Source organism: Salibacterium qingdaonense (assembly GCF_900114715.1).
Classification (GTDB): Bacteria; Bacillota; Bacilli; order Bacillales; family Marinococcaceae; genus Salibacterium; species Salibacterium qingdaonense.
Map to the genome: position 1 here is coordinate 112,701 of NZ_FOTY01000003.1, position 113,643 is coordinate 226,343.

The window sequence follows — 113,643 nt, forward strand, 5'->3', positions numbered from 1 at the left end:
GGGAGACGACGGCTGTGAGACTGATCAGGTTAATTCCCATCATATCCAAAGCCAGGACCCGGTCAGGCATGGAAGGTCCTTTGGCTACTCGGAATAATGTCAAAAGGATGGAAAGGGAAAGAATGGCGGCTGATGCCGTAAGTATTCCTTGTATCACGTGCGGCTCACCTCCTGAATTGCTTTTTCAAAAGATTCCCGGATATCCTGTTTGGCAGCTTCTGTATCGGGCAGGTGCATCGCATGGATGTACAATGTTTTATTATCCGGGGAGACATCGACGACGAGCGTCCCTGGTGTCAGCGTGATTAAACAGGACAGCACCGTCACCTCCCAGTTACGCTGAAGATGGATGTCCATGGCGAAAATACCCGGCTTGATTTTCAGTTTCGGCTGCAGAATCTGTCCCACCACTTCAGCAGCGGAAAGAACCAATTCCTTCAGAAAGATTAGAATGAGCTTCACCACCGAATAGATCCAGCCGAAGTAAAAACGCTGCGGAAAGAATCCCCGTAGAAAAAACAGCACAGCCACACCGATAGCATATCCGCTGATAAATGATGCGAAGGTCCAGGCATCGTTCATAAACATCCAGATCAGAGCCATAAGAAGGTTGATCATTATCTGAAATGTCATCGTCATTACTCCTTTAGCACGGCATCTATATAGATTTGCGGTTCGTGCAGCGTTTCAGCAGCAGTGGCGGCCAGTGGATAAACAGCTTCGGCACCGAGGCCGAGGAAAGCAGAGACGGCGATTAAAAACGCACACGGCAGAAGCAACCCTTTCGTGCTGCCGTATTGATCGGCTGTTTCAAGTTGTATTTGTCCGTAAAATCCGTATAAAAAGATGCGGATCATTGAATACAGCACAAGCAGGCTGGCTGCCATCATCACAGCAATAATAACGTACTGACCGGCTTCAGCCCCTCCCTGAATGATTAACAGTTTTCCGATAAACCCGCTCAAGGGAGGCACGCCGACAAGGGCCATGACAGCTGTGAAGAACATCCAGCCAAGCCGGGGATGGTGCTTGATGAGTCCACCCATATTCTTTAAATGACTGGTGCCTGCCACGATAACCATCGCTCCGATCAGTAAGAAAAGTGCGCCCTTAATGATAATATCATGAATGAGGTAAAAGATTGCTCCAGCCATGCCGGTCTCTGTCAGCGTGGAAACACCGAAAAGAACAAAACCGACCGCAGCAATCACGTTGTACACCAGTATTTTTTTGACGTCCTGGTGAGCAACAGCCCCGATAACTCCAATTGCCATTGTACATGCTGCCAGTACAGCGAGCAGCTGATGAGTGAATCCCGTGTCATGGGTGAAAATGACTGTATAGGTACGAAAGATGGAATACATCCCGACTTTTGTAAGCAGCGCACCAAAAATAGCTGCAATCGCAGACGGTGGTGCAGTATAGGAGGCCGGAAGCCAGAAATACAACGGAAACAGGGCTCCTTTGAGACCAAATACAATTAAAAACAGCACGGCAATGACGGTCAGAACCGGAGCATCTGACTCCAGACTGTTGATCCGCTGGGAGAGCTGGGCCATGTTGAGTGTTCCTGTTACTGCGTATAAATACGCAACCGCAATGACGAAAAATGCGGATGAAATAATGTTAACGAGCACGTATTTGAACGATTCTCGAAGTTGTTTTTTTGTACCGCCGTGCACGATAAGTATGTAGGAAGAAATCAACATAACTTCAAAACACACAAACAGGTTGAAAATGTCGCCGGTAAGGAAAGCTCCCATTACGCCGGTAATCAAAAACTGATAAAAAGCGTAAAAATAGAACTGTTCCCGTTCTTTTCCGATGCTGGACATTGCAAATAAAAGAATGGGAAGACTCACGACAGCCGTCGTGGTCGTCAACAGTACAGCGAGCATGTCCCCGACCAGAACAATACCAAACGGCGGAGTCCAGCCGCCGAGTTCAAGGGTTTGAATCCCTTCGTTTTGGACCGTCCACAGTATAAATACAGTGACAGCAATCAGCGCCACTGCTGATACCGCACTCAGAACCCGCTGGAAGCGAATCTGATTTCGCGGGAAAAGCAGCAGTATTCCTGTAAGAAGCGGCAGTAAAATCGGCCAAATCAACAAATTAGTCATAGGAATCCGTTCCTCTCATGTTTTCCGTGTTGTCCGTTCCGTTTTCCTTATAGGCCCGGTATCCGAGCACAATAAAAAAGGAAGTCACACCGAAGCTGATAACAATTGCGGTCAGAATGAGCGCCTGCGGCAGCGGGTCGGTGTAGGAAGAAGCCTCAAGACCAAGAAGGGGCGGAGCACCAGTTTTGAGACCGGCCATCGTCAAAAGCAGAATGTGGGCACCGTGACTGATAACCGAGGTGCCGATAATGATTCTGATGATGTTTTTGGACAAGACGAGATACGTCCCGCCCATGAAAAGAATACCGGCAGCAACAGACATTAAGATCTCCATTAACGATCCTCCCCTATGGTCTGAATAATGGTTAGGGTAATTCCGACAACCACCAGGTAAACGCCGATATCAAAAATCAGCGCGGTGGCAAGTTCCAGTTCCCCTAATACAGGAAAATGACGATAACCGTATGTCTGGGACAAAAACGGGGCGTCAAAGAAAAAGGACCCCATTCCTGTTCCGACGGCAACGAGCAGACCGGCTGCTGTGACATGTTTAAAATCAACCGGTAAAACACGTTTAACCGTTTCCAGATCATAAGCGAGCAGCAAAAGCACCAGAGCTGAACTTGTCATCAGCCCACCGATGAATCCACCGCCCGGTTCGTGGTGCCCATTAAAGAAAATAAACACCGAAAACATCAAAATAATGAACAGAACGATATTGGTGACTGTCTGAAGTATGACATCATTTGACTTCACAGCTCATCCCTCCCAGCCAGTCTAAGTCGGATCATCGTAAATATACCGGCAGCCGCAATACCGAGAACGAGTATTTCAAGCATTGTGTCGAATCCACGGAAATCAACAAGAATGACGTTAACCATGTTTCGTCCGCCGGCTTCTTTGTAACTGTAATCCTTGAAAAAGCCGGAAATTGATTCAAACATTCTGGAGCTGCCTGCGGAAATGCCGATAAGGGTGACGGTTATACCAACGGCGGCCGAGATGATAAAATTCACGGCTTTGAAGCGAATAGGCTCCAGGTTTTTGGCAATCTGAGGCAAATGATAAAAGCACAAAAGAAACAGAGCTACCGACACAGTTTCAATAATAAGCTGTGTTAAGGCAAGGTCCGGTGCTCGGAATATAACGAAAAACATCGCCACAGTATAACCTGCGACTCCAAGTCCGATAATCATCGTCAGCCGGGACGTGGTAAACATCATCACGCCGACAGCGGCAAATAGCACAAGGAAAAGGATACTTTCGTATATCGTAATCGGAGCTGTGTCCGATACGTCGATTGTAAATGCGCCTTTATAAAACATCGTAATCAAAAGAAAGGCTGCGATAAAGGCGAAGATATAAACCAGGTAATTCCGGATGAAACCGTTCATATGGGCACCCATAATCTTCTGGGAGAGCACTTCCCCTTTGTCGAGCGTCTGATCATATAAGTTGTTAAACGACAGCTTCTCTGGAAAGAGCCTGTACACGCCTTTCCATTTTTTCATTCCAAGGTAAAGAAGAATACCGGCAATAACGACACCTATCGTCATTTTGAGCGGTGTTCCAAATCCATGCCAAAAATATATATCGACTTCAAACTGCTGTCCCTGCTCCAGCAGCGGCGAAAGGATGGAGGCCATGGCAGGCGCGATAATCGTGTAGGACAGCACGTTCGGGAAAAAGCCGATAACGATAACCAGACTGACGAGCACAATCGGGGCAAGAAGCATACCAAACGGAGCTTCATGCGGCTTGGTGTCCAGTTTTTCTTTCTGGAGCGGTCCGGTGAACGTTTTGAACACGACAATCATGCTGTAAATAAACGTGAATACGCTCGCGATCCAGGCCACGGCCGGAAACACCATGCCGATTGTATCCATATTGAACTGCTGGAATTCGGTGATGTTTACCATAGACGTAAAAAACAGTTCTTTGCTTAAAAAGCCGTTGAACGGCGGCAGACCGGCCATAGAGAAGCTTCCGATAGCGGCAATCGTAAAGGTGATCGGCATGATTGTCATCAGCCCGCCGAGATTACGGATATCACGCGTACCGGTTTCGTGGTCGACGATACCAACCATCATGAACAGGCTGCCTTTGAAAGTGGCATGGTTGAACAGATGGAACAAAGCGGCGGTTGTTGCACCGATAAATACATTGTTACCATTCGCCCCGTCGAAATGAAGGGCTGCCGCGCCGACGCCGAGCATGGATATAATCATGCCGAGCTGACTGACGGTGGAGTAGGCGAGTATGCCTTTCAGATCAGTCTGGCGCACAGCTGAGAAGGACCCCCAGAACAGGGTGGTAATACCGAATCCGGCAACAATCCAGAGCCATTCACCGCTGACCGCAAAGACCGGCGTCAAACGTGCAATCAGATAAATGCCGGCCTTTACCATTGTAGCCGAGTGCAGGTAAGCACTGACCGGAGTAGGGGCTTCCATCGCATCCGGCAGCCAGATGTGAAAAGGAAACTGTGCGGATTTTGTGAAAGCGCCAAGCAGAATCGCCAGCATCGCCGGCAGAAACAGGTTATGGGAGGCGGTCTCTGATGTCGCAGCGATTGTCTCCTGAATGCTGAATGTTCCGGTTATGGAATAGAGAAGCACAAAGCCGACGAGCATCGAAAATCCACCGAGAACAGTAATCAGCATCGATTTCAAGGCGCCGTACAGTGATTTTTCCCTTTCATACCAGTAGGAGATCAGCAGGAAGGATGAAACACTTGTAACTTCCCAGAACAAATAGAGGACAATCATATTGTCGGAAAGAACGACGCCGAGCATAGCCCCCATAAACATCAGCAAAAAGGTGTAGAACGTATGTAATGATTCTCTTTTCTTCGATAAGTAATAAATGGAGTACAATACAACGAGTGCCCCGATCCCCGTAATGAGCAGGGTGAACAAAAGTCCCAGTCCATCTACATAAGCACGAAAATGAATACCGAGGGACGGAATCCAGGGAAAGACGGCAGAAACCGCTCCTTCTTCTGATGTGGTTGGTATGTACTGCAGAAAATAAACAAACAAAATGGCTGGAACGATGAGAACAAACCAGCCGGTATGTATAGATGGTATTTTTTTGTACAGCAGGGGTACAAACACAGCAGCAAGGAATGGAGCGATAATAGCAAGATGAAGTGCTGTAAACATATAGAGCCTCCTTAGCAGTTTACGCGCTGCAAATTCTTTTCACATTATAACTTATATTCACCAGCCGTGCATCTGTCAGCATCTGTTTTTCAGGCAGATTGGGCATTACAGATATATAGGTAGAAACAAGAAAATAAAAATTTTGTGAATGAAAAATCAGGTTCCAGTTCATAGTAATAAAAAAAGAAAAGGAGCATATTATGAAGCAGACCCATCTTTTTCAAGGGGCCGTGTTTTTTATTCTTTTTCTGTTTATCCTGACCGGAGCCTGGATGGCAGATCGTTATGTTGAACAAAAACGTATGGAAGCATTTTACACGTACCCGGAAAATACAGAAACGATTTTACTGTCTGACGAAACGATGGAAAAAGACACGTTTGCGCCAAGAGAATATGTTAAAATAAAAAGCCTTTCCGGATAGGGTGTACTCCGGAAAGGCTTTTTACTACTATTCCCCTATTACATGGTGATAACCGGTTTCATGCATTTTTCCTGAAGGGAACGGTTTTTGATTTCCTGCTCAAGCACTAAAATAAAATCATCATTTAACTGAAGACGCAGGGCTTTTTCATAAGCTTCAATCAGTAATTCATCCGATAACTGTTTCATAAGAGGGCACGACACCTCCTTGACGATCTTCCTGTTATTACAACCTTGGTATACGGTCTGCGGGTTGCTCGCAGGTATGATTCCATCAGGAATTTCCAGCGTAATGTAGAAACAGTGTACCACGATGCTGTTGTAAGAACAACCGTTCGTTTTATCCACAGAGGCGGTGGATAAGTTGTTTATAATAGCTGCGCTAAGTCTGAAAACCCTTCTTGTTTCAATTTTTTTAATACTAAAAAAGTTATCCACATACAAGTTGGTTTAAAATAATGTCGAAAACTTTTCATGAATGAGTATCGTTTGAAAAATACCGTTTTTAACGATATACTTTCCATTTAGCAGGTGTTTGTACGGAGAATTTGAAAGATAAAAGGGTGACATCGTGATTAAACAATTTATGCCCAATGAATATCTTCCGTCTGTTTTCGACTTGAACCTTGAAGATTTAAGTGAACGGCGGATTAAAGGGATTATTACAGATTTGGATAACACGCTGGTGGAATGGGACCGTCCGGAAGCGACGCCGGAGCTGCTGGACTGGATGTATTTTGTAAAACAGCAGGGTTTTCATGTCACTATTGTATCCAATAACAGCAGAGAAAGAGTAAGTTCCTTTTCAGAGCCGACCGGGATTCAGTTCATCCATTCAGCGAAAAAACCGATGGGACACGCCTTCCGGAAAGCATGTCGGAATATGGGGCTTAAAAAAAGCGAAGTGGTTGTTATCGGTGACCAGGTGCTGACGGATGTATTCGGGGGGAACCGGGCTGGTTTTTACACAGTGCTGGTTGTTCCGGTAAGCAAGAATGACGGACTTTGGACAAAAATCAACCGGGGTGTGGAACGCCTGGTTTTGCGCCGTTTAAAGGAAAAAGGATTGATACAGTGGGAGGAATCAAGGTGAAGGAAGATAAGCTTATCTGTCCCGGCTGCGGGGCAGGTATTCAAACGCAAGATCCGGAAAAACCGGGATACGTGCCTCCGGCAGCGCTGAATAGAGAGATTGTTGTCTGTATGCGCTGTTTTCGTCTGCAGCATTATAATGAAGTGCAGGAAATTCCGCTTCGAAACACCGACTTTACAAACCAGCTTCATGACCTGGCCAAAGAGGACGCCTTAATCGTGAAAATTGTAGATGCCTTCGACATAGAAGGGAGCTGGATACCGGGTTTTCAGCGTTATATCGGTCGTAACGACGTGCTGCTTCTTGTGAACAAAATGGATCTTCTGCCGAAGTCCATTAATGAAAATCGGCTGAAAGACTGGATACGCAGGGAAGCAAAGGAACAGGGGCTTAAACCCGCAGATATTATGCTCATGAGCGCGGAGAAAAAACAAAGTGTCGAAAAAGCAGCGGCCAAAATGGATGAGCTGCGGCATGGGAAGGACGTCTATATTACCGGATGTACCAATGTAGGGAAATCGACGTTCATTAATGCATTGATTGAAGCTTTCAGCGGGGATGAAGAGCAGCGGATTACCGCTTCAGGCTATCCCGGCACGACTCTTGATTTAATTGACATCCCGCTTGATGACGGGCGCAGTATGTATGATACCCCGGGTATTATCAATGAGCGGCAGATGGCGCATTATGTAAGCCGGAGTGATTTGAAGACCTTGACGCCTTCGAGGGAAATTAAGCCTAGAATTTATCAGCTGGAAGAAAAGCAGACACTGTTTATTGGCGGGCTGGCAAGAATGGATTTTAATGAAGGCAGCCGGAATTCTTTCGTTATGTATGTGGACAATGATCTGTTAATCCACCGGACCAAGCTCGATAATGCTGATACATTGTACGAAAACCAAAAAGGGGAGATGCTGTCCCCGCCCGGAAGAGAAACACTCGATGAGATGCCTGCATTTGCGGAGCATACGTTTCATATTAAACAGCCGAAAATGGACATTGTAATTTCCGGTCTCGGCTGGATAACGGTAGTGGAACCGGACGCGGTTGTGACCGTTTATGCGCCGAAAGGCACAGGTGTTACGATAAGAGAGGCGGTGATTTAAGTGAGTTGCTTGTTACATGCAGAGAGTTTGTATGGAGTGATCGGCCATCCTGTTGGTCATTCGCTGTCGCCGCTTATGCATAATGACCAATTTCAGCATCAGGGGATGCCCTCTTTTTATCATGCGTTTGATGTGCTTCCTCAGCATCTGGAGGAGGCGGTGCAGGGGCTGAAAGCTCTTGGCGTTTCAGGGTTTAATGTCACCGTTCCGCACAAAATTGAAGTAATGCAGTACCTGGACGGATTGGACGAAGAAGCCCGTTTAATCGGGGCGGTGAACACGGTTGTAAATGAAGAAAACGGCTGGATCGGTTATAATACCGACGGAGAAGGATACGTACAGTCGCTGTTGACAAAGACCGGGGATATGCTCCGTGATGCCGATATTCTTGTTATTGGTGCCGGTGGAGCGGCTCGTGCCGTAATAAGTGCGTTGACCGGTCATGGGGCAAAACGGGTAACTCTTACGAACAGGACCTTTTCCAAAGCAGAAGCTTTACAGGAACGCTTGGCCGAAAGAGCCGGCATCCGCGCACTGCCGACCGAGGAAGCGGAAAAAGAAACGTCCTCATTTGATATTATTATCAATACAACATCTGTTGGTATGTCCCCACACACCGAAAATATGCCGTGGCCGGTGGAAAACCTGAAGCCTGGATGCATCTGCAGCGACTTAATTTACAACCCGCTGAAGACGAAGTGGCTGCAGGAAGCCCAGAAGGCAGGAGCGGATATTCTGAACGGAACGGGAATGTTTGTCGGGCAGGGGGCCATCGCTTTCCAAAAATGGACGGGCATACATCCGGATACTGAACGCATGCATGATGTAGTGATGAAACAACTTGGAGGGAATTAAATTGTTGACAGGAAAGCAGAAACGATTTTTAAGAAGAAAAGCGCACGGACTCAAACCTGTATTTCAAATCGGTAAAGCCGGTATAACCGATAATCTTGTGAACCAGACAGCGGATGCGCTCGAAGCGAGAGAACTCATCAAAATCAACATGCTCCAAAACTGTATGGAAGATAAGCATGAGGCTTCTGATTCCCTTGCACAGGGAGCAGGCGCCGACGTGGTGCAGGTTATAGGAAACACTATTATTCTTTACAGGGAATCAAATGAAAATAAAGCGATTGAACTGCCGTCCTAGAAGGGATATATGATATGAAGAAAAAAATCGGTCTGCTCGGAGGGACGTTTGATCCGCCGCATCATGCGCATCTTATTATCGCTCAGGAAGCACTGACCATTCTGGAACTGGATGAAGTATGGTTCATCCCGGTGTATTCACCTCCTCATAAGTCGCGGGATTACATGGCCGGTCCCGATGAAAGGCTGCAGATGACAAAACTTGCCGCAGAGGGCAACCGCCATTTTTTCACCTCAACTGTTGAACTGGACCGAAAAGGCCCTTCCTACACGCTGGATACGGTGAAACGGCTGAACGAAGAGTATCCAGATACCGACTTTTACTTCATTGTCGGTGGAGATATGGCGGCGGGCCTTTCCTCATGGAAGAATATAGAGGAATTAATGAAGCGTGTCACGTTTGCTGTTATTGACCGTCCCGGCTACTCGTCTCCAAAAAGCGGTGACAGCATGTGTTATATTGAAGTTCCCTTAATGGATATTTCATCAACGATGATCAGGGAAAGAATCCAGCAAGGCAGAAATATCCGATATTATCTGCCGGAACCCGTCCGGACTTATATTAAGGAGAATAAGTTGTATGAATAGAAAAGAAGCACTTGAAACAGTAAAACCTCATTTGACAGAGCACCGCTACACGCATACATTGGGGGTAAGAGATGCGGCGCTCACCTTGGCTGAAAAGCTGGGTGTCAATCAGGATAAAGCGGAAATGGCTGCTATTTTTCATGATTACGCCAAATTCCGCTCCAAAGACGAAATGCGTGGTATTATTAAAGGACAAAAGATGGATGAGGATTTCATTCATTACGGTGATGAACTGCTGCATGCACCGGCCGGCGCCTACTTGGTGAAAAAGGAAATCGGTATTACCGATGAAGAAATACTGTCCGCGATTTTTTGGCATACTACCGGCAGACCGGAAATGTCTGATATGGAAAAAGTTATTTTTCTGGCGGATTATATTGAACCAAACCGTAAATTCCCCGGCGTGGAACAGGCCCGGGAAGCAGCAGAAACCGACATTGATGAAGCGGTCCGTACAGCATTGTCTAATACGGTTACCTTTTTACTTCAGAAAAATCAACCGGTGTTTCCCGGTACTTTAGAAGCTTACAATGATATAACGTTTAAAAAGAAGCAAAACGAAGGAGGAGATTGAATGGAAGGAAAAGAACTACTGGAACTCGCCGCGGGTGCTGCCGACGACAAGAAAGCAGAACAGCTCACTGCACTTGATATGAGAGGGATTTCGTTGATCGCGGATTATTTTCTGATTGCTCATGGTAATTCGCATAAGCAGGTACAGGCCATTGCCCAGGATATCAAAAAGCAGGCCCAGGAAGCGGGTAAAGAGGTCAAGCGGCTGGAAGGGTTTGACGAAGCGAAGTGGATTCTCATCGATCTTGAAGATGTCATTGTCCATTTGTTTCATAAAGACGAACGTCCGTATTATAATCTTGAAAAGCTATGGGGAGACGCTTCCACGGTGGACCTGGAAACTGTATCCAACTAGAAAGAGGTTGAAACATGGTGACTTATGCCGGCTTCGCCCAAGTGTATGACCGCTTGATGGAACAAGCTCCTTATGATGAGTGGCTCCTCTGGATCAAAAAACTTATCGAGGGGGAAGACTCCCGGACGCAGACCATATTGGATGCAGGCTGCGGGACGGGAACCATTCTTGTTGATCTTCTCGAAAGCGGATATAACGTGCAGGGGCTCGATGCCTCCCGTGATATGCTTGATGTCGCGGAGCAGAAGCTGAACGACCGGGGTTTTTCCCCGTCCCTTTACCACGAAGATATGCGTACATTTCGTCTCCCCGCCTCATATGACGTGGTGATTTCTTTTTGTGATTCGCTGAATTACATCACGGAGGAATCAGATCTGCATCATACTTTTAACACTTTTTATGAACATTTGAACGAGGGTGGGTCTCTCGTTTTTGATGTCCATTCGACCGATTACGTGAAAGAAGTGCTGCAGGATTTTTCTTTCGCTGATGCTGCTGGTGATGCTGCTTACATATGGAATGTTATTCCAACAGGAAGAGAGTTGGAAGTACAACATGATCTTTCTCTTTTTATCCACCGTGGTGACAATGCGTATGAAAGATTTGACGAACGACATCTGCAGCGTACGTTTCCTATCTCGACATACTGCACTATTTTAAAAACATGCGGATTCGAACTCTGCGGTATTTACGGAGATTTCACCTGGGATCCTCCGGGAGAAGAAACGGATCGTATTTTTTTTCATGCAAAAAAACCTGTACAAAACCGTTCCACCGGTATAAACTTATAAAAAAGCAGGCTTATTCTTCTACAAAAAGAGATGCCATTTCTTCTTTATCATCTTCGTATTTCTGATGGGTGCGCCCGATCAATTCCTCAAACATGCCTGCGCTGAAGCGGCTCAGCACTTCCAGTCCTTCTCCTGTTACACCACCCGGCACATTGACTTTTTGGCATAGCTCCGGCAGGCTGTAGTGTTTTTCAGACAGCAGCCGGCCGTATGCCATCATCATCTTTTCCGCCAGCTTTTCCGCCTCCCCGTATTCAATATCTGTTTCGTCTGCAGCGGCCTCAATAAAACACTGCAGAAGGTAACTCATAAATGCAGGACCGCAGCTGACAATGTCGCTTGAGACCCGCAGCGTTTTGTCGGTAAGAGGGACGGGGTCGCTGAATGTGCCGAGCCATTCGCGGAACACTACTTTCTCTTTTTCTGTCCAGTGACTGCCGAATGTGAGCAGCAGCGGAGCAGTACCGGTTTTATTTGCAATGGTAGGTACGGTTCGCACGACTCTCCGCGCCGGAAGACGTTCGAGATCTTCCAGAAGCACCGGACTCGTTATTGTTGCTACGATATGTTCCATTGTCAGGTATTTTTGCAGTTCGTGAAGCAGTGGTCCGTACTGCTTCGGACGAACGCAGATGAAGATGATATCTGTTGCGGCGAGAAGTTCTTTTATACTGCCTGCTGCATGAACAAGTGGATGGGAAGCCTGAAAGTTTTTGTTTCGTTCGACTGTCCGGTTATAAATATACAAACGTTCCGGCGGTACACTGTTCTGCTCCAGCATGACCTCAGCCAGCATTCCTCCCATATTTCCCGTACCGATCAATCCTATGTTATCCATGCTGATCCCTCCTGTTTGCATATTTTGTAACATCCCGACTCCCACATCCTATGCGACAAATCTCTTAACTATTCCGCAAAAAATGAAGGAGGTGAAATCATGAACCGGAATCTGATGTACGCGGTTGCTGCAGGAAGTGCTGCAGTTGTTGTTCTGGTGGTTTTTCTTCTTTTGTTCTTATTTGACGGAAAAGGCGGGGGAAAGAACACAGAGAGTGAGGATGTGTTCTGGGAAGAAGAAGAAACGGCTGAAGCAGAAATAGAAGAGACATCCGGACAGAAAGAGAAAAACGAAGGTCCTGTACATGTCGTTATCGATGTGAAGGGGGCGGTGAAAGAGCCCGGGGTATATGAGCTGAAAGAGGGAAAACGGGTGATAGACGCAATCGATGAAGCAGGCGGCATGACAGATCATGCAGAACCAAAGGCGGTCAATTTTGCTGAAAAGCTGTACGATGCCATGGTCGTCCGTGTGCCGGAGGAAGGGGAGGAAGAGCTCTCTGGAACCGGCTCTGCAGCGGAGGAAGAGGAAAAAGTCCGCATCAATTACGCGGAAGCTGCGGAACTTGAAACGCTGCCGGGCATCGGACCTGCCAAAGCTTCAGCTATTATTTCCTATAGAGAAGAGAAAGGGTTTTTTGAAAGCGGGGAAGATCTGCTGAATGTGTCGGGAATCGGTGAAGCATCTCTCGAGCAGATGAAGGAAAGTCTGTCCTTTCATTAAATATAAAAAGGATTTCAACTATATGAATATTTTGATAATATGAAGAGGAACGCTGATATGAAAGGGGATATGCAAGTGAGCGATCAACATTGGAATCTCGAAACAAAAGCAGTTCATGCCGGGCAGGAAGCAGACCCGGCAACACAGTCGCGGGCGGTACCGATTTACCAGACAACTTCCTATGAGTTCAAAGACACCGATCAGGCGGCGAATCTCTTTTCCTTGTCAGAATTCGGGAACATTTACACAAGGATTATGAATCCGACCCAGGACGTGTTTGAGAAACGGATGGCTGAACTGGAAGGAGGAGTCGGGGCCCTTGCTGCTGCGAGCGGAAGTTCCGCTATTCAGCTTGCTGTGCTGAATATCTGCGGCGCAGGCGATGAAATTGTTGCATCGAGCGGACTTTACGGCGGCACGTACAACATGTTTGTACATACTCTTCCCAAGTTTGGAATTACCGTTCATCTCGTAGAGGGAACCCAGCCCGAAGCGTTTGCTGAAAAAATTAACGATAAAACAAAGCTGGTCTTCGGTGAGATGATTGGCAATCCGAACGGGGAAGTGTTTGATATTGAAGCAGCGGCAGAAGTTGCACACTCCCATAATATTCCTTTAATCGTTGACGCTACAGTTGTTACACCGGCACTATGCCGCCCAATTTATCATGGGGCTGATATCGTTGTTCATTCCGCAACCAAATTTATCGGCGGACACGGAACAACTCTCGGAGGAGTGATTGTAGACAGCGGTCGTTTTAATTGGAATAACGGCAGGTTTCCGGAACTGAGCGAGCCTGACCCAAGTTATCACGGTGTAGTATACACCGAAGCAGTCGGAGAATCAGCTTATATTATCAAAGCCAGAGTACAGTTGATGCGTGATCTTGGTCCGGCTCTTGCGCCCATGAATTCCTTTCTTCTTATTCAGGGGCTGGAGACGCTTCACCTTCGAATGGAAAGACACTGCGAAAATGCGGTGAAAATCGTTGATTATCTTGAGAAAAGCCCTTACGTGGAATGGGTGAACTATCCGGGACAGCCGTCTCATCCTACGTTTGATAAAGCAGAAAAATACCTCCCCAAAGGGAAAGGTGCGATTCTTACATTCGGCATTAAAGGGGGAGTGGAAGAAGGGAAGTCCTTTATAAATGCCTGCAATCTGCTGTCTCACGTTGCCAATGTAGGCGATGCTAAGACGCTGGTCATCCACCCCGGGAGCACAACCCACCAGCAGCTGACCGAAGAAGACCAGAAAGCGGCCGGTCTGACTCCGGACCTTATTCGTATATCTGCCGGTATAGAGCACGCAGACGATATTATCGCAGATATTGAACAGGCGCTCGAGAAAAGCCAGCATAGCGTGACGTGAAAAAAGATACTGTATGGTTTGTATGGAGCGGGGCCGCCGCCGTCCATTTCGTTGTTTCAGGAGAGATATGGGCAGCCGGAGCGGCGGTGTGCCCTTTCTTTCTCTTATTGCTCAGGAAGAACACTGCATCGATTGTTATTTTAGTCCTTCTATTGATGCTGTTTTCGCTGCGGGCGGTATGGGTGGAAAATGCTCATGTTTCATCGTTAAGCGGAAAAGAAACCGTCATTCAGGGAACAATCGAAGATGGACCGCACCGGGATGGCAGTCTCGTCCGCTATACCCTCCAGGAACAGGACAGAGAAAGAATCCAGATTCGTTTAATGCTTCAGGAAAAAACGGAAATACCTATCTCCGCCTCCTATGCTCCGGGCAGTCTATGTTCTATCCGGGGATCCTTGCAGTATCCTTCTGCTGCTACAAACTTTCACGCATTTGATTACAGACAGTACTTAAAACAACAGCATTCCTACTGGGAGATGGAAGTTACCTCTGTTGAGGACATCCAGTGCACCGGTACGAGTTACCATCTTTCCAATATTTTAAAAGCATGGAGATACGACGGTATTCAGCGCATCGACACCCTGTTTCCGGAACAATTGAAAGGGGTCGCAGCCGCACTTTTATTCGGAGAGCGTCATCTGCTTGATGCAGACACGGAAACGGATTATCAATCGCTTGGATTAATTCACCTTCTCGCCGTATCAGGTCTTCATGTTGGACTTTTATCTGCCATGCTTTACTTTTTGTTGTTACGCATCGGTCTGACAATAGAGAAAGCAGAGTGGATACTGCTTATGCTTCTCCCCATTTACGCGATACTTGCCGGGGCTGCTCCTTCTGTCCTGCGTGCGGCAGGTATGGTATCGGCCTTTATCATCTGGAACAAAACAGGAAGAAAAAGCATGGATCCTTTTTTTGTTCTATGCCTTGCTGCGCTTCTTTTCTTATTCATCCATCCCTATTACCTCTACCATATCGGCTTTCAGCTGTCCTTTCTTATCAGTGCGTCTCTTCTTCTCTCGAGAAATATATTATATCAAAAAAACAAATGGAAAATGGCTGTATATGTGAGTGTTATCGCCCAGTTTGCCGGTCTTCCTGTTATTTTGTTTCATTTCCATGAGTTTTCGTTTCTTAGTATTGTTCTCAATCTCGTGTTTGTACCTTTCATTTCCGTTATTGTCCTTCCAGGTTTAATCGTGTTGTTTACCGTTTCCTTTCTGAATATGCCGCTGTTTTCTGTGGCTGTGGTACCTCTGCAGGAGATCGTATCTTTTGCTCATGTTATGCTTTCTGCTGCCGGAAGCTGGAGCGTGTTTACGTATACCGGGGGGGCACTTTCCTTTCTTTTAACCGGATTACTGGGTACTGCAGTATATTTTTTCTTCATCCGGCTGGAACAGAGGGGAGGTTACAGGCGGCTTCTGCTTCCGGCTCTGCTTGTTGCGGGAATACTTACGTTACAGAAATCTTTTCCATACATGGATAACCGCGGAAGTGTGACGATGCTTGATGTCGGTCAGGGAGACAGTTTCGTGGTTGAACTTCCGCACCGCAGGGCCGTGTACCTGATTGACACAGGAGGTGTACCGGACTTTCCTAAGGAAGAATGGGAAAGGAGAGAAGAGCCTTATGATCCGGGAGCGGATGTTGTTGTCCCGTTTTTAAAGGCAAGAGGCATCACGACTCTTGATAAACTGATTCTCACACACGGAGATGTGGACCATTACGGCGGCGCACCTGCGGTAATGAAAGATATACGAGTAAAAGAAGTTGTGTACGGAAAAGGCAGGGATTTTAAAGAAGCGGAAGCAGCTCTGCTGAATGCTGTATCGAACAAAGGCATTCCTGTCGTTTCGGCCGGGCAGGGAACTTCCTGGCGGGCAGGAGAAAGTTTGTTTCAGGTGCTTGCTCCTGACGGGGACGAACCGGCAGGCAATGAACGTTCCATTGTTCTCCGGGCTGATCTTGGAAATACAGACTGGCTGTTCACAGGTGATATAGGAAGAGCGGGGGAAGAAGAACTGCTGTCTGAGTTCCGGGAAGTGAAAGCCGATATTCTGAAAGTCGGACATCACGGCAGCCGCACTTCCAGTTCACCGGCATTTATCGAGAAGCTGGGAGTAAAGGCAGCGCTTATATCCACCGGACGCTGCAACCGCTTCGGCCACCCGCATGAAGAGACACTGGAAACACTGGAAAAAGCCGAAGCGCAGATCTACAGGACAGATGCAGCGGGAGCAGTACAAATCACATTCACCGAAGATCGAATCCGCGGGGTTCGGCAGGCAGCACCAAAGAACGGACGGAACTGTGAAGAGGGATGAAGAGAGGCTGATCTGCACTGGAATTAAAGAAGCTGCCCCGGTTGGATGGGACAGCTTTCTGCTGCAGCGCACGGCGCAGTATATGGAAACTCGGAAGAGATCAGAGTACCATGTTCATTCATTACGTATTAAAAGCCGCCTGCTACTTCGATAATCGTAGCCACTGCCATAATAATAGTGAAAAAAGCAAAAGGCACAACGAAACCGACGACAGAGTCGATCAGGTCATTACGTTTACTCTGTACGTCCCTTTCAAATTCATTCACGGCCCATTCCCTCCTTATGCATACACTTTTCCTTTTATTATAAGACAAGTACGAAAAAAAATCCATATCTGCTGCACGATTCTGTCAGGTTGGATAAAGGAAGGATGACCCTGCCGCGGCTGTAAACAGTTGTCACCTATAACCCGGAGAGACATAGGATAAACTAAAAAATGAACCCCGGATATCGTTGATAAAAAGTTGTCCTAGGCCTTTTTATCAACGTTTATAATAAATGGAAAGTGCCTCACGTGCACTTTCCTTTTCCTTCCCTGCTTGCGAAAAAAAACGAGGAAGCATAAGATGGAAGGAAACGAATATTGCTATGGGGGTGCTGCATGGATGGACTACATTCCGCTTTTAAACGACATCGAAAATCAAAACATAGCGCCGCTTTACTTATTATATGGAACAGAGGCGTACTTAATAACCAACATAATGGAAAAAATAACGGCAAATACGTTGGCTGAAGAAGAACGGGATTTTAATCATTCTGTCTATGACATGAAGGAAGTTCCGGTGGAGACGGCTCTTGAAGAAGGAGAAACGCTTCCTTTTTTTGGGTCGGGCCGGGTCGTCGTTCTGAAAAACTGCTATTTTTTAACGGGAGCAAAGGACAAGGAGAAAGTGGAACATAACCTTTCCTATCTTGAAGAATACATCGACAATCCCCCTCAGGAAACAGTTATGATTTTCACCGCCCCGTATGAAAAACTGGATGAACGAAAGAAAATTGTCAAAAAGCTGAAGAAACAGGGAGTTTTTCTGGAAGCCTCTTCGTTTGATGAAAAGAATATGGATCAATGGATCGAGCGTTTCTGCAAAACAAAGAACATATCGATAACATCCGGGGCGAAAGAGAAGATGATGCAGCTGGCAGGCAAAGATATGATGATGCTGTCGTCAGAGATGGATAAATTGACGTTGTACGCCGGAGAAGAAAAGCAGATTACAGAAGAGATGGTGGAGGAGCTGGTTCCGCGCAACCTTGAAGACAATGTATTTGAATTGGTGGATCACGTCGTGCACGGCCGGGCGGAGAAGGCGTTTCGCATTTACTATGACTTGATGAAGCAAAATGAAGAGCCAATTAAAATTCTGACCCTTCTGGCTAGGCAGTTCCGTATGATTCTGCACGTTTCTCAATTAAAGAAAACAGGCTATTCCCGTCAGAAAATGGCATCAAGGCTGAAAGTACACCCTTACGCTGTAAAAGTAGCGGAAGAACAGAGCAGAACGTATGCAGAACCCCGGCTGAAAGAAGTGCTTCAGAAGCTGGCAGAAGCAGATGAGCGTATAAAAACGGGAAAAATGGATAAATACCTGCAGCTGGAACTGAGCATCGCCGGCCTGGCAGCATGAGAAAAGCGCCGGGAGTTGAAACTGAACCTCAAAACGTGAGCATTGTATCTTTTTTATCCATGAAAAAAACGACTCTGCAGAGGAGTCGTTTTCGTTATTACTGCGCGATTTCGTTGAAACGCTGATTCATTTTTGACTTGGTTCTTGCTGCTGTATTTTTATGAATCATCTTTTTGTCAGCAGCTTTGTCTACTTTTTTCGTCGCCAGGGAAAGAAGATCCTTAGCACCTTCTACGTCCTTGTTGTCAGCCCTCTTGTTGAATTCCTTAATGGCACTGCGCATGGCAGACTTAAAGGCATGCTGCTTGACACGCTTGGATTCATTAACAATCACGCGTTTTTTCGCCTGTTTAATATTTGGCATGTTGTCACCTCCCTTGTTTTGTTCCATTTTGCGCTTTCTGCAGAGAATGAAACACAAGAGGATTCTATCAAAAAACAGATGGACGTGCAAGGCGAATAACAAGCTTATTCCAGTACATACTACATAACAACAGTGAATCAGGATGACAATGAAAGCAGGTGAATAGAATGGAACTGGATATGTCTTCCTACAATGTGCGTACCGATCTGGCAGTGGAAGAAAAAGAACTACTGGAAGAAAAGGAACTGCACCGCACGTCGGACCAGGATATTGAAACCGGTATCCAGGTTCATGAAAAAGAAGAAAACGGCGTCAAAATAACAAACGTAACCATCACGGAAACAGGTGCTGAAAATACGGGCAAAGAAGCGGGCGAGTATCTAACTTTTGAAGCGCAGGGTGTTCGTAAACAGGACACAGAGCTGCAGCAGGCTATGGAAGCCGTACTCGCCCGGGAAACAGCAGGTTTTTTTAAACGCCTTGGCATCAAAAAGGATGCTTCCTGTTTAATTACAGGCCTTGGAAACTGGAATGTAACTCCGGACGCTCTTGGCCCTATGGTTGTAGACAAGTTAGTTATCACCCGCCATCTTTTCATGGAAGCGCCGGAACAAGTGGACGAAGGTTTCCGTTCTGTCAGTGCTTTTTCGCCGGGGGTGATGGGACTGACCGGGGTGGAAACGAGTGAGCTTATTTCGGCTGCAGTGGAGAAAACTAAACCTGATTTTGTGATAGCCGTTGACGCTCTTGCTTCCCGCTCGATCGAACGGGTAAACACCACGATTCAGATGTCGGATACCGGCATCCATCCCGGTTCCGGTGTCGGCAATCAGCGGCGCGAATTAAGCCGGAGAACGCTCGGGATTCCCGTCATTGCGATAGGTATCCCGACGGTGGTGGATGCAGTGACGATCACAAGCGACACTATCGATTTTATGCTGAAGCACCTTGGCAGGGAAATGCAAGAAAAAGACGCTCCCGGCGATGCTCTGGCGCCGGCCGGCATGGTCTTTGGAGAAAGAAAAGAGCTGCACGACGAAGACCTCCCTGCTGATGATGAACGCCGGGCTGTATTTGGTATGATAGGCGGGCTGAAAGAAGAGGAGAAAAGGCAGCTGATTCAGGAAGTTCTCGCTCCCCTCGGTCACAACCTCATGGTCACCCCGAAAGAAGTGGATGTGTTCATGGATAACATGGCCAACGTCGTCGCCGAAGGACTGAACGCCGCGCTGCACGAAAGCATTTCCCAGGAAAGTACCGGAACGTATACGAAGTAAAATGAATAGAGATCAGTATCTGAAAGCTGTCTTCGATAGAAGGCGGCTTTTTTTTGAGTAATCTTCCGTTCTAATCTATCAGTTTTTTCTCATAGATTAGAGCAGGGAGGGGAGCAGCATGCGAAATGAGATAAAAAGTAGAGAAAATCGAAGTATGTGGACAAGTGTCCGGAAATGGGCGGCAGGAAGTGCGGGCGGACTCTTGTTTATGCTGTTTTTTATTACCGTCCTGACATCCGGCAGCCAGGACAATTTATTCTCTTCCAGGCAGTTACATGCGTGGAGTTCAGAGATTCAGCAGAATCTTCTCCTGTCTGCCTTTCAGTTTGAAAATCATTACTTTGGTAATGTTCCTGCCAAGGAGGAAAGCAAGCCGGTACCAACTCTGCTGTTTGAATTTTTGACGAAGCTGGATTTTCATGAGCCAAGAACGATGCTTGGTATGGAAATACCAGGTTTCGCTCTGTTTGATGGAAACATTGTGGTAGCCGGGGAAGGAACGGATATCACGACGATGCCGATAGAATCCGCACCGCCTATGGAAGTGCTCATGAAAGAGAGAAAGGCGGCTGATGATAGACTTCAGGTGCTCGATACGCAAGAACAAACAGAAAATACTCAAACCGGCGAACCCGTCGCCCACATCGTTCATTCCCACAGCCGTGAGTCGTATTATCCGGAACTTGAAGAAAATGCGGACAGTGCTTTTCATCAGGATGTCAACATCACGATGGTAGGAAAACGTTTAGGCAAAGAACTGGAAGAAAGAGGAGTTCAGACTTTCGTTGACACGACAGATATTACACAAAGACTCCATCAAAAGGGATGGAAATTCCCGAGATCGTATGATGTGTCCCGAAACGTTATCAAAAATGATATAAAAGAACACAAGCAGCTGCAAATGTTTTTTGATCTTCACAGGGATTCCCAGCCCCGGGATGTCACCACCGTAACGGTAAATGGAGAAACAATGGCGAAGACCTTTTTCGTGATCGGAGAGAATCACCCGGACTATGAAAAAAATCTGGCCATGGCGAAGGATTTGAACAGCAGACTGGACGCCTCCTATCCGGGACTTAGCAGAGGGGTGCTTACCAAGGGAGGCGGCGGTGTGAACGGTCGGTATAACCAGGATCTTTCCGAGCAGTCTGTTCTTGTTGAAATCGGCGGGGTCGAAAATAACCTGGAAGAAGCGTACCGCACGACGGAGGCACTGGCGGAAGTAATCAGCGCTTATCATGAAGAAACCAACAAATAAAAAGGGGGATCGTTATGAGAATACTGACCATAATGCTTGCAGCGGCGGTATTTTTTCTGGTTGGAATGATGACAGGCATCCATGTTTCCGAACAGTACCGGGAGCGGCCGCAGGACGTATCTTTGCCCGCTTCATATGAAAAGGAAGCAGCCGTACCGGAAGCTGCCGAGGGAGAACCGGATACAGAAGAGGAACTGCTCGAACGCCAGAAACTGCTGAAAGAGACAAAGGAAATCAACGTATTTTCTGATATCGGAAAAAGCCTGAATCTATTTGCACCTTCTTCCGAGTCTTCCCGGGAATATTGAAGTGCAGATTCCCTGTTGATATAATGAAGGATAGTGTAAGTGAGCGGCAGCCTTCGCTGCCAGAGGTGCAGCGTTATAATTAGCAGGAGTGATAAAAGCATGAGTGAGGAAAACAGAGAAAACAGGCAGAAAAATATCAGGAACTTTTCGATTATTGCCCATATCGACCATGGGAAATCGACGCTTGCGGACCGTATTCTCGAAACAACCCGTTCGCTGCCGGAACGTGAAATGAAAAACCAGATGCTTGACGCGATGGATCTGGAACGGGAGCGCGGTATTACGATTAAACTCAACTCCGTTCATTTAAAGTATACCCATACCGATGGGGAGGAGTACACATTTCATCTCATAGATACACCCGGCCACGTCGACTTTTCCTATGAAGTCTCCCGCAGCCTGGCCGCTTGTGAGGGCGCACTTCTCGTGGTGGATGCCTCCCAGGGAATTGAAGCGCAGACGCTTGCGAACGTTTACCTGGCTGTGGATAACGATCTGGAAATTATACCTGTCATCAATAAAGTAGATCTGCCGGGTGCTGAACCGGAGCGTATCAAAAAAGAAATTGAAGATGTCATCGGAATTGATGCCTCCGATGCAGTATATGCCTCTGCCAAAAGCGGACTCGGAACAGATGAAATATTGTCCCAGGTGATCGACAAAATACCGGCACCCGGCGGAAATCGGGAAAATCCGCTGCAGGCTCTTGTTTTTGATTCGATGTATGATACATACCGCGGGGTTATTTCCTATATCAGAGTAGTGGAAGGATCCATCCGCCCCGGTGACAAAATTAAAATGATGCAGACCGAAAAGGAATTTGAAGTGGCCGAAGTTGGTGTGTTCACTCCAAAACCTGTCGCAAGCAAAGAATTGACTGTCGGCGATGTCGGTTTTTTGATTGCCAATATCAAAAACGTCAGTGATTCTAAAGTCGGCGATACCATCACCCATGTGAAACACCCGGCGCCGGAACCGCTCCCCGGCTACAAAACGATGAACCCGATGGTGTTTTGCGGCATGCATCCTGTGGATGCAAGCGACTACAGTGCACTCCGGGATGCGCTGGAGCGGCTTGAGCTCAACGACAGTTCCCTGCAGTTTGAAGCTGAAAGCTCCCAGGCGCTCGGCTTTGGTTTCCGGTGCGGCTTTTTAGGTCTTCTGCATATGGAAATCATCCAGGAGCGTATTGAAAGAGAATACGGTATCAGTCTGATTACGACAGCTCCAAGCGTGATTTATCATGTGTATTTGACCGATGGAGAGCTGATTGAGATTGACAATCCATCCAATATGCCGGACCAGCAGAAAGTTGAACTCGTTGAAGAACCCTTTGTAAAAGCAGCCGTTATGGTGCCGAATGATTTTGTCGGGGCCGTGATGGAACTCTGCCAGAAAAAACGCGGGGAATTCACCGATATGCGCTATCTCGATGAAAACCGGGTGAATATTGTGTATTACCTTCCGCTCACCGAGATTGTGTATGACTTTTTCGATCAGTTAAAGTCCAGTACGAAAGGGTATGCCTCCTTTGAGTACGAATTTACCGGCTACCGGGAATCCAATCTCGTGAAAATGGATATTCTGCTCAATGGTGAACCTGTTGATGCGCTGTCTGTTATTGTCCACCGGGACATGGCTTTTGAACGCGGCAAAACCATTGTCGAGAAGCTGAAAGATCTCATCCCGCGCCAGCAGTTTGAAGTACCGGTGCAGGCGGCGATCGGAAATAACATCATCGCCCGTTCCACTATCAAAGCGATGCGCAAAAACGTGCTTTCCAAATGTTACGGCGGGGACGTCACGAGAAAACGTAAACTTCTTGAGAAGCAGAAGGAAGGAAAACGCCGCATGAAGAATGTAGGTAAAGTAGAAGTACCGCAGGAAGCGTTCATGTCTGTCCTGCGGATGGATGATGACCAATGATGAACGTACAGGAAAAGGCACCTGCATCGCCTGCTTCGATATATGTTCACATTCCATTTTGCAGGTATATATGCTTTTATTGTGATTTTAATAAATTTTTTATTGAAAACCAGCCGGTGGATGACTATATTGAACAATTGGACCGCGAAATGAAACGCGTCCTTATGGAGCCAGCCCCGGTCGATACGGTTTATGTCGGCGGAGGAACACCAACGGCCCTGGGAACAGATCAGCTGCGGCGGGTGCTGCGCGATGTGAAAAAACGAACGGATTCTTCCCGGCCGCTGCGTGAATTCTCGGTTGAAGTAAATCCAGGGGAAGCGGACTGGGCGAAATTTGACATGATGAAAGAAGAAGGGGTCACCCGGCTCAGCATTGGTATACAGACGTTTAATGACAGTCTTCTTCAGAAAATCGGACGGGGTCATTCGGCGGCCGAGGCAAAAGAAACGGTCCTTCTGGCAAGAGAGTCCGGGTTTGACAATATCTCTATTGATTTGATGTTCGGCCTGCCGGAGCAGACGATGGCTGACTGGAAAGACACGATTACCCGGGCCCTGCAGCTGGATATTGACCATGTCTCTGCGTATTCGTTGAAAATTGAAGAAAAAACGATGTTTTACAACTGGTACCGGCAGGGTAAAATAAAGCCGCTCCCCGAAGATACGGAAGCAGATATGTATGAGGTGCTGGAAGAAGCTCTTGCCGACGCCGGATTTCACGCTTATGAAATAAGTAATTTTGCAAAGCCGGGCAAAGAAAGTGAACATAACAAAACGTATTGGCGGAATGAGGAGTATTACGGATTCGGGGCAGGTGCCCACGGTTATCTGAACGGAGTCAGATACGCTAATCTTGGTCCGCTTCCCCATTATTTAAAAGCCGTGAAAGCAGGGGAGAATCCGGTGAAAGATACGCATGAAGTGTCGAGAACCGAGAACATGGAAGAAGAAATGTTCATGGGACTGCGGATGAAAGAAGGGGTTTCGGCTCATCGTTTTTACCGGAAGTTCAACTGCTCGTATTATGATATTTATCCGGAAGCGCTCCAGGAACTGACAGAGGAAGGGCTGCTGTATGATTCGGGAAGCGCCCTGCAGTTGACAGAAAAGGGAAGACTTCTCGGTAATGAAGTGTTTGCCCGCTTCCTTCTGGATGAAGAAGGCTGACAATCCGGTTTTTCTTCCCTGCATGGAAAAAGATTCTGTTTTGTTGACAAACATCAGCCCTTTTGATAACTTTACAATAGATTTAGCACTCGGATATCCGGAGTGCTAACAGAGGTGATGTTGTCATGCTGACAGACCGGCAGTTATTCATTTTACAGGCTATTGTAGATGGTTATATTCATTCTGCGGAACCTGTCGGATCCCGCAGCTTATCGAAACAAAGCGGCATGAGCTACAGCCCGGCGACGCTCCGCAACGAAATGGCGGATCTGGAGGAAATGGGTTTTCTGGAAAAGCCGCATTCTTCTTCCGGGCGGATTCCTTCTGAGCGGGGCTACCGTCACTATGTGGATCATCTGCTGCTGCCTCATCAGCTTTCGAGCAGGGAAATTCATGACTTAAGGTCATTGTTTGCCCGGAAGGTAATGGAAACAGAGCAGGTGGTGAAACAGTCGGCGACGATATTGTCTGAATTAACGAGCTATGCTTCCATCGTGCTCGGTCCTGAAATATTCGAGTCGAAATTGAAACAGGTACAGATTATTCCGTTGAATGACCGGACCGCTGTAGCTATTCTCGTTACCGATACCGGACATGTTGAGAATCATACCGTTTCACTTCCGGAAGCACTGAAAAGCAGCGATCTGGAAAAAATAGCGAATATCCTGAATGACCGCCTGCGCGGGGTTCCGCTTTATCAGCTCCAGAATAAGATTACGACAGAAGTAGCCGGGCTGCTGAGGCAGCATGTAACCAATTACCGGGAGGCTTTGTCATTCACCGAAGAAACTCTTCAGAAAAGCAGTGAAGAAAAAGTTTATTACGGAGGGAAAGCCAATCTGCTGTCCCAGCCTGAGTTTAAGGACGTTGATAAAGTCCGGATGATTTTTGAACTGCTTGAAGAAGACCACACGATGCATGAACTGCTGAAGCCGGAACAGAGTGGATTAATGATACGTATCGGCCAGGAAAATGCGAATCAGGCATTTGAAGACTGCAGCATAATCTCAGCTTCTTATTCCTTTAACGGCAATCCGGTTGGCACCATTAGTATTGTTGGTCCGACGAGAATGGAATATCCACGGGTGATCGGTCTCATTGAGCATTTATCAAGAGATTTGTCGAAGGTTTTGACAAACTTGTATACGGATCTTTACTAACGTTCCGGTCACTTTTTGGAAATAATCGCGTGCAGCGGGAGGTGAACGTATGAAAGAGAATTATACTTCCACAGAAGAACAGGAAGAAAAAGAGCAGATGGAACAGGAAGTAGCGGCAGAGGAAGCTGATGCCGAAGATACCTCGGTTGAACAGGAAGACGCTGAAGAGCCCGCTGAGGAAACAGAACTGGAAAAGGCACAGAGAGAAGCAGCAGAATGGCAGGACAAAGCCCTGCGCGTTCAGGCTGACTTGGACAATGTGCGCCGGAGGGCAAAAGAAGATAAAGAACGGGACGCAAAATACAGATCTCAGTCTGTGATTGAGTCCCTTCTTCCGGTTCTTGACAATTTCGAGCGTGCGCTGAATGCAGCGACAGACCAGGAAGAGGACGGCTCTCTTCTACAAGGTGTCAATATGGTTTATTCCCAGTTTTTCGAGGCGCTTCAGCAGGAAGGCCTGGAAGTCATACCAACCGAGAGGGAAACATTTGACCCTCATCAACACCAGGCAGTCATGCAGGTGGAAGAAGAAGGGTTTGAATCCAATCAAATCGTGGAAGAACTTCAAAAGGGTTATAAACTAAAAGATAAAATAATCCGTCCTGCTATGGTAAAAGTAAATGCATAATAAAACAGAAAAAGTATTATAGGAGGCTGACGAGACAATGAGCAGAATTATAGGAATTGACCTAGGTACAACGAACTCCTGCGTAGCAGTAATGGAAGGCGGCGAAGCACAGGTTATCCCGAACCCGGAAGGTAACCGTACCACTCCTTCTGTTGTTGCGTTTAAAGATGGAGAGCGCCAGGTTGGGGAAGTAGCCAAGCGTCAGGCTATTACGAACGAAAATACCATCCAGTCCATCAAGCGTCACATGGGAACGGACCATACCGTTGAAATCGAAGGAAAAACGTATACACCGCAGGAAATTTCCGCTATCATTCTTCAGAAACTCAAAGATGATGCAGAAAGCTATCTCGGCGAAACAGTAACGAATGCGGTTATCACCGTTCCAGCCTATTTCAACGATTCCCAGCGTCAGGCAACCAAAGACGCCGGTAAAATCGCAGGTCTTGAAGTAGATCGCATCGTAAACGAACCGACAGCGGCTTCTCTTGCTTACGGCCTGGATAAAGAAGACGATCAAACCATCCTCGTTTACGACCTTGGCGGAGGTACATTTGACGTATCGGTTCTTGAACTCGGCGATGGATTTTTTGAAGTAAAATCAACATCCGGCGACAACAAACTCGGCGGGGACGATTTTGACCAGGTTATCATCGATTATCTTGTCTCTGAATTCAAAAAAGAAAACGGCATCGACCTGTCCCAGGACAATATGGCGGTACAGCGTTTGAAAGACGCAGCGGAAAAAGCGAAAAAAGATCTGTCAGGCGTGGCCCAGACACAGATTTCCCTGCCGTTTATCACTGCAGATTCAAACGGTCCAAAGCATCTGGAAATCAGCTTGAGCCGTGCGAAATTCGATGAGCTTTCATCCGACCTTGTAGAAAAAACGATGGGTCCTGCCCGTCAGGCGCTGAAAGATGCTGATATGAAAGCAACAGACATTGATAAAGTTATCCTTGTCGGCGGTTCCACCCGTATTCCGGCTGTACAGGAAGCAATCAAGAAATTAACCGGCAAAGATCCGCATAAAGGCGTGAACCCGGACGAAGTAGTAGCCCTTGGTGCAGCCATTCAGGCAGGCGTTCTGGCCGGAGATGTAAAAGACGTCGTACTTCTTGACGTGACACCGCTCTCCCTTGGTATTGAAACAATGGGTGGCGTAACAACAAAATTAATTGAGCGTAACACGACGATCCCGACAAGTCAGTCCCAGACATTCTCGACTGCCGCTGACAACCAGCAGAGCGTTGACATTCACGTACTGCAGGGTGAACGTGAAATGGCCGCGGACAACAAAACGCTCGGACGCTTTCAGCTGAGTGACATTCCACCGGCACCGCGCGGTGTTCCGCAAATTGAAGTAACGTTTGATATTGATGCCAACGGTATTGTGAACGTACGCGCCAAAGATCTTGGTACAAATAAAGAACAATCGATCACCATCACTTCATCGTCCGGTCTTTCTGAAGATGAAATCGAACAGATGGTGAAAGATGCCGAAGAAAACGCCGAAGCCGATAGAAAACGTAAAGAAGAAGTAGAGACCCGCAACGAAGCGGACCAGCTCGTCTTCACAACAGAAAAGACACTGGAAGATCTCGGTGAAAATGTAGATCAATCCGAAAAAGATAAAGCAGAAGAAGCGAAGAACAAAGTGAAAGAAGCACTTGAAGGCGAAGATATCGAAGCTATTCAAACAGCTAAAGATGAACTTCAGGAAATTGTTCAACAGCTTTCCACTAAGCTTTATGAGCAGGCAGCCGAGCAGGCCCAGCAGGCTCAGGAAAATGAAGGGGATTCCGGTGACGATGTCGTAGATGCGGATTATGAAGAAGTAAACGACAACGACAACGATAACGACAAAAATAATAAGTAATTCCCGCCCCTTTACGAGTCATTTGCACAGGGAGACGAAATAGAAAAAAGGCTGCACGAGGAGTTGTCCCGAAAGAAAGGTTAAGCTGAGCTTTGCTTAGGGTCAGCTCCTTTCTTTTTTTGTGCCTGCTGCTTTGAGGCGGACTTGAAGAAATGAAGACAAGAATGATAAGATAATCCTTATGGATTAGTGAACGGGAGTGGATGCAAACGATGAGTAAACGCGACTATTATGAAGTGCTCGGCGTCAGCAGTGATGCGTCAGACGACGAAATAAAAAAAGCGTACCGGAAACTTGCGCGTCAATATCACCCCGATGTGAACAGTGAAGAAGGCGCGGAAGACAAATTTAAGGAAGTCAAAGAAGCCTATGATGTGCTGAGTGACTCACAGAAAAAAGCAAATTATGATCGATTCGGCCATTCCGATCCAAACCAAGGATTCGGCGGTGGCGGAGCCGGAGACTTCGGCGGTTTCGGCGATATTTTCGATATGTTCTTCGGGGGAGGCGGCCGCAGAGATCCTAATGCACCGCGCCAGGGTGCTGATCTGCAGTATACAATGACCATGAGCTTTAAGGAAGCTGCTTTTGGTAAGGAAACAGATATTGAAATCCCCCGTGAAGAAGAATGTGAAACCTGTGACGGCAGCGGCGCAAAACCTGGAACCAGTCCGGAGACGTGCAGCAAATGCGGCGGCGTCGGCCAGTTGAATGTAGAACAGAACACACCGTTTGGCCGTGTTGTGAACAGACGCGCCTGCGATCGTTGTCAGGGAACCGGCCAGACCGTGAAAGACAAATGTTCAACCTGTAACGGCCGCGGCAGTATAAAACGAAACAAGACCATCAAAATCACTGTTCCTGCCGGAGTGGACTACGGTCAGCAGATCCGTGTAGCCGGTGAAGGCGAAGCAGGGGCCAACGGCGGTCCGCCAGGGGATTTATTTGTCGTGTTTAATGTACAGTCCCACGAGTTTTTCGACCGGGACGGCGACGATGTTTACTGTGAAATGCCGCTTACGTTTGCCCAGGCAGCTCTTGGTGATGAAATAGAAGTGCCGACGCTGCGCGGGAAAGTTAATCTGAAGATTCCAGCCGGTACACAAACCGGAACCAACTTCCGTATGCGCGGGAAGGGAATCCCTAATGTGCACGGCCGTGGTCAGGGTGATCAGCATGTCAAAGTACAGCTCATCACACCGAAAAAACTCGATGAAAGACAAAAGGAATTGATCCGTGAGTTTTCCGAATTAAGTGGAGATGAGCAGGTGGAAGAACAGCACCAGAATTTTTTTGAAAAAGTGAAGCGCGCGTTTAAAGGTGATTAATTCTGCCAGGCAGAGTCTGAAAAAATGGAGCTGGTGTGAGTGAAATGGCTGGAGTTTCGAATTCATACAACGCAGGAAGCGGTGGAACCAATTTCCAACATCCTGCATGAGGGCGGAGCAAGTGGAGTTGTGATTGAAGACTCCGGAGATCCTTACCGTGACTGGGACGCGGCCGAGGATGAGATATACGATCTTAACGGCTCAGAGTACCCGGAAGAAGGAGTTGTACTGAAATCCTACTTTTCAGCAAGCAGCTTTGTCGGAGAAACGCTGGAAGAAATCAAACAGTCTGTCAACGATCTGCTCCTGCATGATATCGACATCGGACGTAATGAAGTAACTATTACCGAAGTCGAGGAAGAAGACTGGGCACACGCTTGGAAACAGTACTACAAACCGGTAAAGGTGACTGACACTCTCACTATCACCCCTTCCTGGGAGCCTTATGTGCCCGGGAACAGGGAAGAAAAAGTGATGGAACTTGATCCCGGCATGGCTTTTGGCACAGGGACGCACCCAACGACTGTTTTATGCCTGCAGGCCCTTGAACAGGAAATCAAGGGGGGAGAAGAGGTAATAGATGTCGGCACCGGCTCCGGCGTGCTGGCTGTTGGCGCAGCCAAATTCGGAGCAGCACGAGTTCTCGCACTTGACCTTGATCAGACAGCAGTAGAGGCGGCCCGCGATAATACGGCCTTCAATAACGTGGGAAATACGGTGACGGTAAAACAAAACAATCTACTCGACCACGAACATCACCAGGCTGACATCATTGCTGCCAATATACTCGCCCACATTATTATCCGACTCGCCCCTGATGCATGGAAAGCTTTGAAGCCGGGAGGACTTTTCATTACTTCCGGTATTATTTCGGGGAAGAAAAATGAAGTCATGGAAGCATTGGAAAAAGAAAACTTTGAAATTGTTCGTACACAGGACATGGAAGACTGGACAGTTATTACAGCTGTAAAAAAACAGAATCAAAAAATCCGGGGTGGATAGCGTGCAGCGTTATTTTGTAAAACCTGAACAAATGACTGAAAACGATGTAGTCATTACAGGGGAAGACGTCAAACACATTTCCAAAGTAGTGAGGCTTGAGCCCGGAAGCCATATTGAATGCCTGAATAATCAGGGGCGACGGACACACTGCAGGATCCGAAGTGTAGATAAAGAGTCGGTCGCGGCTGACATTTTGGAAGATATAGAAAGCAGTCCGGAACTTCCGGTATATGCCGCTGTTGCCCAGGCTTTAATCAAAGGAGATAACCTTGATCTGGTTGTGCAGAAGGGGACGGAACTGGGGGCACGCTCCTTTCTGTTGTTTGCAGCAGGACGATCTGTGGTAAAATGGGATAGCAGTAAAGTGGAAAAGAAACTTCAGCGGCTCCGTAAAATTGCCAAAGAAGCAGCGGAACAATCCGGAAGACAATACATTCCGGATATTTCGTATTATGCCTCCACCCGGGACATGATGGAGGAAGCTTCGACATACGAAGCTTCCCTGTATTTAGATGAAGAAACGGCAAAAAGTGGTGAGCATCATGCAGCGGCGGACATATTTTCTTCCCGTCCTGCATCCATTCTGGCCCTCATTGGTCCGGAAGGTGGAATCAGCCGTGATGAAGCGCAGGCTCTCGATCAAAGCGGCTGCCGCCCTGTGAGTCTGGGGCCGCGGATTTTACGGAGCGAATCCGCTTCTCTCTATTTTCTTTCCGCTCTGTCCTATCATTATGAAATATTGAGGTGAACATATATGTCTTCTGTTGCCTTTCATACCCTTGGCTGTAAAGTAAATCATTATGAAACAGAAGCCATCTGGCAGCTGTTTAAAAACGCCGGATATGAAAAAGAAGAATTTGAAAAGAGTGCAGACGTCTACGTGATCAACACCTGTACCGTCACCAACACCGGTGATAAGAAAAGCCGTCAGGTTATCCGTCGTGCGGTACGTAAAAATCCGGATGCGGTAGTGTGTGTTACAGGCTGCTACGCTCAGACATCGCCTGCTGAGATTATGGATATTCCCGGCGTGGATGTTGTAGTGGGAACCCAGGACCGTTCCAAAATGATCGGTTATATTGAACAGTTCAAAAAAGAACGGGAACCGATTAACGGGGTAGGAAACATCATGAAAACACGAGTATATGAAGAGCTGGATGTTCCTGAATTCACGGACCGCACAAGAGCATCTCTGAAAATTCAGGAAGGCTGCAACAATTTCTGTACGTTCTGCATCATTCCATGGGCCCGGGGGCTTCTGCGTTCCAGAAGACCAGAAGATGTTCTGCATCAGGCACATCAGCTTGTTGAAGCCGGATATAAAGAAATTGTACTGACCGGTATTCATACCGCCGGATACGGCGAAGACATGAAAGACTATAATTTCGCGGCTCTCTTAAAAGAGCTGGAAAAAGTGGAAGGCCTGAAGCGCCTGCGGATTTCGTCCATAGAAGCCAGTCAGATTACCGATGAAGTCATTGATGTTATTGACCGGTCCCAAAAGATCGTTAATCATCTCCATGTGCCGCTGCAGTCCGGTTCCGATACGGTGCTCAAGCGGATGAGGAGAAAGTATACGACACAGTATTATGCCCAGCAGCTCGATAAGCTGAAGCAGGCACTTCCGGGTCTTGCTGTTACCACGGATGTCATTGTCGGATTCCCCGGCGAAACAGAAGAAGAATTCCGGGAGACGTATCAATTTATCAGAGACAATAAATTCTCCGAACTGCACGTCTTTCCATTTTCAAAAAGATCCGGCACACCGGCTTCCAAAATGGACGGCCAGGTGGACAGCGACATCAAACAAAACAGAGTGCAGCAGCTGATTGAACTGTCGAATCAGCTTGCAAAAGAATACGCCGGCGATTATGAAGGCAGAGAGCTGGATGTTATACCGGAAGAAAAAGACGAAGAGACAGGGCTTCTTACCGGTTACACCTCCAATTATCTGCGCGTTAAATTTGAAGGGGCTGAAGAGTTAATAGGCTCCATCGTTAAAGTGCAAATCACAAAAGCAGGATATCCCTATAATATGGGCGAATATATCAGGGAAGCCCGCGAAGAAGAAGACAGAGTGCTTGCATAGCCCCATAGAAAGGATGAAGGATATGAGTAGTTCCCTTGCTTCCACCATCGATCACACATTGTTAAAACCTGAATCCACCTCCGGACAGGTGGAAGCCCTGTGTCGTGAAGCGGCGGAATATGAGTTTGCCTCGGTTTGTATCCACCCGTCCCACGTTGCTGCAGCAGCTGCCATTCTGGCAGAAACCCCGGTGAAAGTCTGCACAGTGATCGGGTTTCCCCACGGGGCAGCGTTATCTGCCGTAAAAGCTTATGAAACAAAAGAGGCCGTCAGACTAGGGGCTTCAGAAGTCGATATGGTTATCAATATAGGGTCGCTTAAAAGCGGCAGAGAAGATGAAGTCCGTTCCGATATTGAATCTGTTGTTCAGGCGGCTTCTGATCAGGCGCTCGTTAAGGTGATCATTGAAACCGTGCTTCTTTCCGATGAAGAAAAGGAAGCGGCATGCCGTGCTGCTGTTCAGGCAGGTGCGGATTTTGTCAAAACATCGACCGGATTTGCAGGCGGCGGTGCCACGCTTGAAGATGTTAAATTGATGAAGCGTGTCGTTGGCAATCAAGCGAAAGTAAAAGCAAGTGGAGGCGTGAAAGACCAGCAGACAGCCCTTGCGATGATAGAAGCCGGTGCGGAAAGAATCGGCACCAGTTCCGGTGCTGCCATTGTTTCCGGAGAAAGCGGCACATCATCTTATTAAACCGTGATGCTTGTATTATAGAAAGTATTGATTTTTCGATTATCATGTTATATAATTTGTGAAAATAGTTGTTTTTTCCATGAGGAAATCGGTTTGTTGTCCGCAGGCCGGATAGACAGCCCGTGATTCTCCTGCTGGAAAAATCAGCTGTACTGGTTGTTTGGAGGGGGGGATTCAGATGGCTGAGACCCGTGTTCGCAAGAACGAGAATATTGATGCTGCTCTTCGCCGTTTTAAGAAAGATCTTTCGAAAGAAGGAACAATGGCTGAAGTACGTAAGCGCAAGTTCCACGAAAAACCGAGCGAAAAGCGTAAGAGAAAATCAGAAGCGGCTAGAAAACGTAAATCCTAAGTGAAAGAAGGTGCTTCACGCTGCAACTCATGGATCGTTTGAATGAAGATGTAAAACGTGCCTTGAAAGCCAAGGATAAAAAAAGGCTTTCTGTTCTCAGGGGTGTTAAATCTTCCCTTCAGAATGAAGCGATTAAAGAAGGCAGGGAGCTGCAGGAACAGGATGCTTTGAGTGTTCTGAACCGTGAATGGAAACAGCGCAAAGAATCCCTCCATGAGTTTGAGAATGCGGGAAGAGATGATTTAACAGAAGAGATAGAAAAGGAACTTGCTATTCTATCTGAATATATGCCCGAATCACTGTCTGAAGAAGAGCTGGATCGTATTGTACAGGAAACCATCACAGAAACCGGTGCTTCATCAGGCAGCGATATGGGAACGGTCATGTCCGCTGTCATGCCGAAAGTGCAGGGACGTGCGGATGGAAAACTGGTAAACCAGTTTGTCCGTAAACATTTGACCTGAGAAAAGCATTCCTCCAAACCGGAGGAATGTTTTTTTATCAAACAAAAAAGCAGAAAATGATTTTATAGTCTCTGTGCAACCGATGTCGTAGGTGAATACATAAAAAAATGATATAATAAAGGTAGGGACAGCCGGAACTGAAACCAAAGAATGGTTTATTCGTAGATGAAAGGACGGACTGCCCAGCCGGCATGCAGGAATAAGTAAACATCAGGGAAAGAGGGAGTGGAATGGTTCATTTCATGAGAAAATCAGCGGCCGTGCTTCTGTCTCTGTTTGTGCTGTTTGTGGTGCTTTCACATCATGAAGCCGAAGCTGCTGAAAAGGATAAGGTATTCATCATCCCGGTGGAACAAACAGTGGAGAGCGGTTTGAAAGCGTTTCTTGAGCGGGCGGTGGAAGATGCTGAATCAGCGGGTGCCGATCACATCATTTTTGAAATCGATACACCAGGTGGTGCTGTGGATGCTGCAGGCGACATTGCCTCCCTTATCGAGGATGCTTCCGTGCCGACGACAGCGTATGTCGTGGAACAAGCCATGTCGGCCGGCGCCTACCTTGCGCTCAGCGCTGATGAAATCGCTATGGCACCTGATACACAGATGGGAGCGGCGCAGGTCATCACCGGGTCCGGCAATGCTGCAGGTACGAAGGCCCAGTCGAGCTGGGAGAAAAACATGCAGAACGCCGCTGAATTGAACGGCCGTAATCCCCGGTACGCGCGGGCCATGGCGGATCCCTCTGTTGACATGCCGGAATACAGTGCCGGAAAAGGAGAATTGTTAACGCTTACGGCATCAGAAGCTGCGGAAGTGAATTATGCGGAGTATACCCCTGAAAACAGGGAAGCCCTGCTCCAGGAACTGAACTTCTCCAACGCAGAAGTACAGGAAGTACAGGTGAGTGCGGCGGAAAAAATCGCCCGCTTTGTCACCAACCCTGTCCTCATTCCGATTTTACTGTCTGTCGGAAGTATAGGCCTGATTATGGAGCTTTACTCACCCGGGTTCGGTATCGCCGGTATTCTCGGTGCATCGTCTTTGGGGTTGTTTTTCTTCGGTCACATGATAGCCGGTTTTGCAGGATATGAAGCATTGGTTCTTGCAGGAGCAGGCATAATCCTGGTGGGAGTGGAACTGTTCATCCCCGGTTTTGGCATTTTTGGTCTGCTTGGAGCAGGAGCTTTTATCAGCAGTCTGTTTTTTGCTTCCTATTCGACGCTGAACATTGCTGTTTCCATTCTTATCGCGCTCGTTTTGTCGGCTGTGACTGTTATTTTGATGTTTTCGGTCTTTAAAAAACGGGGGCCGGTGAAACGTTTTGTGCTCGAAGACTCTGTGACGACAGATGAAGGTTTTATTTCCAATGAAAGCCGCCCGGAACTTATAGGACAAACCGGAAAATCATTAACGCCTCTCCGTCCTTCCGGCTCCATGCAGATGGGGGATGAAAGGCTTGACGTTGTATTGGAAGGAGGATATATTGAAAAAGGACGAGATGTAAAAATTGTGAAAGCAGAAGGTTCCAGAATTGTAGTGCGTGACATAAACGAATAAAGCTGAAGGAGGTTCTTCCATGGATCCGTCCGTGAATTTGACATTAATTATTGTACTGGTGCTTGCCTTTATTCTTCTGGCTCTCTTGTTTACGTTTGTGCCGATAGCGCTTTGGATTTCCGCGCTCGCAGCGGGAGTTAAAATCGGTATTTTCCAGCTGGTTGGTATGAGGCTCCGCCGTGTTATTCCAAAAAGAGTGGTCAATCCGTTGATCAAAGCGGAAAAAGCCGGTCTCCAAATTGAACTGAATAAACTGGAAGGGCATTATCTTGCCGGTGGTAACGTGGACCGGGTTGTCAATGCTCTGATTGCCGCCCAGCGGGCCAACATTGAATTAACATTTGAACGCTGTGCCGCCATTGATCTGGCCGGCCGTGATGTACTGGAAGCCGTACAGATGAGTGTCAACCCGAAAGTAATTGAAACACCGTTTATTGCCGGTGTTGCGATGGATGGTATTGAAGTGAAGGCGAAAGCAAGAATCACCGTCCGTGCAAACATTGACCGTCTTGTAGGTGGTGCCGGTGAAGATACGGTAATTGCCCGTGTCGGGGAAGGTATTGTATCGACGATTGGTTCTTCCAAAGACCATAAAGCGGTTCTGGAGAATCCGGATTTGATCTCCCAGACTGTCCTGAAAAAAGGCCTGGACTCCGGGACAGCTTTTGAAATCCTCTCCATCGATATTGCCGACATTGATATCGGCAAAAACATCGGTGCAGGCCTTCAGACGGATCAAGCCGAGGCGGATAAAAATATCGCCCAGGCGAAAGCTGAAGAACGCCGTGCGATGGCAGTAGCCCACGAGCAGGAGATGAAAGCCCGCGTTGAAGAAATGCGCGCCAAGGTTACCGAAGCAGAAGCTGAAGTACCAATGGCTATGGCTGAAGCATTCAAGGCCGGCAATCTCGGGGTGATGGATTATATGAACTATCAGAATGTCAACGCGGATACAGATATGAGAGGAGCCATCGGCAGGGAAACCAAAGGAAACGATGACGATGGCAGCAGTCAGACGGACAATCCATTGTAAAAATTCCAAGGCAGTAAGAAAGAAAGGGTGGTCCCTTTGGAAGCCTTGATTGAACTGATTTTCGACAACTTTTTGATATTGGGCTTGATTGCCGGCGGTCTGATTTCCCTGTTCGGGCGCGTCTTTTCCGGAAATGAGGAGTCAGGGGAAGAAGCCGGGCCGACACAGCAGAACCAAACCGGACAGGAAGCTCAAAAGGAAAACCAGCCGCAGTCCGCCGGCAGAAGACCGACCAGTCCTGTGCCGGAGGCAGAATCCGACCCTGCAGCAGCGGGGTCTCCTTCCAACCCGGAAAGCGGGTATGAACAGCAGATGGAAGAGCTTCGCAAAAAGCAGGAAAGGGCCCGCGAGCTCACGAGTGAAGCACTCCGTTCTCCAGGGGGTTCTTCGGCTCCTGAAGGTTCCGGTGAAAACCGGGGGACGGCGGCTGCAGGTATTGCACCCATAACCCCTGCAAATGCAAAGCAGGGGATACTGTGGGCGGAAATATTAGGTCCTCCCGTTTCCAAAAGAAGCAGACAGTACGGGACTTCTCACAGAGGAAGCCGCAGCCGTATGCAGTAAAATACTGAATCAAGCACGAGTCTGGGACAAAACCTAAATCAGATAAAGAATGCCGAACGATTTTTTAAATCGTTCGGCATTCTTTATTTTGGAGAGGTACCGCTGCGCCAACATACTTCGCTTTTACTCCAGAGCACAAGGGCGGCATCGGTTCGCTGGGGCTCACCGTGTCTTCTTTGCATCCGGCCGTTTCAGGACCCGTTGGCCGGCATTGAAACAACACCTGAACGGATCCGGCCGTACGGACGCAGAAAATGCGGGCGTTTGTTTGCTGTGTTCAGGTTTGGGGGACCGACATTCGTTGCAAATGGGTTCTAAGGCACTTTAGGGGGAAAAGGACCCTCTAAAACGTCGTTGGGCACATCGCCGAAGGCACTTTATAGTACCCGGCGCGTCCATAAACGTCACTATGAATGATTTCGAAGGCACTTTAGGTGGTTTGGTGCCCCGGTAAACGTCATTAGGAACGAATCGAGACGGCGTGCAGCGGAAAATGAACGGGTCGACGCAGCAAAGAGCCCGCGTCATGGAAGGAAAAGGGAGAGAAATAGTTCCGAAGGCACTTTAGGTGGAAAAGGATCCTCTAAAACGTCGTTGGGCACATCGCCGAAGGCACTTTATAGTACCCGGCGCGTCCACAAACGTCACTATAAATGATTCCGAAGGCACTTTAGATGGTTTGGTGCCCCGGTAAACGTCATTAGGAACGAATCGAGACGGCGTGCAGCGGAAAAATGAACGGGTCGACGCAGCAAAGAGTCCGCGTCATGGCAGGAAAAGGGAGAGAAATAGTCCCGAAGGCACTTTAGGTGGAAAAGGACCCCCTGAAACGTCGTTGGGCATAACACCTGAGGCACTTTATAGTATCCGGCGCGTCCATAAACGTCACTATGAATGATTCCGAAGGCACTTTAGATGGTTCCGCGCCCCGGTAAACGTCATTAGCCTGTGGAAGTACGACACGTGCGGGCGCTGACCTGACCGCACATCCTGCGGGGACCCGCGACTCGTGCAGTTCATTTGGAGCAGGAGTCCAAGCATGTTGGCTCCGCTGCTGGACAATGGTTGAACAACGCCGCCGGACATTCGTGTTTTTCCTCCGCCTATTTTATTTTTGTCCCAGGCTCTTTTTTTTGTGCAGTAAGGGGGATACATCCTGAAAAACGTCATAGGATGTGAATAGGGGTGTAAGAGATGCTGGAACAGTGGAAAAGCTGGCTGACGAGAAAATTAACGGTGCCGGAAGATGTGATTATAGATACGCCCCGGTTGACCATGGTTGGTCAGCATCATTTACTTGTAGAGAACCATCACGGTGTCCGGAGCTTTTTTGAAGACAGAATCGAACTTCACGTACTGGATAAAGAGCTGATTATAAAGGGTGAACAATTTATTATAAAGAAAATATATCCGGAAGAACTGCTTATCGAAGGGATTATTGAGGAGATAGCGTATAAAGACAGCAGAAAGGAGGGAGGAATAAATGGGTGAACATAAGGGCTGGCGCAGCGTACGGATCCGGGTAGCCGGTGAACGGGTGGAAGACGCTGTGAACGAGTGTATCCGCTGTTCTTTGGTCCTTGCAGATATCAAAAGAATAGACAGCCGCTGTGTAGAATTTTCTACGACGTCAAGTAGTCTATCAATGTTGGAGAAACTGGTAAATAACGTTGGATGTGACATGGAAGTGGCGTCTCCTTCAAAAGCAGATAGGATGAAAACGGTGGTTTCACGTCGTGTGGGAATGGCTGCCGGCCTGGGAATTTTTGTGTTGACCCTTTTTCTACTTTCGAAAATGATTTGGAACGTTGATATTCAAGGAGCTTCCCCTCCTCTGGAAAAAGAGCTTGAGAAACATCTGGAGGAGATGGGAGTGAAACCCGGTGGATTTCAGTTTCTTGTTCCGGATGTGGATACGCTTCAAACAATGCTGATGGAAGAAGTCGAGGGAACGACCTGGATCGGCCTGCATCAACATGGGACAAGCTTTGAATTTGAAGTTGCCGAACAGTCACTGCCGGACGAAACAGACAATCCATCTCCAAGACATCTGACGGCTTCCAAAACAGCTGTGATTCAACGGATTTTTGCCGAGAAAGGAAAGCCCGTTGTTCAGAAAAATGAGCTTGTGCATGAAGGTGACCTTCTCATCTCAGGCTACATAGGAGAAGGAGAAGAAACCGAAGCAGTCGGAGCTGCTGGTGAAGTGTGGGGTGAGACATGGTATAAAGTAACCGTCTCCCTTCCCCGGGAAAGACTGCAGGAAACGTTGACAGGGAAAGAGGCTTCAACATTCAGACTTCAAGCCTTTCAATTGAATTTCCCGATCTGGGGATTTCAAGCGGATGGACAATTTACCGATCATGTTCTAAATCAAAAAGAGTATCGTCTTTCTGCATGGAATCGAAGCTTCCCCTTTTCCTTTCATATCGAAAAATATAAGGAGCGCCGCACGACAAGCCAAAACACTAAAGATATCATCTCTCAAACAAAAAAAGCAGCAAACACAAAAATGAACCACTATCTGCCTGAAGATGCCAGAATTATGTCGGAAAAAATTTTGCACGAGGACGCCCGTAATGGTAAAGTTAAACTAGTTATGCACTATAAAGTGCTGGAAGATATCAAATCGGAAACACCGATCATCCAAGGAGAATGAGAAGATTGGCAGAAAAGCATGTCATTGAACTGGAAGTGCAGGATACGAATGAAATGCAGGATTTATTCGGTCCTCATGATATACACTTGAAGCGGATCGAAGAAAAGCTGGATGTTTCCATTACGACCCGCGGCGAATCACTGGTTGTTACCGGGGATAAAGAAGCCGCAGAGTTAATAGAACAGGTGCTGGATTGCCTGGTGCGTCTTTTGCGCAACGGTATCAAGCTTTCAGAACGAGACGTTATTTATGCGGTTCAGCTTGCCGGGGAAGATAAACTGGATCAGCTGGAAGATCTTTATCAGGAAACGATTGCGGTCAACGTAAAAGGAAAGCCGATTGTTGTAAAAACGCTCGGGCAGAAGGAGTATGTCGACACGATCCGGAAGAAAGATCTGATTTTTGGAATTGGTCCTGCGGGAACAGGGAAGACATACCTCGCTGTTGTTATGGCGGTAAATGCCCTGAAAGAAGGCGGTGTAAAAAAAATCGTTTTAACACGGCCGGCGGTGGAAGCCGGTGAGAGCCTCGGCTTTCTTCCAGGGGATTTAAAGGAGAAGGTGGACCCTTACCTGCGTCCACTCTATGATGCTCTGCATGATATATTCGGAGTGGAGCACACAGCCCGTCTAATGGAGCGGGGGACCATTGAAGTAGCTCCGCTTGCCTATATGAGAGGGAGAACTTTGGAGGACTCCTTTGTCATTCTTGATGAAGCGCAGAACACGACCAGAGAACAGATTAAAATGTTTCTGACAAGGCTCGGTTTTGGATCCAAGATGGTTGTGAACGGCGACCTGACCCAGGTGGACCTTCCAAAAGGGCAGCAGTCCGGATTAAGAACCGCTGTCCACATTCTCAATCATCTTAAAAACATCGGGTTTATATACCTGCAGCCAAGTGATGTAGTGCGGCACACGATTGTCCAGCAGATCCTCGATGCCTATGAAGAGGCGGAATCCCCGCGCAGCACCGGGAACCGGGGAGAACGCCCCGGCACGACGAGCGCTCAGGAGGGAAATAAATGAGTATGGTTGTAGACTTAATTGATGAAACCGAATCAGTATCCGATGAACTTCGAAGTCTTCTGACAGACGTTCTGATACAGGCTGCCTCAGTTGAAGGTGTACCGGATCAGGCGGAACTTTCTGTGACCGTGACGGACAATGAAACGATACAAGAGATAAACAGTCAGTACCGGGGGATGGACAAACCGACGGATGTCATTTCGTTTGCCTTGAATGAAGGGGAGGAAACCCCTCTGCAGACGGACATGCCGGAACTGCTCGGTGATATTATCATCAGTATGGAAAAAGCAGAAGAGCAGGCTGAGGCATACGGGCATAGTCTGAAAAGGGAGATTGCATTTCTTGCGGTGCACGGACTGCTTCATCTTCTCGGTTACACGCATGAGGAACCGGAACAGGAACGGATGATGTTCGGCCGTCAGGAATCGATACTGCGTGACTATGGACTTGAAAGATAGAAAACAGACAAGGCAGCGGCTCTTCCGGTCTTTCCGCTGTGCCTGGGCGGGGTTGACACTGGTTGTTTGGCATGAACAGAATATGAAGTTCCACCTTCTGGCTGCAGCAGCGGCTGTCATCTGCGGGTTTGTTTTTTCCATCCCGCTTTTTCACTGGATGATACTTGCCCTGGTCATAGGAGGAATGCTCGCCCTTGAGGTCATGAACACAGCAGTGGAGCGGGTGGTCGATATGATTACAGAAGACTATCACCCCGCCGCAGAAAAAGCGAAAGACATTGCCGCGGCGGCTGTTTTAGTTTACAGTGCTGCAGCCGCGATTATTGGGATTCTTATTTTCTATGGGCCGGTTATGAGCCGGTTATTTCCATAAATGAAGGAGTGATACAGACATGTTAGATCAGGAACTTATCGAGAAAGCAGCAGCAGCGAGGGACAAAGCATACGTTCCATATTCCAAATTCGGGGTTGGTGCTGCTGTATCCACAGAGAATAGTCAGGTATTTACAGGATGCAATATAGAGAATGCTTCTTATGGTCTGACCAACTGCGCCGAACGGACAGCTGTTTTTAAAGCAGTAAGCTTCGGTGAAAAAAATATCAATGAAATCGCTGTTACTGCAGATACACCGGGACCGGTCGCTCCGTGTGGTGCGTGCAGGCAGGTTCTCTCCGAATTTCTGCGTCCGGATGCCCGGGTTATTCTTGCAAACCTTAAAGGGGATATTAACGTCACAACGATGGCTGCATTGCTTCCGGGAGCTTTTGAAGCAGAGGATATGAACAATGAGTGAAGGATTTAAGTCGGGCTTTGCTGCCATTATCGGCAGACCGAATGCAGGAAAATCAACCCTTTTAAATTATGTTCTCGGCGAGAAAATTGCAATCATGAGTGAAAAGCCGCAGACAACGAGAAATCGTATTCAGGGTGTGTACACAAGTGCTGAGGCCCAGGTTATATTTATTGATACGCCGGGTATTCACAAGCCCAAACACAGGCTTGGTGATTTTATGGTTCAGTCCGCTGTCCAGACCCTTCAGGATGTAGATCTTATTTTGTTTATTATTGATGCAAATGACCGGTTCGGGCCGGGTGAATCGTATATTCTCGAACAGCTGAAAAACGTTTCCACTCCTGTTTTTCTCGTCATTAACAAGATTGATCAGCTTCATCCGGACAAGCTGCTGGAAAAGATTGATGGATATCGGCATCGTGCGGACTTTTCGGAAGTTGTACCAATTTCAGCACTGCAGGGAAACAACGTGGACACGTTAATTGAGCAGATTACCGGGTATCTTGAAGAGGGTCCGCAGTATTATCCGGAGGACCAGCTTACCGATCACCCCGAACGATTTGTTGTAAGTGAACTGGTGCGGGAAAAAGTTCTTCATCTCACAGAAGACGAGGTCCCCCATTCCATTGCTGTTTACATCGAAGATATGAAAGAGCGGGAAGAAGGAGCGGTTTATATCGCTGCGGTCATTGTTGTGGAACGATCTTCGCAAAAAGGCATCATTATAGGCAAACAGGGCAGCATGCTGAAAGAAATAGGGAAACGCGCGAGAGTGGATATTGAATCCCTGCTCGGCTCAAAAGTGCATATCGATCTCTGGGTTAAAGTACAGAAAGACTGGCGGAACAGCCGTTTTCAGCTTAATGAATATGGATACTCGGAAGAGGAATACTGATTAGGCAAATATTACAGGGCATGTTCCTGAGGGAGGCCTGACATCCTAATTACAAGCAGTCTATACGACGATCCGTGAAAGAGAGGGTGTCTGCCATGCTTGAAAAGGACCTGCTTCCCTGGGACTTGTTTTATATGACAGGAAACATTGACGCTTATCTGCTGACAAAAGAAATCGAACAGAATACCCTGGACAACAAAGAAGAAAGTACCAGGGAGGAGCTGGAATAACAGGGAAGGTAAGCCATGCTTGAAAAAGCGGAAGGAATTGTACTGCGCACGTTTGCGTACGGGGAAACGAACAGCATACTCAAGCTTTTCACGAGAGAAGCCGGAAAAATATCGGTTATGGCACGCGGCGCGAAAAAACCTAAAAGCAAATTGGCAGCGGTCGCGCAGCCATTTGTGAATGCCTATTTTTTGTACTACAGATCAACTGGTATGAAAACATTGAACCAGGGAGATACCATCGACTCGTTCCGGACAATACGATATGATATTGTACGGACTGCGTATGCATCCTATATCGTGGAACTGCTTGATAAGCTGACAGAAGAACAGGAAAAAAATCCATTTTTATTTGAACTGGTACTGCAGCTTTTGCAGCGGATGAACGATGAAGATGACGCAGAAGTGCTCGTCCGTATTTTCGAAATGAAAATGACGGCACAAGCGGGCATCAAACCGGTGTTGGAAGAGTGTACTCATTGTGGCAGCAAAGAAGGGACGTTTCATTTTTCCGTCAAAGAAGCAGGGTTTCTGTGCCACCGCTGTTTTCACGTGGATGAACGCAGAATTGCCATACAGCCGAAAACAGTGCAGCTTCTGCGAACATTTTTTCATCTTGATATCGGTCGTTTCGGCGATATTTCTCTTAGTCAGAAGACAAAAGACGAACTCAGGCTTGTGCTGGATTCCTATTACCAGGAATACACCGGCCTTCAATTGAAATCGAAACGGTTTCTTGAGCAGATGGAAAGATGGGAATGAACGATCTGCCGTACTTGACAAAAGGATGATACGTTCAGTATGATGCTTATACATGATTGATAGTGCGTAGAAGGAAAGTAGTAATGATCCTCTGATTCCAAAAGCGAGCGCAGGACGGTGGGAGCTGCGTGAATGATGATGATGAAGGCGTTCCGGAGCATACGATATTTTTAAAGCGGCCTGCCGGCAGAAGGCAGGCAAATAGGGTGGAACCGCGGATCATTCAGACCCGTCCCTATATACCCGCCTGGTATATAGGGACGGGTCTTTTTAGTGAATAAAGGAGGCTGGCTTATGAATGTACAGGACATGATTTTAAAGCTCCAGAATTTCTGGGCGGAACAGAACTGCTTGATTATGCAGGCATATGACGTCGAAAAAGGGGCAGGCACGATGAACCCGATGACTTTTTTGCGGAGTATCGGACCAGAGCCCTGGAATACAGCGTATGTGGAACCTTCGAGACGACCAGCGGACGGAAGGTACGGGGAGAATCCGAACCGTCTGTACCAGCATCACCAGTTTCAGGTGATTATGAAACCGTCCCCGCTTGATATTCAGGATATCTATCTGCGCAGTCTGGAAGAACTCGGCATTAATCCGAGAGAACACGACATCCGTTTTGTGGAAGACAACTGGGAAGCTCCGACCTTGAGTGCATGGGGCCTGGGCTGGGAAGTATGGCTCGATGGGATGGAAATCACCCAGTTTACATATTTCCAGCAGGTCGGCGGCATTGATTCGGATCCGGTAGCCGTTGAAATAACGTACGGCATTGAACGAATTGCCTCTTACATTCAGGACAAGGAAAACGTATTTGATCTGACCTGGGTCGACGGCTTTACGTACGGTGATGTCTTTTTGCAGCCGGAGTATGAACATTCCCGCTACACGTTTGATGTTGCGGATCACGACATGCTCTTTAAGGAATTTGCCGTTTACGAAAAAGAAGCACAGCGCGCGCTGGAGGAGAAACTTGTGTTTCCGGCCTATGACTACGTGCTGAAATGTTCGCACGTTTTTAATCTGCTTGATGCCGGAGGAGCAATATCGGTAACAGAACGAACCGGATATATTGCCAGAGTACGAAACCTGGCCCGTAAATGTGCGTCTGCCTATTATGAAGAACGGGAAAAGCTCGGCTTCCCGTTGTTAAAAGAGGAGGAATCCCGTCATGAGTAATCAGCATTTTCTGCTTGAAATCGGAATGGAAGAAATGCCGGCCCGTTTTGTGACAGATGCAATGCAGCAGCTGCAGCAGAAAGTTGGTCAGTGGTTGACAGAAAACCGCCTCGCTTTTGATTCCATTGATGCTTTTTCCACCCCGCGCCGTCTTGCTGTAAGAGTCAATCATCTGGCTGGTATGCAGGAAGATGTAATGGAAGAAGCAAAAGGTCCGGCCCGTCAGATTGCTGTTGACGAAGATGGGAACTGGACAAAAGCAGCAGCCGGCTTTGCCCGCGGCCAGGGCGCTGAATTGAAAGATCTTTATTTTCAGGATGTAAAAGGCAGTGAGTACGTCTTCGTACGCAAAGAAGAAAAAGGAAGGGCAGCTGCTGAAATACTGGAAGGAATTGGCGAAGTCATCACGAGCTTGACATTCCCCAAGAATATGCGGTGGAGTACGTATGACCTCCGATTTGTCCGTCCTATCCACTGGCTGACCGCTTTGTTTGGCAGCGAAGTTATTCCGTTTACGATTACCGATGTGGACAGCGGAAGACGATCCTACGGCCACCGTGTACTCGGCGGAGCAGCAGATATCCCTGATGCCGGATCTTATGAACAGACACTGCTTGAGCAGTATGTAATGGTCGATCCGGAAAAGCGGAGAGAAACGATACGCCGGCAGATTCATGATATGGCAGACAAACAAAGCTGGCATATTCTCATTACCGAAGATCTGCTGGAAGAAGTGAATAACCTGGTGGAATACCCGACGGCACTTTATGGAAAGTTTGAGGAACGTTTTCTGGAACTTCCGGAAGAAGTACTTATTACTTCCATGAGGGAGCATCAGCGTTATTTTCCGGTGGAAGACAAAAATGGGAAACTTCTCCCTTACTTTGTTACTATACGTAACGGAAATGCCGAACACTTGGAAAATGTTCAAAAAGGGAATGAAAAAGTGATTCGTGCCAGATTATCGGATGCCGTATTTTTCTATGAAGAAGACCAGAAACTTACACCGGACAATGCAACGGCGAAACTCGATTCGATTGTCTTTCATGAAGATCTTGGAACCATCGGCGACAAAGTCCAAAGAGTCCGGGATCTTGCTTCTTCCTATGGAACCCTGTTTCAGCTCAATGAAAAAATGACAGCTGATACGACACGGGCAGCCGCCATTTCCAAGTTTGATCTTGTCACGTTGATGGTGGATGAGTTTACCGAACTGCAGGGGCTCATGGGAGAAAAATATGCGCTGTTGGCAGGGGAAAATCCAGAGACGGCTCAAGCTGTCCGCGAACACTATAAACCAAAACACGCTTCCGATGACGTACCCGCCTCCGATCCGGGAGCAGTGCTCGGTTTGGCTGAAAAAATGGACACAATAGCCGTCTGTTTCGGTATCGGATTAATTCCAACCGGCTCCCAGGATCCGCACGGTCTGCGGAGACAGGCAGCCGGAGCAGCCCGGATTTTAATGGAACATAACGTGGCCGTACCGCTTGAAACATTTGTCCATCAGGCAGTGCGTGAAGCGGAAATAGCAGGACTGCTTCAGCAGCCCGCCCGCACAGTGGAAGAAGAGATCCTGTCCTTTTTCCGTTTAAGACTGAAAACGCTGCTCAGTGAACAGGGGATTCGTCATGATATCGCTGATGCCGTTCTTGAAAATCCCGGAAGCCAGGTGCGCGAAATAACCGGGAAGGCAGCTTTTCTGCAGTCCGTCTCAGAAGATGAATCATTTAAAGATATGGTCGAAGCATTAAGCCGGGTGACCAACATCGCCCGAAAAGCCGAAGACAACCTTTCTGCTGTGAATAAAGATCTGCTGCAGGCAGACGAAGAAGTACAACTTTACCAAGCCGCTCAAACACTGGAAAAAGAACTCCCGAATGCACTTGAAACGGCCGATATCCAGACTGCCTATAAATACCTGGAAACACTGAAGCCATTCATTCATTCCTACTTTGAGCACGTGATGGTAATGGCTGATGATGAAGCATTAAAGAACAACCGCCTGGCTATGATGAAGCATCTATCCTCTGAAATCAGCCGCTTTGCTGATTTCAGGCAGATTGTATTTTCTTGATTATTTTATATGTGACTCGTATTATGTCAGCCAAGACTAAATAGTATGCACAGAGATGAAACCTCTACATGGTCATCTTCCGCGCATTAGGATATAATGGAGGAAAGAATCAGACCGCTGCAGGAAAAGAAGCGGCCTTAAGGCGGTGATGATAATCGAACTGTCGGACCGGCAGGAATATATTCTGAATATCGTAAAAGAAAACGGACCAATCACCGGGGAACACATTGCGGATAAGTTATCGTTAACCCGTGCCACCCTTCGTCCGGATCTTGCCATATTAACGATGGCCGGATTTCTGGATGCACGGCCCCGGGTGGGCTATTTCTTTACCGGTAAAACAGGGTCCCAGCTTTTGACGGAAAAAGTGAAAAAACTGACGGTTCAAGATTACCAGTCGATTCCAGTCGTCGTTAATGAATCTCATTCTGTGTATGATGCGGTCTGCACGATGTTTCTGGAAGATGTCGGTACTCTGTTTGTCGTCAATAATCAAGCTGGTCTTGTAGGTGTACTTTCCCGCAAGGACCTGCTCAGAGCAAGTATTGGAAAACAGGAACTGGAAGCAATGCCCGTGAGCATTATCATGACCAGAATGCCCAATATCGCAGTATGTAAAAAAGACGACCTCCTTATTGAAGTAGCCAACAAGCTGATTGAAAAACAGATTGATGCCCTTCCGGTGGTGAAAGAAACAGAAAACCACCAGTATGAAGTCATAGGCAGAGTCACGAAAACCAATATGACCAAAGTGCTTGTCGATCTTTCTCATGACCGGATGGATGGATAGAATAATTTTGACGGCAAGGAGGATGGGGATGGAATCAAATACCGGAGAGCGTCCGATTGTATACGTCGTCTCTGATTCTGTCGGGGAGACCGCGGAATTGGTTGTGAAAGCGGCAGCCAGCCAGTTCGGAGAACGCGGCATGGAAATCCGCAGAATTCCTTATGTAGAAGATGAAGGTACCATTGAGGAAGTTATAGAGCTTGCCAGAGAAGTACGGGCTATGATAGCCTACACACTTGTTATTCCGGAAAAAAATGATTATCTTTTAAGACGGGCGGGAGAAGAAGGAGTAGAAACGGTTGATATCATCGGGCCGATGCTCGAAAAAATGACGACTGTCTCCGGTATGAATCCCAAATACGAGCCCGGGCTTGTTTACCGATTGGACGAAGACTATTTCCGGAAAGTAGAAGCAATAGAGTTTGCGGTGAAATACGATGACGGCCGTGACCCCGGTGGTATTCTGCGGGCAGATATTGTACTGGTGGGTGTTTCAAGAACGTCCAAGACACCGTTATCCCAGTATCTAGCCCATAAACGACTCAAGGTTGCCAACGTACCGCTTGTTCCGGAGGTGGAACCGCCGGAGGAATTGTTCAGAATTTCCTCGAAAAAGTGTATTGGATTGACGATCAGTCCGGAAAAGCTGAATGATATAAGAATGGAACGGCTGAAATCTCTGGGATTAAAAGCAGAAGCTAATTATGCCAAACGGGAGCGGATTGAACAGGAATTGGCTCATTCCCGGAGAGTGATGGAACAGATCGGCTGCACGGTTATCGATGTATCCAGTAAAGCAGTGGAAGAAACAGCGAATTTAATCGCGAATATGTTTCAGAAAAGCTGAGTCCCGGGAGAAAATTGTAATATCCCTTTGATAAAAATCGAAATTTATTAAAACAGGAAGCAGGATTTTGTTTAGGACTGTCGAATGAGAAAGGGTGGATTGTTAATAGCTATTTACACAGACGCCGATGCCTGTCCTGTTAAACAGGAAATTGATTCATTTGCCTTCGAGAATGAGATTCCATCCTATTTTGTATTCAGCCTGGCCCATGTTTCGAACAGGTCGTACCATTCCACTCCGGTCGTTCTCGATAATGAACCGGAAGCGGTTGATGTCTACATCCATAATCATGCTTCCCGCGGCGATATTATCATCACCGGAGACAATGGTCTGGCTGCTATGATGCTGCAGAAAGGAGCAGTTCCCGTTTCCCCGCGTGGGATGATATTTCGCGGGAAGGATATGGATGCCCTCCTGATCGGCCGGTATGAAGGAATAAAGGCTAAACAGAAAAAAACCAGAATAAAGGGACCTCCTCCCCTCACAAAAACGGACCGTCTTAGATTCGTACAGGCTCTAAAAGAGCTTTGCGGGGAGCAGAAATAATCAACTTACAAAGGGAAGCTTTCATCAACTGGTGGTTTTACGGAGGCTTGCACCGGTAAATAAAGCGGGGGATGAAGTTTTGGCAGGTCTTATACCGGAAGAAACAATTACCGAAGTTCAACAGTCCCTTGATATTGTTGATGTTGTCAGTGAACATCTTCAGCTGAAAAAGCAGGGAAAGCATTATATCGGCTTATGTCCGTTTCACGGGGAAAAAACACCGTCTTTTTCCGTTTCACCCGACAAACAGCTGTACCACTGCTTCGGGTGCGGGGCCGGTGGAAACGCGATAACGTTTGTGATGGAAATGGAAGGCCTTTCCTTCGCGGAGACGGTGAAGACCCTGGCTGATAAAAATGGGATTGCTGTTCCGGATGCTGCGTATGCTTCATCCGGTCCAGGAGAAACTGGTGAATCCATATCGCGTAGTGAAGGGCATGAACTGGCGGCCAGGTTTTATCATCATGTGTTAATGAATACCGAACAGGGTAAACAAGCATATGACTACCTTGAAGCACGGGGGATTACGGCAGAGTTAATGGAACGTTTCCAGCTTGGATTTTCCCCTGATCAGCCCGAAGTATTAAAAGGTCTGCTTGATAAACGTGGTTTTGATCTAGAGCAGATGGAGGAGCAGGGCCTTCTTTACCGGCAGGAATCCTCCGGGGAACTGCGGGACAGATTCCGCAACCGGATAATGTTTCCCATTCGTGATTTACGAGGACGGACAGTTGGTTTCGGCGGTAGAACACTCGGTGGAGCGGAACCGAAATATCTGAACAGCCCGGATTCGGCACTATTTCATAAAAATGAACTATTGTATGGGTTTGACGTGGCAAGGAAGGCTGTGCGCAGAGAGAATACCGCTGTACTGTTTGAAGGATATTCTGATGTTATCGCTGCGAACAAGGCAGGTGTTGATAACGGGCTGGCATCGCTTGGAACTTCTTTGACTGACAGACAGGCTCAAATCATCCGCCGTAATACCGAACGTATTATTATCTGCTACGATGGAGATAATGCCGGGCAGGAAGCGGCCTGGAGAGCGGGTGAAGTTCTTGAAAAACAGGGGTTAAACGTGGAGGCGGCAATGCTTCCCGCCCAGACAGACCCCGATGACTATATCCAAATGCATGGAATGGACCGTTTTCAAAAAGAAATTATCGAAACCGCTCTCCCTTTTATGAGCTTTAAAATCCAGGCTTTAAAGAAAGATAAAAATCTTCAGGATGAAGGAGATAAACTCCGTTATATCGAAGAAGTTTTAAAAGAAATGACTGCTCTTTCCCGGGCGGTCGAGCGTGACTTTTATCTAAGACAGCTGGCTGATGAATTCTCGCTCTCTCTGGATGCACTGAAACAGGAACAATACCGGATTTATAAAGACAAGGGCGTAAAAAGGCACCCTGCTCCAACTGAAGAAGATCAGGAAAAAGAAGAGAAACGCCGGGGATTTGACCATTACTCCGGAGCGAGACTTCATCCTGCACATCATAACGCGGAGCGGTATCTTCTGGCTCACATGATGCGCGACCGGGATGCCTGCATGGAAGTACAGGAAAAACTCGGCGGCGATTTTAATCTGGATCATCATGCTGCTCTTGCCGCTCATCTTTATGCCTACTACGGAGAGGGACACCAGGCCGAAACCGGATCTTTTATTAATCACCTCAGTGATCCGGAACTGATAAAGGAAGCATCGGAGATCGCAATGCTTGACATTACAGAACACATGTCGGAAAATGAATTAGCTGACTATGTGGACAAGATTAAAAACTATCCAAAATGGGTAGAAATAGAACAAATACACCAAAAATTAAAAGAAGCAGAACGAAATCAGGATGTTGAACTGGCTGCTAAACTCGGAAATGAAATGATTAACATGAAAAAAGCCTTGAAAAAATAAACTCCTTAGAGTACGATAGGGAGTTATTTTGAATTTTTTCCGGCGAATTGCTGAGAATAAATACGGTATAGTTTCCGGACAGAAGTTCAAAAGCGAAACAGCGGTTTGAAGATTGGAAGGAGGGATCGAGAATGGCTGAAAAACCAACGCGCCCGCTCGCGGAAGGTGAAATGTCGATCGATCAAGTGAAAGAACAGTTACTCGAAACCGGTAAAAAACGGGGAGTTCTCTCGTATGCTGAAATAACAGAAAAACTGGCGCCGTATGACCAGGATTCAGAGCAGATGGACGAGTTTTTTGAATACCTCGGAGAACAAGGAATCGATCTGCTTAATGAAGGGGAAGAAGTCCCCAGTATGGAACAGGTGGAAAAAGAAGAAGAAGAGCTCGATTTAAATGATCTCAGCGTACCCCCGGGTATTAAAATTAATGATCCTGTCCGTATGTATTTGAAAGAAATCGGCCGGGTCCCTCTTCTTTCCGCACAGGAAGAAATCACGTACGCCAAACAGATTGAAGAAGGCGATGATGAAGCGAAACGCCGCCTTGCTGAAGCGAACCTCCGTCTCGTTGTCTCCATTGCCAAGCGTTACGTCGGCCGCGGCATGCTCTTTCTTGACCTTATTCAGGAAGGAAATATGGGGCTTATTAAAGCCGTTGAAAAGTTTGATTACGACAAAGGGTTTAAATTCAGTACGTATGCGACGTGGTGGATACGCCAGGCTATTACCAGGGCTATTGCCGATCAGGCGAGAACCATTCGTATCCCCGTTCATATGGTGGAAACAATCAATAAACTAATCAGAGTCCAGCGCCAGCTCCTTCAGGACCTTGGACGCGAGCCCACACCGGAAGAAGTTTCCAAAGAAATGGATTTGACTCCGGATAAGGTACGGGAGATTCTAAAAATCGCGCAGGAACCTGTATCCCTTGAAACACCGATTGGCGAAGAAGATGATTCCCACCTCGGAGACTTCATTGAGGATCAGGAAGCAACAGCACCATCAGACGCGGCAGCGTATGAACTGCTCAAAGAACAGCTTGAAGATGTGCTGGATACGTTGACAGATAGAGAAGAAAACGTACTTCGGCTCCGCTTCGGTCTGGATGACGGAAGAACCCGAACACTGGAAGAAGTTGGGAAAGTTTTCGGTGTCACAAGAGAGCGGATCCGTCAAATCGAGGCCAAAGCACTCCGCAAACTGCGTCATCCAAGCAGAAGCAAACGTCTCAAAGACTTTCTCGATTAAATGGAAACAGCACGATTGCCTCTCCATCCGCCAAGGGGCAATCTTTTCCTGTTTCAGGAAGAATACGGCGTGTGGGAACTTCTGCGTCCGGACAGAGGGGAATTCGCATGGATGAATACAGAAGAGATATTTTAATAAAAGAAATAAAATACTGGAAGGCGAATCAACTGCTGCCGGATGATTACTGCAATTTTCTGCTGATGCTTTATTCAGAAGGGGAAGAGGCTGAAGCGATAAGCGGTGAATCCCCGCCTTTTTCCGCCTCCCGCCCCCCGCAAAAGCGGTTTATTGTTATGCTTTGTTTGGCTGTGGCGGCAGTGGTTTTAACATTTATTGTTATCCATTTTACTTCTTTTTCCCTTCTATTGCAAACGCTCTCGCATCTGGTGCTTGCTGCCTTTGTCTTTGGTATGGCTGTGTATGCCCGGAAACAGGATGGTATGCTGTTCCACCTTCTTATCTCAGCAGGTGCTGTTATTTTTTTTACGGGCAGTACAACAAGCGTGATGCGTTTTGAAGAAAGCAATGTGCTTCTTTATGTGACGATTCTTTTAAACTGCTCCATTTGGTTTGCTGCCGGTTATTACCGGAAGCTTCCCTATCTTTTATGGGCGGGGGGAGCAGGTGTGCTTCTCACCAGCCTGTTTATTTTTATTTTGTAAACACCGGGGATAAGAGAACACAGTGTGACAAAAACTATAAAAGTGCGCGTAGAGACTTTTCTTGGCAGGAATAATAAAGTAAAATGAAAAGGAATGCATACTTGTAAGAGTACAGTATATGTACATAGGCTAAAGGGGGAAAGGTTATGAAAGGAAAGCCTCTCATTCCGTTTTTTCTAATCGCGGTTGCTGGTCTTGTTCTGACAGTGGGGCTGTCCCTTGTTGGTGTCAATCAGCAGGCAAATGAAGGAGAAGAGGAATCGCAGTTGGATCCGGTTGCACGCGGGGAGCAGGTCGTGAACGAAAACTGCATCAGCTGTCACGGCGAAAACCTGGAGGGTGGCAGCGGCCCTAATATTTCAAACGTTGGAAATGACATGTCGGCTGAAGAAATAGCTGACATTGCACAAAACGGCGTCGGGGACATGCCTCCTGGTGTAGTTTCATCGGCGGAAGACGCGCAGGCGGTAGCCGAATATTTGCTTTCGCTGTCTGAAGAATAAAGAAGGAGGAGGACAACTCCTCCTTCTTTTGCCATGTAAAGAGAGGAATCCATGAAATCATGAACCATGATAATGTAACGAAAAGACTGCGGGCTGTGGCCGGACATATACGGAAAGGTTCTGTAATTGCTGATATTGGAACGGATCACGGTGCCATTCCTATTTTCGCTGTCAAACACAATGCGGCCGCTTCTGCAGTAGCTGCCGATGTGAATGAGGGGCCGCTTGCTGCTGCCCGTGCCAACATAATAGAAGAGGGGCTGGAGAACCGGATACAGGTACGCTCTGGAAACGGTCTTCACGCCCTGCACAAAGAGGATGACGTGGATACGATTGTCATATCCGGTATGGGAGGGATATTAATCTCAACCATATTAGAAGAGGGCAGTATGCTGCTGAGCGGTGTGGAACACCTTATTCTTCAGCCGAATGTAGGTGCTGGGGAAATCCGCCGGTGGTTACGCGCAAATGGATGGAAACTTGAATCCGAGGAAATCATCGAAGAAAACACCCGTATCTACGAAATTCTGACCGCTGTTCCGGGTGAACCTGATATTCCCTACAGCGATGCACCCTTTGTGCAGGAAACGGAGCTGTTATTCGGCCCTTTCTTAATGAAGGAACACAATGATACTTTTATAAAGAAATGGACGAGGGAAAAAGAAGAATGGGAACGAGTGCTGCGACAGCTGAAAAAGGCGGAACAGCCGGAGCAGGTGGAAGATAAAAAGCAGGAACTCAGAAGAAAAATCCGAATGGCAGAGGAGGTCCTTCCCCATGAAACCAGCTGACGGACGAACGATTATAGAAGCTTTTGAAACGTGGGCTCCGCGCTCTCTTGCAGTGGAAAAAGATAACGTCGGCTTAATGGTCGGTACGTTGAACAAGCCGGTGCACCGGGTTCTTACCACCCTGGACGTCTCCATGGAAGTAGTAGAGGAAGCGGTGGAAAAAGACATAGACTTAATTATAGCCCACCATCCTTTGATTTTTAAACCGCTGGCATCACTTGAAACGTCCGGCAAAAAAGGATCCATTATTGAGAAATGCATCAAGCACGATATCGCCGTGTACGCTGCCCACACGAACCTTGATATCGCAGACGGCGGGGTTAATGATATGCTCACTGAGGCTCTTGGCCTGGGAGAAACAGAAGTGCTCGTTCCCACGACAGAAATCCCTTTGAAAAAAATAACTGCTTTTGTGCCGGAAGGACATGTGGAAACTGTCCGTTCTGCTCTTGGAGATGCAGGAGCCGGACACATTGGGGATTACAGCCACTGTACATTTGCAGCAGATGGAACAGGCACCTTCATTCCGGGAGACAATACTGATCCGTATCTTGGCACCCGCGGGAAAATGGAGTTTGCAGCAGAAACACGAATGGAGACCGTTGTGCCGGAGACACTGCTGCCAGAAGTCACGAAAGCTCTGGAGAATGCTCATCCGTATGAGGAGCCGGCATATGATGTATACCCACTCGATATGGAAGGAGAGATAAAGGGGCTTGGCAGAACCGGTTATCTTCCCGAACCTCTTTCCTACGAATCGTTTATCCAGCTTGTAAAATCAACTTTCGGAGTAAAGCATGTCCGCACAGCCGGTACAGAACCAAAGGAAGTACGAAAAGTGGCAGTGTTGGGAGGAGACGGCAATAAGTTCTGGAGTCATGCTCTTCACAGCGGTGCGGATGTGTATATCACCGGTGATCTTTACTTTCATACCGCGCAGGATGCGGCTATGGAGGGACTGAACACCATAGATCCGGGACACCATATCGAACAGATTATGAAAGAAGGAGTCAAACGTAAAATGGAAACCCTGATCGACGTCTCCGCATGTGATCTCACATTTTACGCCTCCACCATCTCCACGGAACCATTTACATTCCGTTGAAAAAGGAAAAAGACCGGCTCTGAACAAAGAGAGCCGGTCTTTTTACATTATTTTGCTTTGGTTTTTACTTTCGGAAGGATTCTTGATGTTTCTACTTTATTTTCGGTATTCCATGTGGATGGGTCGTTTTCGTCGTACTGCTTCAGAAAATCGATGACTTCTTTGGTGATCGGGGTCGGCGTGGATGCGCCGGCGGTCACAGCGATTGTCTCGATTCCCTGCAGCCATGCGAGATTAAGCTCGGTAATATCGGCAATCCGTCGGGCCGGTGTTCCTGCGTTACTCTCGGAAACCTGGGCAAGCCGGTTCGAGTTATTACTTTTAGGATCGCCGACAACAAGCATCAGATCAGCATCTCCGGCCTGTTCCGAGACAGCTTCCTGGCGCACCTGGGTGGCCTTGCAGATTTCATTGTTAATTTCAGCGGTTGGAAAACGTTCCAGCGCTGCGTTCATGATATCAGATACATCCCACTGGCTCATGGTCGTCTGATTGGTGATGGTGATATTTTCAGTCGGAATCTCAAGTTCCTCGATATCTTCCTTGGTTTCCACCAGATGAACGATATCAGGACCCATGCCTACTGCACCTTCCGGCTCGGGATGACCCTTTTTCCCAATGTAGATGACATGATAGCCCGCATCTCTATTGCTGGTTATTAATTCATGGGTGCGGGTTACATCCGGGCAGGTTGCGTCCACGGTGGTAAGTCCTTTTTCTTCTGCGAGTTCGCGGACTTCCGGGGAGACGCCGTGAGCAGTGAAAATGACGGTGCCTTTTTCCACCTCTCTCAGTATTTCAAGACGGTTGGGCCCGTCCAGAGAGATGATACCTTCCTCATCAAACGCTTCGGTCACATGTGTATTATGAACGATCATTCCCAGAATATAAATGGGGCGCGGCAGATCTACACTTTGGGCAGCTTGTTTTGCGATAACCATTGCATCCACTACACCGTAGCAGTATCCCCTCGGGGCGACCTTAATTACTTCCATAACAGCCTCCTCTGAAACTGATTCTATTTCATCCATATTTTCAATCTTTGTTAACATACTCCATACCACATCATCATTGCATGGGTACACTGTCATCATTATACTATCTATCAAGTTGAATGTAAAAGAGGAGGCAGTTCCGGATTTGTTACACATAAAGTTTCGGAGGAGGAGTCATTTCTTTTTCCTCTTCTTCCTCTCTACCCCGGTCGTGATCTAATTCGTAAGGGAATTCTGATGTTTTTGACGGTGCTGGTGATCCGGTGGAAGCAGGTGCTGCAGACAACATTTTTAGAAAGAAAGGAAGCTGCTTTACGAGTGGGTAATACTGCTTAATATACGGTGCAGCTGTCTGCGCAAGACGAAGCGCCTGCTGAACCCGTGGCAGAAGAGTCTCCAGTGCCGGCATTGTTTGCGTGAACTGCCGGGGCACAGCACTCGGAGCTCCTCCGGCATATGGATAACGATGCGGAGGAGGTGGAGGAGCAGGCGGGTGGTGCGTTAACGGTGCATGTGAATACTCATGAAAAAAATCTGGCATACTGTTCATCCTTTCTATTATTGAACGGAAAGCTGCGGCTGTGTTTTTGCCCTGTTTATGATAAAATATGAAGGCACAAAGACAGTTGTGCAAAAGAAGAAACGAAGAACATTTTGTACCATGGAAGGCGGTTAGACATGAAAGGATTTAAAAGGTTTGAACTGCCTCCGTTTCTATTGGAGGCGCTTGAAAAACAGCATATCCATCAGCCGGCCGATATTCAGGAAAGGCTGATCCCGGCTGTTTTGAATAAAAGGGACGTCATAGGACAATCCCAGACAGGAACGGGGAAGACACTGGCATTTCTGCTCCCGGTTGCCGCCCGTATCGATCCGGAAAAACATCATGTACAGGCCGTCATTCTCGCTCCGACAAGGGAACTGGCCTCTCAGCTTCATCAGGAACTCAAGAAACTGCTGGAGGTTGGAGAAGGCAGTCGTATTTCCGCCAAAACACTTATCGGAGGGACGGACCGCCAGAAAACGGTAGAACAGTTTCAGCAGCCGCCTCATATCGTGACTGCGACGCCAGGACGGCTGAAAGATATGACAGACAGCGGTGTGTTGGATGTCAGTAAAGCGGAAATGCTTGTCGTAGATGAAGCCGACCAGATGCTCGACATGGGATTTATTGAAGAAATCGATCCGGTAGCTTCTAAAATGCCGGAGACGCTGCAGATGTTGGTGTTTTCCGCCACTATTCCGGAGGCACTGCAGCCGTTTCTGAAAAAATATATGAGTTCGCCCCGGCATGTGCATGTTCGTCCGGAAGAAGCGTCACCGGCTGTCATCGATCATTACTTCATCCCGATCAGACATCGAAACAGGACGGAGCTCACGATTGAGCTCGCTCTCAGGCTTCAGCCTTATTTTGCGATTATATTCACTTCCACGAAAGAAGAAGCGGATGAAATGGCTGAAGCAATGAGCATGAAGGGCATTCATGCGGACACACTGCACGGCGATATCAGCCCGCGCCGACGTAAACAGGTGATGCGCAATATCGATAAGCTCGACGTGCAATATCTGGTAGCAACAGACCTGGCCGCAAGAGGAATGGATATTGAAGGAGTTTCCCACATTATTAATCATTCTCTTCCGAAAGAACTCGGATACTACGTGCACCGGGCAGGCCGGACCGGACGCGCCGGGGCGGACGGAGAAGTGTACACGCTCATAGATGAACAGTCCGAATATCCCCGCGTCTCGAAATTACAGGATCAGAGCACCCCGTGTACCTTTATTGATTTTAAAAAAGGAGAATTCACCCTGCTCGACAATCCATTGAAAAAGGCTGCAAAAAAGAAAAACAAGTCGTCAGACACAGATGCTGCGGTGAAGAAACCGAAAAAAGTGAAACCAGGGTACAAAAAGAAAGCCGCACAGCAGCCTGCGGGCAGACAAAATAAAAAACGCAGAAAATAAGGAGGACAATCACGGTGTTACTAGGATCCCACGTTTCCATGAATGGAAAGAAGATGCTTCTCGGATCAAGTGAAGAAGCATATTCCTACAATGCTTCGGCCATGATGATTTATACTGGTGCCCCGCAGAATACGCGTAGAAAAGCAATTGAGGATTTAAACATTGAAAAAGGCAGGGAGCACATGGCCGAACACGGCATTAAAGAGGTTGTCGTACATGCTCCCTACATCATAAATATAGCCAATACCACTAAGCCGGAGACCTTTCAGCTGGGTGTGGACTTTTTACGATCGGAGATAGAACGGACAGAAGCGATTGGGGCAGCACAGATTGTGCTTCATCCTGGATCCCATGTCGGAGAAGGGGCGGATAAAGGAATCGCAAAAATCATTGAGGGATTGAATGAAGTAATTGACCCTTCCCAGAATGTTCAGATTGCGCTGGAGACAATGGCTGGTAAAGGTTCTGAATGCGGTCGTACATTTGAAGAACTGGCGGCGATTATAGACGGAGTAACGCATAATGAAAAGTTATCCGTCTGCTTTGACACTTGTCACACCCATGATGCCGGTTATGACATTGTTCATGATTTCGACGGTGTATTGACATCGTTTGATAAACATATCGGTATGGACCGGCTTAAAGTGCTGCATGTGAACGACAGTAAAAATGAAAAAGGGGCAGCTAAAGACCGTCACGAAAACATAGGTTTTGGCTATATCGGTTTTGAAGCACTGAAAGATATCGTGCACCATTCCGAGTTCGACAGCATTCCAAAAATACTGGAAACACCATATGTCGGCACCGACAAGAAAAATAAAAAGCCGCCTTATAAGCACGAGATTGAAATGCTCACTGCGAAATCGTTTAACGAAACGATGAAAGATGAACTTCTTTCACAGTAAGCACAAAGAGCCATGGCGTCCCTCCCTCCCGATAAGGAATACCCTTCCTGTTGGGAGCTTTTTTTATCAAAAATCACATCTGTCAGCCCTCTAAAAAAGAGGGGCACCGGGCAGCTGCTGTTGTGCTGTTTGTAGATAGGACTTTTACTGATTGTACGAAAAATACAACGGTGTTTTACGTCATATACTGATGATAAAGCTGTTTCACGGCCTGAAAGGTTTCAGGTGAAACATTCTTTTGAATGGCGTTGAAAACAGGCTGGTGGGTTGATGCATCATCGATACTCCATGAATGAGTCTGAACAACATGAAGGATGACGGCCGCCTCTTCGGGCATCATAGGGACACCAAACACACGTGCATATTGAAGAATGTCTTCAGGCCGCATTTCAGCTATTTTATACTTGATCCACTGTTCTTTGAAAGCATTCATGTTTTACATCCTTCCTGCATAAAATCTGATAAAGAACTGCTTTTATATCTATGCAGAATTCCCGTAAATGTCACCCTGTAAGTGAATTTTCCATGGAAGCAGAAATATTGCGATGAATGCATTAGAAAAAAATGACCAAAAAATGTAGCAATTATTGAAAATTTTAGTATAATTGAAAACAGGATAAAAAATGGCGGGGCACCAGGGGAAGCATATGTGGTATGGAACTGGTTTAATCAAGGAGGGGTACCATGAATCAATCGCTGCAGACCGTAGATACGAGTGATTTTCAGGAAAAATTTCAGGCACTCAGGTCGGATGTAATGGAACTTCTATTGTCAGAGAGTGGAATGATTCTATCTGTGAATGAAACAGCAGCCGCTTTTTTTTCAGAGTACGATTCTTTTTTCCGCTATGTACCAACGAAACGGCAGCAGCAGGTGAAGTATTTTCTGGAAGAAGTCAAATGCCGGGGATTTTCCGAAGGAGTACCGGTCTGCCACTGTTTTCAGCAGGACAAGCAGTATATTCAATATAATGCGGAATGGTCGGAAGGATATATTCTACTAAGCGGACGAAATATGTCCAGGAGCAGATTTTCCGTTGAAACCTCTGAATTGCTGCAGCAGTTTGAGCATGCCGGGGCCATTATTAATGCGGATATGAACATTGAAATGTACAATGAAGCTTTTAAAAACTATATCCATCCTGAACCGGAAGTGGGAACTGTTTCTGACCGAAAGACGAGGTATGAAAGTCCGTTGCATTCAACTGCAAAACTGGAAGTCGCACCTAAACTTGTCGATGAAGTACTTGAGAAACAGAAGCCCCTTGAGCTGGAAGTGAAAAATGACCAGGCGGAAAATTGGCTTTATTTAAAAGGAATCTATTTAGCGGACACAGATTCTGTCCTTCTTATGGTATATGACCTCACGTATGAAAAAAAGTATCACCGCCTTCTTACGTACCAAGATCAAATGGAATCGGTTTCTTATCTGTCAGCCGGGGTGGCACATGAACTCCGTAATCCTTTGTCCGTCATAAAAGGATTTCTGCAGTTGTCATCACTGACGGAAAGTTTTTATAAGTATTCGGACACGATATTGTCCGAAGTGGAACGAATGAATGAAATAATAGACAATTTTCTGTCGGTCGCCCGTAAAAAAGTCCAAAAAGAATGGAAGGTGCCTTCTGACCTTCTCGATAGTGTCATTGACATGATGCGCTCGGAATGTTTGATGCAGGGAGTGTTGTTTCATTACCAGGTCGAGCCGGTTGAAGGTGTTATAGAGGTAAATGAGTCCTCTTTTAAACAGATTATGCTGAATGCCCTTCGAAATTCAATGGACGCGTTTCCGGAAGGAAGGAAAAATAATGAATTCTCCTTAAACAGTTTCTCAAGGGATGGTCATTTGATCATTCAGCTGAAAGATAATGGTTCCGGTATTCCCGCCCATGTTCTTGAAAACATCGGAAAACCATTCTTCACAACCAAAGAAAAGGGAACGGGAGTGGGTATTCCATTGTGTAAAAAAATTATGGAGGAACATAACGGCACGTTCGAGGTGGAGAGCGGGCCTGGACAAGGAACGAACATAAATCTGTCTTTCCCCCTTTATCACAGGGAATAAAAGAAGAGCTGTCCCTTCAGTGTGCGGGGCAGCTCTTCTTTTATGGTGTATAGAATTGGATTCAGTGACAAGATGCCATCAAAACCGCGACTGTTTATTATCCAAATATAGGAAGCGTTTCGTTGGACTCCGCCTTTCCTGCCCGCTTTCCGCGGGCGTCGCCTCAGCTACCGGGAAAATCACCCGGTGATCTTCGGCTGACGCTTCTCCCGCTGGAGTCGGGCAGACGGCTCCGTCCAACGAAAAAGAAAGGGGGATACATGCTTTAATCACAGATACACCCTCCTCATAGAACCTGTCCCCATTCCTTTATATGGTAATCGACAGGCGTGCGTCAAAACAATTCAAAAAAGCAGGAGCCGATTTGGTTGACGAAGTTGCTAAAGGATTACACAATCAGAAATTACGGCTTTTGCAAGACCTTCATGTTTAGGACACAAAATGTGGGGGTAATACGGGCAGGGCCTGCTTCATAGTGTCCATGAAAATGAAACGGAGGTGGCATCACTGAAACACGCACCCTTAATAGGGACAACCTTTCTGCTATCCTTCCTTCTTTTGATGACGGGGTTTGATCAATCCCATTTGAACGAACTGGAGGGAAAGAGTGCGGAACTGGAGAAGGCACAGACGTTGAACGATAAAGCATCATTTCTGACTAAATCCGAAAAGATCTCCTGGGATGCAGGATATCACGAGTGGAATGATGCGAGACAGGTGGCGGAAAAACTGAAAGAAAAGAGCGGTGGATCTTTCCAAATTGATTGGGGCACTTATATGGTATATCAAGCAGAAAAGAAAGATATTCCGCCGTCTCTTGTGTTTGAACTGCTGAAAGTGGAAACCGGCGGCACGTTCGATCCAAAGCTGACAGGACCGCCGACAAAATATGGGCATGCCTACGGGCTGGCACAGTTTATGAAAAACACCGGACCGTGGATCGCGGATATGGCTGATCTGCCGTATGCGCATTCGATGTTATTCGACCCATTTTATTCCATTCAGCTTTCCATAGAATATCTTCATTATCTGCACGGGGAATACGGAAACTGGAACCAGGCACTTACAGCCTATCACCGCGGCATCGGCGGTCTTGAGGAATATGAAGAAAAACATGGACATGCCCGGAGCTGGTATGCAAAGGAAATTCAAAACAAAGCAGCTCAGTTTGAGGACCCTGCAGAAAAAGAGCAGTCCTAAAGGAAAAAGAGTCTGGGACAAAACCTGTATAAGATAGAAAAATGCCGAACGATTTTAAAAAATCGTTCGGCATTTTTCGTTGCTGAGACAAACCGCTGCGCCAAAATGCTTCGCTTTTACTCCAGAGCACAAGGGCGACATCGATTCGCCGGGGCTCATCGTGTCTTCTTTGCCGCGGGCACGGCTCAAGCCTCCTCGGAAGAAAACCGCTTCCTGCGGGGTCCCCGAGACTCGTGCTGTTCTGAGCAGGAGTCGAAGCATTTTGGCTCCGCTGCCACTAGACTGTTGAGCAACGCTGCAAGATATTCGTATTGTCCTCCACCTATTTTACTTTTGTCCCAGACTCTTTTTGATAATAATCTGTATTTATTCATCTTGATGGTCAATAAAACGAGCGGCGTGTTCAAACAGCCGAAGCTGGCTGTTGACAGCCTCTTCATTTTCTTCCCGGGCCACATAATGGTACTTACCGTCGCTATCTTGAATCCGGGCTTTTTCATTGTCATGCAAGGTGATCTCAAGCACGGTTTTCAGCCGTGCTTTCAGTCTGTCATCGAGTATGGGGAACATGATTTCAATACGTTTTTCCATGTTTCTTGTCATCCAGTCTGCCGAAGAGAGAAAATAAGACTCTGCCCCGTTATGATGAAAATAAAATAGACGGGTGTGTTCGAGAAATCTTCCGACAATACTGCGGACCCTGATGTTGTCGCTGATTCCTTCAATACCCGGCCGCAGGCAGCAGATTCCGCGTACAATCAGATCGATTTTCACACCCGCACGGGAAGCTTCATAAAGCTTAAGAATGAGGGGCTTATCAGTAAGAGAGTTCATTTTGGCAATGATGCGGCCCCCGCCGTTATTCTCATGAAAAGAGATTTCTTCATCCATATACCGCAGAAGCTCGTCACGTATCTCCACCGGGGAAGTGGAAATATGGTTCCATTCCGGCTTGGTACGATAACCACTCAGGTAGTTGAAAAAATTTGTCGCGTCTTCACCGACATCTTCTCTTGATGTAATCCATCCCATATCAGTATATAACTTGGCGGTGGAATCGTTGTAATTGCCTGTCCCTAAATGAACGAACCGTTCAATGCCGTGAGACTGCCTGACAACAAGTGTAATTTTGCTGTGGGTTTTCAGCCCGGTGATCCCGTAGATCACATGAACACCTGATTTTTCCAGCTTCTTCGCCCATTGAATATTATTTTCTTCATCAAACCGGGCTTTCAGTTCCACAAGCACTGTTACCTGCTTACCGTTTTCTGCAGCTTCAGTGAGGGCATGGACAACCGGTGAATCCCCGCTGACCCGGTAAAGCGTCTGTTTGATGGCGAGCACAGCCGGATCTTTTGCTGCAGCTGTGATAAAATCAATAACTCCCTGAAAAGACTCATACGGATGATGCAGAAGAATATCCTTATTCTTCGCAACATTTAAGACATCCTCCGTCTCATCAATCAAGTCTTCGGGAGGCTGTGGAATTAATGTTTCATAAACAAGGTGTTCAGATTCTTCAGCCATTTGACTGTACAATTGAAAAAGAAACGTTTGATCAAGCGGCCCCCTTAACCTGTACACGTCGTTGGGGTGAATTTCAAGTTCCTGCGTGAGGTAGTGGAGAATTCTCTCATCCATTAAACCAATTTGGTATTCAAAACGCACGGCAGCTCCCCATTTTCGTTTTTTCAGTTCTTTTTCAATTTCTACGAGCAGATCCCGCGCCCCTTCCTCATGAATGGTGAGATCGGCATTTCTTGTAATGCGGAACGGAGATACAGAAATTACTTTGTAGCCCACGAACAGCTCTCCAATAAACTCGCTGATCACCTGTTCGAGCATGATAAATTGTTTCCGGTTGGGGGATGTGCCGGGCATTTCGATATAACGGCTTAACACGGCAGGAACCTGTACGATGGCTATCTGTTCACTATGTACCTGACTGGTTTCCTTTAACAGTACAGCCAAATTAATGGACTTACTCAGCAGAATAGGAAACGGGCGGTATGCATCCACTGCGAGAGGAGTAAGCACAGGAAAAATATACTCTCGAAAATAATTACGGAGATACCCCATCTGTTCAGCGCTTAATTCTTCCATTGTCAGAAATTCAATGTGCTCCTGATGAAGAAGAGATGTTAATGTTTCCGTAAAAAAATTGTCCTGGAGATGGGTTAGTTCCCTTGTTTTTTCTGTGATTTTCTTCAGCTGCTGTTTCGGAGTCAGACCGGCCTTGTTTTCCGGTTTATTGTAGCCGGCTGCCACTTGATCTTTCAGACCGGCCACCCGGACCATAAAAAATTCATCCAGGTTGGAACTGAAAATAGCGGAGAACTTCAGACGTTCAAGCAGGGGATTCGTCTCATCCAGTGCTTCTTCAAGCACTCTTTCATTAAAAGCAAGCCAGCTCAGTTCCCGATTATTATAGTAAGCCGGGTTATTCAAATCCGGTTCAAGCTGTTCATCAGAAGTCATCATTTGTTCACCTATCCTTACAGTACATCGTTCGAATTCATTTTAACATTAAAATGTAAAGGATTTATTAAGTTCACTTATAGGATAGAAATGAAGTGTTATTTTTCGTTTTAAAATTTTCTCGACGTGCTTTTTGTACTTCTGGCTCTTCATTTCTTCAAAGTAGCTGTAGGTTCCTTCCCTGCATCCTATGTACAGATCGATTGATTTACCATCATTGTGTACTGCTGAAACTTCCTGGACGACCTGGCGTTTTGTCCGGTCCAGGGCATACGATAATTTTAGAATACTTCCGAGAAGTTCATAGCGCTTGAATTCTTTTTTAGAGACATAGTTCTGAAAAGGCGGGGACAGACGTTTCATCCATGATTTTGATTTGAAAGAAGCAATAAATGCCATAGCGAGCCTTTCAGAATGGGGGATTCCGTCAATAGAGCGGTTCGTCAACACGTAAAATGTGTGCTGGCTGCTCGTTTCGTGACTGATAAACTCCCCGATATAAAGTACTTTAGCGCTTTTTTGGAGGAGTGGCACATTTTCCCCGGATGTCAGTTGTTCCGGTATGGTTTCTTCAAGCTCGGTATACAACTTTCGGGCGAGACTTCCCACTTCCTGGACGTACTCCTCGTTCATTTCAAATTCCCGGCTCAGTTGAAAAAAGCTTTCTTCCGCAACTTCCGGAAGTGCGTGCAATGAATGCTCGCGCAGCAATTCTTCAAAAAACAACCCTTCACGCAGGCCCTTACTACTCATCATGAAATAATTAGATCGCAGATAGGAAATGAGTTCATGAATGAGCCGGACCGCTGGAATGATGACGTCTGCGCGGTCTTTAGAAAGACCCTCCATGTTTTCCCGCTGTTTGAACCCGGCTTTTTCGAAATTCTGCAAAACATCCTCAATAGCAGCCGGAGTCATTTCATACTGATGAAGCCCGGAAAGAGGGTAATCACGTTGTGCCTGATGAACAAGCGCCATGTTTCTGGCACTTCCGCCGATTCCGATAACAGGAAGCCCCGAGGCATCCTGAAGCCAGGGGAGAGATGCAAACTGCTCATAGAGAAAGTCCGAAAGCTGTTTTAGATCTTCTTTCTGTGGATCCCGGCCGGGAAAAAATTTCTGTTTCAATGTCAGGGCACCGAACGGGAAACTGTGTGTATGGATGAGGGTTTTATTTTTAAAAAAAGTAATTTCACTGCTTCCGCCCCCGATGTCTATCGAAATTCCGTCTTCTACAGCAGTGGAATTAACAACGGCAAGGTATCCGTAATACGCTTCTTCATCTTCTGTCAGAACGCGGATAGTGATCGACGTGCTATTGTGTATGTGATCCAGGATATCCTGTTGATTGGAAGCATTTCGCACCGCTGCAGTGGCCACCGCTTTCACACGATCTACACCGTGGTGGATGATAACTTCTTCGAATTGACAAAGTGATTCTTTCAGAATATTCATACCCTCTTCGGTAAGCCTGTTAAAAGCGTCAATATGGTTATTCAACCTTGCCACCAGTTTTAGGTTCTGCAGTTCTCTTGTTCCCTTTTTTTCATCCAGTTCATTAATCACAAGGCGGATGGAGTTGGACCCAATATCAATTACCGCTACTTTTTCCTTCGTTGTCATCATTTGTCCGATATCGCTCCCTACCGTTTAAATCATTGTAATTTTATGATAAACGGTGTAAAGAAAAAGAACAAGCACGATAAATGTGATATAGTTTACAATGAAAGCACGATGATGTATACTTGCCTGCGTGCAAATCGTAATTATTACGATTACTATGAAAAGGGAGGATTCCCGCTCATGGACGATAATCATATAAGTACCATGGTAAATATGAACAATATAACATTTCAAAGAGGAAACCAAACGATTTTAAGCAGTATTGATTTATCTGTGCATAAAGGGGAATTTTTAGGACTTGTCGGGCCGAATGGTTCAGGAAAATCGACATTGATTAAAATTATGCTCGGACTGCTTCAACCGGATGCAGGGACCGTTTCGTTGTTTGAACAGCCACTGACGACATTCAAACATTGGGAAAGGATTGGTTATGTACCCCAGAAAGCAGCTTCTGTGAACCTGGGGTTTCCAGCAACGGTATATGAAGTTGTCTCGATGGGGCTGTTTTCTAAAGTCGGTCTTTTCCGTTTTTTAAATCGGCACCATAAGAAGAAAATTGATGAAACATTGCAGCAGGTTGGTATGCTGGAGTATAAACATCGAAATATTGGAGAATTATCCGGAGGACAGCAGCAAAGAGTGTTTATCGCCCGTGCTTTAGTTAGTGAGCCGGACGTTTTAATACTGGACGAGCCAACGGTTGGTGTAGATGCTGCCACCGTACAACGCTTTTATCAGTTGTTGTCGCGTCTGAATGAGGAGGAGAATCTGACATTGCTTTTGGTGACGCACGATGTAGGCGTTATGACAAAGTATGTCAGTCATGTAGCCTGTTTGCAGCAGACTCTTCATTTTCATGGTTCAGCCGGAGACTTTGAAGAGAGTGATCTTATTTCTATGTACGGGGAAAATGTTGAGATTCTGTCCCATCAGCACGGGGGGCATAGTTAATAATGGAAGCTTTTATACAATATGATTTTCTGCGGAATGCAGTAATTACGGGGGTATTGATTGGATTCACCGCACCGGTGCTGGGTGTTTTCATTGTAGTACGGCGTTTGGCACTGATCACGGATGCTTTATCCCATATCACGTTAACCGGTATTGCCTTTCATTTGTTTCTCTCCCAGACGCTGTCCATTTTAACAGGGCTCAGTCCGGTTTATATGGGAATGGTCTTTGCGGCTGCGGGTTCCCTCTTGATTGAAAAACTGCGTTTGGTATACACGGCATACCAGGAACTGGCGGTGCCGATTATTTTGTCAAGTGCTATAGGACTGGGAGTTATTTTTATTTCTTTGGCAGATGGGTTCAACCAGGATTTGTTTCAGTACTTATTTGGCAGCATTATTGCTGTCAGCAGGGACGATCTCGCGGCTGTTGCCGGAATAACGGCTTTTGTTGCAGTTGTGCTTATTCTGTTTTACAACCAACTGCTCTTTATCGCGTTTGATGAAAATCAGGCGCGGGTCAGCGGTATTCCAGTAAAAAGCATGAATCTGCTGTTCATTATTATGACAGCTCTTGTGATCGCAACTTCCATGCAGCTTGTTGGAATTCTGCTCGTTTCGTCTCTGATGACACTTCCGGTAGCAGCAGCTCTTCAGGTAGCCAAAAGTTTCCGGCAGATGTTTATGTATTCAGTCATCGTCGGTGAGTCAGCAGTTATAAGCGGAATGATATCAGCGTTTTACCTCGATGTCTCTTCAGGTGGGATGATTGTATTGGCTGCGCTTTTCCTTCTTTTTTCAGCCATGATGTACCGAAGGGCTTCAGGCAGACCTGTTTATCATCCCGGACGTCAAAAGGAAACTGCGGCGGAATAAGTTGCAGGCGCAGAGACTTTTCATATAGAATAAAGATAGTGAAGATGTGATATTAATGATGGAATTAACATTTTTGGAACGGGGTATCATAGCAGCACTCTGCATCGGACTGATTGCACCGCTTATGGGGACCCTGCTTGCTGTGCGCCGTTCTTCGATAATAGCCGATTCTCTTTCCCACGTAACACTGACCGGCATCTCTGCCGGGGTTTTAATTGGCGGTACGATGCAGTTTATACCTGTACATCCGCTCTATACGGGATTTGCTTTTTCTCTGGCAGGTTCGCTTTTTATTGAGAAATTAAGACAGGAGTACGCATCGTTTCAGGAACTGGCCGCCCCGATTATTTTATCGGCCGGCATTGGATTAAGTGCGGTTTTTATGAGTTTGGCACCTTCAGGGCAGAATGAATGGTACGATTATCTGTTCGGAAGCGTGGTGTCGGTCGGAAAAGGTGACCTTCTTTTTATACTGATTACGTTCATTGTCTCCGGCCTGTTATTTGGTCTCTTTTTCAAAGAACTTGTTTTTGTTTCTTTTGATCAGGAGGGAGCGGCAGTATCCGGTATCAAGATGAAAACCATCAATTTTCTGTTTTCATTTTTGACTGCACTGGTTATCTCCATGTCAATGAAAGTTGTTGGAATTCTGTTGGTCGGAGCTCTTATCTCTCTCCCTGCAGCTGCGGCTCTGCAGCTTGCCTCGAGTTTCCGGGCGCTCGTTTTATGGAGCATCGTTATTGGAGAGGCCGCTGTTTTGACCGGGGTCATTAGTTCGTATCACTTGAGTCTGGCCACCGGTGGATCCATTGTCGTATCCGCAGCTTTGATACTTGGAGCTGTATTGGCATGGAAGCCGGTTTCGGCACGTATTTTCAGCAGGAGGAATCAATTATGAATGTAGACCAGGCGCTTTCACTTTTAAAGGAACATGGATATAAATTTACCGGAAAACGGGAACAGATGCTTTCTGTTTTCGCCGAAGAAAAACGTTACCTGTCCGCAAAAGATGTGCTTACCGCCCTTCAGACAGACTATCCCAACGTCAGTTTTGATACGGTTTACCGTAATTTATCCCTTTTTGAAGACATGGAGATTTTAGAAGTGACTGAGCTTGAAGGGGAGAAACGGTTTCGTTTCCATTGTTCCACCGATCGTCACCATCATCACTTGATTTGTCTGGACTGTGGGAAGACAAAGCAGGTTCATGCCTGCCCGATGGAATGGATAAATGGCAGCAGCGACGAAGAATTCGAAGTGACCGGTCATAAGTTTGAAGTGTATGGTTACTGTTCTTCGTGCAGTACAGCGGCTGAGGTGTAATGCTGGATTTTGGCAGAGTGCCGCACGGGCAGGCGGGCATACTAAGACTGCTCTTTCTTTTCATTTGTTCGAAAAGAGCTGATTATGAAGAGCAGGGAGGGGCAGCAGCATGGACGAAGGTCGCCCGAACCAGCAGGACACCCAGACGATGGCAGCGCAGGAAAGAGAAAAAGGTCCTGATGATGTAGAAATCGCTGAGGACGATTATACAATGGAAACAGCTTCTGAGGTAGCTTCACCGGGTATTGGAAGCCGGTCCAATCTGAGTGGTACAGAACGGGAGGAACAGGAACAGTACGAAACGATGGAAGCTGATATCACGGATAATTCGATTGGAAAGGGACTGGGCGTGACGGCCCTTATCCTGAGTATCTGTTCTTTGTTTTTCCTGCCGGTTTTTACCGGCGGAGCTGGAATTATATTAGGCATCTTTGCTGTCAGAAGAGAGGCGGCAGCTTTAGGATGGTGGGCTGCCGGACTCGGTGCTTTTTCTATTGCCGTAACGGTATTGTTCGCGCCATTGTTTTAACGACAGGTGCCTCTGGTGCTTATAACACAAAAAAGCTGTTCCGATGCGTGCATCGGAACAGCTTTTTTGTGTGGTGCGGCATGCTTTTTTATACTTGTGTTTCCTGAGCAGCATAATGCTCTTCAGCAATCTTATCGACTTCTTTTTTCAATTCATCCACCATGGTTTCCTCAGGAACCTTACGGATAATTTCGCCGTGACGGAACAGGAGACCTTCTCCTTTAGCGCCGGCAATACCAATATCGGCTTCCCGTGCTTCTCCTGGTCCATTTACTGCACAACCCAGTACGGCAACTTTCACAGGCGCTTTAATGGTGGAAATGTATTCTTCTACATCATTTGCGATACTGATCAAGTCAATTTCGATACGTCCGCAAGTCGGGCAGGAAATCAGTGTTGCAGCGTTTGAGGCCAGCCCGAATGTTTTCAGAAGCTCCCGGCCTACTTTTACTTCTTCGACAGGATCAGCACTCAGTGAAATACGAAGCGTACTCCCTATACCTTTGCTTAGAATGGCCCCAAGGCCGGCTGAACTCTTAACAGAACCGGCAAACTGCGTGCCTGACTCGGTGATACCGAGGTGAAGCGGATAGGAAAAGGCCTGAGCTGCTTTTTCATAAGCTTCAATGGCCAAATGAACATCAGACGCCTTCATGGAAACGACAATGTCATGAAAGTCCAGTTCTTCGAGGATTTTAATATGATGAAGGGCGCTTTCCACCATGCCGTCGGCTGTCGGATATCCGTACTTTTCCAGGATATGGCGTTCAAGGGAACCTGCATTCACTCCGATACGGATCGGTATCTGTTTGGCTTTCGCTGCTTTGACGACTTCTTCGACTTTTTCACGGGTTCCGATGTTTCCCGGATTAATCCGTATTTTGTCGGCACCACCTTCAATTGCCATCAGTGCCATGCGGTAATCGAAGTGAATGTCCACGACGAGAGGGATGTTAATCTGCCTTTTGATTTCCGGTATAGCTTCTGCTGCTGGAATATCCGGGCAGGCGACACGGACAATTTGGCATCCCGCTTCTTCGAGGCGGTGAATTTCATTTACAGTTGCTTCAACGTCATCCGTTTTTGTTGTTGTCATGCTTTGTACTACTACTTGGTCGTTACCCCCGATTACAAGGTTCCCGACTTTGACCTGTCTTGTTTCTGTGCGATGGGTGATTTGGCTCATGAATCCATTCGCCCCTTTTTCCTAAAGTATATGTCATGTTCAATAACGATCTTCCATCATTCATTTTAATCAGGATCATTATTTATTCTATCAGCGTTCTGAACGATTTGGCAAGCAAAGGGGTTCAATACGATAATTCCTGCCTGCGGCTGTAAAGGGGGAATTGATAGGGCTTGTTCACCTGAATACGATCCGGGGAAATGCCGTCATTTAACTGTTTGAAATCACGGGTTATTATCTCGACGGAAGCGGGAAGTACACCATCGTGCAGTTTTTTAGTAATGGAAAGTAAGGTCTGCCCGGATTCGACTGTAACTTCTACAGCAGGTCCGTCGTCTATATTATCTGAAGGTGAAGGCTTGTCCTCCATGGAACCTGTCAAAGTACCTTCTGTTAAATCATAATAAACAGAAACGGAGAGTAAAATAAAAAGGATAAAGAACAATGTTTTTTTCATGGTTATTCTCCTCCAGGTGGACGATAAAATGATGTAGTGTAATGATATGCATAAAAAACTTCTTTCAGAACGACAGGGAAAAATTTATACAAAAAAGGAGAATGGTATATGAAAAGTGTAAACATACGAATGATGTCTGCTTTGGCAGCATTCATGCTGGCAGTAACACCAATGTCTGTTTCAGCCGCCGAAGGGGATGTTATCGTTACTCTCGGAGAAGATTTAAGCGAGCAGCAGCGAAACTCGCTTCTGGAGGAAATGCAGGTTGATGACAGTGCGGAAATCATTACGGTATCCAATGAAGAGGAATACGAATATCTTGGAGAATATCTCGGGGACGAAATCGGGAGCAACGCCCTTTCTTCATCGAAAATAACGATCGCACCAGAAGGGGAAGGAATAAGTGTAGATACGAATAATATAACCAAAGTGAGCGAGGGCATGTACGCGAATGCTCTTGTCACCGCGGGAGTGGAAGATGCAGAGGTATATGTCACAGCTCCGACAGCTGTATCCGGAACCGCAGGATTAACCGGGCTGATTAAAGCGTATGAAACGCAGACCGGAACAAATATTTCCGAAGAACAGAAACAGGTGGCCAATGAAGAGATGGTTAAAACCTCGGAACTTGGGGAAAGCATCGGAACTGAAGAAGCTACAGAGCTTATTACACGGATTAAAGAAGAAATCAGCAATCAAAATATTGAAACCGAAGAAGATCTGCGCAATCTGATTGAACAGGTTGCAAATGACTTGGGAGTATCGTTGACAGAAGAAGAAATGAACGGTCTCGTCTCTTTGTTTGAGCGCATGCAGAATCTTAATATTGACTGGGATCAGGTTCAGAGTCAGATATCGGATATCCGAAACAATCTTGATGAATTTTTGAATCGTGAAGACACGCAGTCTTTCATCTCCAGTTTTCTTGACTTTATTAACCAATTGATCGATTCGCTGAGCGGATGGTTCGGAGGAAATGAAGAAAACGCGTCCTGATATCCAACGTAGAGTTGGGGACAAAACCTTTAAAAGAAGCGAAAAATGCCGAACGATTTTTTGAAAATCGTTCGGCATTTTTCATTCCTGAGATCAACCGCTGTGCAACATACTTCGCTTTTACTCCGGAGCACAAGGGGCGGCATCGATTCGTTGGCGCTTATCGTGTCTTCTTTGCTGCGGGCACGGCTCGCGGCGCAGTATCCCGGATCAGCTGCTTGTTGAGGCCGACGGACCCCGGCGGTCCTGAGGTGCTCCGCGTTGGGATCACGACGCCAGCCGGTATAACGGAGGAAAAGGGACCAGCTCTGGCAGTACAGATGCAGAAAGATACAGGCGTTTGTTTGTTGCGTTCAGATTTTTGGGGGGGCGGACGTTCGTTGAGAATGGGTTCTAAGGCACTTTAGGGGGTTCCATTCCTCCGTAAACGTCGTTAGGAACATCGCCTGAGGCACTTTATAGTATTCGGTACCCCCTTAAACGTCGTCATGAATAATTCATAAGGCACTTTAGAGGGTTTCGTGCCCTGGTAAACGTCATTATGAACGGATCGAGGCTGCGTGCAGCGGGGGAACGCACGTGCGGACGCCGGCCCTGACCGCACATCCTGCGGGGTCCTCGTGACTTGTGCTGTCCGGAGCAGGAGTCGAAGCATTCTGGCTCCACTACGATGCGGCTGTTGCACAACGCCGCAAGCCATTCGTGTTGTTCTCCACCTATTTTACTTTTGCCCAGACTCTTTTTATATACGGAAGTTTTACTTTATGAGTGAAAAATACGACAGAAAAAGGTAGAATGGAATTGAAACGGTTTAACTGATCAAACGTATAATAGACATCAATCGATTCCACTGTTTGGACTTTTTGCTCAAAAAAGGAGCTGATGAATATGGATTGGATGCAGTTTCCCAGTATAGGGTTTCTTGTCGTTTTTTTGGGAACTCTTTTCTTGATGGGAGAGATGCTCGTTAAAGCAAAAGGGTTATTCGCCATCCTCGGTGTCGCATTTATGAGCTTATTTTTCACCTTTCATATCGACGGCGGGGGAAGCATGTGGATTATCATCCTTTACCTTCTCGGTGTAGCATTAATTATCCTGGACGGAAAAGTAATCAGTGACGGCACTATTGCCCTGTTCGGAGCTCTGCTCATGGGACTCGGGCTTGCTGTACCGACTCCGTCTATAACATATGGCATTTTGGTCGTGTTTGGTTACATTGCCGGGTTGTTCTCTTCAGGATTGTTTTTGAAAGTGTTCTCAAGCCGTAATCTGTGGTCGAAAATCACATTGAAAGATCAGCTGGGAAGTGAACAGGGATACAATTCAATGAACGATTCCTACAGAGAGCTGGAAGGAAAGCCTGCTAAAACGTTAACGCCGTTCCGCCCGACGGGAACGATTATTGTAGAAGGCAGGCATTACAGTGCAACAAGTGGTGATCAATGGCTTGATGCAGATGAAGCGGTCACGGTTGCGGAGGTGGATGGTACCAAAATATTGGTACGCCGCCGGGAAGAATATGAAAGAGACAGCGAATGAGAGGTTTTCTCATTGCTGTCTCTTTTTTTTAGGCACGGGTAGTCTGCTGTAAACCACAGCCAGCCATACAAAGGCAATGAACCAGTAAAGAATATTCTGTTGATAATCCGGAAGACGGCCGGGGAACAGGTTGATCAGGGTCAACAGAATCGTCGGCATTGTCACGGCGTAGGCGCAGATGATCCAGATCTGACGGTAAGATAATGGCACAGGGGAGCGTTTGCGGATGATAAGCCCGTACACTGACAAAAAGCAGATGCCGATGAATTTCAATGCCGTGTTGAATAAATACATTAACAGTATCGTCACCGGAATGAAAAGAAAGAGAAGCCCGTCCGCTCCCTGAATCAATGAAGTCATATCTTTTTTGGGAATCGTGAATCCTTCCGCCATTCTATAAGCAAAAGAACGCTGTTCCATGCCGGTATTCAGGACAAACTCATCTTCAAGAAAAGCAGTAACCTCATCCTGTTCTTTTATATGTGTTCTTTCGCTTTGGGAGAGAGTGCCGCCGGGGTCAAATATGATACGCCTGCTACGTTCATCCGTTATGTCAACAAAAGAGGAATCACCGGCCTGAATGTCTCCGCCGCTGATGGTGAAATCCGGCATGTCATCATGAGTAAGCGCTGACTCCAGCTGATTAATTCCCCCTGTTATGGACAAAGTAAGAGAGATGGCAGCCGGTATACTTGCTGCTATCATAAGAAAAAAAATGTAACCGATTGATTTACCGATTCCCTTGAAACGGAATCGGCCGACATAAACAGCAGAATAAAGACTTTTTATAAATGTTTGGAGGATCGTCATTATGTACTCCTTTCTTTACTACTTGTCTAATTTTATCTTAGTCCGCACATTCTAAAAACTAATAACATAACTTTCTTTACAATTCTTAATAAAATCTTTACAAAAATTAAATGACATTGTCGAAAAAATAAAGTAAAATGCAAAAGGTTTGTCAGTAAAAGGGGATCATTAATTTATATAACTGAAGGGATGAGAATGATTGGAAATTGATGTTCAAACGATCATTTTTTCGTTTTTAGGCGGTCTCGGAATCTTCTTGTTCGGTATTAAATTTATGGGGGACGGTCTTCAAAAAGCAGCCGGAGACCGGTTAAGGGAAATACTGGACAAGTTTACAAGCAATCCACTGATGGGTGTACTTGCAGGAATTATTGTAACCATACTTATTCAAACGAGTTCCGGTACCACGGTGCTGACAGTTGGTCTTGTTAATGCAGGGTTTATGACTCTTCATCAAGCCATTGGTGTCATTATGGGTGCCAACATTGGTACAACGGCGACGGCTTTTATTATCGGTCTTGATATTGAAGCCTACGCACTGCCCATTATGTTTGCAGGTACTGTCATGATATTTTTCCTGAAAAACAAAAAAATTAATAACATCGGACAGATTCTATTTGGTTTCGGCGGTATCTTTTACGGCCTGAAATTGATGGGGGACGGTGTCGCTCCACTTGAAGGACTGGAGTCTTTTCAGAATCTGACGGTAAGCATGAGTAACAATCCGATACTTGGTGTCATTATCGGTGTTGCATTTACTGTAGCGGTGCAGAGTTCTTCGGCTTCCATCGGACTGCTGCAGGAACTGTATCAACAGGGCGCCATTATGCTTGATGCGGTGATGCCCGTTCTTTTCGGTGATAATATCGGTACAACGATTACAGCGGTATTTGCGGCTATCGGGGCTTCCGTTGCAGCGAAACGGGCAGCTTTTGTACACGTTATATTTAACTTGATTGGAACGACCATCATACTTATTCTGCTTGCGCCCTATACAATGTTTATGGAGAACGTACAGGAGTGGCTGAACTTGAATGAGCGGATGACAGTAGCATTTGCCCACGGCATATTCAATGTTTCAAACACGCTGCTGCAGCTGCCGTTTGTCGGACTGCTGGCCATTCTTGTCACGAAGCTTATTCCTGGAAAAGATACAGAAATTGAATACAAAGCCCGCCATCTGGACACGAGCTTTATTGAACGTTCACCTGGTATTGCACTTGGACAGGCAAAATCAGAAACGCTGCGGATGGCTGAGTTTGCCGAAAAAGGGCTGACGGAATCTCTGCAGTATCTGAAAACGACACACAAACGCCATTCAGAGCTGACTATACAGTTTGAAGAAGCCATCAATAATCTCGACAAAAATATAACGAACTATCTTGTTTTAGTGTCAGAGAGCTCACTTTCCGATGAAAACTCAAGAATGCATTCTCTTCTCATGGACACAGTGCGCGATATTGAGCGCATTGGTGACCATATGGAGAACATGGTGGAATTGGTGGATTATCAGCTCACCAATAAAGTGACGTTATCCGACGAGGCGCATAAAGATCTGGATGAAATGTTCAACCTGACAATTAACACGCTTCAGCATGCGATTAAAACGCTTGAAAATGATGATGTGGAAGAAGCTAAAGAAGTCGTGAAACAGGAAGAAGAAATCGACAAATTGGAACGCAAACTCCGTAAAAAGCATATCCTCAGATTGAATGAAGGAAAGTGCTCCGGCTCGGCAGGGATCGTTTTCGTCGATATTCTAAGTAACTTGGAACGAATTGGAGATCATTCGGTTAATATTGCGGAAGCTGTCCTTGAAGAACAGGAAGAATCATAAAGCGAAAAGAAGTTCTGAACAAAAAAGGGTTTAAAGTTAAAATACTTCCGGACGATTCGAATTAGAATCGTCCGGAAGTATTGATATAAAAGGATAAAAAATCATCTTGACCCGGATAATTCAGCGTGATATGATAACTACTGTCGCTGTGAAGAATGCGGACGAGATATTACATATTCCACAGTAGCTCAGTGGTAGAGCTATCGGCTGTTAACCGATCGGTCGCAGGTTCGAATCCTGCCTGTGGAGCCATGAGGCGGTGTAGCTCAGCTGGCTAGAGCGTACGGTTCATACCCGTGAGGTCGGGGGTTCGATTCCCTCCACCGCTACCAATTTAATTTTATTGAGTCACATGTCAAGCATTTCCATGCTTCATATGGCGGTTGTGGCGAAGTGGTTAACGCACCGGATTGTGGCTCCGGCATGCATGGGTTCGACTCCCATCAATCGCCCCATTCAATAATGAATATGTCAGGCTTCCGGGACCCTTAGCTCAGTTGGTTAGAGCAAACGGCTCATAACCGTTTGGTCGTAGGTTCGAGTCCTACAGGGTCCACCACTTTCATCTTTTACCGTCAGGGAACGGACTATTTTTGTTTACACGGAGGAATACCCAAGTACGGCTGAAGGGGACGGTCTCGAAAACCGTTAGGGGCTTCACGGCCCGCGAGGGTTCGAATCCCTCTTCCTCCGCCATATTAAAACAAACTGAAAAAAACATGTTTATCACTGCCGCCAAGGTGGTATAGTACGAATGGTGTTCAAAGGAGCACCATTCGTTTTTGTTGAAAAGACAAAATGAATTTGGTAATGTAAGACTTGCCGGACAGGTATTCACGGTTGCACGTCTGAATGCCTTTGCATGAAGGCTGCGTGACAACAGGAATCAGCAGACACATAAATTTTTGAAGGAGGAGTTGCATTATGGCTAACCATCAACTACCAGAACTACCTTACGCTTTTGACGCTCTTGAACCTCACATTGATGAAGAAACAATGAAAATTCATCATGGGAAACACCACAATACTTATGTGACGAAGCTGAATGGTGCACTTGAAGGTCATGACGACCTGGCAGACAAGGATGTTAATGAGCTGATCAGTGACTTGAACGCTTTACCTGACAGTATCCGTACCGCTGTAAGAAACAATGGCGGTGGTCATTCCAACCATACTCTATTCTGGCAGATCCTCAGCCCGAACGGCGGCGGTGAACCGGAAGGAGAACTTGCAGACGCTATCAAGAACAAGTGGGGAAGCTTTGAAGCATTCCAGGAAGAATTCAAAAACACCGCACTTGGTCGTTTTGGTTCCGGCTGGGCCTGGCTCGTTGTGAATAATGGCGAACTTGAATTGCAGAATACCTTGAACCAGGATTCACCAATCATGGAAGGCAAGACTCCAATTCTCGGCATCGACGTGTGGGAGCACGCCTACTACCTGAAGTATCAGAACCGTCGTCCGGAATATGTAGACGCGTTCTGGAACCTTGTTAACTGGGATGAAGTAGCGAAACGCTATAAAGAAGCTAAATAATAAGTGAACCACAAGGCTGCCCTGAACAAAGGGCAGCCTTTTTTTGACTTTGTCATAACTTGGGTCAGTTTTAGAGGGTTGCAGGAGGTCGGATTTATTCAATGCTGCTTCAAAACGAAAGGCTCGCAGCTTCCGTTGTGCAGAGCCCATTACATAATACACTGATATGACGTGCTGCACCGCCTTTTTTATTGAATAGCCTGCCGCCGCCCGCGGCACAATACAGAGAAGGGCGGTGGGGACATGTTACGTTCGATTACAAAAATATTTTTAGGAAATGTTCCGGTAACCAAAAATTTATTGATGCTTCTTGTTATTGGAGGATTATATGCTGTATCCATTGCGCTGTCCAATACATTCGTCAATATTTATTTATGGAAGCAGTCCGGGGAAATCCGTGACATAGCACTATATCAGCTGGCTTCTGTCTTGTTACAGCCGCCGGCTTTTCTTCTGGCTGGTTGTATTGCAAAAAAAGCGGACAGAATCTACACGCTGCGGGCCGGTGTATTCATTTTAACGGCTTTTTTTCTTGCCGTACTGATGGCCGGAAAAAACGTTGAAGACCTTCTTCTTTTTCTGGGAGCCCTTCTCGGTATTGGATTTGGGTTCTACTGGCTTGGATACAATGTGCTCACATTTGAAATAACAGAACCGGAGACAAGAGATTTTTTCAATGGGTTTTCCGGGTTGTTAACATCTTTTGCCGGCATGATCGGTCCTTTAAGCGCAGGTTTTGTCATTACCTGGCTGCCTGAATCACGAGGGTACCAGGTGATATTTTTTCTCTCCTTCTTCCTGTTTATGATGGCTGTCCTGCTCAGCATGAAAATGAAACACAGGCATGCAAAAGGTCCGGTATACTTTAAAAAGGCAGCTGGAGAAATAAGAAAAAATAAAGACTGGAGAAAAATCCTGTACGCTCATTTTATGCAGGGGAGCCGGGAAGGTATTTTCGTGTTCATCATTATTTTGTGGGTGTACACAGCGACCAACAGCGAACTTGCTCTGGGAACGTACGGTTTTGTGACATCGGCTGTATCGTTTCTTGGCTACTTTCTGGTGGGAAGGTTTCTCAAGCCGGTATTCCGGAAACATGCTATTTTCATCGGTGGGGGTTTACTCGTTGCTTCTGTGTTTATCATTGTGTTTCACCCTGTTTTTCCGTTGTTGATAACGTATGGAATTGTGATCTCGGCAGCTTACCCGTTGATGCTGGTTCCCTACGTATCGCTCACATATGATGTGCTTGGAAAGGCTGCTGATGCCGGCGCACTTCGCATAGAATATCTGGTTACAAAAGAGTGGTTTATTAACAGCGGACGGGCTTTTTCCATCATTTTGTTCCTGGTCGGGACCGCTTTGCTTCCTGATCGTATTATTATTCCGGTTCTCATGATAATAACAGGAGCCGGACACTTTGCGGCAGCGTGGTGTATCAAAAATATTGATACGTCCTTTATTGTTGACAGGAAAAAAGTGAATAGCGGCATGCCGGAAAATGGAGGAGGAGACTCAGTGACGTGAGTTCTCCTCTTCTTTTTACCCGCGTCGAAGTGTGCTAAAATGGAGAAATGTACAGAACGGTTACATAAGAAAAGGGAGAGGAATACAGGTGGGAAAAACGAAATCAGGAAACAGACATGTCCCTTTCCGCTTAAATCTGTTATTTTTTGCGGTGTTTCTTCTATTTTCACTGCTCATTTTCAGGCTGGGGTATATTCAGATTGTTCAGGGAGATCAATTTGAAAGTAATCTGGAGGAGTCTTCTGCAGAACAGCAGGCCCGCATTGATGCTCCGCGCGGTTTAATGTACGACCGGAACGGAAATATCGTTGTGGATAATGAATTGGCGCTTTCTCTCACGTACACGAATAAACAGTCGGTCTCGACGGACGAACGGCTTGAAATAGCAGATGCCCTCGTTGATCTCATTTCCATTGAAACAGACGATAACGAAACGCTGAATGATAAAATTGACAAACGGACAAAACAGGATTACTGGATAGCGACGCATCCCGAAGAAGCCAAAAATTTAGTAACAGCAAAAGAACAAGCGCAAGCTGAGGAGGACGAAGACGAGAATGCACTATATAACCTTCAGTTGAGCCGTATCAGTGAAGAACAATTGTCGTCTCTGAATTCCGAACTGAAAAAAGTGTATATCTGGGGGCAGATGGTCAGCGGTTATTATGATACACCATATCGTATCAAAAAAGATCTTTCCCGAAATGAGGCCCATCAAATCAGCGAACGACTTGATGCTCTTCCGGGAGTCAATATTTTACGCGATGCCCAGCGTCAGTATTTGTATGATGATGCGTTTCCTGATTATTTCGGCAACATCGGTTCTATCCCAAGAGAACAGCTGGATCAGTACCTTGCTGAAGGATATGCGCGTACAGACGAAGTGGGAACAAGCTTTCTGGAACAGCAGTATGAGAATGATCTGCGTGGAAAGAAAGGCACTGTAACGAACGGAAATACCTCGAACGGACGTCGTGGGAATGATCTGGTTCTTTCCATCGATATGGCCCTGCAGCAGCAGGTAAATACCATTGTACAGGAAGAACTGAATTCTATGAGCACCGGCTTTATCAATAATCCCAACGCGTACATTGTGATGATGGAGCCGGAAACGGGAGAAATTCTGACGACGTCGGGCTATCAGGATCAATTAGGTATCACCTCAAAATCCTATGAAATGGGATCTACGGTGAAACCGGCAACGGTTATGACCGGTCTTGAAACCGGTGCAGTTACGCCGCAGACGACGATTGTCGATCGGCCGCTGGATCTTGCAGGAGCAGAACCTATCAGCTCTGTTTATAATATGGGTCCGGTTAATTATTACGATGCCATCGTCCAGTCTTCCAACATTTATATGTCTTATGTAGCGATGAATATGGCTGGATACAGCCCCGGGACCGGTCAGAGTTGGAGCAGCTCAAATTACAAACAGGCGTATGCCACGCTCCGCTATTACTATTCCCAGTTTGGACTTGGAGCGGAAACCGGTATTGATTTACCGTCAGAATCGACGGGGATTACTGGTCCGACTAACACTCCGGGGAGACTGCTGTATTTAAGTTTCGGCCAGTTTGATACGTATACACCGCTGCAGCTCGGGCAGTACGTATCCACCATTGCAAACGACGGATACCGTATGCAGCCGCGTCTTGTGAAAGGAATCAGACAGCCCAACCCGGATAAACAGGAACTCGGCGCTGTGAAAAAACAATTTGAACCCAACATTATGAATAAGCTGGATATTAATAACAGCTATATTGACAGGGTGCAAGAAGCCATGAGAGGCGTTGTCAGTCAAAGCAGGGGTTCCGCCCATTCGGAATTTAACGGGGCGGATTATGCAGCAGCAGGCAAGACCGGGACCGCTGAAGTTACCATCCGGCAGCAGAGCACGGGTAACTCGGTCGATGGTATTAACCAGGCCTTCATTTCCTATGCTCCGTATGATAATCCGGAAGTGACAGCGGCTGTTGTTGTACCTGGGCTCTATGAAAGTTCAAATGTCGCAAAAGTCATCGGCAGAAGAGCACTCGACGCTTATTTTAACCTGAAGGAAAATCCTCAGGCCCCTGAGTCCGAAGAAACGCAGGAGGAAAGCGGAACAAACGGTGAATAATAAAAATGGCAGTATCCCGAAAAATACGGGAACTGCCATTTTTTAAGATGTAATTTGATGAATTATGTCCTGAGCGCTCATTGTACTGTTTACCTTGTATTGTCCCGGCCTGATGGATGATGCCAGGCCGCTCTCCTGCAGTTGCTGCTGAAAAATGGAACCTTCTTCCACCATCTCCAGCTGCTGCAACAGGGAAGCTACATCGCCACTTGTCATTCCCTGTTCAATATGTAAGATGGCGGTTACTTCATTTGTTTCTTCCTCTTCTGATGGGACGTTTTCTTCCTGGATGGTACTGTATTCCTCTTCTGTCAAAACGACGTAACCATCCGATTCCAGAGAGGCAATGTGCTCCTCTGTGTTCCGTGTGCCGGAACTTGTTTGTTCTTCAGCCTGTTCCTGTTCCGTGCTTTGAGCTGAGATGTCCGTTTCGTTCTGATCAGGCTGAAGGATGAAGTAGGCAGCAGCTATGCAGCAGGCAGCCCCGAACCATCCAATAGAAAAAATCTGCATGCTTTTTCGATTCAAAGTCGTCCCTCCTCATCACGCATTCCGGACAGCAGCTGCTGCACTTCATCGGGTTTTAATTCCATGGCTGCTGCAATATCTTCGATACTCATGTTCTGCTGATATAATTGGTATGCCTCGCTCACCAATTCTTCTTTGGAATGACGCCGTACCGAGGGAGCGGAAGCCGACAGTAGTTCTTCTTCAAGAATGCGAAGCCGCTGCTTTACTTGATATATATCTCCCATAACCTGCAGAGACATCTGTTCCACCTCGTCGTTTCGCTCTTTTTGTTTATCCCCGGCTAAAAACGAAAGGCCGAACAGACATACGCTGAGCAGAATGGAAGAGAGAATGATCCATTCCATAAGCTTCCTCCTTTTCTATGAGTCATGTGAGTCATATTATACATGCTTGATCCCGTAACGAGAATGCTTTCCCTTGATTCTGCTATTTTCTTCACATAGATGCTTGATACGTTTCGTATTATTTGGTAACATAAATAGGTATGAATAGAGATTAACAGTTGAGGAGGGAGAACCATGCGTGTACAAGTAACAATGGCCTGCACGGAAACAGGAGATCGTAACTACATTACGACAAAAAATAAACGAAAAAATCCGGAACGCATTGAACTGAAAAAATTCAGCCCGCGTTTAAATAAGCACACCCTGCACAGGGAAACCAAGTAAGCAGTTGGAGAGATAATCTCCTCTGCTTTTTTCTGTATAAAGGGGGCCTGCAGGATAAAAGGTCTTAGTTTTTGAATGAGTCACTTGTAAAGGTGGAAGAATGGTGCACAAAAAAAAGGAGATCCGGCGGCATATCAGAAATCAGTTCCAACATACAGCACCGGCAGAACGAAACGAGGAGACCGGTTACATATATCAGCATCTTTTTCATTCCTCTTTATGGAAGAAATCTGCCACCATTGCACTTACAATGTCGACGAGAAATGAAATCGACACAGTGCCGGTTATTGAACAAGCCTGGCAGGAAGGTAGACAGACGGCCGTGCCGAGAGCGGATCCGGCGGAAGAATCGATGACGTTTTATCGCATATCATCATTTCAGGAAACGAGGCAGGAATTCGCGGGAATATGGGAGCCGGAGCCGGATCCTGAAGCGTTTGTTCCACCCTCGGCCTTTGATTTAATTATTGTACCGGGTATGGCCTTTGATAGAGAAAAATACAGGATTGGATTTGGCGGAGGATATTATGACCGCTTCCTTCAAACGGTTGAGGCACCGACTTGTGCCTTGTTGTATTCTTTCCAGTTATTTGAGCGGATTCCGCACGAACCGCATGATATCCCACTCGATTTTCTCTGCACCCGGGAGGGAATATTATAGTATAGGGGTACATAAAACAGCCGCTGATGCAGAGAATAGAGAAAAAAGGAGTGGCTGAATCATGACAGGAAGCACAAAAATCATTCTCGTGCTGCTTATCGTCTTGTTACTAACCTGCATGCCGAAATCGTTCATGCGTGGACTCCGTAGAACAGCTGTCGCAGCAGTGCTGCAGATTCCTTTTCTGCGCCGTGCACTGCTTGGTGCCTTTTTACATTAAAAAGGGGACACTCACAAAACATCCAGCTTCTAAAGAAAACCCTCGCTGCAGTGAGGGTTTTCTGTGTATACGAAGAGTTGTTACAAAAGTTGTCGGTTTTACACTTAAAAGACTCTCTTACCCATATACAATATCCCGGGAGCACATAATGATTCGATAAGAAAACGCTGTACTGCTATAATGAAGAAGAGTGGAGGGAATATAATGTACTGGAATACGATATGTTTTGATCTGGATAATACACTCTTCAGTCACGAAGATGCATTTGAACAAGCAGTACAATATACGTTTTATACAATGTATAAAACAAACGGAACCGGGACTCCATTTGCAGAAGTTGACTCAAAGGAGTGGTTCCGGACTTTTAAATATCATTCGGATTTGTTTTGGGATTATTATGAGCAAAATAACTGGACGCACGATGAATACCGCAGGAAAAGGTTTGACGAAACGATGAAAGCCTTCTTCCTGCCATACCAAAAAGGAGATGCAGAACGATTCCATGAACAATATGAAAAAGTGGTCGCTGATTTCTGCGTTCCTTTTGAAGGAGTATATCACCTGTTGGATCGTCTTCGTAAAGAAGGAATCAGGCTGGGAATTATAACAAATGGACGAAAGGCAACGCAGTTGAAAAAATGGAAAAAGCTGCAGCTCGATGCCTATATTCCGGAACCTCACCTCATTGTGTCAGAAGAAGCGTCCGTGGAAAAGCCGGAAAGAGAAATGTTTGATTATGCTCTTCAGCAGCTTTCCGGCGAAACGGCTGGATCCTTGTTCATCGGTGATTCCTGGGAACTGGATGTGAAAGGAGCCATTCAAGCCGGCTGGGATGCAGTATTTCTTAACACGAGGGGAGAGCAGAGAACGACAAATGACAAACCTGCTGCAGAGCATATGTCGTTTCAGGAAACCGCTCATTATCTGCTGCGCACCCTCCGTTTGAAAGGATGAACTGTCGTGGAGCCGATGCATCGATACTGGAAACTGATTCATCATCTGGTTATAAAAGAAGATGCGAGAATTGTTGAAATCAGCCGGGACAAAAAACAAATATGGCTTGAAACAGGGAAAAACAAACAAAAATCAGTCATCCGTATTGCCAGGGTTGAATACGACTGGATGAATCAGGTCGAAAAAGACGTCAAAGAGGCGCGGCAGGAATATGAACGTATCAAACGGATGATTCTTGGTCGAAATATCCCGTTTTATAGTATCTATATAACCTCTTATCCGCCAGCGGACCTGAACCGGCCTTTAAATAGTTACCTGAATACACAGAACAGCGGCCGGTTTTACCTTCTTTCCCGGGATCCATCCGGACGCATTGCTGAATCGGAAGAACAGCTGCTGAACGACCTTGGCTCCCGCCAATCGTGGGAGCCCGCTTTAGAAGATGAGTATTCCCACCAAGAGTGGGGCCGGCACTACAGAGCCATGGTAAAAGAAAGACAGGAGAAGCTGGAAGAAGAAGACCGGTCTCTTCTTCTTTTTACAAAACCCAGAGCGGTGTTTGTTTTTCTTGCTGCCATCGTGTCCGTGTTTACATGGATGGAGCAGACAGGTGAAAGTACTAATCTCGTTACGCTCATTGAGTTCGGAGCAAAATATAATCCGGCACTTCTTGAAGGAGAGTGGTGGCGGATCATTACATCCATGTTTTTACACATCGGCATTTTTCATTTAGTTATGAATTCACTCGCTCTCTTTTACATCGGCGGAGCGGTAGAGCGGATGTATGGAACGATCCGGTTTATCATTATTTATATGACGGCCGGGGTATTTGGTTCCCTTGCAAGTTTTGCCTTTAATGAGCAGGTGTCAGCCGGCGCATCCGGGGCGATATTCGGCTGTTTTGGTGCACTTTTGTATTTTGGTTTGATTCACCGCGCTCTGTTCTTTCGTACGATGGGACTGAATGTCCTTTTTATTCTAGGTATTAACCTTGTATTTGGTTTTGTGGTTCCTGCGGTTGATAACGGAGCGCATATCGGCGGTTTGGCCGGAGGTTTTCTGGCATCTGCGCTGGTACATCTTCCAAAACACAGACGCACCGTAACTCAGCTTCCTTTTTTACTGGTTATTCCAGGGCTGGCGGCAGGACTTCTGTGGTACGGTTTGATGAACGAAAACAAGCAAGGTTCGTCGATGGTTGAAGTCCAGCTTGCCCAGCAGTATCTTGAACGGGATAATGTGGAAGAATCAAGGCAGATTTTAAACGATGCAGAAAACGGGGAAGATAATCCTTATGTTCCCTTTGTTCTTGGCAATACTTACATGGCCGAAAATCAATACGAGCAGGCAGTGTCTCTTTTTCAGGAAGCAGTTTCCATCAATGAGGAGCTTGCCGAGGCTCATTATAATCTCGCTATTGCCTATTCGGAGCTTGGACAATGGGAGGAGGCAGAACAGTCTCTGAACAGATCCAGGCAGCTCGGTATTGAAGATCAGTCGGACGACGTGGATGTGGAAAGTATTGAAGAAAGAGTACAAGCAAATCTTCCTTAGGTTCTGCTGAAATGAATGTAGAGGGACAACGTTTTCCGTTCTTTATCCCAGCTTAGGAATGGCATCACTTTTTTTCTTTGTTTCTGCTGTGATGCAGTCACGTCCACTACCGTGTGGTAAACATCCTGCCACGCTTGTTCCACGGTATCCGGAGAGAGCCCGCTGTCAGGCGGAGCCATGTGTTTTTTCCATTCGGTCAGCGGAAACAACCGGCAGGACTCCTGCAGCCCGGCACTATCTTTAATGAATCGTTTTACGTGCTGCTGCTGTTGTCTGATGATGGTGTCCATCATTTTTCCCGTTCTTTTTTCCTGCTCGGTATCCGCGATGGAAAAGGAGTGTAAATCCGAGATCGGAGTGTCAAGCACATACAAAGAATTACTGCTCCAGTCATATGTATAGACTGGGGCATTTTTCATGCCGTAAAACCCGGCAAGGTCATACCTGCCTGAATCTTCAGAAGCAGTCCGTTTTCGCGCTGTAATATCATTTTCATTTTCTGACCACGCCGCGGCGCTGTCTTTCACGTATCCATCTTCCAGTAAAATAATCTGTGCCTGTTGATTTTCCGCCGGAGATTTGGTTTCAAGTGTTCCTTTGGATTCCAGCACGTATTCATCGTTATCAAGTGTGTGATGGATGGTAATTGTTCCTGCGGCTTTATTGAAATGATCAGCCGGACGTTCATAGTGTAGTTCCTCGTGCTTTTTGAAAAGAGAGGCATGCGCTTCAGACGCACCCGGTATCAGGAAAAGAACAAGGAAAATAAGGAACCATTTTTTCATAGGGGCATGCTCCTGACTATCGGAGAAAGTAAACGGCAGCCGTTCTATCAAGGAAAAGCTGTCGTATTATAGTATCTGCACAAAAGCGGAGCTTCATTCCCCGCTTTTGTGCATGAATATCCTTTCTATCGGAGACAATGACCGGTAAGGAGGGGGTAACGATGACCGATCACAGCATTCCAGTGTCCCGCAGAATCGCTGAAAACAAATCCTATTTGGCTTCGGAACTGGCAGTAAAACAGAATTTCGATATCATTGAGCTGGAGCTGGAATACAACGGCATTGAAATGGCGTTGTACATGGTCGACGGATTTGTAAAAGATCAGGCCATGACACAAATTCAGCGTGAACTGGATCATCTTCCATCATCCAAAGAGAAAAGCAGGGTTATCCAGTCGTTAATTACCTCCAGGATTCCCTATGTGGAGCTGGATACGAGTACAGATCTGAATGAGGTCGTGAATCAGGTATTGTCCGGTCCAGCCGCACTCGTTGTGGACGGCGAAGATGAAGTCATATTAATAGACACGAGGGAATACCCGGTTCGGTCGCTTGAGGAACCGCAGACCGAACAGGTTGTCCGGGGCTCTAAAGATGGTTTTGTCGAAACCATCATTTTTAATACAGCCTTAACAAGAAGAAGGATACGCGACCGCAATTTACGGATGGAATACCAAAGAGTCGGAAAAAGATCGCTGACAGATGTGAGTATCAGTTACATTGCTGATATTGCTGATGAAAAAATGGTGGACCGCATTCGAAAAGGAGTGCAGGACATTTCCAGTGACGGGCTTCCGATGGCGGACAAGACGGTGGAAGAGTATCTGTTTGGTCAGTATGTTAATCCCTATCCACTCGTACGTTATACCGAAAGACCCGACACAGCTGCGGTGCATTTGCTCGAAGGACATGTACTGATTTATGTGGACGGTTCTCCAACGGTTATGATTGTGCCGTGTACTTTTTGGCATCATCTTCAGCACGCGGAGGAATACAGGCAGAAACCAATTGTCGGTACGATGCACCGTCTCGTCCGGTATATTTCAGTTTTTGTATCCTTGTTTCTCCTTCCGCTGTGGTTTATTTTTGCCGCAGATCTCTTAAGCCCTCCGGAATATATTGATTACCTCGGAGTGGAAAAGGAGGGAAAAGTCCCGCTTATTTCACAGTTCATCATTGCCGAAGTGGGCATTGAGATGCTGCGGATGGCAGCGATACACACACCTTCGGCACTTGCTACGGCACTTGGTATTATTGCAGCTATATTAATCGGGCAGATTTCCATTGAAGTCGGACTGTTTTCGTATGAAGTCGTATTATATCTCGCTGTTGCTGCGATTGGCTCGTATGCTACGCCGAGTTATGAATTAAGTCTGGCGAACCGTATCTGGCGGTTTTTGTTTCTTTTGGCTGCGGCGGTTTTTGGAGCACCCGGCTTTACGGCTGCCGTCACCGTCTGGTTTATATTTCTCGTCACGCTGCGGCCGGCCGGTGTACCGTATCTTTGGCCGCTGCTGCCATTTTCCGCGGCTGATTTAGGCGATATTTTCAAACGAAAACCGATCCCTTTGAAAAAAAAGAGACCCTCTGTTACAGGCACGAAGGATCCGGATAGAACGGCGCGCGGCTGACAGAAGAGACCAGGTTTTAGCGGAATGGACCAGAAAGGATGGACATAGGATAGAGATAAAAGTTGTCCAGGGAGGGTCTTATGTTTATTTCGCTGCTGGAATTAACTATGGTGGGTATGGCTTTTGGTGCTGCAGCAATGTACAATCTGCATCACCAGAAGCGGATAACGATGCTGATTTTTTTGTTATTTGTCTGTACATTTTATATAGGCCTGCTGATAGCAGGGTTTTCATGGCTTCAGGCTGCTGAAGCAGCTTTTCTTTTTGACCTGCTACGTTTTTTAACAGCTGCCTCGGCGGCTGTATTTGGATGCATGTTCTACCTCCCTTATTACGGTTTTTTTCATGCCCGCTCGGGATATTTGTGGCTGGCGCTTACGTTGCTTTTTTTGTATACCGGCTGGCACGCCGGGCACTGGGCTTCATCTTTTGTGACAGGAATGCTTTTGATGTTTTTGTTTGCAGCGGCTTATGTAGCCGGTAATACGGTGCAGAGTATTCTTCATTTTAAAATGAGGGGACGGTTTTTCGTTCCTTATATTCCGTTTGCAGGTCTGCTTTTCTTTTCTTTGATTATGTTGCTATAATAGACATATGAATACTGACTTTCAAACTCTCGCAGATATTAGAAAATGGCTGATACAGTTTCGCACCGTCATCTATACAAAAGACCGGCGTATGGACCTTGAACTTCTCGAAGAAGAAGTGAAAGGAGCGCACGAAGCTGGTTTAATGGACAATAAGAATTATACAAACGCACTGATGATCATTAGAAACGAATATAACCAATTGGACTAATAGGACAGAAAAGGTTGGGAGAGCTCAGCTTATGGAAGAAAAATATCTTCTCGGTGTTGACGTCGGAGGTACATCAGTAAAAATCGGTCTTTTCACAGAAAGTGGCCAACAAAAAGAAAAGTGGTCGATCGCAACGAATAAAGACAATAACGGCGAACATGTTCTTGAAGACATCGCGCGCTCCATTATGAGGAAATGGAAGGAACACGGGTTGACTGCAGCAGATGTAAAAGGCGCTGGAATCGGTGTTCCGGGGTTTGTTAATGTGAATAAAGGAATGATTCATTTTGCGGTAAACATCGGCTGGGTTGATTATCCCGTCACTTCCATCCTGTCAGATTTTCTTCAGATTCCGGTCGTTCTTGATAATGATGCAAATCTTGCGGCCGCAGGTGAGTACTGGCAGGGAGCGGGAAATGATGCTGTCGATGTTCTGGTTTTAACACTTGGGACCGGAGTCGGCGGTGGTGTCATTGTAAATGGTGATATCCTGCATGGTGTGTCGGATATGGCAGGAGAGATTGGTCATGTTACAGTCATCCCTGAAAACGGTGCCCCCTGTAACTGCGGAAAGACAGGCTGTCTTGAAACCGTATCATCAGCGACAGGAATGGTTCGTATGGCAGAAGAAGCAGCAGAAAAAAATCCGGATTCCATGTTATACATAAAGAAGCAGCAGACACCTTTAACAGCTGAAATTCTTTTTGAATGTGCAGCTGCCGGCGATCAGACGGCAGATGCTGTTATAGATCTATCTATGCACTACCTTGGAATGGCAGTCGGCAATGCAGCTAACGTGCTTAATCCTCAGAAGATTGTTATCGGAGGCGGTGTCTCCGCTGCCGGAGAACGGCTTTTAACACCTCTGCGTTCTCATTACAATGTACATGCCCTGCCAAAAGTGGCGGAGCATACAGCTTTTGCCGCAGCAGAACTGGGAAATGATGCGGGCATCATAGGTGCTGCCTGGCTGGCAAAGCACAAAGCGGCCGCCGACACTCTATAACTCTATGAAACAGGAGCGAAAAAAACATAAAGGATTGAAGGAGAAGATGGAATGACAGATTACCGCACAGAAAAGGACTTCCTTGGAGAAAAAAAGGTGCCGGGCGAGGCTTATTACGGTATACAGACGATCCGTGCAAAAGAAAACTTTCCAATTACAAATTATCCGCCGCATCCGGAGTTGATAAAAGGCTTCGGTTATGTAAAAAAAGGTGCAGCCATGGCAAACAGGGATGCGGGCATGTTGAACCGCAATATTGCCGGTGCGGTTATTGAAGCATCAGAGGAAGTCATTGAAGGAAAATTTAATGACCAGTTTATAGTCGACTCCATTCAAGGAGGAGCAGGTACTTCTTTCAACATGAATGCCAACGAGGTTATAGCCAACCGTGCCATTGAAATACTCGGGGGTCAAAAAGGACATTATCTCATGGTCAGCCCCAATACACATGTTAATATGGGTCAGTCCACCAATGATTCCTTTCCCACGGCCATACATATTGCTTGTCTCCATCTGGCCAAAGGACTGACAACTGCACTGGATCAACTTCTCCAAACTCTGCAGCAGAAAGAAACAGAATTCGATGATGTTATTAAAATGGGGCGCACCCATTTACAGGATGCGGTTCCAATCCGTCTTGGCCAGGAATTCAGCGCATACCGCAGGGTGCTTGCACGGGATCTGAAAAGAATCAGGCAGTCTGTCGATCATCTTTATGAAATCAACATGGGAGCAACAGCTGTAGGGACCGGCCTGAATGCCAATACAGACTACATTTCAAAAGTTCCACGGTATTTATCGGAACTGACCGGCTTCCCGTTTTACAGCGCCGAAAACCTTGTGGACGCAACGCAGAATACGGACGCTTATACAGAACTATCCGCTGCTCTGAAAGTCCATGCTATCAATTTGTCGAAGATGGCAAATGATCTCCGTCTTATGAGCTCTGGACCACGCACAGGACTGAACGAAATTAATCTTCCTTCCAGGCAGCCCGGATCTTCGATTATGCCGGGAAAAGTAAACCCTGTCATGTGTGAAGTTATCAACCAGATCTCTTTTCAGGTTATCGGCAATGACCATACCATCAGTCTGGCATCGGAAGCCGGCCAGCTGGAGCTCAATGTCATGGAACCGGTACTGGTATTCAACCTTCTGCAGTCCTTGTCCGTTCTTCAGAACGGATTGAATGTCTTTTGTGAACACGGTGTAAGCGGAATTACTGCCAACATAGAACACTGCCGCAGCCTTGTTGAAAGAAGTGTCGGCATTATAACCGCCATTAATCCTCATGTTGGATATGAAACAGCGTCGCGCATTGCCAAAGAAGCGATTGACACCGGCAGAAGCGTCCGGGAAATCTGTCTGGAACGCGATATTTTAAGTGAAGAAGAACTGGATAAAATACTGGATTCCAAAGAAATGACGAACCCGGGTATTGCTGGATCAGAATTTCTGTAGCCAAGCCGGGAACATCAACATATACCTTCCGGTTCAGAAGGGAAAGGGAGAAGAATGTTCAAAGGAAATAAGCTCGTCGTCCTCCTGCCGATTACGTTAATGATTTTTCTGTTCATAGGGGGCGGATTTTATATTAACCAGGCGGAAGAAGTGACAAATGAAAACCTTTCAGAAGAAGTTCAGTGGGAAAGTGAGCTGGCACCGGACGAGAACGGCACCAGGCTCACAGCCTCGTGGGAATGGGGGCACATGCCGAGTGACGGTCTTCATGGAACCGACTATATCGGGATCACGTTTCTAAATGAAAATGGGGACTCTATGACTGGAGACCAGGTGGAAAACGCGGAACTTCTCCTTAATCTAAATGGTGGAAATAAGAGAGAAGTAGAACCGGAAACCACGTCAGACGGGGTCCTCTTTGCTGTACCAAATGAGATGGAAGAAAATCAGACAATTGGCAGCAGCGGAACGATAAACGTTCGCACGAACTCAAACCTGGAGAATAAACGGGTGGTTATCAGCTACCTTCATACATGGGAAGAGCACGGCGGTCTGGAAACTTCGAATACCCGCTTTTTTGATCCTTCTTTTCACGGCGAAAACAGCAATTCCTTCTACTGGGTTATTGAAAACTTTATCGAACGTGATACAGATGCAGCAGAAGAGGAGCCTGCATGAAAGGCTTATCGTATCAGAACGGAGTTATTTTCATCGGCACAGAACACGCCGGCTGGGCGGAGTGGAACAAAGACGGACCGGCCGCAGCTGTGATACCTTTAACCTTTTCTTCCATTACGAATATGCTGCTGCATGTTTTTCGTGCCATGCCTTTGTGGTATAGGAGTATTGGTACCCTGCTTATGTTTTCTGTTATTGTCCCGTTTATATTGCAGTTCTTCACCGAAGCAGCTGTTCCGGGGATGCCTTTCTATGGTTTGTTGTACTTTTTGATGGGAACCCATTTCTTTTTTCCAAAGGAACTGCGTCAATTCCATGGAGCGGAGCATAAGATTTTCAGTTTCAAGGGTATCAAAAAAAGGCGGAATTTGTACCGCATCAGAAAATCAATAATCACAAACCGTTACTGTTCTACAAATACAGTGGTTCTTTACTTTTTATTGACAGCAGTTGGTTTTCTGGTGACACTGCCTTGGCTCCCATGGATGACAGGACTTGCAGCTGCATCCTATACGGCCTTTCCGTTATCTATAGTCCTGCACCGAATCATACAGCTTCCATTTATGAAAAGCATTCGTGGTCCGGTACTTTTCCTGTCATACACGGTGCAGCGCCGTATTTCGTGCGCGGAACCGGACCGGCGTCATCTCCGGACTGCACTGGAAGCGTACAGGGCACTGGCACAGATAGAGTTTCCTCACGTACTTGAAGAGAAAAAAGTGGATTCACCAAAGGAGGTTGATCAAATGGCAATCGTAGATATCACAGTTGTACCCGTTGGAACAGCGTCGACGAGCATCAGTGAAGATGTTGCTGCCATGCAGCAGGTGCTTGATAACCATTCGGATAAAATTAATTCTCAACTCACACCAATGGGAACGGTTCTTGAAGGAAAACTGGAAGATCTTCTATCTATTGTGAAAGAACTCCATGATATCCCGTTTCAGCGTGGGGCTGCCCGCGTTTCCACCAACATCCGAATTGATGATCGGCGCGATACAGACAATCACAATATAGCAGAGAAACTGACGTCGGTGGAAAACAAACAGTAAAATACTTCAGAAAATCACGGAGGAAACGGAAGTAGAAGAGGTTTTCTGAATGAAGGCAGCTGAATGCGCTCCGTAGAAAGTGCAGGAACCGGACGCAGTGATTGAACAGCAGTAAAGGCCTGACAATACAGAAGTTATAAAATGCAAAAGTACAGCATAATAAATCCGAACGATGTGCATCCGTTCCACTATGAAATGCGGCATCGTTCGGATTTTTATTATTTACCTGCACCATAAGCATGGAAAAGAACAAAACATATGTAAATGGCTGGGATGGCAGGGTTCGAACCTGCGAATCACGGAATCAAAATCCGATGCCTTACCGCTTGGCTACATCCCAGTGTCAATCATTAGGATAAGCAGAATAGTGAAATGCTATGCAAAAATTTTTTTGAGAAAAAGAAGGAATTTTGTAAACCATGCCGAATAATAATATTATGTTAATAAAAAGGAAGGTGATAATTTGGAAAATATGGAACAGGAGAGTCAGCGTTTAATCGAGCAGGCGCTGCAGCTGCATGCAACCGATATTCATCTGCAGCCGGGAAGGAAAAAGACAAGTTTATTCTTCCGGATCCACGGACGCTTACGTCCGGTCAGCAGTATGAGTATACGGTATGCTGAACGATTAACCGCTCATTTTAAATTCAGGGCGGGCATGGACATAGGGGAACAAAGGCGTCCGCAGAATGGATCGCTGCTGCTTAAAAATACGAGTCCCCCGGTAAATCTCCGCTTCTCCACATTGCCGGCATTCCAAAGGGAAAGTCTGGCGGTCAGGCTCCTTCCACAGCATGAATTTTTCCAACTATCTTCTATATCCTACACCTCTCACGTAACATCCTATTTTTCTTCCCTTTTAGAACAAAGAAACGGTATGCTGATTTTGACCGGTCCAACCGGTTCGGGTAAAACGACAACGCTGTATGCATTTTTACATGAACTGGCCGGCCGAGGGGCTCGTATCGTCAGTGTGGAAGATCCGGTGGAAATACAGGATGAGTCATTTATTCAGACGGAAGTCAATGAAAAAGCCGGTTTGACGTACCGGGAATTGTTGAAGTCTTCTCTCCGGCATGATCCTGATGTTTTGATGATTGGTGAGATCCGCGATGAACATACTGCTGCCATGGCCGTTCGGGCGGCCTTGACCGGCCATCTTGTGTTGACGACCATGCATGCAGGATCGGCACAGGGGGCCGTGCAGCGGCTGCAGGATCTGGGATGTCTCTCCTCTGATTTAAAAGAAATTCTTCTCTGTGTCACATCCCAGGAACTTGCTTCCCGCTATTGTCCTCTGTGCCAAAGCCAGCCCTGCTCCATCTACTGCACCCATTACAGGCACACGTCCCGTACTGCTCTTTTTGACATTTTAGCAGCAGATGAACTGCATCAATGCCTGAACGGGAAGGCCGCCTCCGTAACGATTTCCAGGCACAATCAGAGAATGAAAGGTTACAGTCTTGGGCTGTTTCGACCGGCGTACAGAAAGGAGTCGGTTTATGTTTGAGAGGCACGGTTGGGCGAAAGAAGCCAGATCTGATTTTTTAATGAAAACCGGTACATTACTCGAGCAGGGTTATCCTCTCGACCAGGCACTGCAGCTTATATCGTGGGAACAACCATACAACATTAAGGAAAAAGTACTGCAGATGAGTGAAGAGCTGCGAACCGGCACCGGTTTTCATGAAGTCCTCCATCAACACGAATTTCCAGCAGATGTTTGCGCATATGTTTTCTTTTCGGAGCAGGGAGGTTTTCTCTCTGAAGGATTAAAAGGGGCAGGGGAGCTGTATCAAAAAAGAATCAAAGTCCGGGGTTCAATGCAGAAACTTCTGCGCTATCCTATTGTGTTAATGTGGATTCTTTTTATGATCGCTGTGGTTATGGTGCATTATTTGTTTCCTTCATTCCGCCGGCTCTTTCAGTCGCTCGACATGGATTTTCCGGTACTTACCCGGATAATGCTGCAGTTGTTTCAGTACGCGCCGTATGCTGCGGTCATACTGCTGCCGCTTATTGTGGCAGGTTTCATCTATTATATGTGCCGTTTCCGGCATTTTACACCTCAGCGCCAATACGCCTCTTTGTACCGCCTTCCATGGGTAAGTACCTACCTTAAACTTTTTCTCACCTATTATTTTTCTCTTCAGTTCAGCAGCATGCTCAAAGGAGGTGTTTCGATATACGAAGTCTGTCTCGTTTTTGAAAAGCAGCACCATTTTCCTTTTTTCCAGGTAGAAGGGAGTCAATTGAAACAAAAGCTTAAAGAAGGGAAAACCTTGTATGCAGCTGTCGAGGAATCCGGATGGTACCGCGGTGACATGAAGTATGTTATTCAGCACGGTCAGGTTTCCGGGAGATTGGCAGAAGATCTTGCTTTTTACGGGGAACGGATGCTTGAGGTTCTCGAGGAACGGATCAATAAAACGGTAATGATACTGCAGCCGGTCCTGTTTTTGATTATTGGAGTGGTTATTCTGGGGATGTTTCTGTCCGTATTTCTTCCCATGTTCCAATTGATGAATTCTATGCAGTAACGTGTAACTTCCAAGTAACAGGAACAGACTGCCCTCTGCTGATGGATCCCCGGAGTATCAGCGTTGTTCACATTTCACAAACATAAAAAACATGAAAGCCGCTTACTACGGGATAATACAAAGAAAGAAGGAAAAAGAATGACTCGATCCTTGAACGTCGTATCCCCGTTTTCATTTGAATCAAAAATCGTTGAACTGGAGAAACGGCTGCAGGCACTTGAAATCAATAAGGAAGAAGACATCATGACCCTGCTCCGTGTACTGGAAACCAAAACGACAGAAAGAAGGGGAAGCGCATGAGAAAAAATATCAAAAATGAGTCTGGTTTTACAATGATAGAAATGATGGTGGTACTGCTCATTATTACAGTACTTCTTCTCATTGCCGTACCGAATATGGTGAAAAATAATGATGTCGCGCAGTCGAAAGGGTGCGATGCAACGATCAATCTTTTGGAAGCGCAGGCGGGAGCATACAGGGTGGAACATAAAACCGCAGCGTCATCGCTCGCTGATTTAGAAGAAGGAGGATATGTGGACACCGTCACATGCCCTGATCAGACTGCACTTACGTTGCATGAGGACGGTACGGTGACGAAAGCGGAACAATGAAGCGTGCCTTATCGGCAGAACAAGGACACACGTTAATGGAAATAATCCTTGTACTGGCTGTCCTTTCCATAATGACAGCCGTCCCTGTTCTGCACCTTCATACGATGTACGATAAAAAACAGGTTGATTATTTTCTGAAGATGCTTGAGGAAGATTTACGCGCTGGTCAGCAGTTGGCCTATGCCGATCAGGAATGGATTTATTTTCAGGACACAAAAAAGTCTTATCAAATGAGGGAAGGCTCGTATTGGGAAGACCCTATTCAAACACGGCAGCTTCCTGAAGGTGTATCGTTTAAACGCAGCACCATGACATTTGATGACATCGGCTTCAAAAGCAATGGAAACGCAAGGAAAGCCGGTACAGTGTTTATACAGACGCCGCACAAAAGCTACAAACTTGTCGTCCTGGTTGGAAAAGGGAGGGTCTATATTGAAGAAAGATGAAAAGGGTTTTACTTTAATGGAGGCAGTGACAGCTTTGGCGGTTCTTTCTTTATTTTCACTTATTTTCCTGCCGGTATATCAACGCAGTCTGGAGGAGCAGAAAACGGTAGATGAAGAAAGAACAGCACTTTATCTCTTGGAAAAAGAAGCGTTGACATCCATTTATCATCAACCGGGAGTGGAGACTGGAGATACGGACGGGATTTATGAATGGTCCAGGCATTCAAAACAAGCAGGCACAAACCTCTGCCTGCAATGGGAAGGGGGGAATGGCCGTTTTTATAAAAAATGCCTGTTCTTTCTTTCGTCATTCAAGCGGCATGACACTGATTGAAGTGCTTATATCGCTCAGTGTGCTGTTCGTCTCTTCTGTAGTCATTGTGCAGGTTCTTCCGTTATGGGAGAAAAAGGAGACCACTTCCAACCAGGAAATACAGATGTTTTTCCAGCAGCTCCAGGAAGACATGAATTATGCTTACGAACTTGAGATAAAGGAAAACGGGCTGATTCTTAAAGAAACCCGCAATGAGCGGCAGTACAGCCTTTCCGATGGGCGGATTATCCGTAGAAAAAATGGAACCGGCCACGAAATCGTACTTCAGGATGTAAAAGACTTCTCAGCTGCAGCTGCTTCGTTCGGAGCCGAGGTGTCCGTCGTAGACAGGCAGGGGGCGGTTTGGTCGGGCGTTATTGGGAGAAGACCGCTGACGGAAAAGGAGAATGTGTATTGGGTGAAAAGGGAGCCGTAATGCCGATTCTGCTGATTATCTGTTTTCTGTTTACATCTTTGCTGTTTGTTGAGGCGGCAGTTTTTGTTAACGAGAAGCAGAGTGTGTCTAAAGAAGAACAAGTTCTTCAGCTGGAATGGCTGCTGCGAAACGCGGAATGGAAGTGGACAAACGAAAAAGAAAGGAGAGCAGGAAACGAGAACCAGATCTATCGTTTTCCGAGTGGTTATGTGCAATGGCAGGAAAAAGAATTTTCTGATACACATATTCATCTTATATTTAAGGCGGTGACAGCTGACGGACACGAAAGGACACGGTCTTATTATCTTGAGTATCACAAAGAAGAAACAGAATAAAACAACCGCAAACCGGTTATCCTTAAAATAATTATTCCTGCACAGAGCAGAAAAGGAGGTAGTCTGTGACACCTAATCCATTTTTAAAATATCTCATCATGGAAGCTGTCGAAGCATTGGAAACAAAACTGGGCGGTGCGAAAAAAGAGAAAAAACAGCATGATTTCCGGCCGGAGCGTATTGGATTTCGATGGTTCGGACTTCTTCCGCTTTCTTTTAAGGTGGCATGGCAGAAACGTAGAAGGTCATAGACACCGTTCACAAAAGAGCAGGAAAAACGTTTACAAGGATTACATCCCTCGTATATAATATGGTTAGTTATCATCATCCGAATGTTTTGTGATTCTGACAGGGGGGGGGGGAGAATATGGACCGCATGTACCGAATGCTTGGGTTCTGGACAGCTGTATTCGCTGTATTATTTTTTGTAGGCGACATGTTCAATATGGCCGTGCTGTTTTTTGCTCAAACAGCTTTCTTTGTAGCACTGGGATACATGAAATTGACGGAACGGATGTACATTTACATTTTTGGAGCGTATTTGACATTATTTTTTGTCAGCTTCACGTATTATTCAACCTTTATTATGAATCCGGGCTTTCACTAAATACAACGGGAAGGCCCGGAATGTACATACCGGTAACGAGTAGAAGCTGCCCGCGGGAAAGGGCAGCTTCTTTTTGAAATGTAATGGGGAGTACAAAGCGCCGGCGTGTTTAGGGGATGACAGGACGTTCTTCCGTTCTTATAATAAAGGGGACCTGTTTGTGGTGGTTAAAAACCATTTAGAAACGGGTTGCTGTCCATTTCCGTGCCGATGGTCGTCCACGGACCATGACCACAGGCAACATAAGTTTCTTCCGGCAGTTCAAGCATTTTATTATGAAGGACGCTTAGAAGCTGTGAATGATCTCCGCCCGGCAGGTCTGTCCGACCGATAGCCCCGGCGAACAGAACGTCGCCGGAAAAAACGGTTTGTATCTGTCCGCAGTAAAAGGAGACGCTTCCGGGAGAATGCCCGGGGGTTTCCATTACCTCAAAAGAAAAGGCGCCGGTTGAAAGCGTGCCTTCTTCTGTGATCAGATGGTCTGCTTTTGACGCATACACACCGCCGTTCAAAAACAGGGAGGATCCGTTTTTCTCCGGGTCTGTGAGCCAATCAGCTTCTCTGGTATGAACGTATACTGGTATATTATATTTGTTTCGAACAGAATCAACAGCACCGATATGGTCGAAATGCGCGTGGGTTAATAGTATAACCTGTGGCTGCAGCCCGAGAGAATGGATTTTGTCGTGAAGCACGTTCTCATCTCCGCCGGGGTCAAAAACAACTGCTTCACCTTTATCATTATATAACAGGTAACAGTTAGTCTGAATGGGTCCTAAAGGTATTGTCTCCCAGTTCATGCTCTCATCCTCCAATTTTAATCTATAGATTGGGGCTATTTTAACATAATTCTGTACAAAAAAGCTTAAATTAATGGATGCATGTCTTTAGGAAAAAAGGTATAATAAAGTCAACATGAATGTAGAAATGAGACTGATTCGATACCTCGGTTATCGAAAAGAAGGGGGATTTTTCATGGCTTTTGGAATTACCATGCTTGTGGTTGCCATACTCTGCGGTGTCGCAACCATCCGTGAGATAAAAAGAAGGAACTTTTTGGGATTCGGATTCGCCGGATTGTCTCTGCTTGTATTTGGATGGTTCTCTATCATGACAATTTTTATAAGCGGAGCCCCGTCAAGCTGACCGGTGGACAGAGTCTGCAGCATTAATATTTTTGAAGAACGAGACTGGGACAAAAGTAAAATAGGTGGAGGACAATACGAATGTCTTGCATCGTTGCTCAACAGTCTAATGGTAGCGGAGCCAAAATGCTTCGACTCCTGCTCAGAACAGCACGAGTCTCGGGGACCCCGCAGGAAGCGGTTTTCTTCCGAGGAGGCTTGAGCCGTGCCCGCGGCAAAGAAGACACGATGAGCCCTGGCGAATCGATGTCGCCCTTGTGCTCTGGAGTAAAAGCGAAGCATTTTGGCGCAGCGGTTTGTCTCAGCAACGAAAAATGCCGAACGATTTTTTAAAAAATCGTTCGGCATTTTTCTATCTTATACAGGTTTTGTCCCAGCCTTTGTGCTGCCTAGTCAGGGAATGGGTTCATCTTCTTTATGATTTAAAAGGAAGATTGGGACAAGTAAAACAGACCGCTGTTACTGATATCTATGTGAACCGATGGGTGGTATCTGCTGCGTATATCGTTTTTTTCCTTTTCATAATCCTCCCAGGCAGAAGACACAGCTTGATTGTAGGCATGAAGCAGCGTCAGTTCCTCGAGCATCTTTTTTTCTGCTTTTTCGGCCCAGTCATCAGGGTGCTCATCGACAAAGCGGCGTGCTTCGTTTTTAATCCGCCGCAGGCCGCTTTCCACCTGAATAAGCGAAGCCATGGGGAAGGAATGATCTGCAATGATAGGTTCGAGGCAAAGCGGTTTCAGGTTTTCCATCATATTATGAACGAGCTGGCCGTGTATCAGCTGCAATCCATAAGACACGATTTTGTCTTTACGTTGGTGAGAAACAAATGAGAATTTCACATTTACAACGAGCCAGGGGTAAAGAGGAGCCGGGGTCTGCTGCGGCTTATGGTGTTCATAGAGCAGACACCAAATACCTTTGCTGCGGGCGGATTCAAAAATTTGATGAAGCCTTGGCGTCCCAACGTGCAGCCATTCTCCTTTTTCCGAGCGGTCTTTTGGTTGTTCTGTAAAAAACGTGAGCGTCATCGGTTCCGGAATTCCCCCTGTTTTTTTAACGTAATGCCAGTAAAAGGGCCGGTTCATTAACTCCCGGTCCAGTGCTTCTGTCAACTTAATCTGGATAGAGTGGTTGGAGCGGTGCAGAATCGAAGCCCCGTTTGTTTCAAAATACCGGTGGATATACCGCAGCAGTTCATCTCCCAAAGAGGTCATCCTCCTTTTTGTCCGGATTCATTTTCCATGAGTGCATAGAGATGGTTAAGCTTCACTTCCATTTCACGCTCGGATTCTGAGTGCTGCATCGTTTCGGTGATATACTGTTCCATCTCTTCGCCGAATCGGGAATCCAGAATGGTATCCAATGTACCAATTACATTTTCAAATAGGTGAATTTTCTCGTACAGCAACGCAAGAACATGTTCTTCGATGGTTTGTCTGACAGCCATGTTATAGATCTGTACGTCTTTTTCCTGTCCTAACCGGTGAAGCCGGCCGATCCGCTGTTCGAGCCGCATCGGGTTCCAGGGAAGGTCATAATTGATGATGGTACTGCTGAATTGAAGATTGATTCCTTCACCGCCGGCTTCTGTGGCAATCATCACTTTGGCGCGATCCCGGAAAATCATCTGCATCCATTCTTTTTTGCTGTGTCTGAAACCGCCGCGGAAAGGGACCGACAGTATACCGTATTGCTTGAAAAACCATTGCAGATAAAGCTGGGTCGATCGATACTCGGTGAAAAGAACAACTTTATCATCTGTTCCCTGAATGATCTCGAGTGCTCTTTGAGCCTTACTGTTGGTATCAATGTTCTGAATGCTTTCCAGAAGTCCGATAAATGTCTCTTCGGAAAGCTCTTCTTTTTCGTACATGTTTGCAAGCGTTCCATATGCAGCTTCTTTACTGCTGCAGGCTTCCCGTAACAGTGTTACCGACGTAAAACCATGAAACCGGTGTCCGTCTCCCGGTGTCAGGTTTTTCAGGGAATGGTAGAAATGCTGTTCCTGCGGGGTGAATGAAATATAAACGGAATGCACCTTTCGCTTCGTCCATGATATTTTCGTTTCTTCCCTCCGGTTTCTCACCATCACCTGCTGCACAATATGCTTCACCTCCTGTTCTCCTTTTTCTTTGAACAGCCTCTTAAATTCTTGTTGACTGCCGAGAAGGCCGGGCTTTAACAGGTGAATTAAATGAAAAAGTTCGGCAGGGTTATTCTGCACCGGTGTTGCCGTCAGCATAAGACAAAATGTTTTCTTTACGAGTCTTGCAAATTCATAGTTTTTTGTTTTGGGATTCTTTAACTTATGAGCTTCATCGAAAATGACCATATCATAGTCCTGATTAAGTACGATATCCCGGTGCGGGGCCTGTTTGGCTGTATCGATGGAGGCAATAACCACATCAGCTTCCTCCCATACGTATGTTTTGCGCTGCACAGCGGCAGGAATCAGAAATTTGCTCTGCATTTCTTGTGCCCATTGTCCGGTTAACGAAGCGGGTACGAGAATCAATGCCTTTTTAACAAGTCCCCTTACCATGTATTCCTTTAAAATCAATCCTGCTTCAATGGTTTTACCGAGACCGACTTCATCGGCAAGAATCGCACGTCCGTCCATCTCTTCCAGTACACGTTTTGCTGTTTGTTCCTGGTGTGGGTAAAGGTCCACTCCCGCAATATGACGCAGGCACAGCAGTCCGTCAAAGTCGGGTACCGCCTTCCACTGTTCAGCCTCGTAGGCAAGCTGAAACTGTTCCCAGGACGAGAGCTGTTCCTTTGTGCGGATAGTATGATCAAACAGCTCCCAATCCGGATGAAAGTTAAGTTCCGCCGTCATAGTATTCGTTCTCCTTTTTTGGAACATCGTTATGGCTAGTCATGTTCAAATGGAAAGATTTTTATGCATGCAGTAGAAGAGGCAGGGCAGGATGGGGGGTGGATGAGAAGACTTATACAAAAAAACGCTCAAAGACAGACTCTTTGAACGTTAATTAGAAGCTGTATTATTTTTTCTTAACCTTTCCCGTCCATTTCTTGAAGCCTTTTTTCAATTGATAGATATCATTGGTTCCGGCTTTTTTACGGATAATGCGGGCGGCCTGGCGGCTTCGTGCACCGGATTGACAGTATAAATAGACAGGCTGGTCATCCCTGATTTCGTTTATACGTTGTTTCAGCTGGGACAGCGGTAGATTACGAGCGCCCAGAATGTGTCCGCCATTGTATTCACGAGGTTCCCGGACATCAAGCAGTTGTGCTTTCCGGTACCCTTTAATAAATTCTTCCTGTGTCAATTCTGTTAAGAACCCCGGTTTTTTAAAGCGCCGGAACAGAAGTACGATCAGGATAACAAGCAAAATTCCCCATAAGATCCATGTTAACGTCATTCCCACTCCTCCTTTACGTGTACAAGGCTACAAGGTGTATTATAATAAGGATTGCTTGTGTAAGCAAAGTTTAATTCGTTCAAAGCCGGGAAACTTTTGATTCATGATGAGAATTGTTATACTGATAATGCAGGAGTGAAAAGTTTCCAGTGAAAGTGGGGGAGGACATGACAAAAGAAACATGGTACTTCATAGACTCCGGCAGCTGCCCTCCGGCATGGAACATGGCCATGGATGAAATGTTGATGCAGTGGCACAGTGAAGGGAAAATACCGCCGGTTGTTCGTTTTTACGGCTGGAATCCGGCAACACTGTCTGTCGGTTATTTTCAGAAAGTACATAAAGATATTGATTTCGACGCAGTTCAAAAACACGGACTTGGCTTTGTGAGACGTCCAACGGGAGGCCGTGGTGTCCTGCATGACAAAGAGTTGACATACAGTGTGATCGTGTCAGAAGATCATCCTCAAATGCCTGAAACCGTTACAGAGGCGTATCGTGTCATTTCTGAAGGCATCCTGGAAGGATTCAGGAAACTTGGACTCCATGCTGAATTTTCCATTCCGCGTACGAAGGAAGAGGAAGAATCCCTGAAAAACCCAAGGTCGGCTGTCTGTTTTGATGCGCCGTCGTGGTATGAACTCGTGGTGGAAGGACGAAAAATCGCCGGAAGCGCTCAGACGAGACAGAAGGGTGTCATTTTGCAGCACGGTTCGATTCTTCTTGAACTGGAAGAAGACAAACTGTTTGATCTATTCAAGTATTCAAATGACAGAGTAAGAGAACGGATGCAGAAAGGGTTTAAAAAGAAAGCTGCTGCCATTAATGAGCTGACCAGTGCAAATGTAACGATGGAACAGGTTTCAAAGGCTTTTCATGAGGGATTTGCTGACGGATTGAACGTGAACTGGGAGCCCTGCATCTTAACGGAGCAGCAGGAGAAACATGTACGTGAATTGGCTGCTGAAAAGTATGACACGGATGAGTGGAATTACCGTCGCTGATAAAAAAGGAAGAACATAGAAGCAAAAAAACCGGTTCCTCAGAGGAGGCAGCCGGTTTTTTCGTAATGGAAGATCAGGAAAGCTTTCTTGTCTGAAAAGACTGTTGCAGCTGATCGGTCAGGGAACGGGAGGGGAGCGTCTTTGTAACCGTACCTGATACGTGATTGACGGGTACGATTTCATGACTTGTGCTGGCAATAAACAGTTCGTCTGCATCCTCAAGGTCTTCGAGTGTAAATGCTGATTCTTCGAAAGCAATGCCATTTTCGATGCACAACTGCTGAATAAACTGCCTTGTGATCCCTTTTAGAATGTAGTTGTCTGCCGGATGGGTATAAATGACCCCGTTTTGAACCATAAAAATGTTTGTAGAAGATCCTTCTGTCACCGTATGTCCGCGGTGAAGAAGAGCTTCGTGACATCCGTTGTCCTCCGCGCTCCGTTTGGCCATGACATTACCAAGCAGGTTTATCGTTTTAATATCACAACGAAGCCAGCGGATATCCTCGACAGCCCAAAGAGTGATCCCCTCTTCCTGCAGATGGGAAGGGACGTCTTCTTCTTTTGTGAACGCGGTGATGACAGGTGTCATATCTCTTGAATAGAGGTGATTTCGTTCCTGTACTCCTCTTGTCATCTGAAGGTAAATAATTCCATTATAAACCTGGTTGGTTTCGATGAGAGTCAGCATATCCTGTTTTATGTGTTCCAAGGGTTTAGGAAAAGGAATATCCAGTTCGGCGGCGCTTCTTGCAAAACGCTCAAAATGTTCATCCCATAAAAAAGGGGTTCCGTCATAAAGCCGGATGACTTCATAAATCCCATCGCCAAAATAATACCCCCGGTCCTGCAGATGAACACCGGCTTCTTCCTGAGGGGTTAATTGATCATGTACCCATACATACTGCATTATTATGTCCTCCTGTTTCAAGTGTTCGTATGAATCAACTGTAACACAAATTGGTATTGAAGAAAGGAAGCGGCGCATACTGTTTTTCTTTCTTCAACTTCTGTGGAAGATCCCGGCTTTGTCCTTGGCTCTACGTTGCTGTATACTAAGAGAGAAACGTAATGATTCATGTAAATGTTTTGGACGTATTGGAGGAACATTCATGCCTACACCTACACCAAGTATGGAAGATTACCTGGAACGTATATATAAATTGATGGAAGAAAAAGGGTACGCGAGAGTGTCGGATATTGCTGAAGCGCTGGAAGTGCATCCCTCTTCTGTTACGAAGATGGTCCAGAAACTTGATAAAAAAGAGTATCTTGTGTATGAAAAATATAGAGGGCTTGTACTCACGGCTAAAGGAAAAAAAGTCGGGAAACGGCTGGTTTACCGGCATGAATTGCTGGAAGATTTCCTTCACTTAATCGGCGTGGATGAAACCTTCATTTACAATGATGTGGAAGGCATTGAACATCACTTAAGCTGGGAGGCAATCGATCGAATCGGCGATGTTGTGCAGTATTTTCAGGAAAAGGAGGAAAGAGTGCAGACCTTGAAAGAAATCCAGCGGAAAAACGAATCCTGACTCTGTATCCCGGGTTCAACCGTGAAGCACCGCTGTGTTTTGTTCTTTTCACAATTATCGTTCAGAGCCCATACGATATCATCACAAGAATGAGTATAAAGGGTGAACGGTATGAACATAGACGGTGTGTTTGCAGGAGGCGGAGTGAAGGCTTTTGCTTTTATCGGGGCTCTTCAGGAACTTGAAAAAAAGGGATACACCTTTGAACGTGCAGCAGGAACCAGTGCCGGAGCTTTAATGGCCGCCTTGATTCAAGCGGGATATACATCCAAAGAACTGCGGTCCATTTTTATGCCCCTGCAAAGCTCAACCATCGTGGAAGAGACGTTTCTCAACGATCATCTTCCTTGGATTTCCTGGATTTCGGTATACTGGAAGATGGGGCTTTACAAAGGCGATAGACTTGAAAAATGGATCTATAAACTCCTTGCCGCTAAACGCATTTTTACGTTTCAGGATCTTCCTGAAGGTTCTTTGAAACTTATCGCTTCGGATCTGACAGAGGGGCGTCTTCTGATACTGCCGGATGATCTTCCGAAATACGGAGTTGATCCCAAACGGTTTCCGGTGGCACTAGCAGTCAAAATGAGCTGCACGCTTCCTTATATTTTTCAACCGGTTAAATGGCGGACGAAAAAACGAAATGTCCACATTATTGTGGACGGCGGTATACTCAGTAATTTTCCTCTGTGGCTCTTCAGGGATGAACAGACCGGTCAGTGCCGCAGGCCTGTAATCGGTTTTCAGCTGTCGCCTTCCCTGCAGGACGAACAACCATCTCCTAAAATCAAAAATGCACTCCGTCTTTATCAATCCCTGTTTTCCACGATGCGAAAGGCACATGATCTTCGTTATATCTCCAAGCAGCAGGCGGACAATATCGTATTTTTACCGGTCGAGAATATTAAAAGCACCCAGTTTGACCTCGATGTCCTTCAGAAAAAAGAGTTAATTCAAATTGGAAAGACAGAAACGAAACAATTTCTGTCCCGGAAATTTCCACCTGCCGATTAATTGACTACTCCGGCGTCTGAAATTTTCCTGATTGTTGATTCAGTCCGAGCCGGACGGACACAAAAGGGAGGAAAAGGGTGATCCATAAACCAACCAACGCAGCGTGCAGAAAGAACAGGACCGATACAGCCGGTAAAAGACTGCCCACTGCAATGATCAATAAAAGACCGACTCCTCCAATAACAGCAGTTATCACTTTTTTATAAACCTCTTTGGTGACAGTCATCCGGCATTTCAGTCTTTCTACGCTGTAACCGGCGCCTGAACCGAGAAGAAGCCCCGCGTAGAGAGCCCCGTCTGGAAACAGCAGAAGAAGAGAAGAGGGGAATACGAGAGAAAAAGAAAACAGAAATGGTTCCGGCATGCTTCCAATCCAGTCCATCGACCTATACACCACATAAACAATAAATGCTCCGATCATCCCGCCCATAAATATGTCTTCCAGTGTATGGGAAGTGTAAATGAGAGTGATGCCTGCAGCAATCATAATAATAGCTAAGGAAAGCCATGTGAATCGTCTGTCTCTAAACTCAAACAGGAGGTATCCCCAAAAAGCAACCGCAGTCTGAACCTGCTTGGCGGGAAATGTAAACCCGCCGTTTCCATCAGCAGGAACAGGAAGGAACATTTGCTTGATGAGACCGTGGAAATAAATACTGAGCGCCAGCACAATGAGAAGTCTCCCCCCTGCCGGCTTATCCATCGTCCAGTATAAAAGGGCTGCTATGACTACCAAAAACCAATCATTTGTAAAGACTGTCCACCCCATAACCATCCTCTCCCCCTTTTGCACCTCTGCTGCACAATAATTTACCTGAAGGATAACAGGATTTCATTTGTTACAAACAAAAAACCAGGCTCCGTTTAAAAAAGAGCCCGATTTTTCTTCCTGTTTTTCCTGCCTTCAATAACGGTTAAGTTATGGTCCTTCCGGCGCTTACCTGAAGCGCGGGGAGAACCTTTTTGAGAAGATTTATTTTTATTCTGCTGTTTGACGGCTTTTTGATATTTTTTGTATGAGGCTGCGTCTCTGCTGTTTGCGGTTTTAGAATCTCCTGTTTTTTGAAACTGGTTTACCGGGGACCGCTTCATAAGCACTCTTGTGAACAATAAATACAAACCAGCGGCAACTGCTGTGCCAACCAGGATATACGTGAGGAATCCGATTGGATCTGTAACAAGTTGATAACCAAGCCCGATTACAGCAAGACCGAAAATAACGAGAAGGAAGGGGTTTACTGGAAACCTGGACATGACATCACCTCCAAAGGGTAATCTTTCAACAGAATGATACTGTTCATACGTGCAGGAACAGGAGACCACCGTCTGTCCTTAAATCGTTTGAACATTCTTATTACTTCTATTTTACATGATACATCCTTTTTCCTCTACAACTGACTGTGAATTAAAAAGGAATGTATAAGAAAGAAGATAAATCTTATTAACTTACCATTCCCTTTTCTGAAGAAAATACACATAAAATTTAACAAATATGTCTGAACTACCGTATGAAAGTACGAAAGTTCCACCATAATAACAATAGGAGGTGGAGCTGTGAACGAAGAATGGAATTACAATCAGAAAGTAGCAGGGATAGGATTTTTCGGTGGTGTGATATGGAGCCTGATTGGGTATGCGGCCTATTCTCTTCATTTTACGGAAATGGGCCCTGCGATGGCTGTACAGCCGTGGGCGCTGCCCGAATGGAAAGACACGTACCTCGGTCATTTTGCCGGCATAGCAGTTATTGCGTTTCTTTCGGTATTTACAGCATTTATGTACCGTGTTTTTTTTCAGAAGTGGGAATCCATATGGCTTGGTGCTGTTTACGGTGTTTCGTTGTGGGTGATTGTGTTTTATTTTCTTCATCCTTTGTTTCCGGGGAAAGATCCTATTACGTCCATGAGCCTTACGGATTTTGTGACGACAATTTGTCTGTACGTGACGTATGGTGTGTTTATTGGATATTCAGTATCGTATGAATACAAAGTGATACAGCACCAGCAGGCTTGAACTATTCAAAAAAAAGGGCTTATGATACACTGAAAGGTAACGGTGCGGAGAAATCGGGAGGGAACATAATGATAAATAGAATAGAAAATGTAAGAGAACAACTGCGGGGCCTGGGGGCTGAGGCCATTGTCATTGACAGCCCTGCCAACCGACGCTATGTAAGTGGATTCACAGGCACAGCAGGGGCAGTATTAATCACACAGAAAAAGGCTTATTTTATCACGGATTTCCGGTACATAGAACAGGCTGAAGCACAATGCCCCGGCTTTGAAGTAGTACGGCACACTTCTTCTGTTTATGAAAAAATGGGAGAACTGCTCAAAAATGAACAGGCCGATACTCTTGTATTTGAAAAAGACAACGTGAGCTATGCCGGCTACGAGTCACTGCAGCAAAACACGGATGCAGAGCTGAAGCCGCTTAGTGGTCTTTTGGAAGAAATCCGGCTGATCAAAAGTCAAGATGAACTAAACGTACTGCAGCAGGCTGTTGATATAGCAGACCGGGCATTTGAGCACATTACGTCATATATAAAGCCGGGTGTGAAAGAAATAGATGTCAGCAATGAGCTTGAATTTTTTATGCGGCGCGAAGGAGCAGTTTCTTCTTCTTTCGATATTATTGCTGCATCAGGAACGAGGAGCGCGCTCCCTCATGGTACAGCCTCGGAAAAAGCGATTCAGAGCGGTGAACTTTTGACGCTCGATTTCGGTGCCTACTTCCAAGGATATTGTTCCGATATAACACGCACGGTAGCGGTGGGAGAGCCTCCAAGCAGGCTTCGGGAAATTTATCAAGTTGTGTACGAATCACAGTTGAAAGCCCTTGAGGAAATTAAACCCGGAATGACGGGAGCTGAAGCTGATGCTGTGGCGAGAGACCACATCGTGAAACAGGGATTCGGAGAATATTTCGGTCATGGTCTGGGACACGGACTTGGTCTGGAAGTACATGAAGGACCGAGACTTTCCCCAAAGTCAAGCCAAGTACTTGAACCTGGTATGGTTGTGACGGTGGAACCTGGTGTTTACGTGCCGGAAATCGGCGGCACACGAATTGAAGACGACATTGTGATGACCGAAGATGGAAACAAAACATTATCGAAATCACCGAAAGAGTTAATGATTCTGGGACAGTAAATCGTGAATACGATGCATATGTGTTATAGTAGAAGAGAAAATTGATTTGGCAGAGATGGAGGAACGAAATATGGTTTCAGTAAATGATTTAAAAACAGGATTAACAGTGGAAGTTGAAGACGATATTTGGACGGTTGTAGATTTTCAGCACGTGAAACCGGGGAAAGGTGCTGCATTTGTAAGAACAAAACTACGCAGTCTCCGCAGTGGTAACATTCAGGAAAAAACGTTCCGGGCCGGGGAGAAAATCAACCGGGCGCACATTGAGAACAGAAGCATGCAGTATCTCTACTCAAACGGCGATGCGCATGCATTTATGGATATGGAGACCTTTGACCAGATGGAGTTGACCAGTGATCAGATTCAATACGAATTAAACTTTCTGAAGGAGAACATGGAAGTAAAGATTATGTCCTACGGCAGCGAAACGCTCGGCGTGGAACTTCCGAATAACGTAGAGCTTGAAGTAGCGGAAACAGAGCCGGGTATCAAGGGTGATACCGCATCCGGAGGTACCAAACCGGCTGTCCTGCAGACGGGATATAAAGTACAGGTTCCTTTCTTCGTTAACGAAGGCGATAATCTTGTCATTGATACAAGAAAAGGTGAATATGTATCCAGAGCATAATAGAAAACCTCCGGTGCGCCGGAGGTTTTTTTATGTCTTAAGATTTAACCAGTATATGCTTAACAGGTTCTAGCGGTTCGTTCTGTGAATAAGATGTATAAAAAGCTTTGGAGGACAACCATGGAACAGATTTTCTCCCTTCTTCCAGTTCACCTTCACGTGCCTCTGGCTTCCATTTCCGGTAAAGATACTATGGAAGAAATAAGGCTTCGGATTCATCAGCCGGTCGAAGTAACAACGGCATATGGTACAACATTTCTAAGCGATCAAAGCGGAAACCTCTGTGTCATGACAGAAGAAGACATGGAATATACATTACACCAGCTGAGCGAATATTCCCTGTATGCGTTTCAGGAAGAGATGAAGCAGGGTTACATTACGACGAAAGGAGGGCACCGGGTTGGTATCGGCGGCCAGGTCGTGCGGGAAGACGGTGTCATTCAGTCGATAAAGCATGTCCGTTATTTCAATATTAGAAAAGCAGCACATCATCAGGGCGCAGCCGGGATCTATGTTAAACAGCTTCTGGGTACTCAGTGCAGCCACACCCTTGTATTCGGCTCTCCACAAGCAGGTAAAACCACCTTTCTCCGTGACTTGGCCCACTCGGCCAGTGAAGGGGTGCCAAAGTGGAATATTCCATCAAGAAAAATCGGGATAGTGGATGAACGGTCGGAACTTGCTGCCTGTTATCACGGCACTCCTTCCTTTCCAGTCGGAAGGCGTACCGATGTGCTGGATGCATGTCCAAAAGCCGAAGGAATGATGATGATGATCCGCTCCATGAGCCCGGAGATTATCGTAGTGGACGAAATTGGCAGGCGGGAAGATGCAGATGCTGTAATGGAGGCGGTGCACGCCGGGGTATCTGTATTCTGCAGTGCTCATGCAGGGTCGTATCAGGAACTGAAACAGAGGCCGGTGCTTAGAGAGCTTCTGGATGCTCGTGTATTTCACAACGTTCTTCAACTTCATCGAAAAAATGGACAACTTCGTGTCACGATGGTACATGACAATTGAACACCAGGAGGGATAAGAATGAGCTGGCTAGGAGCGGTACTTATTCTAATCGCCTGTACATGGGCCGGTTTTGAATTTGCAAAACAACTGACAGAACATCCCCGCCAGCTCAGACAGTTAAGAACGGCACTCCAGAGTTTCGAAGCAGAAATTATGTATGGTATGAACCCGCTTCCGGAGGCGAGCCAAAAAATAAGCAGTCAGCTTCCTGCTCCTGTTTCGTTTTTGTTCCGCCACTTTTCGGATTATCTGAAACAGGGAGAACGGAATGTAGATGAAGCATGGGCTAAAAGTCTGGATCACGTATGGCCTCTTACAGCTCTTGCTTCCCGGGAAAAAGAGGTTCTCCGCCAGTTTGGGACCACCCTTGGAAGACATGAAAAGATGCAGCAGCAGAAACAAATCAGGCTTGCGATGATTCATTTGGAAAAAGAAGAACAAGAAGCAAAAGAAAAAGAAAAAAGATATGAAAAGATGGCAAAATCACTGGGATTTCTATCCGGACTCCTGATTATTGTCATGTTTATCTAACGGGTGGTTTTTACTGCAGGAAGGAGGGACAACAGTGGCCTACGATGTAAATACAATTTTTCAGATTGCCGGAATCGGCATCATTGTGGCAATGATTCATACGGTTCTTAAACAAATGGGAAAAGAAGACTGGGCACATTGGGTCACTCTCATCGGCTTTGTGGTCGTCCTTTATATGGTCGCTTCCATCATCGATGAACTATTCCAGAAGATAAAGAGTGTTTTTCTGTTTCA

Annotated in this window: 127 protein-coding genes and 6 tRNA genes (2 of these 133 running past the window's edge); 103 read left to right on the forward strand and 30 right to left on the reverse strand. The window is 46.4% G+C overall.

Annotated features, from left to right (window positions below; translation table 11 throughout):
• The 6 genes in view from BM058_RS03835 to BM058_RS03860 are tightly spaced (at most 5 nt apart) and all read right to left on the reverse strand, a layout consistent with a single transcriptional unit that may run on beyond the window.
• A protein-coding gene (locus tag BM058_RS03835; RefSeq protein ID WP_177195418.1) for a Na(+)/H(+) antiporter subunit F1 crosses the window boundary here: on the reverse strand, window positions 1-157 show its 5' portion. Its footprint begins 125 nt before the window's first position; only the first 157 of its 282 coding nucleotides appear in the window; it begins with the start codon at window positions 155-157; the stop codon falls past the left edge of the window.
• Window positions 154-633, reverse strand: coding sequence for a Na+/H+ antiporter subunit E (locus BM058_RS03840; RefSeq protein WP_090925701.1), 480 nt, complete (start codon window positions 631-633; stop codon window positions 154-156). The genes BM058_RS03835 and BM058_RS03840 overlap by 4 nt, the downstream gene beginning before the upstream one ends.
• 5 nt (window positions 634-638) lie before the next feature.
• Window positions 639-2,123, reverse strand: coding sequence for a Na+/H+ antiporter subunit D (locus BM058_RS03845; protein WP_090925702.1), 1,485 nt, complete (start codon window positions 2,121-2,123; stop codon window positions 639-641).
• Window positions 2,116-2,457: a Na(+)/H(+) antiporter subunit C gene (locus BM058_RS03850; protein WP_090925703.1), complete on the reverse strand. Its 342-nt coding sequence runs from the start codon at window positions 2,455-2,457 to the stop codon at window positions 2,116-2,118. Before BM058_RS03850 ends, BM058_RS03845 begins: the two co-directional genes overlap by 8 nt.
• Window positions 2,457-2,879, reverse strand: a complete 423-nt coding sequence (locus tag BM058_RS03855; RefSeq protein WP_090925704.1) for a Na(+)/H(+) antiporter subunit B — start codon at window positions 2,877-2,879, stop codon at window positions 2,457-2,459. The genes BM058_RS03850 and BM058_RS03855 overlap by 1 nt, the downstream gene beginning before the upstream one ends.
• Window positions 2,876-5,287 (reverse strand): Na+/H+ antiporter subunit A, encoded by a 2,412-nt coding sequence (locus BM058_RS03860; RefSeq protein WP_090925705.1) that lies wholly within the window; start codon window positions 5,285-5,287, stop codon window positions 2,876-2,878. Before BM058_RS03860 ends, BM058_RS03855 begins: the two co-directional genes overlap by 4 nt.
• 200 nt (window positions 5,288-5,487) lie before the next feature.
• Between BM058_RS03860 and BM058_RS03865 the strand changes: the two genes are divergently transcribed.
• Window positions 5,488-5,709 (forward strand): ferritin family protein, encoded by a 222-nt coding sequence (locus tag BM058_RS03865; RefSeq protein WP_090925706.1) that lies wholly within the window; start codon window positions 5,488-5,490, stop codon window positions 5,707-5,709.
• Between the two features lie 38 nt (window positions 5,710-5,747).
• On the opposite strand, the gene sda is transcribed toward BM058_RS03865, so the two are convergent.
• On the reverse strand, window positions 5,748-5,897 hold the full coding sequence (gene sda / locus BM058_RS03870; protein ID WP_090925707.1) for a sporulation histidine kinase inhibitor Sda: 150 nt from the start codon (window positions 5,895-5,897) through the stop codon (window positions 5,748-5,750).
• A gap of 385 nt (window positions 5,898-6,282) precedes the next feature.
• Between sda and BM058_RS03875 the strand changes: the two genes are divergently transcribed.
• From BM058_RS03875 to BM058_RS03910, 8 genes are read left to right on the forward strand one after another with little or no spacing between them, the layout of a single operon-like run.
• A complete protein-coding gene (locus BM058_RS03875; protein WP_143082978.1) occupies window positions 6,283-6,801 on the forward strand; it encodes a YqeG family HAD IIIA-type phosphatase in 519 nt (172 codons plus the stop codon).
• On the forward strand, window positions 6,798-7,907 hold the full coding sequence (gene yqeH, locus BM058_RS03880) for a ribosome biogenesis GTPase YqeH (RefSeq protein WP_090925708.1): 1,110 nt from the start codon (window positions 6,798-6,800) through the stop codon (window positions 7,905-7,907). The genes BM058_RS03875 and yqeH overlap by 4 nt, the downstream gene beginning before the upstream one ends.
• Window positions 7,908-8,762 carry a shikimate dehydrogenase gene (aroE, locus tag BM058_RS03885; RefSeq protein WP_281244668.1) on the forward strand — a complete coding sequence of 285 codons (855 nt, stop codon included), beginning with the start codon at window positions 7,908-7,910 and terminating at the stop codon, window positions 8,760-8,762.
• 1 nt (window position 8,763) lies between these two features.
• A complete protein-coding gene (yhbY, locus tag BM058_RS03890; RefSeq protein WP_090925709.1) occupies window positions 8,764-9,057 on the forward strand; it encodes a ribosome assembly RNA-binding protein YhbY in 294 nt (97 codons plus the stop codon).
• A 14-nt stretch (window positions 9,058-9,071) separates the two neighbouring features.
• A complete protein-coding gene (locus tag BM058_RS03895) occupies window positions 9,072-9,644 on the forward strand; it encodes a nicotinate-nucleotide adenylyltransferase (protein WP_090925710.1) in 573 nt (190 codons plus the stop codon).
• On the forward strand, window positions 9,637-10,218 hold the full coding sequence (gene yqeK, locus BM058_RS03900; protein WP_090925711.1) for a bis(5'-nucleosyl)-tetraphosphatase (symmetrical) YqeK: 582 nt from the start codon (window positions 9,637-9,639) through the stop codon (window positions 10,216-10,218). The genes BM058_RS03895 and yqeK overlap by 8 nt, the downstream gene beginning before the upstream one ends.
• Window positions 10,219-10,572, forward strand: coding sequence for a ribosome silencing factor (gene rsfS, locus BM058_RS03905; RefSeq protein ID WP_090925712.1), 354 nt, complete (start codon window positions 10,219-10,221; stop codon window positions 10,570-10,572).
• 14 nt (window positions 10,573-10,586) lie between these two features.
• On the forward strand, window positions 10,587-11,363 hold the full coding sequence (locus BM058_RS03910) for a class I SAM-dependent DNA methyltransferase (protein WP_090925713.1): 777 nt from the start codon (window positions 10,587-10,589) through the stop codon (window positions 11,361-11,363).
• A 10-nt stretch (window positions 11,364-11,373) separates the two neighbouring features.
• Here the strand turns inward: BM058_RS03910 and comER are convergent, their stop codons facing one another.
• Complete coding sequence (gene comER, locus BM058_RS03915; protein ID WP_090925714.1) at window positions 11,374-12,234, reverse strand: late competence protein ComER; 861 nt, start codon at window positions 12,232-12,234, stop codon at window positions 11,374-11,376.
• Between the two features lie 66 nt (window positions 12,235-12,300).
• Here comER and BM058_RS03920 point away from each other — a divergent pair, with 66 nt between their 5' ends.
• From BM058_RS03920 to BM058_RS03930, 3 genes are all read left to right on the forward strand, one after another.
• Window positions 12,301-12,924 carry a helix-hairpin-helix domain-containing protein gene (locus tag BM058_RS03920; protein WP_090925715.1) on the forward strand — a complete coding sequence of 208 codons (624 nt, stop codon included), beginning with the start codon at window positions 12,301-12,303 and terminating at the stop codon, window positions 12,922-12,924.
• Window positions 12,925-12,999: 75 nt separating this feature from the next.
• Window positions 13,000-14,295, forward strand: coding sequence for a homocysteine synthase (locus BM058_RS03925; protein WP_177195420.1), 1,296 nt, complete (start codon window positions 13,000-13,002; stop codon window positions 14,293-14,295).
• Window positions 14,292-16,625, forward strand: a complete 2,334-nt coding sequence (locus BM058_RS03930) for a DNA internalization-related competence protein ComEC/Rec2 (RefSeq protein WP_090925716.1) — start codon at window positions 14,292-14,294, stop codon at window positions 16,623-16,625. The genes BM058_RS03925 and BM058_RS03930 overlap by 4 nt, the downstream gene beginning before the upstream one ends.
• A 128-nt stretch (window positions 16,626-16,753) precedes the next feature.
• On the opposite strand, the gene BM058_RS03935 is transcribed toward BM058_RS03930, so the two are convergent.
• Window positions 16,754-16,891 (reverse strand): YqzM family protein, encoded by a 138-nt coding sequence (locus tag BM058_RS03935; RefSeq protein ID WP_090925717.1) that lies wholly within the window; start codon window positions 16,889-16,891, stop codon window positions 16,754-16,756.
• Window positions 16,892-17,191: 300 nt separating this feature from the next.
• Here BM058_RS03935 and holA point away from each other — a divergent pair, with 300 nt between their 5' ends.
• On the forward strand, window positions 17,192-18,250 hold the full coding sequence (gene holA, locus BM058_RS03940) for a DNA polymerase III subunit delta (RefSeq protein WP_245736826.1): 1,059 nt from the start codon (window positions 17,192-17,194) through the stop codon (window positions 18,248-18,250).
• Window positions 18,251-18,347: 97 nt separating this feature from the next.
• Here the strand turns inward: holA and rpsT are convergent, their stop codons facing one another.
• Complete coding sequence (gene rpsT, locus BM058_RS03945) at window positions 18,348-18,614, reverse strand: 30S ribosomal protein S20 (RefSeq protein ID WP_090925718.1); 267 nt, start codon at window positions 18,612-18,614, stop codon at window positions 18,348-18,350.
• A 167-nt stretch (window positions 18,615-18,781) separates the two neighbouring features.
• On the opposite strand from rpsT, the gene gpr reads away from it, so the two are divergent.
• The 38 genes from gpr to BM058_RS04135 all read left to right on the forward strand — a co-directional run bounded on the left by gpr (window position 18,782) and on the right by BM058_RS04135 (window position 55,783).
• Complete coding sequence (gene gpr, locus BM058_RS03950) at window positions 18,782-19,891, forward strand: GPR endopeptidase (RefSeq protein WP_090925719.1); 1,110 nt, start codon at window positions 18,782-18,784, stop codon at window positions 19,889-19,891.
• A gap of 118 nt (window positions 19,892-20,009) precedes the next feature.
• Window positions 20,010-21,149 (forward strand): stage II sporulation protein P, encoded by a 1,140-nt coding sequence (gene spoIIP, locus BM058_RS03955; protein ID WP_090925720.1) that lies wholly within the window; start codon window positions 20,010-20,012, stop codon window positions 21,147-21,149.
• Between the two features lie 14 nt (window positions 21,150-21,163).
• A complete protein-coding gene (locus BM058_RS03960; RefSeq protein ID WP_090925721.1) occupies window positions 21,164-21,457 on the forward strand; it encodes a hypothetical protein in 294 nt (97 codons plus the stop codon).
• Between the two features lie 99 nt (window positions 21,458-21,556).
• The gene (gene lepA, locus BM058_RS03965; protein ID WP_090925722.1) at window positions 21,557-23,383 is read left to right on the forward strand and encodes a translation elongation factor 4; all 1,827 of its coding nucleotides are present in this window, start codon (window positions 21,557-21,559) and stop codon (window positions 23,381-23,383) included.
• Window positions 23,380-24,552 (forward strand): radical SAM family heme chaperone HemW, encoded by a 1,173-nt coding sequence (gene hemW, locus BM058_RS03970; protein WP_245736827.1) that lies wholly within the window; start codon window positions 23,380-23,382, stop codon window positions 24,550-24,552. The genes lepA and hemW overlap by 4 nt, the downstream gene beginning before the upstream one ends.
• Window positions 24,553-24,677: 125 nt before the next feature.
• Complete coding sequence (hrcA, locus tag BM058_RS03975; protein WP_090925723.1) at window positions 24,678-25,712, forward strand: heat-inducible transcriptional repressor HrcA; 1,035 nt, start codon at window positions 24,678-24,680, stop codon at window positions 25,710-25,712.
• Window positions 25,713-25,761: 49 nt separating this feature from the next.
• Window positions 25,762-26,340, forward strand: coding sequence for a nucleotide exchange factor GrpE (grpE, locus tag BM058_RS03980; protein ID WP_090925724.1), 579 nt, complete (start codon window positions 25,762-25,764; stop codon window positions 26,338-26,340).
• 37 nt (window positions 26,341-26,377) lie between these two features.
• A complete protein-coding gene (dnaK, locus tag BM058_RS03985) occupies window positions 26,378-28,219 on the forward strand; it encodes a molecular chaperone DnaK (protein WP_090925725.1) in 1,842 nt (613 codons plus the stop codon).
• A gap of 212 nt (window positions 28,220-28,431) precedes the next feature.
• Entirely contained in the window at window positions 28,432-29,547 is a 1,116-nt protein-coding gene (gene dnaJ, locus BM058_RS03990) for a molecular chaperone DnaJ (protein WP_090925726.1), read from the forward strand.
• 39 nt (window positions 29,548-29,586) lie between these two features.
• Window positions 29,587-30,549, forward strand: a complete 963-nt coding sequence (gene prmA / locus BM058_RS03995) for a 50S ribosomal protein L11 methyltransferase (protein ID WP_090925727.1) — start codon at window positions 29,587-29,589, stop codon at window positions 30,547-30,549.
• Window position 30,550: 1 nt separating this feature from the next.
• Complete coding sequence (locus BM058_RS04000; protein ID WP_090925728.1) at window positions 30,551-31,297, forward strand: RsmE family RNA methyltransferase; 747 nt, start codon at window positions 30,551-30,553, stop codon at window positions 31,295-31,297.
• 6 nt (window positions 31,298-31,303) lie between these two features.
• On the forward strand, window positions 31,304-32,638 hold the full coding sequence (mtaB, locus tag BM058_RS04005; protein WP_090925729.1) for a tRNA (N(6)-L-threonylcarbamoyladenosine(37)-C(2))-methylthiotransferase MtaB: 1,335 nt from the start codon (window positions 31,304-31,306) through the stop codon (window positions 32,636-32,638).
• A gap of 22 nt (window positions 32,639-32,660) precedes the next feature.
• Complete coding sequence (deoC, locus tag BM058_RS04010; protein ID WP_090925730.1) at window positions 32,661-33,332, forward strand: deoxyribose-phosphate aldolase; 672 nt, start codon at window positions 32,661-32,663, stop codon at window positions 33,330-33,332.
• 178 nt (window positions 33,333-33,510) lie between these two features.
• Entirely contained in the window at window positions 33,511-33,684 is a 174-nt protein-coding gene (rpsU, locus tag BM058_RS04015) for a 30S ribosomal protein S21 (protein ID WP_090925731.1), read from the forward strand.
• Window positions 33,685-33,704: 20 nt separating this feature from the next.
• Window positions 33,705-34,148 (forward strand): GatB/YqeY domain-containing protein, encoded by a 444-nt coding sequence (locus BM058_RS04020; protein ID WP_090925732.1) that lies wholly within the window; start codon window positions 33,705-33,707, stop codon window positions 34,146-34,148.
• A 230-nt stretch (window positions 34,149-34,378) separates the two neighbouring features.
• The gene (locus BM058_RS04025; RefSeq protein WP_245736828.1) at window positions 34,379-35,704 is read left to right on the forward strand and encodes an NfeD family protein; all 1,326 of its coding nucleotides are present in this window, start codon (window positions 34,379-34,381) and stop codon (window positions 35,702-35,704) included.
• A gap of 19 nt (window positions 35,705-35,723) precedes the next feature.
• Complete coding sequence (gene floA / locus BM058_RS04030) at window positions 35,724-36,737, forward strand: flotillin-like protein FloA (RefSeq protein ID WP_090925733.1); 1,014 nt, start codon at window positions 35,724-35,726, stop codon at window positions 36,735-36,737.
• A gap of 36 nt (window positions 36,738-36,773) precedes the next feature.
• Window positions 36,774-37,301, forward strand: coding sequence for a hypothetical protein (locus BM058_RS04035; RefSeq protein WP_090925734.1), 528 nt, complete (start codon window positions 36,774-36,776; stop codon window positions 37,299-37,301).
• 1,194 nt (window positions 37,302-38,495) lie between these two features.
• On the forward strand, window positions 38,496-38,792 hold the full coding sequence (gene yqfC / locus BM058_RS04040) for a sporulation protein YqfC (RefSeq protein ID WP_090925735.1): 297 nt from the start codon (window positions 38,496-38,498) through the stop codon (window positions 38,790-38,792).
• Window positions 38,785-39,960, forward strand: coding sequence for a sporulation protein YqfD (gene yqfD / locus BM058_RS04045; protein WP_090925736.1), 1,176 nt, complete (start codon window positions 38,785-38,787; stop codon window positions 39,958-39,960). The genes yqfC and yqfD overlap by 8 nt, the downstream gene beginning before the upstream one ends.
• A 5-nt stretch (window positions 39,961-39,965) precedes the next feature.
• Entirely contained in the window at window positions 39,966-40,988 is a 1,023-nt protein-coding gene (locus BM058_RS04050; protein WP_090925737.1) for a PhoH family protein, read from the forward strand.
• The gene (gene ybeY, locus BM058_RS04055; protein WP_090925738.1) at window positions 40,985-41,446 is read left to right on the forward strand and encodes an rRNA maturation RNase YbeY; all 462 of its coding nucleotides are present in this window, start codon (window positions 40,985-40,987) and stop codon (window positions 41,444-41,446) included. Before BM058_RS04050 ends, ybeY begins: the two co-directional genes overlap by 4 nt.
• Window positions 41,430-41,819, forward strand: a complete 390-nt coding sequence (locus BM058_RS04060; protein ID WP_090925739.1) for a diacylglycerol kinase family protein — start codon at window positions 41,430-41,432, stop codon at window positions 41,817-41,819. Before ybeY ends, BM058_RS04060 begins: the two co-directional genes overlap by 17 nt.
• A 19-nt stretch (window positions 41,820-41,838) precedes the next feature.
• The gene (locus BM058_RS04065) at window positions 41,839-42,240 is read left to right on the forward strand and encodes a cytidine deaminase (RefSeq protein ID WP_090925740.1); all 402 of its coding nucleotides are present in this window, start codon (window positions 41,839-41,841) and stop codon (window positions 42,238-42,240) included.
• Window positions 42,233-43,135, forward strand: a complete 903-nt coding sequence (gene era, locus BM058_RS04070) for a GTPase Era (protein ID WP_090925741.1) — start codon at window positions 42,233-42,235, stop codon at window positions 43,133-43,135. The genes BM058_RS04065 and era overlap by 8 nt, the downstream gene beginning before the upstream one ends.
• Before the next feature lie 95 nt (window positions 43,136-43,230).
• Window positions 43,231-43,365 (forward strand): YqzL family protein, encoded by a 135-nt coding sequence (locus tag BM058_RS04075; protein WP_090925742.1) that lies wholly within the window; start codon window positions 43,231-43,233, stop codon window positions 43,363-43,365.
• 15 nt (window positions 43,366-43,380) lie between these two features.
• A complete protein-coding gene (gene recO / locus BM058_RS04080) occupies window positions 43,381-44,124 on the forward strand; it encodes a DNA repair protein RecO (protein WP_090925743.1) in 744 nt (247 codons plus the stop codon).
• 294 nt (window positions 44,125-44,418) lie between these two features.
• Window positions 44,419-45,306: a glycine--tRNA ligase subunit alpha gene (gene glyQ, locus BM058_RS04085; protein WP_090925744.1), complete on the forward strand. Its 888-nt coding sequence runs from the start codon at window positions 44,419-44,421 to the stop codon at window positions 45,304-45,306.
• Window positions 45,299-47,383 carry a glycine--tRNA ligase subunit beta gene (gene glyS, locus BM058_RS04090; RefSeq protein ID WP_090925745.1) on the forward strand — a complete coding sequence of 695 codons (2,085 nt, stop codon included), beginning with the start codon at window positions 45,299-45,301 and terminating at the stop codon, window positions 47,381-47,383. The genes glyQ and glyS overlap by 8 nt, the downstream gene beginning before the upstream one ends.
• Before the next feature lie 148 nt (window positions 47,384-47,531).
• On the forward strand, window positions 47,532-48,173 hold the full coding sequence (locus BM058_RS04095; protein ID WP_090925746.1) for a helix-turn-helix transcriptional regulator: 642 nt from the start codon (window positions 47,532-47,534) through the stop codon (window positions 48,171-48,173).
• A gap of 28 nt (window positions 48,174-48,201) precedes the next feature.
• Complete coding sequence (locus BM058_RS04100) at window positions 48,202-49,020, forward strand: pyruvate, water dikinase regulatory protein (RefSeq protein WP_090925747.1); 819 nt, start codon at window positions 48,202-48,204, stop codon at window positions 49,018-49,020.
• An 84-nt stretch (window positions 49,021-49,104) separates the two neighbouring features.
• Window positions 49,105-49,566: a DUF188 domain-containing protein gene (locus BM058_RS04105; RefSeq protein WP_090925748.1), complete on the forward strand. Its 462-nt coding sequence runs from the start codon at window positions 49,105-49,107 to the stop codon at window positions 49,564-49,566.
• Between the two features lie 79 nt (window positions 49,567-49,645).
• Window positions 49,646-51,472, forward strand: coding sequence for a DNA primase (dnaG, locus tag BM058_RS04110; RefSeq protein ID WP_090925749.1), 1,827 nt, complete (start codon window positions 49,646-49,648; stop codon window positions 51,470-51,472).
• Between the two features lie 131 nt (window positions 51,473-51,603).
• A complete protein-coding gene (gene rpoD, locus BM058_RS04115) occupies window positions 51,604-52,722 on the forward strand; it encodes an RNA polymerase sigma factor RpoD (RefSeq protein ID WP_026700327.1) in 1,119 nt (372 codons plus the stop codon).
• Between the two features lie 107 nt (window positions 52,723-52,829).
• Window positions 52,830-53,384, forward strand: a complete 555-nt coding sequence (locus BM058_RS04120; protein WP_090925750.1) for a hypothetical protein — start codon at window positions 52,830-52,832, stop codon at window positions 53,382-53,384.
• 146 nt (window positions 53,385-53,530) lie between these two features.
• A complete protein-coding gene (locus BM058_RS04125; protein WP_090925751.1) occupies window positions 53,531-53,887 on the forward strand; it encodes a c-type cytochrome in 357 nt (118 codons plus the stop codon).
• Between the two features lie 59 nt (window positions 53,888-53,946).
• A complete protein-coding gene (locus tag BM058_RS04130) occupies window positions 53,947-54,678 on the forward strand; it encodes a tRNA (adenine(22)-N(1))-methyltransferase (protein ID WP_090925752.1) in 732 nt (243 codons plus the stop codon).
• Complete coding sequence (locus BM058_RS04135; protein WP_090925753.1) at window positions 54,665-55,783, forward strand: Nif3-like dinuclear metal center hexameric protein; 1,119 nt, start codon at window positions 54,665-54,667, stop codon at window positions 55,781-55,783. The genes BM058_RS04130 and BM058_RS04135 overlap by 14 nt, the downstream gene beginning before the upstream one ends.
• Window positions 55,784-55,830: 47 nt before the next feature.
• On the opposite strand, the gene BM058_RS04140 is transcribed toward BM058_RS04135, so the two are convergent.
• Both BM058_RS04140 and vrrA read right to left on the reverse strand, forming a co-directional pair.
• Window positions 55,831-56,778: a 4-hydroxy-3-methylbut-2-enyl diphosphate reductase gene (locus BM058_RS04140; RefSeq protein WP_090925754.1), complete on the reverse strand. Its 948-nt coding sequence runs from the start codon at window positions 56,776-56,778 to the stop codon at window positions 55,831-55,833.
• Between the two features lie 148 nt (window positions 56,779-56,926).
• Window positions 56,927-57,319 carry a VrrA/YqfQ family protein gene (gene vrrA / locus BM058_RS04145; protein ID WP_177195422.1) on the reverse strand — a complete coding sequence of 131 codons (393 nt, stop codon included), beginning with the start codon at window positions 57,317-57,319 and terminating at the stop codon, window positions 56,927-56,929.
• Window positions 57,320-57,456: 137 nt separating this feature from the next.
• Here vrrA and BM058_RS04150 point away from each other — a divergent pair, with 137 nt between their 5' ends.
• Window positions 57,457-58,743 carry a DEAD/DEAH box helicase gene (locus BM058_RS04150; protein ID WP_090925756.1) on the forward strand — a complete coding sequence of 429 codons (1,287 nt, stop codon included), beginning with the start codon at window positions 57,457-57,459 and terminating at the stop codon, window positions 58,741-58,743.
• Between the two features lie 14 nt (window positions 58,744-58,757).
• Window positions 58,758-59,648, forward strand: a complete 891-nt coding sequence (locus tag BM058_RS04155; RefSeq protein ID WP_090925757.1) for a deoxyribonuclease IV — start codon at window positions 58,758-58,760, stop codon at window positions 59,646-59,648.
• A 175-nt stretch (window positions 59,649-59,823) separates the two neighbouring features.
• On the opposite strand, the gene BM058_RS04160 is transcribed toward BM058_RS04155, so the two are convergent.
• Window positions 59,824-60,081 carry a DUF2624 family protein gene (locus tag BM058_RS04160; RefSeq protein ID WP_090925758.1) on the reverse strand — a complete coding sequence of 86 codons (258 nt, stop codon included), beginning with the start codon at window positions 60,079-60,081 and terminating at the stop codon, window positions 59,824-59,826.
• 251 nt (window positions 60,082-60,332) lie between these two features.
• Here BM058_RS04160 and BM058_RS04165 point away from each other — a divergent pair, with 251 nt between their 5' ends.
• Complete coding sequence (locus BM058_RS04165; RefSeq protein ID WP_090925759.1) at window positions 60,333-61,712, forward strand: sensor histidine kinase; 1,380 nt, start codon at window positions 60,333-60,335, stop codon at window positions 61,710-61,712.
• A 78-nt stretch (window positions 61,713-61,790) separates the two neighbouring features.
• On the opposite strand, the gene BM058_RS04170 is transcribed toward BM058_RS04165, so the two are convergent.
• Complete coding sequence (locus BM058_RS04170; RefSeq protein WP_090925760.1) at window positions 61,791-61,985, reverse strand: hypothetical protein; 195 nt, start codon at window positions 61,983-61,985, stop codon at window positions 61,791-61,793.
• Window positions 61,986-62,210: 225 nt separating this feature from the next.
• Between BM058_RS04170 and BM058_RS04175 the strand changes: the two genes are divergently transcribed.
• On the forward strand, window positions 62,211-62,912 hold the full coding sequence (locus tag BM058_RS04175; RefSeq protein WP_245736829.1) for a lytic transglycosylase domain-containing protein: 702 nt from the start codon (window positions 62,211-62,213) through the stop codon (window positions 62,910-62,912).
• 366 nt (window positions 62,913-63,278) lie between these two features.
• Here BM058_RS04175 and BM058_RS04180 read toward each other — a convergent pair whose 3' ends face one another.
• Both BM058_RS04180 and ppx read right to left on the reverse strand, forming a co-directional pair.
• On the reverse strand, window positions 63,279-65,393 hold the full coding sequence (locus BM058_RS04180) for an RNA degradosome polyphosphate kinase (RefSeq protein WP_407690160.1): 2,115 nt from the start codon (window positions 65,391-65,393) through the stop codon (window positions 63,279-63,281).
• Between the two features lie 45 nt (window positions 65,394-65,438).
• Complete coding sequence (gene ppx / locus BM058_RS04185; RefSeq protein ID WP_245736830.1) at window positions 65,439-67,016, reverse strand: exopolyphosphatase; 1,578 nt, start codon at window positions 67,014-67,016, stop codon at window positions 65,439-65,441.
• Window positions 67,017-67,193: 177 nt separating this feature from the next.
• Between ppx and BM058_RS04190 the strand changes: the two genes are divergently transcribed.
• The 5 genes from BM058_RS04190 to BM058_RS04210 all read left to right on the forward strand — a co-directional run bounded on the left by BM058_RS04190 (window position 67,194) and on the right by BM058_RS04210 (window position 70,691).
• Window positions 67,194-67,964 (forward strand): metal ABC transporter ATP-binding protein, encoded by a 771-nt coding sequence (locus BM058_RS04190; RefSeq protein ID WP_090925763.1) that lies wholly within the window; start codon window positions 67,194-67,196, stop codon window positions 67,962-67,964.
• 2 nt (window positions 67,965-67,966) lie between these two features.
• On the forward strand, window positions 67,967-68,839 hold the full coding sequence (locus BM058_RS04195; protein WP_322787871.1) for a metal ABC transporter permease: 873 nt from the start codon (window positions 67,967-67,969) through the stop codon (window positions 68,837-68,839).
• Window positions 68,840-68,894: 55 nt separating this feature from the next.
• A complete protein-coding gene (locus BM058_RS04200) occupies window positions 68,895-69,737 on the forward strand; it encodes a metal ABC transporter permease (RefSeq protein ID WP_245736831.1) in 843 nt (280 codons plus the stop codon).
• Window positions 69,734-70,162, forward strand: a complete 429-nt coding sequence (locus BM058_RS04205) for a Fur family transcriptional regulator (protein ID WP_090925765.1) — start codon at window positions 69,734-69,736, stop codon at window positions 70,160-70,162. Before BM058_RS04200 ends, BM058_RS04205 begins: the two co-directional genes overlap by 4 nt.
• Window positions 70,163-70,271: 109 nt before the next feature.
• On the forward strand, window positions 70,272-70,691 hold the full coding sequence (locus tag BM058_RS04210) for a DUF4190 domain-containing protein (RefSeq protein WP_090925766.1): 420 nt from the start codon (window positions 70,272-70,274) through the stop codon (window positions 70,689-70,691).
• Window positions 70,692-70,779: 88 nt separating this feature from the next.
• Here BM058_RS04210 and ispG read toward each other — a convergent pair whose 3' ends face one another.
• Both ispG and BM058_RS04220 read right to left on the reverse strand, forming a co-directional pair.
• A complete protein-coding gene (gene ispG / locus BM058_RS04215; RefSeq protein WP_090925767.1) occupies window positions 70,780-71,877 on the reverse strand; it encodes a flavodoxin-dependent (E)-4-hydroxy-3-methylbut-2-enyl-diphosphate synthase in 1,098 nt (365 codons plus the stop codon).
• 124 nt (window positions 71,878-72,001) lie between these two features.
• Complete coding sequence (locus BM058_RS04220) at window positions 72,002-72,334, reverse strand: hypothetical protein (RefSeq protein ID WP_090925768.1); 333 nt, start codon at window positions 72,332-72,334, stop codon at window positions 72,002-72,004.
• 108 nt (window positions 72,335-72,442) lie between these two features.
• Between BM058_RS04220 and BM058_RS04225 the strand changes: the two genes are divergently transcribed.
• On the forward strand, window positions 72,443-73,330 hold the full coding sequence (locus BM058_RS04225) for a DUF1002 domain-containing protein (protein WP_090925769.1): 888 nt from the start codon (window positions 72,443-72,445) through the stop codon (window positions 73,328-73,330).
• An 888-nt stretch (window positions 73,331-74,218) separates the two neighbouring features.
• Complete coding sequence (locus tag BM058_RS04235; protein WP_090925771.1) at window positions 74,219-74,869, forward strand: NfeD family protein; 651 nt, start codon at window positions 74,219-74,221, stop codon at window positions 74,867-74,869.
• Between the two features lie 9 nt (window positions 74,870-74,878).
• Here the strand turns inward: BM058_RS04235 and BM058_RS04240 are convergent, their stop codons facing one another.
• On the reverse strand, window positions 74,879-75,679 hold the full coding sequence (locus tag BM058_RS04240; protein ID WP_090925772.1) for a DUF1189 domain-containing protein: 801 nt from the start codon (window positions 75,677-75,679) through the stop codon (window positions 74,879-74,881).
• A gap of 199 nt (window positions 75,680-75,878) precedes the next feature.
• Between BM058_RS04240 and BM058_RS04245 the strand changes: the two genes are divergently transcribed.
• The 9 genes from BM058_RS04245 to BM058_RS04285 all read left to right on the forward strand — a co-directional run bounded on the left by BM058_RS04245 (window position 75,879) and on the right by BM058_RS04285 (window position 82,698).
• Complete coding sequence (locus tag BM058_RS04245) at window positions 75,879-77,516, forward strand: Na/Pi cotransporter family protein (protein ID WP_090925773.1); 1,638 nt, start codon at window positions 75,879-75,881, stop codon at window positions 77,514-77,516.
• 177 nt (window positions 77,517-77,693) lie between these two features.
• A tRNA-Asn gene (locus BM058_RS04250) sits at window positions 77,694-77,768 on the forward strand.
• 3 nt (window positions 77,769-77,771) lie between these two features.
• Window positions 77,772-77,848, forward strand: a tRNA-Met gene (locus BM058_RS04255).
• A gap of 47 nt (window positions 77,849-77,895) precedes the next feature.
• Window positions 77,896-77,971, forward strand: a tRNA-His gene (locus tag BM058_RS04260).
• A 27-nt stretch (window positions 77,972-77,998) separates the two neighbouring features.
• A tRNA-Ile gene (locus BM058_RS04265) sits at window positions 77,999-78,075 on the forward strand.
• A 44-nt stretch (window positions 78,076-78,119) separates the two neighbouring features.
• Window positions 78,120-78,212: transfer RNA gene (locus tag BM058_RS04270), tRNA-Ser, on the forward strand.
• A 228-nt stretch (window positions 78,213-78,440) separates the two neighbouring features.
• A complete protein-coding gene (locus BM058_RS04275; protein ID WP_090925774.1) occupies window positions 78,441-79,052 on the forward strand; it encodes a superoxide dismutase in 612 nt (203 codons plus the stop codon).
• Window positions 79,053-79,295: 243 nt separating this feature from the next.
• Window positions 79,296-80,579, forward strand: a complete 1,284-nt coding sequence (locus BM058_RS04280; RefSeq protein ID WP_090925775.1) for an MFS transporter — start codon at window positions 79,296-79,298, stop codon at window positions 80,577-80,579.
• 88 nt (window positions 80,580-80,667) lie between these two features.
• Window positions 80,668-82,698 carry a peptidoglycan D,D-transpeptidase FtsI family protein gene (locus BM058_RS04285; protein ID WP_090925776.1) on the forward strand — a complete coding sequence of 677 codons (2,031 nt, stop codon included), beginning with the start codon at window positions 80,668-80,670 and terminating at the stop codon, window positions 82,696-82,698.
• Between the two features lie 42 nt (window positions 82,699-82,740).
• Here the strand turns inward: BM058_RS04285 and BM058_RS04290 are convergent, their stop codons facing one another.
• Together BM058_RS04290 and BM058_RS04295 are read right to left on the reverse strand one after the other, a co-directional pair.
• Window positions 82,741-83,226, reverse strand: a complete 486-nt coding sequence (locus tag BM058_RS04290) for an endolytic transglycosylase MltG (RefSeq protein WP_090925777.1) — start codon at window positions 83,224-83,226, stop codon at window positions 82,741-82,743.
• Complete coding sequence (locus tag BM058_RS04295; protein WP_090925778.1) at window positions 83,223-83,573, reverse strand: hypothetical protein; 351 nt, start codon at window positions 83,571-83,573, stop codon at window positions 83,223-83,225. Before BM058_RS04295 ends, BM058_RS04290 begins: the two co-directional genes overlap by 4 nt.
• A 174-nt stretch (window positions 83,574-83,747) precedes the next feature.
• On the opposite strand from BM058_RS04295, the gene rpmG reads away from it, so the two are divergent.
• From rpmG to BM058_RS04315, 5 genes are all read left to right on the forward strand, one after another.
• Window positions 83,748-83,897 (forward strand): 50S ribosomal protein L33, encoded by a 150-nt coding sequence (gene rpmG / locus BM058_RS04300; protein ID WP_090925779.1) that lies wholly within the window; start codon window positions 83,748-83,750, stop codon window positions 83,895-83,897.
• 100 nt (window positions 83,898-83,997) lie between these two features.
• On the forward strand, window positions 83,998-84,558 hold the full coding sequence (locus BM058_RS04305) for a 5-formyltetrahydrofolate cyclo-ligase (RefSeq protein ID WP_090925780.1): 561 nt from the start codon (window positions 83,998-84,000) through the stop codon (window positions 84,556-84,558).
• A 61-nt stretch (window positions 84,559-84,619) separates the two neighbouring features.
• Window positions 84,620-84,778, forward strand: a complete 159-nt coding sequence (locus BM058_RS18120) for a hypothetical protein (protein ID WP_177195423.1) — start codon at window positions 84,620-84,622, stop codon at window positions 84,776-84,778.
• A gap of 204 nt (window positions 84,779-84,982) precedes the next feature.
• Window positions 84,983-85,732, forward strand: a complete 750-nt coding sequence (locus BM058_RS04310) for an HAD family hydrolase (RefSeq protein WP_177195424.1) — start codon at window positions 84,983-84,985, stop codon at window positions 85,730-85,732.
• Between the two features lie 15 nt (window positions 85,733-85,747).
• Window positions 85,748-87,286 carry a rhomboid family intramembrane serine protease gene (locus tag BM058_RS04315; RefSeq protein WP_245736843.1) on the forward strand — a complete coding sequence of 513 codons (1,539 nt, stop codon included), beginning with the start codon at window positions 85,748-85,750 and terminating at the stop codon, window positions 87,284-87,286.
• Here the strand turns inward: BM058_RS04315 and BM058_RS04320 are convergent.
• Window positions 87,283-88,071, reverse strand: coding sequence for a hypothetical protein (locus tag BM058_RS04320; protein ID WP_090925783.1), 789 nt, complete (start codon window positions 88,069-88,071; stop codon window positions 87,283-87,285). The genes BM058_RS04315 and BM058_RS04320 overlap by 4 nt on opposite strands.
• 161 nt (window positions 88,072-88,232) lie before the next feature.
• On the opposite strand from BM058_RS04320, the gene BM058_RS04325 reads away from it, so the two are divergent.
• The 7 genes from BM058_RS04325 to BM058_RS04355 all read left to right on the forward strand — a co-directional run bounded on the left by BM058_RS04325 (window position 88,233) and on the right by BM058_RS04355 (window position 94,697).
• On the forward strand, window positions 88,233-89,702 hold the full coding sequence (locus BM058_RS04325; protein ID WP_090925784.1) for a spore germination protein: 1,470 nt from the start codon (window positions 88,233-88,235) through the stop codon (window positions 89,700-89,702).
• Window positions 89,703-89,782: 80 nt separating this feature from the next.
• Window positions 89,783-90,289: a hypothetical protein gene (locus tag BM058_RS04330; RefSeq protein ID WP_090925785.1), complete on the forward strand. Its 507-nt coding sequence runs from the start codon at window positions 89,783-89,785 to the stop codon at window positions 90,287-90,289.
• A 7-nt stretch (window positions 90,290-90,296) separates the two neighbouring features.
• Window positions 90,297-90,500 (forward strand): YqgQ family protein, encoded by a 204-nt coding sequence (locus tag BM058_RS04335; protein ID WP_090925786.1) that lies wholly within the window; start codon window positions 90,297-90,299, stop codon window positions 90,498-90,500.
• Window positions 90,501-90,531: 31 nt separating this feature from the next.
• Entirely contained in the window at window positions 90,532-91,506 is a 975-nt protein-coding gene (locus BM058_RS04340) for an ROK family glucokinase (protein ID WP_090925787.1), read from the forward strand.
• A 51-nt stretch (window positions 91,507-91,557) separates the two neighbouring features.
• Window positions 91,558-92,967 carry an aspartate ammonia-lyase gene (gene aspA / locus BM058_RS04345; RefSeq protein ID WP_090925788.1) on the forward strand — a complete coding sequence of 470 codons (1,410 nt, stop codon included), beginning with the start codon at window positions 91,558-91,560 and terminating at the stop codon, window positions 92,965-92,967.
• Window positions 92,968-93,021: 54 nt separating this feature from the next.
• A complete protein-coding gene (locus tag BM058_RS04350; protein ID WP_090925789.1) occupies window positions 93,022-93,645 on the forward strand; it encodes a hypothetical protein in 624 nt (207 codons plus the stop codon).
• Window positions 93,642-94,697 (forward strand): MTH1187 family thiamine-binding protein, encoded by a 1,056-nt coding sequence (locus BM058_RS04355; RefSeq protein ID WP_090925790.1) that lies wholly within the window; start codon window positions 93,642-93,644, stop codon window positions 94,695-94,697. Before BM058_RS04350 ends, BM058_RS04355 begins: the two co-directional genes overlap by 4 nt.
• A 265-nt stretch (window positions 94,698-94,962) precedes the next feature.
• Here BM058_RS04355 and BM058_RS04360 read toward each other — a convergent pair.
• A tRNA-Gln gene (locus BM058_RS04360) sits at window positions 94,963-95,037 on the reverse strand.
• Between the two features lie 132 nt (window positions 95,038-95,169).
• On the opposite strand from BM058_RS04360, the gene comGA reads away from it, so the two are divergent.
• The 10 genes from comGA (at window position 95,170) to BM058_RS04405 (ending at window position 99,985) form a co-directional block, all read left to right on the forward strand.
• The gene (gene comGA / locus BM058_RS04365) at window positions 95,170-96,207 is read left to right on the forward strand and encodes a competence type IV pilus ATPase ComGA (protein WP_245736844.1); all 1,038 of its coding nucleotides are present in this window, start codon (window positions 95,170-95,172) and stop codon (window positions 96,205-96,207) included.
• Window positions 96,200-97,237, forward strand: a complete 1,038-nt coding sequence (gene comGB / locus BM058_RS04370; protein ID WP_090925792.1) for a competence type IV pilus assembly protein ComGB — start codon at window positions 96,200-96,202, stop codon at window positions 97,235-97,237. Before comGA ends, comGB begins: the two co-directional genes overlap by 8 nt.
• 138 nt (window positions 97,238-97,375) lie before the next feature.
• Entirely contained in the window at window positions 97,376-97,537 is a 162-nt protein-coding gene (locus tag BM058_RS18125; protein ID WP_177195425.1) for a hypothetical protein, read from the forward strand.
• Complete coding sequence (gene comGC, locus BM058_RS04380) at window positions 97,534-97,848, forward strand: competence type IV pilus major pilin ComGC (protein ID WP_090925794.1); 315 nt, start codon at window positions 97,534-97,536, stop codon at window positions 97,846-97,848. The genes BM058_RS18125 and comGC overlap by 4 nt, the downstream gene beginning before the upstream one ends.
• A 35-nt stretch (window positions 97,849-97,883) precedes the next feature.
• Window positions 97,884-98,294 (forward strand): competence type IV pilus minor pilin ComGD, encoded by a 411-nt coding sequence (comGD, locus tag BM058_RS18130; protein ID WP_090925795.1) that lies wholly within the window; start codon window positions 97,884-97,886, stop codon window positions 98,292-98,294.
• Window positions 98,281-98,628 (forward strand): type II secretion system protein, encoded by a 348-nt coding sequence (locus BM058_RS17980; RefSeq protein WP_177195426.1) that lies wholly within the window; start codon window positions 98,281-98,283, stop codon window positions 98,626-98,628. Before comGD ends, BM058_RS17980 begins: the two co-directional genes overlap by 14 nt.
• Window positions 98,564-99,043, forward strand: a complete 480-nt coding sequence (locus BM058_RS04390; RefSeq protein WP_177195427.1) for a ComGF family competence protein — start codon at window positions 98,564-98,566, stop codon at window positions 99,041-99,043. Before BM058_RS17980 ends, BM058_RS04390 begins: the two co-directional genes overlap by 65 nt.
• Window positions 99,022-99,378, forward strand: coding sequence for a competence type IV pilus minor pilin ComGG (locus BM058_RS04395; RefSeq protein ID WP_090925797.1), 357 nt, complete (start codon window positions 99,022-99,024; stop codon window positions 99,376-99,378). The genes BM058_RS04390 and BM058_RS04395 overlap by 22 nt, the downstream gene beginning before the upstream one ends.
• A 65-nt stretch (window positions 99,379-99,443) precedes the next feature.
• Complete coding sequence (locus tag BM058_RS04400; RefSeq protein ID WP_090925798.1) at window positions 99,444-99,629, forward strand: hypothetical protein; 186 nt, start codon at window positions 99,444-99,446, stop codon at window positions 99,627-99,629.
• A gap of 116 nt (window positions 99,630-99,745) precedes the next feature.
• Window positions 99,746-99,985 (forward strand): DUF2626 domain-containing protein, encoded by a 240-nt coding sequence (locus tag BM058_RS04405; RefSeq protein ID WP_090925799.1) that lies wholly within the window; start codon window positions 99,746-99,748, stop codon window positions 99,983-99,985.
• Between the two features lie 167 nt (window positions 99,986-100,152).
• Here the strand turns inward: BM058_RS04405 and BM058_RS04410 are convergent, their stop codons facing one another.
• Complete coding sequence (locus BM058_RS04410; RefSeq protein ID WP_090925800.1) at window positions 100,153-100,785, reverse strand: MBL fold metallo-hydrolase; 633 nt, start codon at window positions 100,783-100,785, stop codon at window positions 100,153-100,155.
• A 175-nt stretch (window positions 100,786-100,960) separates the two neighbouring features.
• Here BM058_RS04410 and BM058_RS04415 point away from each other — a divergent pair, with 175 nt between their 5' ends.
• Window positions 100,961-101,131 (forward strand): DUF2759 domain-containing protein, encoded by a 171-nt coding sequence (locus BM058_RS04415; RefSeq protein ID WP_090925801.1) that lies wholly within the window; start codon window positions 100,961-100,963, stop codon window positions 101,129-101,131.
• Between the two features lie 421 nt (window positions 101,132-101,552).
• Here BM058_RS04415 and BM058_RS04425 read toward each other — a convergent pair whose 3' ends face one another.
• From BM058_RS04425 to BM058_RS04435, 3 genes are all read right to left on the reverse strand, one after another.
• Window positions 101,553-102,338: a YqhG family protein gene (locus tag BM058_RS04425; RefSeq protein WP_177195428.1), complete on the reverse strand. Its 786-nt coding sequence runs from the start codon at window positions 102,336-102,338 to the stop codon at window positions 101,553-101,555.
• A 5-nt stretch (window positions 102,339-102,343) separates the two neighbouring features.
• Window positions 102,344-103,972, reverse strand: a complete 1,629-nt coding sequence (locus BM058_RS04430) for a DEAD/DEAH box helicase (RefSeq protein ID WP_090925804.1) — start codon at window positions 103,970-103,972, stop codon at window positions 102,344-102,346.
• A 166-nt stretch (window positions 103,973-104,138) separates the two neighbouring features.
• Window positions 104,139-104,522, reverse strand: coding sequence for a rhodanese-like domain-containing protein (locus tag BM058_RS04435; RefSeq protein WP_090925805.1), 384 nt, complete (start codon window positions 104,520-104,522; stop codon window positions 104,139-104,141).
• 167 nt (window positions 104,523-104,689) lie between these two features.
• On the opposite strand from BM058_RS04435, the gene BM058_RS04440 reads away from it, so the two are divergent.
• Window positions 104,690-105,526 carry a lipoate--protein ligase family protein gene (locus BM058_RS04440; RefSeq protein WP_090925884.1) on the forward strand — a complete coding sequence of 279 codons (837 nt, stop codon included), beginning with the start codon at window positions 104,690-104,692 and terminating at the stop codon, window positions 105,524-105,526.
• Between the two features lie 73 nt (window positions 105,527-105,599).
• Here the strand turns inward: BM058_RS04440 and dat are convergent, their stop codons facing one another.
• The gene (dat, locus tag BM058_RS04445; protein WP_090925806.1) at window positions 105,600-106,436 is read right to left on the reverse strand and encodes a D-amino-acid transaminase; all 837 of its coding nucleotides are present in this window, start codon (window positions 106,434-106,436) and stop codon (window positions 105,600-105,602) included.
• 202 nt (window positions 106,437-106,638) lie between these two features.
• On the opposite strand from dat, the gene mntR reads away from it, so the two are divergent.
• Window positions 106,639-107,064 carry a transcriptional regulator MntR gene (mntR, locus tag BM058_RS04450; RefSeq protein ID WP_090925807.1) on the forward strand — a complete coding sequence of 142 codons (426 nt, stop codon included), beginning with the start codon at window positions 106,639-106,641 and terminating at the stop codon, window positions 107,062-107,064.
• Window positions 107,065-107,175: 111 nt separating this feature from the next.
• A complete protein-coding gene (locus BM058_RS04455) occupies window positions 107,176-108,078 on the forward strand; it encodes a patatin-like phospholipase family protein (protein ID WP_090925808.1) in 903 nt (300 codons plus the stop codon).
• A gap of 4 nt (window positions 108,079-108,082) precedes the next feature.
• On the opposite strand, the gene BM058_RS04460 is transcribed toward BM058_RS04455, so the two are convergent.
• A complete protein-coding gene (locus tag BM058_RS04460) occupies window positions 108,083-108,847 on the reverse strand; it encodes a phosphatase PAP2 family protein (protein WP_090925809.1) in 765 nt (254 codons plus the stop codon).
• A gap of 95 nt (window positions 108,848-108,942) precedes the next feature.
• Window positions 108,943-109,332, reverse strand: coding sequence for a tripartite tricarboxylate transporter TctB family protein (locus BM058_RS04465; protein ID WP_090925810.1), 390 nt, complete (start codon window positions 109,330-109,332; stop codon window positions 108,943-108,945).
• 300 nt (window positions 109,333-109,632) lie between these two features.
• On the opposite strand from BM058_RS04465, the gene BM058_RS04470 reads away from it, so the two are divergent.
• The 6 genes from BM058_RS04470 to spoIIIAC form a co-directional block, all read left to right on the forward strand.
• Window positions 109,633-110,091, forward strand: coding sequence for a YqhR family membrane protein (locus BM058_RS04470; RefSeq protein WP_245736832.1), 459 nt, complete (start codon window positions 109,633-109,635; stop codon window positions 110,089-110,091).
• Between the two features lie 71 nt (window positions 110,092-110,162).
• Window positions 110,163-111,230, forward strand: a complete 1,068-nt coding sequence (locus tag BM058_RS04475) for a M24 family metallopeptidase (RefSeq protein ID WP_281244671.1) — start codon at window positions 110,163-110,165, stop codon at window positions 111,228-111,230.
• Window positions 111,231-111,300: 70 nt separating this feature from the next.
• Window positions 111,301-111,858: an elongation factor P gene (gene efp, locus BM058_RS04480; protein WP_090925813.1), complete on the forward strand. Its 558-nt coding sequence runs from the start codon at window positions 111,301-111,303 to the stop codon at window positions 111,856-111,858.
• Between the two features lie 120 nt (window positions 111,859-111,978).
• Window positions 111,979-112,878 (forward strand): stage III sporulation protein AA, encoded by a 900-nt coding sequence (gene spoIIIAA / locus BM058_RS04485; protein ID WP_177195429.1) that lies wholly within the window; start codon window positions 111,979-111,981, stop codon window positions 112,876-112,878.
• A gap of 18 nt (window positions 112,879-112,896) precedes the next feature.
• Window positions 112,897-113,409 (forward strand): stage III sporulation protein SpoIIIAB, encoded by a 513-nt coding sequence (gene spoIIIAB / locus BM058_RS04490; protein ID WP_090925815.1) that lies wholly within the window; start codon window positions 112,897-112,899, stop codon window positions 113,407-113,409.
• A 34-nt stretch (window positions 113,410-113,443) separates the two neighbouring features.
• Window positions 113,444-113,643, forward strand: partial view of a stage III sporulation protein AC gene (gene spoIIIAC, locus BM058_RS04495; RefSeq protein ID WP_026700262.1) — the 5' portion only. It continues 7 nt past the right edge of the window; only the first 200 of its 207 coding nucleotides appear in the window; the start codon lies at window positions 113,444-113,446; its stop codon lies beyond the right edge, outside the window.

Excerpts from the sequence above, each read along its gene's own strand:
- BM058_RS03840 (WP_090925701.1), bottom strand. The coding sequence starts at position 633 with ATGACATTTCAGATAATGATCAACCTTCTTATGGCTCTGATCTGGATG.
- BM058_RS03845 (WP_090925702.1), bottom strand. The coding sequence starts at position 2,123 with ATGACTAATTTGTTGATTTGGCCGATTTTACTGCCGCTTCTTACAGGA.
- BM058_RS03850 (WP_090925703.1), bottom strand. The coding sequence starts at position 2,457 with ATGGAGATCTTAATGTCTGTTGCTGCCGGTATTCTTTTCATGGGCGGG.
- BM058_RS03860 (WP_090925705.1), bottom strand. The coding sequence starts at position 5,287 with ATGTTTACAGCACTTCATCTTGCTATTATCGCTCCATTCCTTGCTGCT.
- BM058_RS03865 (WP_090925706.1), top strand. The coding sequence starts at position 5,488 with ATGAAGCAGACCCATCTTTTTCAAGGGGCCGTGTTTTTTATTCTTTTT.
- sda (WP_090925707.1), bottom strand. The coding sequence starts at position 5,897 with ATGAAACAGTTATCGGATGAATTACTGATTGAAGCTTATGAAAAAGCC.
- BM058_RS03895 (WP_090925710.1), top strand. The coding sequence starts at position 9,072 with ATGAAGAAAAAAATCGGTCTGCTCGGAGGGACGTTTGATCCGCCGCAT.
- yqeK (WP_090925711.1), top strand. The coding sequence starts at position 9,637 with ATGAATAGAAAAGAAGCACTTGAAACAGTAAAACCTCATTTGACAGAG.
- rsfS (WP_090925712.1), top strand. The coding sequence starts at position 10,219 with ATGGAAGGAAAAGAACTACTGGAACTCGCCGCGGGTGCTGCCGACGAC.
- BM058_RS03910 (WP_090925713.1), top strand. The coding sequence starts at position 10,587 with ATGGTGACTTATGCCGGCTTCGCCCAAGTGTATGACCGCTTGATGGAA.
- comER (WP_090925714.1), bottom strand. The coding sequence starts at position 12,234 with ATGTTACAAAATATGCAAACAGGAGGGATCAGCATGGATAACATAGGA.
- BM058_RS03920 (WP_090925715.1), top strand. The coding sequence starts at position 12,301 with ATGAACCGGAATCTGATGTACGCGGTTGCTGCAGGAAGTGCTGCAGTT.
- holA (WP_245736826.1), top strand. The coding sequence starts at position 17,192 with ATGGAAGGAAACGAATATTGCTATGGGGGTGCTGCATGGATGGACTAC.
- rpsT (WP_090925718.1), bottom strand. The coding sequence starts at position 18,614 with ATGCCAAATATTAAACAGGCGAAAAAACGCGTGATTGTTAATGAATCC.
- gpr (WP_090925719.1), top strand. The coding sequence starts at position 18,782 with ATGGAACTGGATATGTCTTCCTACAATGTGCGTACCGATCTGGCAGTG.
- spoIIP (WP_090925720.1), top strand. The coding sequence starts at position 20,010 with ATGCGAAATGAGATAAAAAGTAGAGAAAATCGAAGTATGTGGACAAGT.
- BM058_RS03960 (WP_090925721.1), top strand. The coding sequence starts at position 21,164 with ATGAGAATACTGACCATAATGCTTGCAGCGGCGGTATTTTTTCTGGTT.
- lepA (WP_090925722.1), top strand. The coding sequence starts at position 21,557 with ATGAGTGAGGAAAACAGAGAAAACAGGCAGAAAAATATCAGGAACTTT.
- hemW (WP_245736827.1), top strand. The coding sequence starts at position 23,380 with ATGATGAACGTACAGGAAAAGGCACCTGCATCGCCTGCTTCGATATAT.
- hrcA (WP_090925723.1), top strand. The coding sequence starts at position 24,678 with ATGCTGACAGACCGGCAGTTATTCATTTTACAGGCTATTGTAGATGGT.
- grpE (WP_090925724.1), top strand. The coding sequence starts at position 25,762 with ATGAAAGAGAATTATACTTCCACAGAAGAACAGGAAGAAAAAGAGCAG.
- dnaK (WP_090925725.1), top strand. The coding sequence starts at position 26,378 with ATGAGCAGAATTATAGGAATTGACCTAGGTACAACGAACTCCTGCGTA.
- dnaJ (WP_090925726.1), top strand. The coding sequence starts at position 28,432 with ATGAGTAAACGCGACTATTATGAAGTGCTCGGCGTCAGCAGTGATGCG.
- mtaB (WP_090925729.1), top strand. The coding sequence starts at position 31,304 with ATGTCTTCTGTTGCCTTTCATACCCTTGGCTGTAAAGTAAATCATTAT.
- deoC (WP_090925730.1), top strand. The coding sequence starts at position 32,661 with ATGAGTAGTTCCCTTGCTTCCACCATCGATCACACATTGTTAAAACCT.
- rpsU (WP_090925731.1), top strand. The coding sequence starts at position 33,511 with ATGGCTGAGACCCGTGTTCGCAAGAACGAGAATATTGATGCTGCTCTT.
- BM058_RS04025 (WP_245736828.1), top strand. The coding sequence starts at position 34,379 with ATGGTTCATTTCATGAGAAAATCAGCGGCCGTGCTTCTGTCTCTGTTT.
- floA (WP_090925733.1), top strand. The coding sequence starts at position 35,724 with ATGGATCCGTCCGTGAATTTGACATTAATTATTGTACTGGTGCTTGCC.
- yqfC (WP_090925735.1), top strand. The coding sequence starts at position 38,496 with ATGCTGGAACAGTGGAAAAGCTGGCTGACGAGAAAATTAACGGTGCCG.
- yqfD (WP_090925736.1), top strand. The coding sequence starts at position 38,785 with ATGGGTGAACATAAGGGCTGGCGCAGCGTACGGATCCGGGTAGCCGGT.
- ybeY (WP_090925738.1), top strand. The coding sequence starts at position 40,985 with ATGAGTATGGTTGTAGACTTAATTGATGAAACCGAATCAGTATCCGAT.
- BM058_RS04060 (WP_090925739.1), top strand. The coding sequence starts at position 41,430 with ATGGACTTGAAAGATAGAAAACAGACAAGGCAGCGGCTCTTCCGGTCT.
- BM058_RS04065 (WP_090925740.1), top strand. The coding sequence starts at position 41,839 with ATGTTAGATCAGGAACTTATCGAGAAAGCAGCAGCAGCGAGGGACAAA.
- era (WP_090925741.1), top strand. The coding sequence starts at position 42,233 with ATGAGTGAAGGATTTAAGTCGGGCTTTGCTGCCATTATCGGCAGACCG.
- BM058_RS04075 (WP_090925742.1), top strand. The coding sequence starts at position 43,231 with ATGCTTGAAAAGGACCTGCTTCCCTGGGACTTGTTTTATATGACAGGA.
- recO (WP_090925743.1), top strand. The coding sequence starts at position 43,381 with ATGCTTGAAAAAGCGGAAGGAATTGTACTGCGCACGTTTGCGTACGGG.
- glyQ (WP_090925744.1), top strand. The coding sequence starts at position 44,419 with ATGAATGTACAGGACATGATTTTAAAGCTCCAGAATTTCTGGGCGGAA.
- glyS (WP_090925745.1), top strand. The coding sequence starts at position 45,299 with ATGAGTAATCAGCATTTTCTGCTTGAAATCGGAATGGAAGAAATGCCG.
- BM058_RS04095 (WP_090925746.1), top strand. The coding sequence starts at position 47,532 with ATGATAATCGAACTGTCGGACCGGCAGGAATATATTCTGAATATCGTA.
- BM058_RS04100 (WP_090925747.1), top strand. The coding sequence starts at position 48,202 with ATGGAATCAAATACCGGAGAGCGTCCGATTGTATACGTCGTCTCTGAT.
- BM058_RS04105 (WP_090925748.1), top strand. The coding sequence starts at position 49,105 with ATGAGAAAGGGTGGATTGTTAATAGCTATTTACACAGACGCCGATGCC.
- rpoD (WP_026700327.1), top strand. The coding sequence starts at position 51,604 with ATGGCTGAAAAACCAACGCGCCCGCTCGCGGAAGGTGAAATGTCGATC.
- BM058_RS04120 (WP_090925750.1), top strand. The coding sequence starts at position 52,830 with ATGGATGAATACAGAAGAGATATTTTAATAAAAGAAATAAAATACTGG.
- BM058_RS04125 (WP_090925751.1), top strand. The coding sequence starts at position 53,531 with ATGAAAGGAAAGCCTCTCATTCCGTTTTTTCTAATCGCGGTTGCTGGT.
- BM058_RS04130 (WP_090925752.1), top strand. The coding sequence starts at position 53,947 with ATGAACCATGATAATGTAACGAAAAGACTGCGGGCTGTGGCCGGACAT.
- BM058_RS04135 (WP_090925753.1), top strand. The coding sequence starts at position 54,665 with ATGAAACCAGCTGACGGACGAACGATTATAGAAGCTTTTGAAACGTGG.
- BM058_RS04140 (WP_090925754.1), bottom strand. The coding sequence starts at position 56,778 with ATGGAAGTAATTAAGGTCGCCCCGAGGGGATACTGCTACGGTGTAGTG.
- vrrA (WP_177195422.1), bottom strand. The coding sequence starts at position 57,319 with ATGCCAGATTTTTTTCATGAGTATTCACATGCACCGTTAACGCACCAC.
- BM058_RS04150 (WP_090925756.1), top strand. The coding sequence starts at position 57,457 with ATGAAAGGATTTAAAAGGTTTGAACTGCCTCCGTTTCTATTGGAGGCG.
- BM058_RS04160 (WP_090925758.1), bottom strand. The coding sequence starts at position 60,081 with ATGAATGCTTTCAAAGAACAGTGGATCAAGTATAAAATAGCTGAAATG.
- BM058_RS04165 (WP_090925759.1), top strand. The coding sequence starts at position 60,333 with ATGAATCAATCGCTGCAGACCGTAGATACGAGTGATTTTCAGGAAAAA.
- BM058_RS04180 (WP_407690160.1), bottom strand. The coding sequence starts at position 65,393 with ATGATGACTTCTGATGAACAGCTTGAACCGGATTTGAATAACCCGGCT.
- ppx (WP_245736830.1), bottom strand. The coding sequence starts at position 67,016 with ATGATGACAACGAAGGAAAAAGTAGCGGTAATTGATATTGGGTCCAAC.
- BM058_RS04190 (WP_090925763.1), top strand. The coding sequence starts at position 67,194 with ATGGACGATAATCATATAAGTACCATGGTAAATATGAACAATATAACA.
- BM058_RS04195 (WP_322787871.1), top strand. The coding sequence starts at position 67,967 with ATGGAAGCTTTTATACAATATGATTTTCTGCGGAATGCAGTAATTACG.
- BM058_RS04200 (WP_245736831.1), top strand. The coding sequence starts at position 68,895 with ATGATGGAATTAACATTTTTGGAACGGGGTATCATAGCAGCACTCTGC.
- BM058_RS04205 (WP_090925765.1), top strand. The coding sequence starts at position 69,734 with ATGAATGTAGACCAGGCGCTTTCACTTTTAAAGGAACATGGATATAAA.
- BM058_RS04210 (WP_090925766.1), top strand. The coding sequence starts at position 70,272 with ATGGACGAAGGTCGCCCGAACCAGCAGGACACCCAGACGATGGCAGCG.
- ispG (WP_090925767.1), bottom strand. The coding sequence starts at position 71,877 with ATGAGCCAAATCACCCATCGCACAGAAACAAGACAGGTCAAAGTCGGG.
- BM058_RS04220 (WP_090925768.1), bottom strand. The coding sequence starts at position 72,334 with ATGAAAAAAACATTGTTCTTTATCCTTTTTATTTTACTCTCCGTTTCT.
- BM058_RS04225 (WP_090925769.1), top strand. The coding sequence starts at position 72,443 with ATGAAAAGTGTAAACATACGAATGATGTCTGCTTTGGCAGCATTCATG.
- BM058_RS04235 (WP_090925771.1), top strand. The coding sequence starts at position 74,219 with ATGGATTGGATGCAGTTTCCCAGTATAGGGTTTCTTGTCGTTTTTTTG.
- BM058_RS04240 (WP_090925772.1), bottom strand. The coding sequence starts at position 75,679 with ATGACGATCCTCCAAACATTTATAAAAAGTCTTTATTCTGCTGTTTAT.
- BM058_RS04275 (WP_090925774.1), top strand. The coding sequence starts at position 78,441 with ATGGCTAACCATCAACTACCAGAACTACCTTACGCTTTTGACGCTCTT.
- BM058_RS04280 (WP_090925775.1), top strand. The coding sequence starts at position 79,296 with ATGTTACGTTCGATTACAAAAATATTTTTAGGAAATGTTCCGGTAACC.
- BM058_RS04295 (WP_090925778.1), bottom strand. The coding sequence starts at position 83,573 with ATGGAATGGATCATTCTCTCTTCCATTCTGCTCAGCGTATGTCTGTTC.
- rpmG (WP_090925779.1), top strand. The coding sequence starts at position 83,748 with ATGCGTGTACAAGTAACAATGGCCTGCACGGAAACAGGAGATCGTAAC.
- BM058_RS04305 (WP_090925780.1), top strand. The coding sequence starts at position 83,998 with ATGGTGCACAAAAAAAAGGAGATCCGGCGGCATATCAGAAATCAGTTC.
- BM058_RS18120 (WP_177195423.1), top strand. The coding sequence starts at position 84,620 with ATGACAGGAAGCACAAAAATCATTCTCGTGCTGCTTATCGTCTTGTTA.
- BM058_RS04310 (WP_177195424.1), top strand. The coding sequence starts at position 84,983 with ATGTACTGGAATACGATATGTTTTGATCTGGATAATACACTCTTCAGT.
- BM058_RS04315 (WP_245736843.1), top strand. The coding sequence starts at position 85,748 with ATGCATCGATACTGGAAACTGATTCATCATCTGGTTATAAAAGAAGAT.
- BM058_RS04320 (WP_090925783.1), bottom strand. The coding sequence starts at position 88,071 with ATGAAAAAATGGTTCCTTATTTTCCTTGTTCTTTTCCTGATACCGGGT.
- BM058_RS04325 (WP_090925784.1), top strand. The coding sequence starts at position 88,233 with ATGACCGATCACAGCATTCCAGTGTCCCGCAGAATCGCTGAAAACAAA.
- BM058_RS04330 (WP_090925785.1), top strand. The coding sequence starts at position 89,783 with ATGTTTATTTCGCTGCTGGAATTAACTATGGTGGGTATGGCTTTTGGT.
- BM058_RS04335 (WP_090925786.1), top strand. The coding sequence starts at position 90,297 with ATGAATACTGACTTTCAAACTCTCGCAGATATTAGAAAATGGCTGATA.
- BM058_RS04340 (WP_090925787.1), top strand. The coding sequence starts at position 90,532 with ATGGAAGAAAAATATCTTCTCGGTGTTGACGTCGGAGGTACATCAGTA.
- aspA (WP_090925788.1), top strand. The coding sequence starts at position 91,558 with ATGACAGATTACCGCACAGAAAAGGACTTCCTTGGAGAAAAAAAGGTG.
- BM058_RS04350 (WP_090925789.1), top strand. The coding sequence starts at position 93,022 with ATGTTCAAAGGAAATAAGCTCGTCGTCCTCCTGCCGATTACGTTAATG.
- BM058_RS04355 (WP_090925790.1), top strand. The coding sequence starts at position 93,642 with ATGAAAGGCTTATCGTATCAGAACGGAGTTATTTTCATCGGCACAGAA.
- comGA (WP_245736844.1), top strand. The coding sequence starts at position 95,170 with ATGGAACAGGAGAGTCAGCGTTTAATCGAGCAGGCGCTGCAGCTGCAT.
- comGB (WP_090925792.1), top strand. The coding sequence starts at position 96,200 with ATGTTTGAGAGGCACGGTTGGGCGAAAGAAGCCAGATCTGATTTTTTA.
- BM058_RS18125 (WP_177195425.1), top strand. The coding sequence starts at position 97,376 with ATGACTCGATCCTTGAACGTCGTATCCCCGTTTTCATTTGAATCAAAA.
- comGC (WP_090925794.1), top strand. The coding sequence starts at position 97,534 with ATGAGAAAAAATATCAAAAATGAGTCTGGTTTTACAATGATAGAAATG.
- comGD (WP_090925795.1), top strand. The coding sequence starts at position 97,884 with ATGGAAATAATCCTTGTACTGGCTGTCCTTTCCATAATGACAGCCGTC.
- BM058_RS04390 (WP_177195427.1), top strand. The coding sequence starts at position 98,564 with ATGGCCGTTTTTATAAAAAATGCCTGTTCTTTCTTTCGTCATTCAAGC.
- BM058_RS04405 (WP_090925799.1), top strand. The coding sequence starts at position 99,746 with ATGGACCGCATGTACCGAATGCTTGGGTTCTGGACAGCTGTATTCGCT.
- BM058_RS04410 (WP_090925800.1), bottom strand. The coding sequence starts at position 100,785 with ATGAACTGGGAGACAATACCTTTAGGACCCATTCAGACTAACTGTTAC.
- BM058_RS04415 (WP_090925801.1), top strand. The coding sequence starts at position 100,961 with ATGGCTTTTGGAATTACCATGCTTGTGGTTGCCATACTCTGCGGTGTC.
- BM058_RS04430 (WP_090925804.1), bottom strand. The coding sequence starts at position 103,972 with ATGACGGCGGAACTTAACTTTCATCCGGATTGGGAGCTGTTTGATCAT.
- BM058_RS04435 (WP_090925805.1), bottom strand. The coding sequence starts at position 104,522 with ATGACGTTAACATGGATCTTATGGGGAATTTTGCTTGTTATCCTGATC.
- BM058_RS04440 (WP_090925884.1), top strand. The coding sequence starts at position 104,690 with ATGACAAAAGAAACATGGTACTTCATAGACTCCGGCAGCTGCCCTCCG.
- dat (WP_090925806.1), bottom strand. The coding sequence starts at position 106,436 with ATGCAGTATGTATGGGTACATGATCAATTAACCCCTCAGGAAGAAGCC.
- mntR (WP_090925807.1), top strand. The coding sequence starts at position 106,639 with ATGCCTACACCTACACCAAGTATGGAAGATTACCTGGAACGTATATAT.
- BM058_RS04455 (WP_090925808.1), top strand. The coding sequence starts at position 107,176 with ATGAACATAGACGGTGTGTTTGCAGGAGGCGGAGTGAAGGCTTTTGCT.
- BM058_RS04460 (WP_090925809.1), bottom strand. The coding sequence starts at position 108,847 with ATGGGGTGGACAGTCTTTACAAATGATTGGTTTTTGGTAGTCATAGCA.
- BM058_RS04465 (WP_090925810.1), bottom strand. The coding sequence starts at position 109,332 with ATGTCCAGGTTTCCAGTAAACCCCTTCCTTCTCGTTATTTTCGGTCTT.
- efp (WP_090925813.1), top strand. The coding sequence starts at position 111,301 with ATGGTTTCAGTAAATGATTTAAAAACAGGATTAACAGTGGAAGTTGAA.
- spoIIIAA (WP_177195429.1), top strand. The coding sequence starts at position 111,979 with ATGGAACAGATTTTCTCCCTTCTTCCAGTTCACCTTCACGTGCCTCTG.
- spoIIIAB (WP_090925815.1), top strand. The coding sequence starts at position 112,897 with ATGAGCTGGCTAGGAGCGGTACTTATTCTAATCGCCTGTACATGGGCC.